Here is a 113439-nt window from a genome sequence, read left to right on the forward strand (position 1 = left end):
TGGGGGCGGGTGAGTACGTCTCGGTCCGGTCCCAGCGTGAACTCCTGGAGGCCTCCCGGCCCACCCAGATCACGCTGTCGGCCGCGAAGTCGCTGGACATCGACGCCAACGAGCTGGTGCTGGTGTACCGGGCACGCGGTATGACCAAGGAGGCAGCCGAACACCGTGCAGCGGAACGGATGGGACTCTACAGCTGCGACTGCGATCCGAGTTTCTCCCTCAACCCCGAGGCCGACGCCGAAGAAAAACGCGACGAGCACGAGTCCGTCGGGACGGGGCTGGGTGCTGCTGCTTCCAGCTTCTGCTTCTTCGCATCCGGTGCAGTTGTTCCGGTACTCCCCTACCTGTTCGGACTCACCGGGATGGCCGCCGTCGTCCTCTCCTGCGTCCTGGTGAGCCTGGCGCTGCTGATGACCGGCGCCGTTGTCGGCCTGCTCTCGGGCGCCTCGCCCCTGAAACGGGCACTGCGGCAGCTGGCAATTGGCCTGGGTGCAGCCGCCGCCACGTATCTGCTGGGCATGGTCTTCGGGACAACCGCGTTGTAGGGCGGGGAGCATGGGTAGTTCTCCCCATGTACGGATTCCTCTCGGCGGGTTATGTTCTTCCTGACATTCAGGGGGAACTGTCATAGAGCGGCTCTCCCGCCGCCTCGGGACTGCAGGGGGCAATCTGCCGTTCGGGGCCCGTACAAGGGGGAGAACATGAGCGCCTATGACATAGACGCTGCAGCAGCAGGCGGGATCATCAGTGAGACCGAAGCACTACTGCAGCCAAACGAAAATGTCCCCGCCGAGATGCAGAACTACATCGGCGCTGTTGAAGCGGCGCTCGGAGACAGCCGGGCGCTGGCCTCGTTCTCGCACTACGCCAGGGAAATGCTCCTGCCGGATATTAACGCTTTGGCGACCAGATCGGCGAACGCCATCCTGGCCACGCGGCGGGCCCTGAGCGAATATGCCGCCGGTGATTATGAGATGGTTGCCACCGCCCAGCAGGCCGCTGCGAGCCTCGGCATTCTGACACCCCCGCCGGAGGCCGGGCCGGCGGCACCTGTCAGCCCTGCCGAGCCGTTGCCTGATTCGGCTCCTGCGGCCCATATACCGGCCCCGGCTCCGGCAGTTGCTGCTCCCGTTCCCCTCCCGCAGGTCTCGCCCGCACCGGGTGTGATCGTCCCTGGAAATACCGATAGCCAGCCGGGAGTCGAAGCGGGTGACAAGCCGAAGGACCGGCCGCCGGTGCTCAGGAACCTGATGCTGAAGATCCCGGAAGGCCACCTCCGGGACATCTTTGAGCGGCGCCTCCAAGACCCGCCGCCCGTGCTCAGGGACCTGATGCTCAGGATCCCCAAAGCCGAGCTGCTTCCGCTGCCCGGCCGCCGGTTTATCCCGGACCCGCCCGTGTTCGATCGGTGGTGGATGCCTGTCCCCGAAGACAATCTCCGGGACCACTGGGACCGGCATGTCCCGGACCGGCCCGTGGCCACGCCGCTGCCGGGGATTGCCACTATCGAGCCGCCGCGGCTAATGACCCCGGTTCCGGACATCGGATTCACCAACACGCACATTGAACCACCGCAGGTAGGGATCCCGATCCCTGAGACCGGCAATCCGGAACGTGGAATCACGCCGCAGCCTGAGATTGTCCCGGGACCCGGGGTCGGCACCCTTATTCCAGGGGAACCGGCTCCGGGCCAGGGGCCTGATGCCCGAGGCGTGCCTGCGCTCCCCAACCCGGACTTGCCGGTCACCTTGCCTCCAAGCGGAGGGGCCACTCCCGGACCTGCACCGGTCGTAAATGAAGAAATTCCGTTAGTCGAACTATTTTCCCGCGCCGACGAGGTATCCACCGAATCAGCTCCCAGCCCGGCTCCCCGGGGAAGGTGGGGTTTGACATGAGCATTGCAGTCGATCTGAGCGGCACCGATAATCTCCCCGACACCACCGAAATCCCCAGCGTCGCCCGTGATCTGGGGGCACTAATTGCCCAGATGACCAACGCCTATGGCGCCGCCCAGATGAAATGGTGGTCCCTTACGGATTACTATCGTGCGCCGGAACAGACGCTCGTTTACACCGCCATGGATGAGCCTCGGAATGCCAGCGCGGAGATCGCCGATGGGGTTGGGTCGTCGGTCAGTGCCCTCGAAGCCTTCGCGGAAGCAGTTGAGACAATCAAGCTAAAGAGGGCTGCACTCCAGGCAGACATTCTCCAGGCCCAACAGGCGGATGCCTCGGAAGACGCCAAGCGGAGCGAGGACCTCACACCCCATCCCCTGGGCGAACTCTTTGACTTGGGTGAGGACCTGGTGATTCAACTGCGTCTTCAGCAGCGGGCGGATGCACTCGCGGAGGAACTGCGTGTAGCTGAAGACGCATGCATTCGGACCCACTCAGCAATGTTCACCAGGAACACGCGGGATGTGGTTTCTGTCTACAGCGAGGATCAATGAAGATTGCCCTAGCGGGTTTGCTGTTGCTCAGCGTAGCCCTCCCGGGCTGCGCCGCACCGCTTGGTCCCCAACGGGAGGGCGATATGGACACCCAAACGGAAAACCAATCCCAGCCCGCCTCCGTAATGTTCCAAAGAATGATGAGCCTCAGCGACGAGACCGCGAGGCTCCACGGTGGACCGTGGACGCACGGCAATGAAGAAGCCACGCCTTGGAACGTCAACGAAACCGCAGGATATATCAGCGAACGCTGCCCCGGATCAAAGGATTTTTTCCGGTACGCCAACACGCTGTACGGTCCGGCCGTTGAGGACCCGGAGGCCGCGGTGGAGAAGTACGTAGCCCACTTCGGGCAGCAGGGATTCACCGAAGACAACAGGTTTGATGCAGAGGTGGCGGAGAAATTCGGCTCCGGCTGGTACATCATCGTTTCCGTCCAGGACGCCGAGGGAACCAAGCTGATTTATCAGGCCGGCACCCACCTCAGCAGCGTGACGGTGGAAGGAGCCTGCTCCGACGATCCGACGATGGACATCCGCACCACCTAAGTAGTGAATATGGCAGGGGGGCCATGAAACGTACAAACGCCCATATGGGTTTGTTTGCAGAGAAGCACGCAGTCAAAATAACGGTTCGACGAGCCGCCGCCCTTCTTGCAGCGACCCTCTGCCTCACCCTGACCGGCTGCATGATGCCTTTGGGCGGAGAGGACACCATGAAGAGTGAACACAGCGAAACCGTGGACCAATCCAGGCCCGCCTCGGAGCTGCTAGCCAGAATGCTGGAGCTGAGCGACGAAACCACCAAGGTCCACGGTGGACAGTGGACCTATTCCAATGATGCACGTTCCGCTTGGGACGGTACGAAAACGAGCGGGTATATCGCAGATACCTGCACGAGGCTGAAGCCCGGCAGCGGCGAGAATCGCGCGTACCGCTACAGTTCGATGATCATGGGCCCCGCGGTGGAAGACCCGGAAGCCGCCATGGAGAAGTATGTCTCCCATTTCGAACAGCAGGGGTTCACCGAAACCAACCGCTACGATTCCCCAGTGCCCAAGTCCCTGGGACCTGGGTACTACATCATGGTTACCCTCCAGGACGACGAGGGAAGCACATTGGTTTACCAGGCCGGCACCCATCTCAGCAGCCTGAGCTATGAAGGACCATGTTCTTACGATCCCGAGATGGAATTCCGGACTACCTAGGACGACCACCACCTGAGGATGCCGCGGATAACGGGTTGATTTACCAGACAGGCAACCACCTCAGCAGCCTGTCCTACGAGGGTCCGTGTTCCGAGGATCCCAACATGCGGGTGCCAACAACCTAACGGTCTCGGGGATCCCCAGCGCCCCATGCTCAGCGATGCCGTGAGGCCCGGGGCCGGCGGACAAGGGCCGGCCCCGGGCTCCTGTCCAATTTGACTTGACCTGCCGCGGGACGCGAGTCTGGAACTAACACACTTGCGAATTATGTAAAGGGACGCAGAAGCTAGGCAGCGTTACTTTATAGATTCCGGCGGGCCGTAAACCAGTCCGTTGCACGCTCAAATAAAGAGTGACTGCCATTCTGCCTGCCCGGGTCCTCGAAGGAGGGCTCGGGCCCTTTTGCGCTTACATGCTGACATAAGGAAGGCCTATGGCTACCACAGAAGGTCCACCGCGCGACGCCGGGAGGCATGCGGCTGATCCCGTCGCCCCGGTTCCCGCCACTACCCACACTTCCGTTACAGCGGAAGATCCCGCCACGTCATCAGTGCCCATCGTGGAGCAGGAGCACGAACTCGTCCAGCAGATGCTCGAGGGGCAGCGCGAGCAGGAAGCGGCGCTCAACCGCGGTGTACCTGCGAAGCTCGACAAAGTGATCTTCGCCGTCACCGGCGTCCTTGCACTCGCCTTCATTGCCTGGGGCTTCTTCGGGACCGAAAGTCTCTCCTCCGCCTCCACCACGGCACTGGACTGGGTCATCACTAACACTGGCTGGTTCTTTGTGCTCCTTGCCTCGTTCCTCGTGGTCTACGTGATCTGGCTGGCTGTGGGACGCTACGGCAGGATTCCCCTGGGCCAGGACGGCGAGGAACCGCAGTTCAAGACGATCTCCTGGATCTCCATGATGTTCGCCGCCGGCATGGGCATCGGCCTGATGTTCTACGGCGCGGCCGAGCCCCTGTTCTACTACATCTCGCCTCCCCCCGGCACCGTTGACGGCCAGACGCCGGAAGCGCTGCAGACCGCCATGGGTACGTCACTGTTCCACTGGGGGCTGCATCCGTGGGCCATGTACGCCGTTGTCGGCATCGCCATGGCCTACGGCACCTACCGCCTCGGCCGCCGTCAGCTGATTTCCTCGGCCTTCACCTCACTCTTCGGCGTGAAGCGGGTAGAGGGACCGCTGGGCAAGGTGCTGAACATCTTCGCCATCTTCGCGACCCTCTTCGGTACCGCCGCTTCGCTGGGCCTCGGCGCCCTGCAGATCGGCAGCGGCCTGCAGTCGGTCGGGTTCCTGGGAACCGCAGGAACCACCGTCCTGGTTGCGATCATGGCGATCCTCACCGGCTGCTTCGTGGCGTCCGCCGTTTCCGGCATTTCCCGCGGTATCCAGTGGCTGTCCAACATCAACATGGTCCTCGCGCTGGTGCTGGCCGCCATCGTGTTTGTTGTGGGGCCGACCCTCTTTATCCTCAACGTCATTCCGGCGGCCATCGGTGACTACGCCGCTAACCTGGCTCAGATGGCGTCCCGCACTGAGGTATCAGGCGACGAATCCATGCGCGCCTGGCTCTCCAGCTGGACCATCTTCTACTGGGCCTGGTGGCTGTCCTGGACGCCGTTTGTCGGTATGTTCATTGCCCGCATCAGCCGCGGCCGCACCATCCGCCAGTTCGTCACCGGCGTGCTGGTGGTTCCTTTCGTTGTCAGCGTGGTCTGGTTCTCCATCTTCGGCGGCGCAGCGATCGGTACGCAGCGGGAAGCGGCAGCCAACGGCACACCGGGACTCACCACGATGGTCGACGGCGAGCCCACCATTGATTTCGACGGCTCGCTGTTCGATCTGATTGCAGCCCTCCCCATGCCGAACCTCCTAGCCGCAGCGGTGGGCATCCTCGCCATGGTCCTGGTGGCGATCTTCTTCGTCACCGGAGCGGATTCGGCCTCCATCATCATGGCGTCCCTGAGCTCCAACGGGGCCGAGCACCCGTCCCGCGGCGTCGTGATCTTCTGGGGTGTCCTCACCGGCGCCGTGGCGGCTGTGATGCTGCTGGCCGGCGGCGATGACCCTGCCGAGGCGCTCGACGGCCTGCAACGGATCACCATTGTGGCCGCGCTGCCCTTCGCCGTGGTTATGCTGCTGATGACCATCGCCCTCGCCAAGGACCTGGCCAAGGACCCGCTCTCGCTGCGGCGCCGGCTCGCCGTTTCCGTGGTGGACCGGGCCATACAGTCCGGCGTGGAGGAACACGGTTCCTCCTTCGATCTGCACACCACGGAGCACGACGACGGCCCGGAAACCCCGGCACGGGTAAACGCCGTGCCGGAACGCAAATAACCCGTCGGCACGAATACAGGCAGTCCTTTAAAAGGTCCCGAACCTAATACAGGAAGTCCCCCACACGAAATCCGTGTCGGGGACTTCCTGCATTTTTCTGTGTTTCATTTTTCGTGGCTTCGGCATGGGCAGAACTACCCATGTTCTTCCATGCATCGGTACTTGTATGCTCCTCAATATCATTTCGAGTTCGGGGGGGGAAATCATGAGGGTGGATATTCAGGTGTCGGAGGTACGCCGCCTACTCAGCGATATCGGAGCGGATCTGGAAGACCTCGAGGAGAGCCGGACGGACTTAGCGGACGCTGCCGTGAGACTACAGGAAGCTGTCACCGGCTGCGCAGGGCTGGATACCGAGGTATCGCGGGTTCATGAGGATATATTCCGGGCGGATACAACCGACATCATGATTCGCTGCAACAATGCGGTCCAGGGCACCGCGCAAGCAGTTTCCGAATACCTGGCGGGCGATGAAGAAATGTTCCAGAACGCCCAGCACGCGGCGGCATCCGGCGAATACTGGACACCGCCCCAGCACGGAATCCGCCAGTCCAAGGCAGTGGCATGAAAATCGATTTTGGCGTTGACACGTCCAAGCTGCGAGACCTTCCTGCAGCGGAACCAATCCAGGCAGCTGCCGCAGACATGCTCGCTTCCGCGATCGGCTTCCGGGAATCCATCTCATCTATTCGTAATAAATGGTCTGCTATGGACACTCTCTACGCAGCTCCGGAGCGAGACCAAGTGCTGAAGGCGTTGGACAAACCCTCCGAGAACGCAGAAAGCCATTTGGAGAATGTGTCCTCCGCAGTCAACGCCCTCAATGATTTCGCTGCCGAACTGGCGGAGGTCAAGGCCGCCAGGGAAGACCTCGAGGCGCGGATCAGGGACGAAGAGTTTCGCATCCAGCCCATCGCCGAAGAGATGGGAAACGATGACGGCGACTGGGACGGCGCGCATGCCCTGGTTGACCGGGCCGCAATCCCCTACCTGAACGAGGCCGCAGAGCTCGAAGACCGCTACGAGCGTGCGCGTGCAGCTTGCGAGTCCGTCCTTCGGGAAACCTCCCGGGCGTCCTCACATGTGGTCTCTGCCTATGACGCACCACAGATGGATCTGGAAACGGATGCGGCCGAGGATCTGGCCTCATCCTTCGCTGCCGCCACTAAGGCGGATGCATCTGCGGAGGATATTGCCGCGTTCTACCGTCTACTCGGTGAAATGGGGCCTGCCCAGATGGAGGCCTTTGTGGCTGCGGTGCCCGCGGCCGCATTGTTCGTTAAAGGTATGGGTGCCTATGCGGAAGCCTCATTCTGGAAGTCACTCACACCAGCTCAACGCGCCGGACTGGAAACGTCCATGCCCGGCCTGTTGGGCAACTTGGAGGGTGCGCCGTACGGGACCAGAAGTAGGGCCAACCGCGAGGTTTTGGACCAGGTGATTTCCTCTCCCGGAGGTTATACGGACGAACAGTTTGATGCTTTTCTGGCGATTCGGGATTCCCTGTACCGGGTCGGCCCCGAGCCGAGGGGCCTTATCGCGTTTGACCCGACACTCGAACACCCCACTGCGGCCGTCTCCATTGGTTTTCTCGACGAGGCGGCGAATGCCACCTACCTTGTCCCCGGCATGGACAGTTACTCCACCAATATGGGGGATCTGGTCGACAACGCACTGCTTCTGGCGCGCGAGCAGAAAGCGTCCACGGGCAGCAATCAGGCCGTCGTAGCCTATATGGGTTACGAAACGCCGGGCGTGACCGAAGTGTTGAGCGATGCCCATGCCGATGCAGGCTCGAAGGGGCTCGCAGATGCCTTGGACGGTGTCTACCTGACCCGTACGGCAGGAGGCCTTCCAGCTCCTGATGTGAACGTCGTGGCGCACTCCTACGGGACCACCCTGACCACCAAGGCCCTCGGCCAAACCCTCTATCCGGTAACGTCTGCGGTATATCTCGGATCAGCGGGCGTAGACGAGTTCGTTACCGCTGAACATCTCAATGTTGACCGTGGTGCGGATGGGCGGCGGGATGTCTATGTGACCACAGCCGATGGGGACGGACTCGCCGGCACGGGCATTTGGGGGACCGAAGTTGTATCCAACTTCACTTCCCGTGAGAACCTCCGCATCGACCCTACGGATGAGACCTGGGGCGGGAAAGGCTTCAGCTCGGAGGGCCTCACCACCGCCGATGGCAAGGAGTTGGAGAAGAAAACTGACAAACACGATCTCGTCGAGTACCTCAAAGTGGATTCCAGCAGCCTCCGCGGTATCGTCATGGCAACCACAGGCGAAGGAAAGCAACTCATGGAAGGGAGCGTCGGAAAGTGAACCATGGTGAATTCCGGCGCCCAGACCACCGCTCCCGATCCGTGAATTCCGCAAGGCTTCTCGGAATAGGATTTCTGCTAGTCCTATCCCCAGCCGTAACCACAGCCTGCACCGAAAGGACTGATCAGATGGAACCCCAATCCGACAGCGTCTCGGCGGGAATGCCGGACACCCACCGGACGTCCCGGGAGATCTACGACGAGTTCCTGGCGTCTTCGGACGCAGCAATCCGGGCCACCGGGGCCGAAGGCTGGAAGCTAGGTGACGACACACCTTGGTCCCTCGAAGATGATCAGGTGCTCTATCCCGGCCCCTGCGAGGGTGCTGATGCCAGTACGGGTCCGTGGCACATGGAGCAGCACGTCTTTGGCCCCCCTCCCCAGGACCCTGAAGGAGCCCGTGAGCAGATGCGGGCGTATTTCGAGAGCAGGGGCATGACCATCACTGCTGAGTTCCAGCCGGAACCGGGTGACCCGCCGCAGGCAACTTGGACGGTCACCGCTGAGACCGACAATGGCAGCCGGACCAAGTACTGGTCCAATTCCCTTCAGCAGTCGCTCCTGTTCACCAGTGAGTGCTCCAGCGATCCGTCCATGTACAACGAGGTCTCCCAGACCGCTCCCTGAGGCGGCCCGGCCGGTATCGCGGCCGCCAGACCGGTAGCCGTGAAACCGTTCTGGTGCAAGAGGTAACCGCGAAACTCGTCCTCCGGTGTCCGGATTTACCAGGTTCCTTGCGCCCCCGCGCTCCTCCTCATAGTCTGCGATAAGTTACCGAACGGTAACCACCCGTACCTTCTCGCAGACAATGAGGTCACTATGAGGAAACATCTGGGCATTCTGGCGGTGTCCGCCGCACTTCTGGGCTCGTCACTGTCCGCCGCTCCCGCCGTCGCTGCACCGGCGGCACCGGCCGCACCCGCACCCGCCATCCGCACCGACGTCGTCATCACCAGCTTCGACGGCACCCCCATCCACACGAACTTCTTCCCGGCGACCGGCCTTGCCGCCGGACAAAAGGCACCCACCGTGATGGTGGGGCCCGGGTTCGGGCTGCCCGGCGGGCGTATCCCGCTGTCTTCCACCAGTACGCTGATCGGCTCCATCGGCATCGCGCCCCTGCGGGACGCGGGTTACAACGTGGTGACCTGGGATCCGCGCGGCTTCGGACTCAGCGGCGGCGAAGCCTATGTCAACAACCCTGCCTACGAAGGCCGGGACGGCTCCGCGATCATCGACTACATCGCGGCCCAGCCCGAAGCCAGCCTGGATTCCCCCGGCGACCCCGTCCTCGGCATGGCAGGTGCGTCCTACGGCGGCGGCATCCAGTTTGTCCTCGCCTCACAGGACCAGCGCGTGGACGCCATCACCCCCACCATCGCCTGGAATGACCTGACCACCAGCCTGTACAAGGCCGGCTCGTTCAAGACCGGCTGGGGTGCCCTGCTCTGCGCTGAAGGGACGGCGCTGGGACAGCTGGGCTCCCTCGTGGGCAACCAAGGTGCCCTCGCGGCTCCGGTCCGCAAGGCATGCCAGGAAGGCCTGACCTACCCGAACCAGCTCAGCGCCGAGTCCATCGCCTACTTTGAATCGCTGACCCCGGACACCCTGTTCACCTCGATCACGGCTCCCACCCTGATCATCCAGGGCACGGCCGATACGCTCTTCACCCTGGATGAGGCCCGACGCAACTATGACCTCATCCGCAGCACGGGCACGCCTACCAAGATGCTGCAGTTCTGCGGCGGACACGGGTTGTGCAACTCCACTGCCGGACCGGACCGGATCACCCCCGCCGTGCTGAACTGGTTTGCCCGCTATCTGCGGAACGAGCCGGTGGATACCGGAGCGGCGTTCCAGTTCATCGACCAGGCCGGCGTGACCCGGGGAGCGCCGGGCTACCCGCAGGCCACGGGGGCACTGTCCGGCGCAGGAAAGGGTTCAATCATCCTCTCCCCCGCCGCCGTCAGCGGGGCCGTTGTTGCGGCCGCCGTCGCGCCGGTGGCCGTCAACGTCCCCATCAGCGCACCCACGGTGACGACGTCGGTTTTCGGGGCTCCACAGCTGACGCTGACCTACCGCGGCTCTGCCCGGCAGGTCAACACCCACGTCTTTGCCCAGATCATTGACCGGTCCCGGTCCTCCCTGGTGCTGGGCAACCAGGTCACACCGATTCCGCTGATCCTGGACGGGAAGGAACACACCCTGACCGTCCCCCTGGAAGAGGTTTCCTACACCGCCGGTCCCAATACCCGGCTCGTCCTGCAGATCACGCCCGCCACCTCCGTCTATGCACTGCCGAAGGCGACGGCGCTGACCAGCTTCACCGCGTCCGTCACGGTTCCAACCGTGGCCGCCTACCCTGCGATCCCCTAGCGCCGAATAACGACGAAGGGAACCAGCCGCCGGCTGGTTCCCTTCGTCGTGTGTGCCCCCGGCGCTTACTTCGTACCGACTGCCCGGAGCTGTTCTTCCACCTGTTCCAGGCTCTGCCCGCGGGTCTCCGGGACGAAGCGGCGGACAAATACCAGCGCCAGCACCCCAAGTACCACGAAGATGAAGAACGTCTTCGAAATGCCGATGGCATCCATCAGGATCGGGAAGGAGAAGCCAACGGCGAAGTTGGTCATCCACTGCACGAAGACGGACAGACCGATACCGAGGCCTCGGACCTTCAGCGGGAAGATTTCCGAGAGCATCAGCCAGGTCACCGGCGAAACGGCGCCCTGCTGGAAGGCCAGGAACGTCACCGTCAGGGCCAGGATGAGGTATCCGCGGGCACTGCCTTCGGTGACGAAGATGGAGACCAGTCCGATCAGCAGCAGCGAAGACCCGGTACCGATCAGCCCGGTCATCAGCATCTGCCGGCGGCGCACGCGGCCCAGCAGCCAGATGCCGAAGATTGCCGCTGCCACGGACACCACGCCGTTGGCAATGTTGGCGGTGAGCGCCGCCTCGGTACCAAAACCGGCGTCGGCCAGGATCTGCGTGCCGTAGTACATGATGGCGTTGACGCCGGTGATCTGCTGGACGATCGACAGGCCCATACCGATCAGCAGCACCCGCAGCAGCCAGGGTTCGGCAAAGTCGCGCAGCGTGCCTGCCTGCGCCGATTCCTTTTCCGCCAGGCCGCGCACTTCGCTGTGTTCGGCCAGCGCGTCTTCCTCGCTGCGGATCCGGCGGAGAGCCGCGAGGGTTTCGGCAAAGCGCCCCTTGGAGGCGAGCCAGCGCGGGCTTTCGGGAACAAACGCGATCCCGATCCACAGGGCAATGGCAGGCAGGGTGGCGACCACCAGCATCCAGCGCCAGATCCCCTGGTCTTCGCCCCAGATGTTGCCGATCACCGCGTTGGCAACAAAGGCGACCAGCTGGCCCGTGACAATCATGAGCTGGTCGCGGGTAACCATCTGGCCGCGGCGTTCCGCCGGCGCCAGCTCGGCCAGGAAAAGGGGGACCAGCGCCGAGGCGCCGCCCACGGCCAGACCGAGCACAATCCGGGACAGCACCATCACGGCGATCGTCGGTGCCAGGGAGGTGCCGAGGGTACCAATCAGGAAGACGACGGCGAGACCCATCAGGATCCGGCGCCGGCCGAACCGATCGGTCAGCTTCCCCGAAATAGCCCCGCCGAACGCCGCACCAAAGAGCAGGCTGGAGGTGATCAGGCCTTCGGTGAAGGGGGTCAGGCCGAGATCGTCATCCATGTAGGGCAGGGCGCCGTTGATGACGCCCGTGTCATAGCCAAACAGGAAGCCGCCAAGGGTGACGATCCAGGAAGCACGGCGCAGTGCCCGTTTGTGCGGGGAGGCTTTCGGGGCCCGGACAGTGCCGGCTGAAACTGAGGTGGACATTTGCGACTTTCTTGGCTGGGACGCACAAAACCCCCGTCCACCGGAGAAATCCGTTGGACGGGGGCGTGCAGTACGAACTAGAGGGCTGCGTAGACTTCGCGCAGCAGCGTGGCGGTCTCGGACGGCGTCTTGCCGACCTTGACGCCCGCAGCCTCGAGGGCTTCCTTCTTGGCCTGTGCCGTTCCGGCGGAACCGGAAACAATGGCACCGGCATGGCCCATGGTCTTGCCTTCGGGAGCGGTGAAGCCGGCCACATAGCCGACAACCGGCTTGGTGACGTTGGCCTTGATGAACTCTGCGGCGCGCTCTTCGGCGTCGCCGCCGATTTCGCCGATCATCACGATGGCCTTGGTTTCGGGATCCGCTTCAAAGGCAGCAAGGGCATCGATGTGGGTGGTGCCGATGACCGGGTCGCCGCCGATGCCGATGGCGGTGGAGAAGCCAAGGTCACGCAGCTCGTACATCATCTGGTAGGTCAGGGTGCCGGACTTGGAGACCAGGCCGATCGGACCCTTGCCGGTGATGTTGGCGGGCGTGATGCCTACCAGCGCCTCACCGGGGGTGATGATGCCGGGGCAGTTCGGGCCGATGATACGGGTGACCTGGTTGCCGTCGGCGTCCACCTTGGACTGAGCGTGGGCCCAGAACTCGGCGGAATCCTGTACCGGAACACCTTCGGTGATGACAACGACAAGGCCGATGCCGGCGTCGATCGCTTCCATTACGGCGTCCTTGGTGAAGGCCGGCGGCACGAAGACGATGGAGACATCGGCGTCGGTCTTGTCGATGGCCTCGGCAACGGTGCCGAAGACGGGCAGTTCAACGTCGCCGTGCGTGACGGTGGTGCCTGCCTTGCGGGCGTTCACACCGCCGACAACCTGGGTGCCGGCCTTGAGCATCAGGGCGGTGTGCTTGGTGCCTTCGCCGCCGGTGATGCCCTGAACGATGACCTTGGAGTCCTTGTTCAAGTAGATAGACATAGGTGAGTTCTCTCTTCTAGGTTTCGACAGGCTCGGTTAGCGAGCGGCGTGAGCGAGCTCGGCGGCCTTGTCGGCGCCTTCGTCCATGGTGGTGGCCAGGGTGACCAGCGGGTGGTTGGCCTCGGCGAGGATGCGGCGGCCTTCCTCGACGTTGTTGCCGTCGAGACGGACAACCAGCGGCTTGTTGGCTTCGTCGCCCAGGATTTCCAGGGCCTTGACGATGCCGTTGGCCACGGCGTCACAGGCGGTGATGCCGCCGAAGACGTTCACGAACACGGACTTGACCTGGGAGTCATTCAGGATGACGTCCAGGCCGGCGGCCATGACGGAGGCGGAGGCGCCGCCGCCGATGTCCAGGAAGTTCGCGGGGCGAACGTTGCCGTGCTTTTCGCCGGCGTAGGCGACGACGTCGAGGGTGGACATAACCAGGCCTGCACCGTTGCCGATGATGCCTACTTCGCCGTCCAGCTTGACGTAGTTAAGGTCGTTTTCCTTGGCCTTGGCCTCGAGCGGATCCGCGGCGTCCTTGTCTTCCAGCGCGGCGTGGCCGGGCTGGCGGAAGTCGGCGTTTTCGTCCAGGGAGACCTTGCCGTCGAGGGCCAGGATCTCGCCGTTGCCGGTCTTCACGAGCGGGTTGACCTCAACGAGGGTGGCGTCTTCCTTGGTGAAGACATCCCACAGCTTGATGATGGCGTTCATAACGCCTTCGCGCAGCTCGGGAGCGAACCCGGCGGCGTCGACGATCTCTGCGGCCTTGGCGGAGTCGATGCCGACGGCGGGATCAACGGCAATGCGGGCCAGGGCGTCGGGACGCTCCACGGCCAGCTGCTCGATCTCCATGCCGCCCTCAACCGAGCACATGGCCAGGTAGTTGCGGTTTGCACGGTCCAGCAGGACCGAGAAGTAGTATTCCTCGGCGATGTCGGCACCCTGGGCGATCATCACCGTGTGAACGGTGTGGCCCTTGATGTCCATGCCGAGGATGTTGGATGCGTGCTCGAAAGCTTCATCGGCGGTCTTGGCAACCTTCACGCCGCCGGCCTTGCCTCGGCCACCAACCTTGACCTGCGCCTTGACGACTACAACGCCGCCGATCTTCTCAGCAGCAGCTTTGGCTTCTTCAGGGGTGTGCGCCACGATTCCGGCGAGCACGGGTACTCCGTGCGCCTCAAACATATCGCGCGCCTGATATTCAAACAGGTCCACGGGCTAGTGTCCTTCTACGTCGAAGTAGGTTTACATGCGATCTGGCGATCGCAGAGCAGATGCATCCGGCCGGTCTGCCCCACGAGGAACTTTAGTCCCTTGGGGCTGAACGCCGATCCCAGACTACCCCTTTAGTGGTAAAGGACACAGTTCTATCGTTTGTAGAAGTTACCCGGTTTGAGTTATGAAAAATGAACCTCTCAGCTCTCTTTGGTCAGCGGCGCGTAACGCAGCAGCAGGCGTTTTTCGCCGACGTCGAACTTCACCTTCGCAACCGTCTTGTCCCCCGCGCCTTCCACCGCCAGCACGGTGCCGGAGCCGAACGACGTGTGGTTGACCCTGTCCCCGGCGGCCACGGACACAACTTCCTTCTGCGGCTGCACGCGGCCGATGGCCTTGGCCACCGGCGAGTTGGCCGTGCTGCCGCCCGTGCCCATGGGGCTTCCGGCCCCCCAGGAGGATCCGCCGTAACGGCTGGAGGTGATGCTGCTGCCGCCGCCCCAGGTGGGACGGTCCATTCCCTCGCGCTTCCACTCGATCAGTTCCGGGGGCACTTCCCCCACAAACTGGCTGGCCGGGTTGTACTGGCTCTGGCCCCACATGCTGCGGACCTCGGACCGGGTGAGGTAGAGGCGCTGGCGCGCCCTGGTCAGGCCCACGTAGGCCAGACGCCGTTCCTCGGCCAGTTCCGCCGGGTCCGTAGCCGAACGCTGGTGCGGGAACAGGCCCTGTTCCATGCCGGTGAGGAAGACCACCGGGAATTCCAGGCCCTTGGCGGTGTGCAGGGTCATCAGGGTGACCACCCCCTGCCGGCGGGATTCCTCGACGGCGGCCGCGACTTCCTCCGCGGAGCCGCCGGGGGCATCGGGGATGGAATCGGCGTCGGCCACCAAGGAGACCTGTTCCAGGAACTCGCCCAGGGAACCCTCGGGATTGTCGCGCTCGTATTCGCGGACCACCGCTACCAGTTCGGCCAGGTTCTCCACCCGGGACTCGTCCTGCGGATCGTTGCTGGAGCGCAGCTGGGCCAGGTACCCGGTCTGTTCCAGCACCGCTTCCAGGGCGGCGGAGGCACCGGAGCCGCTGGCCACCTCGGCCAGGTCGTCAATCAGCTTCACGAATCCGTTAATGGAATTCAGTGACCGGGTGGCCAGGCCCGGGGCCTCTTCGGCGCGGCGCAGTGCCGCCATGAAGGAGATCCGTTCCCGTTCGGCCAGGGCAGCTACGGAGTATTCGGCGCGGTCACCGATGCCCCGCTTGGGTTCGTTGAGGATCCGGCGCAGGTTCACGACGTCGTCGGAATTCACCAGCACGCGCAGGTACGCCAGAGCGTCTTTGATCTCCTTGCGTTCATAGAACCGGGTGCCGCCGACCACCTTGTAGGGCAGGCCCACCCGCACCAGCACGTCTTCCAGCGAGCGGGACTGGGCGTTGGTCCGGTAGAACACGGCGACGTCGCCCGGGCGCAGGTTTTCCTCGTCCTGCAGCCGGTCGATCTCCTCGGCGATGAAGCGGGCTTCCTCGTGTTCGTTCTCGCCCACGTAGCCGATGATCTTTTCGCCGTCGCCCTCCGCTGTCCACAGCCGCTTCTCGGGGCGGTTGGGATTGCGGGAGATCACCGCGTTGGCGGCGTTGAGGATGGTCTGCGTGGAGCGGTAGTTCTGTTCCAGCAGGATGGTCCGCGCGTTCGGGTAGTCCTTCTCGAAGTCATTGATATTACGGACATCGGCACCGCGGAAGGCATAGATGGACTGGTCGGAGTCCCCCACCACGGTGAGTTCGGCCGGCGGCAGATCCAGGGCGTCGTCGTCGCTGCCCACCAATTCGCGGACCAGGGCATACTGCGCGTGGTTGGTGTCCTGGTACTCGTCCACCAGGATGTGCCGGAAGCGCCGGCGGTAGTACTCGGCCACACCGGGGAAGGCGCGGAACATAAACACCGTCTGCGCAATCAGGTCATCGAAGTCCATCGCGTTGGCCTGGCGCATCCGCTGCGCGTAGCCCTTGTAAACGTCCGCAACGGCCTGCTCGAAGGGATCGGAGTAGTTGGCCGATTCCGCGTAGGACTCTTCGTCGATGAGTTCATTCTTCAGTGCGGAGATCTTGTGCATGATGGACTTCGGCGTGAAGCGCTTCGGGTCCAGGTCGAGCCCCTTGGCCACCAGCGTGATCAGGCGCAGCGAATCCGCCGAGTCGTAGATGGAGAAATTCGAGTTCATCCCCACCGTCTTGGCTTCCCGGCGCAGGATCCGCACGCAGGACGAGTGGAAGGTGGAAATCCACATGGTCTTGGCGACGCCGCCCACCAGGTTTTCGATTCGCTCGCGCATTTCGGCGGCGGCCTTGTTGGTGAACGTGATGGCCAGGATCTGCCCCGGATTGGAACGGCCCGTGGCGAGCAGATAAGCGATCCGGTGGCTGAGCACCCGGGTTTTGCCGGAGCCGGCGCCCGCCACGATCAGCAGCGGCGACCCGGCGTGCTTGACCGCTTCCTCCTGCTGGGGGTTCAGCCCCTGCAGCAGATCCGCGGCCCGGCTTTCATCCGCGTAGGAGGAGCCCCGGCGCGGAGCGTCGGAATGCGGCGCTGTTGCGGCAGGCGCCGGTTCGGCTTTGCGGGGTGCGGGAAAGAGTGGATCAAAGAGATAGTCCATGATGGTTTTAAGTCTAGGCGCTGCAGCCGACATTTCGGTGAGCACCGAAACCGGCCGGGTCCGGGGCCGGTCCGGGCCCCTCCCGGTTCAGCCTCACAGCTCAGCCTCACGGGTCAGCCGCCGGTCAGTGCGCCGTGGATCTCCCGCACGGCCGCGGCGGTCCCGGCAATGTGCCAGCGGAAGCCGTTTACTTCGACGACGGCGGTGCTGCCGCCTGCGGCCAGGACAATGGCCTTGCCCGGCAGCCAGTCCCACTCCGGGCAGCTGTGCTGGAACCAGGCACCGGACTGGCCGGTGGCCACGCGGGCCAGGTCGCAGGACCCGGAGCCCATCATCCGGATGGTGGCGGCCCGGGATGCCGCCGCCGTCCAGGGGCCGGACACCTCCGGGCGCAGCAGCCAGGTCGGGTGGATATAGGTTCCGGCGGAGAGGCGGGCCAGCGGTTCGTCCTCCGGCGGAACAATAACCGTGCCGTTCAGCGTGGCCGGGGAGCCTTTACCCCCGATCCACAGCAGATCTTCCTGCGGCTGGTAAACGGCGCCGAGCAGGACATCCGGATCTCCGGGCAGGTCGTGCGGACCGGGCTCGGACCGCAGCGCGATTGCCGAACACCAGTAAGTGGAGCCGGCAAAGAAGTTGTACGTTCCATCCACCGGGTCAATGACCCAGGATCTGCCGGAGGTTCCCCGATGGCTGGCACCCTCCTCCCCCACGATCCCGTCGTCAGGGCGCAGCCGGCGCAGCCGGTTCACCACCAGTGCCTCCGCCTCGCGGTCCGCGGCGGTGACTACGTCGGACACCGAGGTTTTCTCGCTGGCCGTCAGGCCCTCCGAACGCATACGCAGCGCAAGCTGTCCGGCCTCCCGCACCAGATCGGCGGCCAGTAACAGGTCCTCAGGGGACGCAACAGCACTCATAGCCCCAGCGTAGCCGCCTGCCACCGGCCGGGACAGGCACGCGCGGCGCCGCTGGCCAGGGCACGGGAGGCGTGCGGCCATACTGTACCTATGGGAAAAACCGCAGCACAGCGCGCCGCCAAACACGGACTCAACGCAGGCCAGCCCCGCGGGGGCAGCCCGGCAGCAGGGACCGCCCCCGGCCCGGCACCTAAAAGCAGCCCGGGACTGGTTGTCATTGCAGGCGTGGTGACCACATTGTTCCTGTTCTGGTACCTGCACCTGCTGGTGCTCGGGCAGCTGACCCAGCTCGCGGACGGCCTGGCCATGCCTGATTCCATGGTCTTCGGTTACGGCGAAGACCACCTGGCAGCCCTGCGCGGCGCAATGGACTCGGACGCCCTGGGCCAGCTCAGTTACGTGCACAAGACAGCCGGCACGCTCTTCCCGCTGGTGTTCGGCCTCACCTGGCTGTTGATCATCGGCCTGAACACCCAGCGCCGGACGCTGCGCTGGGTGCTCTTCAGTGCGCCCATCCTGTTTGTGGTGGCGGACCTGTGGGAGAACATTGCGATTGACACCGCTCTCGGCGCCGCCGAGCTAACCGCCGGTGACGCGGCCCTGGCCGGCGCGCTGACGGTCGCCCGCTGGATCCTGCTGGGGCTCAGCCTCGTGGCGTCCGTGGTGTCCGTCTTTACCCGCCGGGCTGGACGGCCACCAGAACTTGTCGCCCAGGACAAAGGCTAGGGCCGGAACCACTACGGTCCGCACCAGCAGCGTGTCGAACAGGACACCGATGGCGACGATGATGCCCACCTGGGTCAGGGTCACCAGCGGCAGCACACCGAGGACCGCGAACACGGCCGCGAGCAGGATACCCGCGCTGGTGATCACGCCGCCGGTGGAGCGCAGGGCTGCCAGCATGCCCTGCTTCGTGCCCATTGACGCCGCGTTTTCCCGGGCACGGGTGGTCAGGAAGATGTTGTAGTCCACACCCAGGGCCACCAGGAACAGGAACGAGTAAAGCAGCGTCTGCACGTCCATGGCCGGGAAGTCCAGCACGTTCTCGAACAACAGCCAGCTCAGCCCGGTCGCCGCCAGGAAGGTCAGCAGCACCGAGGCCACCAGCAGCACGGGCGCCACCAGGGAGCGCAGCAGGATCATCAGGACCAGGAACACCAGGGCAATCACGGAGGTGCCCACCAGCACGGTGTCGTGCTGGTTGGCGGCCAGCTGGTCCACGCGTTCGGCAGCTTCCCCGCCCACAAGGGCCTCATAGTCCTGCCCGGCCAGGTCGGCACGCAGGTCCGTGATGAAGGCGTTGGCTTCGTCGGTGCCGGCCTCGTAGCCGGTAATGAGTTCCACCCGGGTGCGGCCCTCGTGCTCGGTGCCGGGGGTGGCGGCAGTGACGCCTTCAATGCCGGACAGCTGGGCGACGGCGTCGTCCGCCGCGTCGGTGTCCACCAGCACGGTGACGGGCGAGGAGGAGCCGGCGGGGAAGCCTTCGGACAGGGTTTCCGCGGCGGTGACCGCCTGCGGCTTCTCGCGGAACTGTTCGTTTTCGCTGAGGCCGATCTGCAGGGTGAACAGGGCGCTGCCCAGGGCCAGCAGGACGACGACGGCGGTGCCGGCGATCGTTTTAGGCCGGCGGGCGGTGGCTTCGCCCAGGCGGCCCCAGAACTTGCCTTCCTTGGCCGGGTCCCCGACCTTGGGCACAAACGGCCAGAACAGCTTCCGGCCCAGCAGTACGAGCGCAACCGGCAGCAGGAACAGGGCGCTGAAGATGGCCAGGACAATGCCGATGGCAGCGGAGAAGCCGAGGCCGCGGTAGCTCTGGGTATCAGCGAACAGCAGGGTAAGCAGGGCCAGGATGACGGTGCCGCCGCTGGCAATGATGGCTTCGCGGGTGCGGGTCAGGGCCTTCTGCATGGCCTCGTACACCGAGTCGTGGACGCGCAGTTCCTCCCGGTAGCGGGCAATGAGCAGCAGCGCGTAGTTTGTGGCGGCGCCGAAGACCAGCACGCTGGTAATGCCGACGGCGGACGGATCCACCGTGATTCCCGTTGCCGGAGCCAGCAGGTCAACCACCTTGGCTGCCAGCTGTTCAATGGCGCCGACGATCGCCAGCGGCACAATCCAGAGCCACGGCGAACGGTAGGTGATGAGCAGCAGCAGGGCGACGACGCCGGCGGTGACGGTCAGGAGCACGAAGTTGGCACCGGAAAACACCCCGGCCAGGTCAGCACTGAAGGCAGCCCCTCCGGTCAGCTCCGCCCGGACACCCTCCGGTGCAGCATCGGAGACAGCATCCCGAAGTTTTTCGACCTCCGCGGACACGGCGTCGCCGTCGTCCGCGGAGGCCTGCAGCGTCAGCGGCACGATTGCCACGAGCTTATTCTCCGAAACCACCGGCGGAACCTGCGGCGGCGGGCCCGAGGCTCCCGCCTCCGCAGCTGCCGCATTGATCCCGGCGATGCCGGCGGTATCCGCATCAGTCAGCGGGCCGCCGTCCTCGCGGGAGACCACCACGATGGCGGAGGATTCCTGCGCGTCGGGGAAGTCCTGGAGCAGGTCGGCAACTTCTGCGGACTGGTACTTGTCATTCAGCCCGCCCACGTCCGTGGTGCCGTTTTCCTGTGCCGGCAGGGCGAACAGGCCAACAATGACGGCCACCCCGATCAGCAGCGTGATCCACGCCGTCCTGGCGTTCTTCACTATCCCTGCATACATGTGCTTCTCCCAGTGACCTAAGTATCTCTGTTCGAAAGTATCTCAGATATGGAGATACTTCAATTCCCAGTTACTATTAGGCTGTGGAAGATTCGGAGCTACGGCGGGATATCGTCAACGCACTCCGCGGCATGACCCTCGACGGGCAGCGTGTGGCGGACGCTTTCGCGCATTCGAACGGCTTGAACACCACGGACATGCGTGCCCTGGTGCTCATCATGGAGGCGGAGATCCGGCACGAGGCCTTGACCGCAGGCCAGCTCAGCGCCCGGCTGGGGACCTCGTCCGGCGCCACCACGGCGGTCATCGACCGGCTGGAACGCATCGGCCACATCCACCGCAACCGGAACCATTCGGACCGGCGCAAGGTCACGCTGCACTTCGAGCCCCTGGCGATGCAGCTTGCCGGCGCCTACTTCGGCCCCCTGGGCGCCCTCACCGACGAGGTCATGTCGAGGTACACGGAAACGGAGCTGCGGACCATCCTGGGCTTTATGCAGGCGATCCGCGGGAGCTATGACCGCCACATCAAGAGCCACCAGCCCGACGACGGCGGGGCTCCCGTCGGCGGCGGCGCACCGGACGGGCTGCACCCACGCATCGCCGGAAACGGGTAAGCTGGTACCGCCCGCCGCTAACCCGGCGGTCCGCCCTCGTAGCTCAGTAGGATAGAGCGGCCCTCTCCTAAAGGGCAGGTCGTCGGTTCGATTCCGGCCGGGGGCACTTTTTTCTTCAACCGGGCCGCAGGCACCGGTTCACCCCGGGAGCGTTACTCCGCTGCTTCCGCCGCCGGCTCGGCCGCGAACTGGGTGTTGTACAGCTCCGCATAGCGTCCGCCGCGCTCAAGCAGCTGCGAGTGGGTGCCCTGTTCGGCAATCCGGCCCCCTTCGATGACCAGGATCCGGTCGGCATTGCGGATGGTGGAAAGCCGGTGGGCAATCACGACGGCGGTCCGCCCCTGCAGCGCCTCGCCCAGGGCCGCCTGCACAGCGGCCTCGGACGTGGAGTCCAAGGCGGCGGTGGCCTCATCCAGGATCACGATCCGCGGCTGGGCCAGCAGCAGCCGGGCAATGGTCATCCGCTGGCGCTCCCCGCCCGAAAGCCGGTAGCCGCGCTCCCCCACCATCGTCTCCAAGCCGTCCGGCAGGGACCGCACCATGTCCTCCAGCCGCGCACGGCGCAGCGCGTCCCAGACTTCCTCGTCGCCGGCTTCGGGGTTGGCCAGCAGCAGGTTGGCCCGGATGGTCTCGTGGAACAGGTGCCCGTCCTGGGTCACCATGCCCAGTGCCTGCCGGATGCCGGCAAAACTGATGTCCCGCACATCGGTGCCGGAGAAGCGCACGGCGCCCGAATCGACGTCGTACAGCCGTGCCAGCAGCTGCGCAATGGTCGACTTCCCCGCTCCCGAGGTTCCAACCAGGGCAACGGTCTGCCCGGGCTCAACCCGGAAGGACACCCCGTGCAGGACTTCCTCCCCGCCGCGGGTGTCCAGGACGGCCACCTCTTCCAGCGAGGCGAGGGAGACTTTGTCCGCGGTGGGATACGCAAACCGGACGTTGTCGAACTCCACGCTCAGCGGGCCGGCCGGCACAGGCGCCGGCGATTCCTTCTCACGGATCAGGGGACGCAGGTCCAGGATTTCGAAGACCCGCTCGAAGCTCACCACGGCACTCATGATCTCCACCCGGGCGTTGGCCAGCGAGGTGAGCGGGGCGTACAGCCGGGTCAGCAGCAGCGCCAGGGTCACGACGTCGCCCGTGTTCAGGCTGCCGCCCAGCGCCAGGTAACCGCCGAGTCCGTAGACGAGGGCCAGGGCGAGGGCGGAGACCAGGGTCAGGGCGGTCACGAAGACGGCCTGCATCATGGCCATCTTCACGCCGATGTCCCGCACCCGGGAGGCCCGGAGCGCGAATTCGTGGGATTCGGCGTCGGGCCGGCCGAACAGCTTGACCAGGGTGGCACCGGGAGCCGAGAACCGCTCGGTCATCTGCGTGCCCATGGATGCGTTGTGGTTGGCGGCCTCCCGGCGCAGCGCGGCGAGCCGGCCGCCCATCCGCCGGGCCGGCAGCAGGAACACCGGCAGCAGCAGCATGGCCAGTACGGTCACCTGCCAAGAGGTCCCGAGCATCACAATCAGGGTCAGCACCAGTGCGACGACGTTGCTCACCACACCGGAAAGGGTTCCGCTGAAGGCCTGCTGGGCACCGATCACGTCATTGTTGAGCCGGCTGACCAGCGCACCGGTACGCGTGCGCGTAAAGAAGGCGATCGGCATCTTCTGGACGTGGTCGAACACGGCGGTGCGCAGGTCCAGGATGACGCTTTCGCCGATGCGCGAGGAAAACCAGCGCGTGGCCAGGGAAACGGCCGCGTCCGCCACCGCAACGGCGGCAATCAGCAGGGCCAGCCGGATCACCACGTCCGGCGTTGTGCCGGCCACTATGGAGTTGACTACCTGTCCGGCCAGGACCGGCGTCGCCACGGCCAGGAACGCACCCACCACGGACAGTAGGACGAAGCCCAGGAGCCGGGTCCGGTAGGGAGCGGCGAAACGGACAATCCGCTTCAGGGTTTCCCGCGAAATCTTGCCGTCTCCTGCTTTGGCGCGGGAGATCTGCATCAGCGAACCCCACGCTGCGCCTTCCATACTCATGTCTGTTCCTCCGGTATCTGCACGTTCCAGCTTAAAGCCTGCCGGGGGCCGTTCCCGGCCGATCGCCAGGGGCTGAAACGGGCGCGGAACCCGTTCCGAAGCCGAACGTGAAGCAAGTCACGGTTTTGGCCCCGGGCGCTGGTACACTTCCAATCGCTGCCCCTGGAGCTGAACCGGGCACCGACGAAAGGCCGTAATGCCCCCGGCATTCAAACCCCTCGCCGCCCCTGCGGGCGACGCCTCTTCGGAGGGCAACACCCCCGGCGCACAACCGCGCCCCAAGGCACTGGTTGCCGTTGAACAGCCCGAGGTCTTTTCCGTCGTGGCCGGGATCCTCGCCGAAGCGGGGCTGGAACCGGTCCCCGTGCTGGACCTGGACGAAGCCATGAAAGCTGCACGGGCGGCCACGCCGGTGCTGGCAGTGGTCGATTCCACCATCCGCCAGGTTGCCGGAATGGACATGCTCAAGCGCCTGCGGCACGAACCGGCCATGACCAAGCTGCCGGTTATCCTCGTGGCGGGTGAAGCCGGGCTCGACATGGACTTCATGGTGGAACTGGGCATCGCCGACTTCGTGGCGAGCCCGGTGGACCCCGAGGACCTGGCCCGCCGGGTCAACCTCATCCTGGCCACTGCGCGGGCACACCGGGACCGGCGGACGGCCACAGCGCGGCTGCGGGAGGATACGCGCCGCATTTCCACCGCCATCCGGGCCACGAATGATCCGCAGCAGATGGCCGAGGTGGTGGTCCATGGACTCGGGGCAACCTTCGAAGCGGACCATGTCCTGCTGGTGACCTTCCCGGACGAGCGCGTTCCGGAACTGACGCTGGCTTGGAGCCGTGAGGAAACCACCGGGAGCATTCCCGCGCTGGACGCACATAGCGCCGGCGAGCTGGCCGGGACGCTCTGGGAGCGCAGCCGGGGAATGGCGGTGGAGGACCACGGCCAGCCCGCCGATGAACCGGTGCCGCTAAGTGCTGCCTCACGCGCTGCCGGGCTGCGCACCTCCGTCATTGTGCCGCTCGGCCATGGAGACAAGGCCTTCGGGCTGCTCTGGCTTGCCGGCGAGGATGCCCCGCGGGACTGGACGAGCACGGAGATTTCCCTGATTCGGCATGTCAGTGGAAACCTGGCCCACGGCCTCGTGCAGGGCAACCTCATCACCGCCCAGCGGATGGTGCTCAAACGCCAGCGTGACCTGGACCAGGCCAAGACCGATTTTGTGGCCACGGTCAATCATGAGCTGCGGACACCGCTGACCTCGATCACCGGCTATCTGGACCTCATCCTTGACGGCTCAGGAGGGGACATACCGGAGGACGTCGCGCAGATGCTGAAGATCGTGGGACGCAACGCCGTCCGGCTCAACCAGCTGATCAGCGATCTGCTGACCATCTCCCGGCAGGATGCGGACGAGATCAACCTCGAGGTGGAGGAAGTCGACCTGGAGGAACTCCTGCGCGCCGTCGCCGCATCCCTGGCACCCGCCGCCGGTGCGAGCAACCTGGACCTCCGGCTGGAGCTCGGCTCCGATGCCCTGCTCGTGGACGGAGACCGCGCCCAGCTGGAGCAGGTGTTCACCAATCTCTGCTCAAACGCCGTGAAATTCACGCCGGCAGGCGGATCCGTGCAGGTCAGTGCTGCACTGGTTTCGCCGGACGGCGCCGGTCCCAGCGTGCGGGTGCAGGTCCGCGACACCGGCATCGGCATTCCGGAGGCGGACCTTCCCAATTTGTTCCGGCGTTTCTTCCGGGCCTCGAACGCAACGTCGGCGGCCATCCCCGGAACCGGCCTGGGTCTGGCCATCGTCCAGGACATTGTGCTTCAGCACGGCGGTGAACTCGGCATCGCCTCGACGGTAGGCCAAGGCACCACGGCCACGGTCCAGCTTCCGGCCGCCCGCTAGGGATTGCGCCCTAGCTGGCAGGCTTCCGGAACCGGCTGCCTTGATGGACGGACTAGACAGGCGCGGGGGCCTCGGCCAGGATCCGCTCCGGCGCGGAGTAGCAGTTCAGGGAGGTGCCGCGGCTGAAACCGATCAGCGTCAGTCCGGCGTCCTTGGCGAGGTCGACGGAGAGTGCTGACGGTGCGCTGACGGCGGCGAGCACCGGGATTCCCGCCAGCTGGGCCTTCTGGACCAGTTCGAAGGATGCACGTCCGGAGACCTGCAGCACCATGCCGCGCAGCGGAAGCATCCCGGCGCGCAGCGCCCAGCCCACCACCTTGTCCACCGCGTTGTGCCGGCCCACGTCTTCGCGCAGGCACAACAGTTCGCCGTCGGAGTTAAACAGCCCGGCCGCGTGGACGCCTCCGGTCTTGTCGAAGACTTTCTGCCCTTCGCGCAGCCGGTCCGGCAGCGCGGCGAGCATCTCCAAAGGCAGCCGGACACCGTCGGAGGACGGGTCGAAGTGCGAGGACTTCCGGACCGCCTCGATGGACGCCGTGCCGCAGATGCCGCAGGAACTGGAGGTGTAGACGTGCCGTTCCATTCCGGTATCCGGGAGCGGGGTGCCCGGCCGGAGCTGGACGTCCACAACATTGAAGGTCTGCTTGCCGTCGTCGTCCACTCCGGCGCAGTACCGAAGGCTGATGAGCTGGGCCGGGTCCCAGATCACCCCTTCCGAGACCAGGAACCCCGCCACGAGGTCAAAGTCGTCGCCGGGGGTACGCATGGTCACGGTAAAGGACTTACCCATCACCCGGATTTCCAGCGGTTCCTCCCCCGCCAATACGTCGTCCCGCCGGCTGACGTTGCCGTCCAGCCGGAAGCGCGTAACCCGTCCACGCTGGGTAACCCGTCCCATGGTCTCTCCCTGTCTTTGGTGCTTTAGATCTTGTCTCCGGGCGGCAGGTGCTGCCCGGGTCCGGCTGCCGGGGTTGTCCCGGTCGCCGGGGTTTATCCGGACGTGGTTTATCCGGACGGGGCGCGGTTGACCTGCCAAGGCAGGGGCAGCGCCATTACCGCCTGGTCCCTGATGCAGCCCTCCGGAGGCACCACCATGACGGCGTCAGCCTCGGCCAGTCCGCGAAGCATTCCGGAACGGAAATAGGGGGAAGGCATGGCCCGGTCCTCCTGGATGCTGCAGGGAACCAGCCGGGTCCTTCCGGGCAGCGGCTCCAGGTCCACGCCGGCCAGGACATGCCGCTCGCGTGAAATCGGAGCACCCCGGAGTCCGTCCAGCAGCGGCTGGACGATCGTGAAGACCGCCATCATGGCCGCCAGGGGGTTGCCGGGCAGAGCCACCAGCAAGCGCCCGTCCTGCAGCCGGGCCAGCATGGTGGGATGGCCGGGGCGCATGGCGATCCCGTCGATAAGGAGTTCGGCCTCGACTTCTTCCAGGGCACGGCGCAGATGGTCCGCGTCGGAACGCCCGGTGCCGCCCGTAGTGATGAGGACGTCTCCGGAAGACATTGCAATGGAGAGCTCGTCAGTGGCTTCGCTGCTCAGCGCCGCCACCACTTCCTCCAGCCGGTCCGGCAGGCGCCGAACGACGTCGACCCTGCCGCCCAGCATCGTGATCAACTGGGGCAGCTGGGGGCCGAAGGTGTCGCGGACCTGTCCCGGCTCCGGCAGGCCGGCTTCGATGACTTCGTCTCCGGTCAGCAGCAGGGACACGCGAGGGGACCGCAGCACCGGCAGGGTGTCATGCCCGCACACGGCTGCCAGGGCAATGTGGGCGGGGTTGAGCAGCTTGCCGGCCGGGATGGTGGTCTCCCCGGCTGCAGCCTCTTCTCCGGCGGGGCGGATATGTTCTCCCGCACGTGGTTCCGATTCCTTCGCCCGGTCGTTCAGCGTTAGCTGCGGCGGCGTCGTGGCCGCTACCGTGCCGCTCTCCGAGCGCAGGACGGCTTCAGCACCTTCGGGGATGAGCCCGCCGGTGAGGATCTCCACTGCCTCGCCCGGCTGCAGGGCACGGCGTCCGGATTCACGGTGAATCTGCCAGCGTTCCACTTCGGGTTCTTCGTGGGTGATGACTGTCCACGGCGGCTCCCCCGCGACGGCCCATCCGTCCATGGCTGCCGAAGCGTAATGCGGTACGGGCTGCAGGGCCGAGGTTTCGAGGGCCAGGATCCGGCCCAGGGCTTCGTCCAGGGGAACCGTTTCATACGGCAACGGACGGGCAGCTGCATAGGCGGCGTGGCGGGCCTGTGCCCAGGACGCATTGGGCTGGGCAGGCAGGATTACCGGTGCGGTACGTTCGCTCACTGGGCGTCTCCTTCCGCTGCCGCGTTCCGGCATTGCTCTGTCGCCACTGCCATGGCCGAACGCATCGCGACGGCGTCGTTGGCCTGGCCGCTGCCGGCTGCAAGTCCTGCTGCGTACCCGACAATGAAGGTGGTCAGCGGGGCGGCGGGCCGCACCACGCTATGCGCTGCATCTGCAGCCAGGTCGAGGACAGCGGAGACATCCACCGGTGTGCCCTCGAGTTCCAGTGCCTGCAGCAGCCTGCCGCTCCATGCCTCGAGTTGTTCCTGCTGGCTTGCCATTCGTGCTCCTTCGTTTAGCTTGGGGACTGCCCGTGCTAGGGCAGGTCCCCGGCGCTCACACCCAGGGATTGTGCGTCATTCCAGGTGTCAACATCGGCGGTACTCATCGGGGGAACATCAACACCCCTCCATTGCACCCTAGCAAGCAACGCCTTCATGGACTGGTTCTCCAATCCACCCGGGCCGGCGGACTGAACCGCGGAACGCAGCTCCGCCGTACGGTAGAGCGCCGCCAGCGGCTGGCGCTTCCCGGTGGAATCCACGGCCAGCAGGCTCTCCGGCGGAGCCGCCGCGGCAGCAGCCAGCAGTGCCCGGACCGCCGAACCGATCTGCGGCATATCGCAGGCAAGAACCAGCGTCCAGGGGCTGCCGGGCCGGTCAGTGTCCGGGCCACCGTCGGCTTTGTCCAGGGCGGCCAAGGCGGCGACGGCTGCCCCTACCGCTGCTGCCGGCCCGGCGTAGGCAGGCTCCTCGCGGACCAGCACGGGTTTGCGGGGAACCGCTTCCAGTGCGCGGGAGCCCAGCAGAGCCGAGAGTTCCGGCGGCCCCGCGACGGCAATATTCCGGGCATCCGGCACGGCGTCGAGGGTGGTTTCGAGCAGGGTTCGGCTGCCGGACAGGAGCAGCGCCTTGGGCGTACCGCCGAGCCGCGTCGAGCGGCCGCCGGCCAGGATGACGGCGTCATAAAGCAGGTCAGCGGACATCAGGCAGCCGTGTCATTCTGCAGGAACGGATCCCACTGCGGCGAAGGACGTTCGAGCTCGCGGATCTGCCAGCGGGCGCCCCGGGGTGCCTTGGGGGAAATCCGCAGCTCCCAGCCAAGCTGGGCCAAGGTCCTGTCCCCTTTGGTGTTGTTGCAGCGCAGGCAGCAGGCAACCAGGTTCTCCCAGCTGTCATCTCCCCCGCGGGAGCGCGGGACCACGTGGTCCACAGTTGCTGCCGCCTTTCCGCAGTAGGCGCATTCATGGTTGTCCCGGCGCAGGACGCCCCGCCGGGTGGCTACGGTGCCCTCCCGGTAGGGGATTTTGACGTACCGGTGAAGGAGGATCACCGAGGGCCGGGGAAGGATTTCGTTGGGCCCCACTACGGGCTCTCCGCTTTCCGCCACCACGCTTGCCTTTCCGTTCAGTACCAGTACCAGAGCGCGGCGGAAGGTGATGACGGCCAGTGGTTCATATCCAGCGTTCAGAACGAGAGTGCGCATGCACATACCTCTTCGTCTGCCGCCCGCGAGCCGGTGAATACCAGACACCGTTCCGCAAACGGCACTTCGGATTGTCTATGCAAGAGTAGAACGCCATCGCGATCTTGGCCATTTATACCGGTGATGCAGGAACCGGACCCGGGACCCTCCTACACCGCCTTCCGCCGCGGCGCGCCGGGCTTAACGAGGCAAGGCCCCTCCCGGAGGAGGGGCCTTGCTCTGTAAGGGTTACTCGTGGCTGCTTAGCCGCCCACGCGGATGTACACGCCGCCGGAGCCAAGCTCTGCCGGAGCCACAACGGTGGAACCACCGTTGAAGCCGCCGTGCACTGCCTGGCCGCCGCCCACATACACAGCGATGTGGGCCATGCCCATCCCGCCGTCTGCGTAGTAGATAAGGTCGCCGGGCATGGCCTCAGCTGCACTCACCGTCCGTCCAAGGGTGAGGTAGCTGGCAGGCCAACCGTGATGGTTGATTCCGGCGGCGGCCAGCGCGTTGGTCACCAGCCGGGTGCAGTCCTGGCCGACGCCAAGCTGCGCGTACGCAGCCGCAGCGATCGTGGACGCAACACCTGTCGGTGCGGTCTTCGTCGCGGACGGCTGCACGGAGGACGCCGTGCTCAGGCTGGCGGCCTGGGCAGCGCCCGCGTTGCCGTCCACCTGCTGGGTGGCAGCAACGGCCGCAGCGGCAGGCGCCGGTGCTTCGGCAACCGGGGCTGCCGGCGCCTCCACCACTGGTGCCGCCGTCGAACCGGAAATTCCGGCGCGCTCGAACGAAACCGACACGTCAGCGGGGACGTGGATGGTCTTGATCGAGGAAAGGTCCAGTGTGCTTGTCTGGACGTCGCGCGCTGCGTCTGCCCCGGAGGCATTGGCAGCAACGCCGGTGGTCAGTACCAGCCCGGAGGCTGCCGCGATCACGGCGGCCTGGCGGCCCACCGTTCCGGCGTTGGCGCTGACGGCACCGGCAAGGGCGCTCAGCGTGGTGGTGCGTTCCACCGGCGCCCGGTGGCGGGCGCGCTCAATTGTCGAGGTCATAATCGTCTCGGTAATCGGGCTTAGCTGACGCGGACGAAGCTGGCGCCCGGCAGATCGGAGAGGCTATGCAGGCCGGTGTTCATACCGTTGAGGCCGCCGCTGACTACCTGGCCGTTGCCAACGTAGATCGCGACGTGGCCGCCGGTGATTACGAGGTCGCCGGGAGCCGGGGTGGAAACTACGGAACCGAACTGGAAGAACTGGCCGGGAGCCAGATCGCCGACGGACTTGCCGACGGAGCGCAGGGCGTTTTCGACCATGGCGGTGCAGTCCTGTGCGACGCCGATCTGGCCGTAGGCGGAAGCAACCAGGCCGGCTGCAACGTTGCCGGAAACCGGAGCGGAGGTTGTTTCAACGGACTGATCGTGGCCGGCGGACTGGACGGCAACACCGGACGCTGCCGGGGCGGTGCGGGCGGCTGCTGCAGTCTGGGTAGCAGCGGCCTGGGCCGCTGCGGCCTGCGTGGCGGCCAGTTCTTCGGCTGCCTTGACTGCGGCCTCTTCGGCAGCAACCTGTGCACGGTATTCGGCGCCGGAAGTGGAGCTGGGGGCGACCAGGGGAAGCTGGAACGGTGCGTTGGCGGGAGCGGTAACGCTGCCGGCGACGATGTTCAGCGGTGTTGCTTCAAGTGCCTGGCGGTCCGTGCTTACGGAAGCCTGTGCAGGAAGTCCTGCAGCCAGCACGAGGCCGGATGCTGCAACTACGACGGCGGCCTGACGGCCTACGGTTCCGGCGTTGCTGCTGACTGCCTTTGAAAGTGCAGTGATCGGGTTGGTCTGTACGGTGGCAGCACGACGGCGGCCATGAACGTTTGATGACACAGGTTTGCCTCTCCCAATTGCCTACGAGGTGAGCTGTCGGATTCGGATGGGAGTCACCCGGTTGCCCGGCCAATGGCCTTTCGCAACTTAACCCCAAGGGTTTCTTTCGAAACCCGAAATTGGTTCCCCCGCCCCTGCCATGCGATTCTGCGAACGGACTTCAAACAGTGGCAGAGCTAGGCGATCTGTTCGAAGGTGCCCCATCTTTGCGAATCGGGCACGAGGATGAGCGTACAGCAACATTTGATGTATGTCACGTTCCGGTCACGAAACGATATTCAACTGGTTACGACCAATTGATTTACGTGGTTACAACCAATTCAACGGGTCAACAACTTCGCCGTTAACCATGACCTCGAAATGCAGGTGGCAGCCGGTTGAAGAACCGGTGGTGCCGCTGGCACCAACAAGGAATCCGCGATTGATTTCGGTGCCGACACTGACGGCAATGTTGGAAAGATGGTTGTACGTGGTTTCTACCCCGTTGCCGTGGTCAATCACTACGCGGTTTCCGCCGCCGTAGGGATGCCAGCCGGCAAACACCACCGTGCCCGAGGCGGCCGCATTCACGGCGGTGCCGCAGGTCGCAGCAAAGTCCTGGCCGTTGTGCATCTCTCCGGCCTGCCCGGTAATGGGGCTGACCCGGTGGCCGAACCCGGAGGTCTGTACCAGTGAAGAGTCCAGGGGCGTGGACAGCGTCCCCCTGGCAGCGGCAGGAACCGCATGCGAGCCGGCGGCGACCGCAATGGAGGCCAGCTTGGCGTCCGGGTCATATTCACTGCTCAGCCCGGTCCGGGCAAATCCGATATCAGCGTTCGGGTCGGCCAGGACGGGGGCGTCGACCGCAACCGGCTCAAGCTGGACGGGATCATCCGCAGCGGCATGCGTGGGCATGGCGGCGGTGAGGATCAGGCCTGACGTCGCAGCGGTAATGGCCACCTTCTGGGCGGCACAGCCAACGGACACGGTCTTTGTTTCGGCACGTCGGCGGCCTGAAGTTGAGGCGTTTCGCGTGCGCACTGGCGCAGTATGGGCCGGCGCGCGGCGCCGGCCCGAAGCAGCATGCTTCGACAAGTGTTTCCCTCTCATGGATCGCCTGCGAAGTTAGCTGTCGGATTCGAGTAGAGAAACTCGGCCTCCGGAAATACGGGGCGTCACCTGCAACTATGCAGGAAATGCCGCCGACCCCCGGAAGGCTTCACCCCAAGGCAGTGGAACTGCCGGAAATTGGGTCCTCCGCCCCTGCCTGGACGAATTTGGTGCTCCGGTCCGCTGGCAGGGCTCGGCGGACGGACCGGATAACGATGGTGTTTCAGCGTCGGAACTCACTATAGGGTAAATGTCACAAAAGTGACCATTCCGTTACCCAATGGGGGAAACAAAGACATGCGCGGCCACTTCGGCAGGCAGTTCCAAGGCGCCCTCGATGCCCGGAACGCGTACGGAAATATAGCCGCCCACAACTTCTGCAGTGATCTGCGCTCCGGGCCGCAGCCCGGCCTCGTCCAGCTGTGACAGGAGTTCAGGTTCCACCTGGATAGGTTCCGCCAGGCGCACCAGCTTCAGCTTTGTGCCCGGCTCGGCGGCCGCAACGGTGGACACCAGATCCACGACGCCGGTGTGGAACATTTCCGCGGCCACACCGCCGATTCCTTCCAACCCGGGAATCGGATTGCCGTACGGAGATTCCGTGGGGTGCCCCAGCAGTTCATACAGGCGCCGTTCCACGCGTTCACTCATCACGTGCTCCCACCGGCAGGCCTCGTCATGCACGTAGGCCCAGTCAAGGCCGATGACGTCGGCGAGGAGCCGTTCGGCAAGGCGGTGCTTGCGCATTACCTCGGTTGCCCGGCGTCGTCCCAGTTCCGTCAGCTCCAGCCGGCGCGTCCCGGCCACCACAACGAGTCCGTCGCGTTCCATTCGTCCGATGGTCTGGGAAACGGTGGGGCCGGAGTGGCGCAGCCGTTCGGCAATGCGCGCACGCAGGGCAACAATGTTCTCTTCTTCCAGTTCCAGGATGGTCCTGAGATACATCTCAGTGGTATCAATGAGATCCGTCATGACGGGCCGCTCCTAGTAAGGGAGAAAGAAGGGCAGCGCACCGCTGCCCGGGGATACGCCAACACGTTAGCCTATTGGCCGGACCGCCCGATAATTGCGCGGTGCGCGGCACAGGGTCTGGTGGCGGGAGTCATATATCGCCGGACTCCAAGGGCATACGGCAGAATGGAAGTGCATATCCGCCACCTTCCAAACACGCTTGGAGCGTCACCTCATGGGCGATACCGCCGCACTTCAAATTCCCGCTGGAATCCTCCCGAAGGACGGCCGTTTTGGTGCCGGTCCCTCCAAGGTACGCCCGGAACAGATTGAGGCACTCACGCGTGCAGGCGCCAACCTGCTCGGAACCTCCCACCGCCAGGCCCCGGTGCGGAACCTGGTGGGCAGCGTGCGTGAAGGACTCGCCGGCCTTTTCTCCGCACCGGAGGGCTATGAGGTAGTCCTGGGTGTCGGCGGGTCCACCGCCTTCTGGGACATTGCGGCCTTCGGTTTGGTGCAGGAGAAGGCCCAGCACCTGTCGTTCGGCGAATTCGGCTCGAAGTTTGCGGCGGCCACCAACAAGGCACCCTTCCTTTCGGCATCAAGCATCATCACCTCCAACCCCGGAACACGTCCCGAACCTGCCGCGGAACCCGGCGTCGATGTCTATGCCTGGCCCCAGAATGAGACCTCCACGGGCGTGGCTGCTCCGGTGCGGCGCGTTGAAGGTGCCGACGCCGGTTCCCTCGTGCTGATCGATGCCACCTCGGCCGCCGGCGGCCTGGACGTGGATCTGGCCCAGTCCGATGTGTACTACTTTGCCCCGCAGAAGAACTTCGCTTCCGACGGCGGACTGTGGCTGGGCATGTTCTCCCCGGAAGCCCTGGAACGGGCTGCCCGGATCAATGCCGGGGACCGCTGGATCCCGGACTTCCTGAATCTGCAGACCGCGATCGACAACTCCCGCCTGAACCAGACCTACAACACGCCGTCGTTGTCCACGCTGGTCACCCTTAATGCGCAGATTGAGTGGCTCAACGCCAACGGCGGGCTGAAGTTCGCCGCGGACCGCACCGCAGAATCCGCCGGACGGATCTACTCCTGGGCGGAGCAGTCCCCCGTCGCTACACCGTTCGTGGCACGCGCCGAGGACCGGTCGAATGTTATTGCCACCATCGACTTCGACGAAAGCATCGACGCCTCGGCCATCGCCAGGACGCTTCGTGCCAACGGCGTGGTGGACGTGGAGCCCTACCGCAAGCTCGGCCGCAACCAGCTGCGGATTGCCACCTTCGTTGCCATCGAACCCGATGACGTCAGCGCGCTGCTGGAGTGCATCGACTATGTGATTGCCAATTCCTAAGTAGCCGCCGCACGGACCGTGCCGGGGCCCGGACGCTAGGCGCTGTCCGGGTCCTGCTGCTTTCCCGGAGTATCCGTGGTCATGCTGAGCCGGCGTGGCAGGCTGCGGTCGTAGTGGAAACGCATGCCGTACGTCCGCCAGGCCCAGACGAAACCGATGGCGGCGGCCAGCAGCCCCGAGGCCGCGGCAACGCCCAGGCTCCAGCGGGGGCCGAAGGAGTTCGAGACCCAGCCCACTACCGGGGCGCCCAGCGGTGTTCCGCCCATGAAGATGGCAAAGTACAGCGCCATCACCCGCCCGCGCATGATCTGCGCGGTGGTGGTCTGGACGTACGCGTTGGCGCTGGTCATCAAGGTCAGGGCAAACAGGCCCACGGGGATCAGTGAGAGGGCGAACAGAACCAGGGTCGGCGCCACGGCGGACAGGATGCAGGACAGGCCGAAGGCGCCGGCAGCACCGAAGACGAAGCGCAGGCGGGGCCGGTCGCGCCGGGCGGAGAGCAGGGCACCGGCAACGGAACCGATGGCCATCACCGAATTGAGGACACCGAAGATGCCGGCGTCCCGGCCGAACTCGGTGCGTGCCATGGCTGCTATATAAATTGCGAAGTTCATGCCGAAGGTCCCGACGATGAAAATCGCGAGCATCACCATGATCAGGTCCGGACGGTGGCGCACGTAGGCCAGCCCGGCCCGGATGCGGCCCTTCCCCGGCGGAGCCTTGGGAAGAACGCGCAGCTCCCCGGCGCGCATTTTCAGCAGCGCGACCACCATGGCACCGAACGTCACTGCGTTGAGCACGAACACCAGGCCCGGCCCCACGGCCACGGTCAGCAGACCGGCGACGGCGGGGCCCACCATCCGCGCCCCGTTAAAGGAGGCACTGTTAAGGGCGACGGCGTTGGGCAGGTCCCGCTCGGAAACCACTTCGGAGACAAACGCCTGGCGTGCCGGGCCGTCCACGGCCGAGACAACACCGAGCGCCAGCGCGAACGCGTAGACATGCCACAATTCGGCATGCCCGGACAGCACCAGCAACCCCAGTGCCAGGCCCAGGGCGCCCATGCTGACCTGCGTGAGCAGCAGGACCTTGCGGCGGTTGTACGTATCGGCGATCAGGCCGGACCACGGGGCCAGGAGCAGCTGCGGACCCAATTGCAGCGCCATGACGACTCCCATGGCTGCTGCGTCCTGGTCGGTCAGGATGTCGTAGACCAGCCAGTCCTGCGCGGTGCGCTGCATCCAGGTGCCGATGTTCGAAACCAGGGCACCGAAAAACCAGATGCGGTAGTTGAAGATGCGAAGGGAGCGGAACACCAGCTCAGCGCCCCCTTGAGGATAGTGAACCTGTTGCCGCAGCCGTCACGGGATTATTCGTCCTCCTGGGCACCCGTCGCATCGGCGCGCTGCTCATCGGTCCGGCCTGCCGAATTCGGATCAGCCTGGTCCTGGTCGGCCAGCTCCGCATCGGCCTGTTCCTGCTCGGCCTGCTCCTGCTCGGCCTGCTCCCGGGCCTGCTGTTCCTGCTCGGCGGCAATGTCTTCCGGACGCAGCCGGTCGGACCAGGGCAGCCACTCCGGAGCCAGCAGCGCTTCATCCGAGGGGAGCAGGCCCACCTCGCTGACCGTTACCTTCTTGCTTCGGGGCATCCGCGCCACCGTGGCGTACCAGTACCATCCGCGGTAGCCGGGCCGGAGGGAAGCAAACCGGTGCGTCACCAGCCGTTCGGCGTCGGCCACTGCGCCTACATAGTTGCCTACTTCGACCTCGGACACCACTTCCAGCAGTCCGGCGCGGGCTTCGGCCACGGCGGCTGCGAGCACGGCGTCGGGCTTCCCGGGACGCCGCGGGGCACGCTTGCGTGCCGCCGGGGCAGGAGCATCAGCCGCCTCATCGGTGCCGGGTTCAGAGGACATGTCAGGAGAAGGGGTTACCGGTGTCATAGTCACTTCAGTGCACTTGCCTTAGATATCCAGATCATCTGCAACGGCCCGCAGGACGGCGGCCACCTTGGACGCATGCTTCTTGTCCGGGTAGCGGCCCCGGCGCAGCCCGTTGGAAATACCGTCCAGCAGCTTAATGAGGTCTTCGGTGATCACGGCCATGTCTTCGGCATCCTTGCGGGTTGCCTTGGCTACCGACGGCGGGGCCTCGAGAATGCGGGCGGAAAGCGCCTGCGGTCCGCGACGGCCGTCCGCAACACCGAACTCCATGCGGGTACCGGGCTTAACCTCGCTGACTCCCGCGGGCAGGGCCGAGGCATGCAGGAAGACTTCCTGTCCATCGTCCGTGGCCAGAAACCCAAAACCCTTACCAGTGTCGAACCATTTGACCTTGCCGATGGGCACTTCGGTTACCTCGTTCTTAGTTTAAGTGCAGCAGGACACCTGCTGCAGGAATGGTCGTGACCCGCGTTGGCCCGCCAGACCCGAAGCGGCGCCGGAGAACCTTTTGAGATACTACGGGGAAGTCTGTTCCCTTTAGAATATCCCGACAAGGGAATGGGGCACCAAGGCCTCCCCTTTGTCCAGTGGTTTTCCGCTGTTAGCGTTAATTAACATGAGCAACACGCCACCGGAGAAGGTCCGGGTCCCCGCGGCACCTGCAGAGAAGCAGCTGCCGGTCCCGCACACCTCGCCGGACCACGGAATTCCTCCCCGCAAATCACCTCTCCGCCGCTTCGCCGCCGTCCTCGCGGCCGTGCTGGCGCTGTTCGGCCTGGGCACGCTCGGGGCGGTGCTGCTCCTTTCCCTCCAGGGCCAGACTGTTGCGCCGTGGCTCGTAGCTGCATCCCTCTATGCACTCCCCCTCGCGTTCCTGCTGATGGCGGGCCTGGTGATCGATGGGATCAGGCGCCGGCGCCGGGGCTGATCGGTCCGTTTTCCTCCCCACTCAGGTAACGTGGTGCTGATGTCCGCGATTCGAGCTCTGGCCGAAGATTTAGCAGCACGCAGTGACGACCAACTGCGTGAATTGCTCACGGCCCGGCCGGACCTGGCGCTCCCCGCCGTCCCTGATTTCCAGGCCCTGGCCGCCCGTGCTTCCACGCGCGTCAGCGTCCAGCGGATCCTCGAAAAGCTGACGGCGCCGCAGCTGCAGGTCCTCGAAGCGGTGGACCTGACCACCAACGAAGATTCCCAGCTCAGCACCACCGCCTCGTGGCTGAAAACAGCCATTGCGGGTTCCACCATCAAATCCCTCGACTCGATTCTGGGTCACCTGCATTCGCTGGCCCTGCTGCGGCGCGCCAAGCCGCATCCCGGAGCGCCGAAAGCCGATGCCTCCCGCCGGTTCTACCTCCCCGTCTCCGTACTCGGCGAGGCGCTGGGCGCCTACCCCGCCGGGCTCGGCCGGCCATATTCCACCCTGGCTGCCCAGCATCCCGAGTTCGGGCAGCGCCTGGTCGGCATCGTCGAAGGGCTGCGCGGCAGCGGCCTGCCCATAGAGAAGGCCGACACCCCCGGCACCGCAGCGCATTCCCTGCATCACCTGGTCTCCGATCCGGCGGGCTGGGCTGCGCTCCTGGACGGCGCTCCGCCGCAGACCGTGGAGCTGCTGCGCCGGTTCAAGTATTCGCCCGTGGGCACCATCCCGAAGAAGGCCGCGTTGGGACGGGCTGTCCTGGACAATCCCTCCCCCACCCCGGTGGAGTGGCTGGTTGCCCGCGGCCTCCTGGTCCCCCTGGACGCGCTCCACGTGGAACTTCCGCGGCCGGTGGGCCAGGCCTCCCGCGGCCACGTGATTGTTGCGGACTTCCAACTGGAAGCACCGCGGCCCGTGCCCCGCGCCGTCGCCCGCAGCCTCCGGGACAACGCCGCGTTCGGTGCGGTGGCCGAAACCCTGCGGCTGGTGACGGAACTGCTGGCGCTGGCGGCCGAAAACCCGATCGGGACGCTCCGTTCCGGCGGCGTGGGCGTGCGCGAGGTGCGCCGTCTCTCGGAATCGCTCCGGCTGGACGGTGCCGCTACCTCCTGGCTGCTGGAACTGGCTGCCCTGGCCGGGTTGATCACCCTGGATGCCGCGACCTCGCGCTGGGGAACCACCGACGGAAACTGGCTTACCCTGAACCGCGAAGAGCAGTGGCGCCGGCTGGTGGAAGCCTGGCTGGATGCGGACCGCGCACCGTCCCTGGTGGGAGCGCCGCTTCCTGCCGGCGGAGCAGTGAACGCGCTGGCCGCTGAAGTCTCCCGCCCGGACGCCCCGGTGGTCCGCCGTCGTGCCCTGGAAATGCTCGCCCTGCTGTCCGACGTCGAGGGGGCCGGCGAAAACGAGACGGTGGGCGCCTTCGAAACCGAGGACCTTATCAGTGCCTTAACCTGGCACCAGCCCCGGCTGCAGCGGCGTTTCGCCCGTCTGGTTCCGGGCATCCTGAAGGAGGCGGCCCAGCTGGGGCTGCTTGGTTCCGGGGCGTTGACCGTGCTCGGCTCAGCCGTTGCCGCCGGCGACTATTCCCGCGCCACCTCGGTGCTGCGTGACGCCCTGCCCGCACCGTTGAATTCCTTCCTGCTCCAGGCCGACCTCACGGCGGTGGCGCCCGGATACCTGGAGCCCGACGTCGCCCGGGAGCTGGCCCTGATTTCCGCGCCCGAAGGCCAGGGCCCGGCAACGATCTACCGGTTCTCGGCCGAGTCCATTCGGCGGGCACTGGACGAAGGGCACGACGCCGACGGCATCCTGGCCTTCCTGCACCAGCATTCGGCAACCGAGGTTCCCCAGCCGCTGCGCTATCTGGTGGAAGACACGGCAGCCCGCTACGGCCGGCTGCGGGTCGGCGCCGCCGGATCCTATCTGCGCAGCGATGACGAAGCCGGATTGAACGCCCTGCTGGCGGATCCGCGGACCGCTTTCCTGGGCCTGGTGCGGCTGGCGCCGACGGTGGTTGCCGCCAATGTCCCTGCCAAGGAACTCACCTTTTCCCTCCGGGAGCTGGGCTATCCCCCGGCTTTGGAAGGCCCGGCCCGCAAGCCGGTGGGGTCCCACCGGATGGTCCCGGTACCGGCACCGTCCTCCTCGAAGGCCCGCTTGAACCCGTGGGAGCTTACGGACGAGGATCTGGACCGGCAGCTGGCGGCCTTGCGCGGCGCCGGACCTGTCCCGCACGCAGGCGAAAGCCAGTCCCTGGTCAGCCTGGAAACCCTGCGCAAGGCCATCCGGACCAGGAGTTCGGTGCGGATGGGCGTGGTGGACGCCCAGGGGAATCAGCGGCAGGAAATTTTCGTTCCCCTGTCAGTGAGCGACGGCAGGGTCCGGGTCTACGACCCGCGCCACGACGTCGAACGCACAGTGTCAATACATCGGATTATGGACGTGGAAATAGTGGAGGGTAGCCCGGCACATGGTTGACGGACCGTTGATTGTCCAGAGCGATAAGACGATTCTTCTGGAGGTCGATCATGAACAGGCAACCGAGGCCCGGCACGCCATCGCGGCCTTCGCCGAGCTGGAGCGCGCCCCGGAGCACATCCACAGTTACCGGCTGACGCCGCTGGGACTGTGGAATGCGCGGGCTGCGGGGCTCGACGCCGAGCAGGTCCTGAACACGCTGCTGATGTACTCCCGCTTCCCGGTGCCGCACTCGCTGCTGATCGACATTGAAGAAACCATGTCCCGATACGGCCGGCTGCGGCTGGAGAAGGATCCCCAGCACGGGCTGGTGCTGCGCACCAACGACTATCCGGTGCTCGAAGAAGTAATGCACGCCAAGAAGATCCAGCCGCTGCTCGGCCCGCGGATCGACGGCGAAACCGTGGTGGTGCAGTCCGCCATGCGCGGCCAGCTCAAACAGCTGCTGCTGAAGCTGGGCTGGCCTGCCGAAGACCTGGCCGGTTACGTCGACGGTACGCCGCATCCCATCCTGCTCAACGAGGACGGCTGGGCCCTGCGTCCCTACCAGAAGCTCGCCACCGAGAACTTCTGGGCCGGCGGTTCCGGTGTGGTGGTGCTGCCCTGCGGCGCCGGCAAAACCCTGGTGGGGGCGGCGGCCATGGCCACCAGCTCCACCACCACCCTGATCCTGGTGACCAACACCGTTTCCGCCCGGCAGTGGAAGGACGAGCTGCTCAAGCGCACCTCGCTGACCGAGGATGAAATCGGCGAATACTCCGGCGCGGTGAAGGAAGTCCGCCCGGTCACCATCGCCACCTACCAGGTCCTGACCCTTAAGCGGGGCGGACTGTATCCGCACCTGGAACTACTGGACGCCAATGACTGGGGCCTGATCATCTACGACGAGGTGCACCTGCTGCCGGCACCGATTTTCCGCATGACCGCGGATCTGCAGGCCCGGCGCCGGCTCGGCCTGACCGCCACCCTGGTCCGTGAGGACGGCCGCGAGGGCGAGGTCTTCTCGTTGATCGGTCCCAAGCGTTACGACGCCCCGTGGAAGGACATCGAGGCGCAGGGCTACATTGCCCCGGCCGAGTGCATCGAGGTCCGGGTGGACCTGCCGCGGGATGAGCGGGTGGCCTATGCCATGGCCGAGGACGGGGACAAGTACAGACTGTGTTCGACGTCGGAAACCAAGACCGGCGTCGTCGAACAGCTGGTCCGCCGCCACGCCGGTGAGCAGACCCTGGTGATCGGGCAGTACCTGGACCAGCTGGACGAACTCTCCGAGCGCCTGGACGCGCCGGTGATCAAGGGTGACACCCCGGTCAAGGAACGCCAGCGGCTCTTCAATGAATTCCGCGAAGGTGCCCTGAGCACCCTCGTGGTGTCCAAGGTTGCGAACTTCTCCATCGACCTGCCCGAGGCGTCCGTGGCCATCCAGGTCTCCGGTTCCTTCGGCTCCCGGCAGGAAGAGGCCCAGCGGCTGGGCCGGCTCCTGCGCCCCAAGGCGGACGGCAAGGCGGCGCACTTCTACACCGTGGTGGCCCGTGACACCCTGGACCAGGACTTCGCAGCCAAGCGGCAGCGGTTCCTCGCCGAGCAGGGCTATGCCTACTCCATCCTGGACGCCACGGATATCGAAAAACCGGTGTAACCCCGCAGGGCGGACGCGCTTAGAGACCGTCTGCGGCATCCCCAACTTGGTCCATGGGTAGTTCTCCCCATGGACGGCGTTTTGAAACCTTCCTAGAGTATGACCCGCAGGTAGGCTCTCACTCATCAGGAAGGGGAACACGGGGGATGTCTCTTAACGGCTGGAACATAGATACTGCCGCCATGCAGGGAATACTGAGCGAGGTAGGGACGGGGACAGAAACCCTGACACTCGAGCAGGGTTCGCTTCGCGGGGCAATGGAAGCTGCGGCAGGAAGCGTCAACAGTGCACTCATCGCCGGCGCCCTGGCGGAGATCCATGATCAGTACCTCGCACCGCTGGTGGCCAGCGCGGCGCAGCGTGCAGGGCGGGTTAAGGATCAGACAGGTCTTGCCGTCCAGGCCTACATCGACGGCGACCAGAGCATGGCGGATACCGCCAACCGCCACGCATCCACGCCGGCCCCGAGCGTTGAGCCGAAGCCACAGATGGAGCCGGTGGAATGAGTGTCGATCTCGGCGGACTGCCGAAGCTCCCGGACCCGGATACGATCATCACCGACGCCGGGCTCATTGCAGCTTCCGGAGCCCGGGCCGCTGAAAACGGAACCTCCCTGGTAACCACGTGGAACAGGGTTCAGGCGGTTTATTCGGCTCCCGAAGAATCGCTGGTGTACGAGGCCATGCGCCCGGTCACGGAATTCACCAATGAGGCCTCAATTGTCGCTTCCCTGATCCAGGCCGCTTTGGACACCTTTGCCGAGGCCGTCAGGGCCATGGAGTCCCGGCACAAGGACCTTGTCACCGCCGCCGGCACCTCCTACCCGGAGTCCACCGATGAAGACCCGGATTACGGCAAAAACAAGGAAGCCGAAGTAACAGCGGGCATTTCCGCCCTGGCTCAGGAATACGCCGATGCCGAGGAAGCCTGTGCAAGCGCCATCCGGTTGGCGGACCCGTCAATGGCTGAGGAGCCCGGGTTCACTGAAAGTCCTGGCTATCAAATCGTGACCGAAGCAGCTGACCAGATCCTGACGGACGCGCGCCGGACCCGGATAGTCGTTTCGACTACGGTCCCTGTCCCCAGGCTTCAGGTCAGCACCGTGTTCGTTTCATTCGCCGATGGAAGGATCGTGCCCCAAACGCGCCGGACGCTAGGTATGACAACAGTCCAGGTCCACCGATCGATACCGACAATAACCATGAACCCGAATGCCTCGGCTCTGCCTGAACTGCCCACGGCGGCCAAGGGATTGGGTAAAGCGCTCGGCGTGGCGGGCATCGGCCTATCGATCTATGGCAACATCAGCGAACAGTGGAATCAGGACCTGATTGACCATCCGGAGTACGATAACGCGGCGCGGGTCAAGAGCGCAGCGGTGAATGTTGCGTGGGAGAGCGGTCTTTCCGCTCTGGGCGGCTTGGGCGGAGCCCTGGGCGGTGCGGCCATCGGAACGGCCATCTGCCCCGGAATCGGAACGGTGATCGGCGGTGTCGCCGGCAGTATCCTCGGCGGCGCCGGCGGCGAGTGGGTAGGCAGCCTCGGCAAGGGCCTGGTGGCCGACGGTAAGTCCCTCGGGGACGCCGCCTACGATGCCTCCAAAGAGTTTTTGGACAGTCTATGGATGGGGCACCTGCTGAAATGATGGAATTCCTTATATTTGCCGGGATCTATCTATGGGGGGCGTTGATGCTGATCCCGGGGATTGGAGCCTACCGGGGGACGTGGCGGCGGTGGGCTGCACGGCGCCAGCATTACGAACTCGGGAAACACTCTTATCTGGGGTTCACCCTGTTCTATGCCGGCCTGGCCATCATGCTGACGGCTACGGTGTCATTGACCGTGGTGCTTGGGGCGCCCCAAGTGGTCAGCGATGCCATTGTCGTGGGAATCGCCGCCTCGGGTATCCTCTGCGCCGCCTCCGCAGCTTATCTTCCGCGCATCCTCCTGCCATCGTGGTTCCGTCGGTGGATCGACGACGGCGCCCACCCCCAGGACGTGCTCCAGGCGGGCCGCGGACCCTATAGCCTTCGCCCCCCAACCCCCGTCAGGAAGTAAGGCGATGCTGGAATCACTTCACCGGGAAGACTCCCGTTTCGTCACCATCGGGCGGCCGCCGGGCTGGGAAACACTGTCTGTACCGCCGTCTGCGGATCTACTGCTGGCGGCTCCGGCTGGTGCGGGCGGCCTCTTCCGTCCCAACGTGGTCATCAACAGCTTCCCCTATACCGGAAGCCTCGCGAAGCTCAGCACCGTGGTGCTTTCGTACACCCACACCATGGTCAAGAATCCCTACTTCATCTCCGTTGACCAGTTCCCACCGGACCGTGGTGAAGGGCGCATCATCGAGTACACCCATACCGCAGGAGATTTGGCCGTGCACTGCAGGGTATTCGTGCTGCAGGCAAAGGACCATGCTGTCCTGGTTACGGCATCATGCGCAGCAGGCGAGCTGAGCGCCTACGACGATGTGCTGGATCTGGTGTGCTTATCCGTCAACCTGAAGCAGGCACAATGACCTCGTTGTATATTCCCGATTACGAGCCGGCACCGGAAGAGCCTGCCAGCCGACTGCGCTGCACCCGCTTGGAACTCCTCAGCGGTCTTGCCGCGACGCAGCCGTTTACCTCCGGTGGTCCTTGGCTGGATCCGGCAGCCGTGGCGCTTCTCTATAAGGTGGCGCAGAGCGGCCGGATCGGCAGGTTTGAGCGGGCCGGACACGAAGCGGCCATTGGTGTCCTGACAGAAGCACAGTTGCTCAACGGCGCCGGCCGCCTCACCGAAGCCGGAAAGCATGTTGCCCGCATTCTGGATCAGCCTGCGGCTGCCCTGAGCTTCTCCGGCTCCCACCTGGGCCAAGCCACGGAACTGCGTGTATGGATGGACCAGGAAAACGCGCTTTTGCTTGCCGGCCCGTCCGCCGGAACGCTCGTGAGGGAACCCGAGGCGGCCGGCAGGCACCTCGGAATGCTGCAGTTGAAGCTCATCAGGCTCGATGAGCTCTTCCCGAATCTTGCGTCATGGCTGGGGATCGCTCCGTCATGGAACCTTCCGGTTTCGCCGTCCACGTTGTCGGTAGAGGTATTGAACAGCCGACAGCTCACTCCCGGTCCCGCCCCTGAAGGCGCCGACGAAGCCCTTGCTTATGCCTGGTCCGAGCCATGGTTCCTCTGGCACCTACTGATGAACCCTGTCAGCGGTGAAGGAGTGGGCTACGTCAATGCCGGCGGCGCCGGCCACTACCGCGTAGTGGTCGAGGAAGATCAGGCAACCCTGACCTCGATCCCGTCAGCCAATGTCTACCGGCATCTGGTTGACCTCGTCGAGTCGGTGCGCTTCCAGCGTGCTCCTCGGTTTGCCTAAGGGCTTCACCTGGAAGTTCCGCTCGGGATTCATCGCCGGCAAGGGCGTGGGCAAGTCGCTCAAGGACGGGGCAAAGGAGTTTTTGGATTTATTATTTAATTCTCGGAGTGCCACTATTGTCATTGCTGCTTCTCGTGGGAATCCTCTGGTGCGCTTTGACCGGCATCGCTGCCTATAACGGAACATGGCGGATCTGGGCCGCAGGAAATGCACTGCCCGTGCAGCTCGGAAAACACAACTATTCAGGGTTTTTCGGGCTGTATATGCTCCCGGTTTTCGCCGCACTGGCGGTGCTCGCGGTACTGGGACCCGCCGGGATGGGGATGGTTTCATCAACCTACGCGCCACTGATACTGCTTCCTGCTGCCTTGCCGGCTGCACTCTGCTTCATCCGCCTGCCGCGCTTCATGCTGCCCCGGTGGTACAAGGACTGGCTGGACCGCGGAGCCAACAAGGACGAAGTCGGGAAGCCCGAGTATTCCTCCCCGTTCACGTGGCTGCGAAGGAGCAAGAATGTTCACCGATGAACGCAGCGCTAAGGCGGTGTCCGGAGCGGTGAAGGAAACATCGGGGAACCTGTTGTCATGGTGACGCTGGGCATGATTGCAATTGGTGCTCTTTTAGTCGGCGGACTCGTCTACATGCTTATCACGGGCATCGCGGCCTTCAAGGGAACCTGGCGGACCTGGGCCGCCGGCAGGAGTATGTATATGTTTGGGAAGAACAACTACCTTGGGTTCTTTGGGCTTTACCTGCAGCTCCTGGTCGTTGTGGCGATCCTGCTGACCATCTGGGGGGAGCTGGGTGCCGACTGGATCACCGGCGAGGTGATGGCGTTGATCCTCACCCCCTTCATGCTCCTGGCCTTCGCATGTTGCTTCCGGCTGCCCCGGTTCCTGCTTCCCCAGTGGTACAAGGACTGGCTGGACCGCGGAGCCAACAAGGACGAAGTCCGGAAGCCCGAGTATTCCTCCCCGTTCACCTGGCTGCGAAGGGGCAGCAATGCTCACCGATGAGCGCAGCGCCAACATGCTCCCGCGCCCCTCCGACGCTCACCGGACATTTCCAGAATTCGTCCTGCCCGCCTACAGACAACGCCCAGCTAAATGTAAGAAACTGGGCAGGTGAACAAATCGTCTGCACCCGAAGCACGCCTCCTTGTTGTCGATGATGAGCCCAACATCCGCGAGCTGCTGTCCACCTCGCTGCGCTTTGCCGGGTTCGACGTCGTCGCCGCCGCCAACGGCCGTGAGGCCCTCGCCGCCGTCGACTCCCATAACCCGGACCTCGCGGTCCTGGACGTGATGCTCCCCGACATGGACGGCTTCACGCTCACGCGCCGCCTGCGCGCTGCCGGACAGCACTTCCCCGTGGTCTTCCTGACCGCCCGCGACGACACCGAGGACAAGGTCACCGGCCTCACAGTGGGCGGCGACGACTACGTCACCAAGCCCTTCAGCCTCGACGAGGTGGTGGCGCGCATCCGCGCCGTACTGCGCCGCACGCAGCCGCTGGAGGACGACGACGCGGTCATCCGCGTGGATGACCTGGAGCTCGACGACGACGCCCACGAAGTGCGCCGCGGCGGCGTCACCATCGACCTCTCCCCCACCGAGTTCAAGCTGCTGCGCTACCTGATGCTGAACCCGAACCGCGTCCTGTCCAAGGCGCAGATCCTGGACCACGTCTGGGAATACGACTTCAACGGAGACGCCTCCATCGTGGAGTCCTACATCTCCTACCTGCGCCGCAAGATTGACCGCAGCCCGGACGCGCCGGCGCTGATCCAGACCAAGCGCGGTGTCGGCTACCTGCTCCGCTCCTCGGAGAAGCGCTAGGACCTTGGTACGACGCTGGAAATCCGCTTCGCTTCGGTCGCAGCTGCTCGCCATCATGGCGGTGCTGATGGTGGTTACGGTAACCATCACGGGCTTCGCCACCATTACCCTGCTGCGCCAGATACTGGTGGACCGGCTGGACGCAGACATTGACGAGAATGCTTCCAATGTCTCGCGCTACCTGCTGGTCAACGAGCCCAGCACGGACGCTTCCCTGTTCCGGTATTACGGCCTCTACCTGAACGAAGACGGCAGCCATGGTCCGGCAACCCATTCGGAATCCGCAATGGACATTCCGAAGCTCGAGAACTACACCTCCGAAGAGGTCGAGGCCATGGACACCGAGGGGTTCGATGTCCGGGGTACGGCTCCGACATCCAAGGGCTGGCGGGTCCGCATCTACGACTTCGAGAACCTGCCCGGTTCCGTGGCCGTTGCAATTCCCCTGGACTCCGTTGCAGCGACCGTGGATGAGGCGGCGTCGCTGGTGTTTTCCGTCGGGCTGCTCGGCACCCTGGGCGCCACGGGAATCGCGTACTGGGCGGTCACCCGGCAGTTCCGTCCGTTGAGCCAGGTAGAGAAAACCGCTGCCGCCATTGCCGCCGGTGACCTGTCCCGACGCGTGGAGGTGGGTAACCCTGCAACGGAAATCGGCCGCCTGTCCCGCTCCCTCAACGCCATGCTGGCGCATATTGAAACCGCGTTTGCTGCCCGCACCCAGTCTGAGCGCAAGATGCGCCGCTTCGTGCAGGACGCCTCCCACGAGCTGCGCACCCCGCTGGTGACCATCCGCGGCTTCTCCGAGCTGTACCGGCACGGCGCGCTCCAGGAACCCGAAGAGATCTCCGCTGCCATGGGGAGGATCGAGAGCGAAGCCAAACGCATGGGCCAGCTGGTCGAGGACCTCCTGACCCTGGCCCGCGTGGATGAGCAGCGGCCGCTGGAATACGAACCGGTGGATTTGCTGATCCTGGGCAACGATGCGGCGTTGGATGCCCGGGCCAGTGCCCCGGACCGGAACATTCGGGTGGTGGGGCTGGACGGCCATGTCCCGCAGAGCGCACCGACAATGGGAGACGAGGCCCGGCTGCGGCAGGTCGTGGCGAACCTGATGACCAACGCGCTGCGCTACACGCCCGCGGGGTCCCCCATCGAAGTGGCGGTCGGAGTTGCCCCCGTCATCCATGATCGGATGGATGCGGTGCTGGAGGTACGCGATCACGGCCCCGGGATTTCGGAGGACGACGCCGCGCGGGTGTTCGAACGCTTCTACCGCGCCGATTCCTCCCGCTACCGGGAGACCGGCGGGACGGGCCTTGGGCTGGCCATTGTGGCGGCCCTGGTGGCCCAGCACGACGGTTCGGTGCGGCTGGCCGAGACTGAGGGCGGAGGCGCCACCTTGTCCATCAGGCTGCCCTACCGCACACCCGAGCAGTTCCCCGAGCGTCCGGACGAGCCGGACGAGGGCTAAGCCTTTCCGGGCACCGGGTGTCCGGCGTCCGCACGGGCGCCCGCCAAGCACCGGGGACCCGTCCTGTCCTCCACAGGCGTCTCACTGCTGCAGGTCCGGCCTTGGCCGTCCACCATCAGTGCCAGGCCCCGCTTCGGCGGACTATCGGGCAACCTAGCCTTCCGGTATCAGGCCCAAGCCGTTACCAGGAGGAAATCATGCCTTTATTTGCCGTGGACAGCGAAGCGCTGGCCGCCAAGAGTGCCGAAGTGCAGGGAACCATTGAGCGCCTGCGTGCAGACGTGAACGGAATGCAGGCGGGGCTGGCGTCGCTGAGCGAGATCTGGCGCGGATCGGCCTCGGCCAATTTCCAGCTGCTCGTTACCGACTGGCGTGCCACGCAGGCCCGGGTGGAGGAATCGCTGGACAGCATCAACCAGGCGCTGGCCTTCGCATCGGCACAGTACGCCGAGACGGAGGCAGCGAACACCTCGCTCTTTATGCACTGACCGCGCCGCCTTTGTCCCGGAGCTGTACTGGCGCTTTGCCCGGCAGTGCGCTCTTAAATGCAAGAGGCGCGGCACCCGGGCTGGGTGCCGCGCCTGCTTACTTACGCTTTAGGCAAGAGCTGCAGGGGGCTTAGAAGCCGCCCATGCCGCCCATGCCGGCCATCTCGTCAGCGCCGCCCATGGCGGGGGCCGACTTCTCCGGCTTGTCTGCAACCACTGCTTCGGTGGTCAGGAACAGGCCGGCGATGGAAGCCGCGTTCTGCAGGGCAGAGCGCGTTACCTTTACCGGGTCGTTGATGCCGGCAGCCAGCAGGTCTTCGTACTCGCCGGTTGCTGCGTTCAGGCCGAAGCCTTCGGGCAGGCCGCGGACCTTGTCCACCACAACGCCCGGCTCCATGCCTGCGTTGAAGGCAATCTGCTTCAGCGGAGCGTCGATGGCAACGCGGACGATGTTGGCGCCCGTTGCTTCGTCACCCTCGAGGGACAGGTTGGCGAAGGCCTTGAGGCCGGCCTGGATGAGGGCCACGCCGCCACCGGCGACGATGCCTTCTTCAACGGCAGCCTTAGCGTTGCGGACAGCGTCCTCAATGCGGTGCTTGCGTTCCTTCAGCTCAACCTCGGTTGCCGCACCGGCCTTGATGACTGCAACGCCGCCGGCCAGCTTGGCCAGGCGTTCCTGCAGCTTCTCGCGGTCGTAATCCGAATCGGAGTTCTCGATTTCGGCGCGGATCTGGTTGACGCGGCCGGCGATCTCTTCAGCGTCGCCTGCGCCTTCCACGATGGTGGTTTCGTCCTTGGTGACAACAACCTTGCGGGCCTTGCCCAGCAGGTCCAGCGTGGCGTTTTCCAGCTTCAGGCCAACCTCTTCGGCGATGACCTGGCCACCGGTGAGGATGGCGATGTCGGCCAGCTGTGCCTTGCGGCGGTCACCGAAGCCCGGTGCCTTGACGGCTACGGACTTGAAGGTGCCGCGGATCTTGTTGACCACCAGGGTTGCCAGGGCTTCGCCCTCAACATCTTCGGCGATGATCAGCAGCGGCTTGCCGGACTGCATGACCTTCTCGAGGACAGCAACGAGATCCTTGACGTTGGAGATCTTCGAGTTGACGATCAGGATGTACGGATCCTCAAGGACCGTTTCCTGGCGCTCGGCGTCGGTGACGAAGTAACCGGAGATGTAACCCTTGTCGAAGCGCATGCCTTCGGTGAGTTCCAGCTCCAGGCCGAAGGTGTTGGACTCCTCGACCGTGATGACGCCTTCCTTGCCCACCTTGTCCAGTGCTTCGGCGATCAGGTCGCCGATCTGCTGGTCACCGGCGGAGATGGAAGCCGTAGCGGCGATCTGCTCCTTGGTCTCGATCTCCTTGGCAGATGCAATCAGTTCGGCGGTAACGGCGGCAACAGCCTTCTCGATGCCGCGCTTCAGGCTCAGCGGATCGGCGCCGGCGGCAACGTTGCGCAGGCCTTCACGGACCAGTGCCTGGGCGAGGACAGTTGCCGTGGTGGTGCCGTCGCCGGCAACATCGTCAGTCTTCTTGGCAACTTCCTTGACCAGCTCTGCGCCGATCTTCTCGTAGGGATCGTCCAGCTCGATCTCCTTGGCGATGGAAACGCCGTCATTGGTGATCGTGGGGGCGCCCCACTTCTTTTCGAGGACCACGTTGCGGCCACGCGGGCCGAGGGTCACCTTGACGGCGTCGGCGAGGATGTTCAACCCGCGCTCGAGGCCGCGGCGTGCCTCTTCTTCAAATGCAATGATCTTGGCCATAACGGCTATCGTCCTTCCGGAACAGTCATGCTTGGAGCATAATGTTGCATTCCTGGCTGGAGTGCCCGCGACGGACGGCCCGGTTCGCGCGATCTCTTTACGCGCTCCCCGTTCCTCACCCCAGTGGGTTGCTTGTTCACTCAACACCGTCCGACATTTAGCAGTCATCCGGCAAGAGTGCTAAGTCAATAATTAGCACTCCCACACACTGAGTGCAAGCGATCACGCCGACATGCCATCCGGTTCACAGGTGATCCCGGCGGCTGCCGGCGGGAATGCAAAAGCAGCGGCGGAGCCGAGGCCCCGCCGCTGCCGATCCCGCCCCCAAGCCGGGAGGATGTGCTTCAAAGCGGTCTACAGTGCGCGGACTTCCTCGGCCTGCGGACCCTTCTGGCCCTGGCCGATTTCGAACTCAACCCGTTGACCTTCTTCCAGCGTCCGGTAACCCGACGCCTGGATGGCCGACCAATGGACGAACACATCCGTTTCCGCTTCGTCGAGGGTAATAAAGCCGTACCCTTTTTCACCGTTAAACCACTTGACGATCCCCTGCGCCATGATCTTTCTCCAACCTAGATTCCGATGCCACCCTCCGGCGGCACCCTTGGACGCCGGAGGCGCCGGATCCGGCGCCTTTGTCGGTTCCCCAAGGAGGCCGAGGTCAGCGGCGCAAACCGGCTGGCATCACTCTAACCACGGTGATCCCGGTCAGATACAGGGCGGCTCATAACGTTATGGTCTTTTTACCGGCGCGGCCCGTTACCGGAATCCGGGACCCAGGACCACGGAGACGTTGGCAAACCCGGGGGCCTCCATGGCCGGGATACCCAGCTGCACGCCGATCTCCCGGGCATTCGCTGCCTGATCCGGTGAGCTGTAGTAGACGCCCGATCCCTGCTGGGGTGCACCGGTCCAGTTAGCCACCGTTCCCACTGCCCATCCTGCAGCAGAGATCCGTCCGGAAACACCGGCGCCGAGGCCGGTGACGCCGCTGGCATTGAACACCGCCACCGGCTGCGTGCGGTCGATCGCAGGCACCGTCGGGGTGGGAGTCGGGGTCGGCGTCGGCGTTGATGCCGCGGTGGGGCTGGGCGATGGAGCGCCCTTATCCGCGTCGTCGTCCGGGGCCTGCGTGGCGGCAGCTGAAGCGGACGGGGAAACAGACGCGGGGGCCTGTGCCGCGGATGACGGGTCAGCTGAACCTGTGCCTATGCCCAGCCGCGGCAGGACAAAATAGGCTGCCAGGCCGATAAGCAGCGCGAGCACACCCACGGTGATCAGCAGTCCCAGTCCGTTCGAACGTGTGGGAATGAGGCGTTCGCGGTGCACTCCCTGCCGCGCCGAGGTTTCGGGGACCTTGTCGAACTCGTCGCGAGGGTATTGGCTCATAGTGGAGTTTCAATCCTTGTTCTGGTGGCGCCGCGACCCAGGCAGCCAACGTTGGTGGAAACCGGCGCTAAATACCGGTGCCCTGGCGGCGGGCGGTACGGGCACGCTGACGGGTCGTTCGTAGTCTACGCAATCGCTTGACCAGCATCGGATCATGGGCGAGGGCTTCCTCGGTATCGATCAGGGCGTTCAGAACCTGGTAATACCTCGTGGCCGACATCCCGAAGAGGTCCTTGATGGCTTGTTCCTTGGCACCGGCGTATTTCCACCACGCCCGCTCCAACGCGAGCATCTGCTGTTCCTGGGCACCCAAGGGGCTCTCCGGGTCCACTGCGTCATCGAGGGAAAACCGCTCGGCCTCGGTCGATTCCGCCACATGCACTCCCAAAAAAGATCCCTGTATATATCCATCGCCCATGCTAATTGGGAATAACAGCATTGTCATTTACACAGGAGCACCGGAAGACACCGCAGACGCGGCGGTGACAAAATGGATCCGTGACCACTGACCAACCCCAGCTCTTTTCCTACTCAGGCTCCACTGCGCCGGATACCCCTTTTCCTTTCGCCGCCCCCGCCCGCCTCGCGGACCTTATGGCCCCCGACTGGGCCGAGGTGCTGGCACCGGTCAGGACGCAGCTTGAGGAAATCGCCTCCGAACTGGAGGCGGAGCGCCGGGCCGGGCAGCACATCCTCCCGTCGCCCGAGAACATCCTGCGCGTCTTCCAACGTCCGCTGGCAAGCGCACGGGTGCTGATCGTCGGTCAGGATCCCTATCCCACCCCCGGGCACGCCGTCGGCCTGTCCTTCTCCGTAGGCAAGGAGGTTCGCCCGCTTCCCCGCAGCCTCAACAACATCTTCGCCGAGCTGCACACCGATACGGGGATTACGCCTTCTCCCTCGGGGGATCTGAGCGCATGGGCGGACCAGGGGGTGGTCCTGATGAACCGTGTGCTCACCGTGCGTGCCGGGGAAGCGGGATCACATCGGAAGCGCGGATGGGAGGAGGTCACTGAACTCGCCGTCCGTGCATTGGCTGCCCGCCGTCGCCCCGACGGTACGCGCGTCCCCCTGGTGGCCGTCCTCTGGGGCCGCGACGCCCAGGGCATCGTCCCGTTCCTCGGCGGCGCGCCCACTGTCGAATCTGCGCACCCCAGCCCCCTGTCAGCCTCACGCGGATTCTTCGGCTCCCGGCCGTTCAGCCGCGTTAACGAGCTGCTGGTGCAGCAGGGCGCCCAGCCCGTGGACTGGCGGCTGGGCGCGGTACGGTAGTTTTTAGGCCCTTCCCAAGGAGACACCCCATGCCCGAATCAATGACTCCCCCGCGCCCGCCGGAGCCGGAGTCTCCTGCTCCCCGGCGGCAGCGTCCGCTGTTGACCCTCGAGGTTCTCCGGAGGGAGCAGATCAGCGAGCATATGGTCCGGGTGGTTGCCGGCGGCCCCGGCTTCGACCGGTTCCAGCCGAACAGCTGCGCCGATGCCTACTGCAAAATCTGGTTCGGCCCGGATGGCCGGCCGATCGACGGTTCCGAGGACCTGGAGACCATCCGGGCGCGTAGCGAACGGGTGCACTGGCCGGTATCGCGCACCTATACCGTCCGGGACGTTGACCTGTCCGCACGGGAACTCAGCATCGACTTCGTCGTGCACGGAAATGAAGGCCTGGCCGGCCCATGGGCAGCTTCGGCGCAGCCGGGCGACCCGCTGACCTTCTCCGGCCCCGGCGGGGCCTTCAACCCGGACCTCGACGCCGACTGGTACCTGATGGCCGCCGACGAATCGGCGCTGCCCGCGGTTGCGACCGTGCTCCGCGCCCTGCCGCAGGACGCCGTCGGGCAGGCATTCATCGAGGTTGCCGGCCCCGGGGACCGCCAGCCTGTGCCGAAGCCCGACGGCGTGGAGCTGACCTGGCTGTACCGCGGCGGCACTCCCGCCGGCAGGAGCCGGCTGCTGACCGACGCCGTTTCCGCGGTTCCGTGGCGCGACGGGACGGTGCAGGTCTTCGCCCACGGCGAGCGGGAGGCCATGAAGTCGCTGCGCGACGTCCTCTTCAGCCACCGCGGACTGGACCGCCGGCAGGTGTCCCTCTCCGGCTACTGGGCCGCCGGCCGCACCGAAGATGTCTTCCAGGCCGAGAAGCGCACCCCCGTGGGCAAAATCCTCTAGTCCGCACAGCGAAAAGCCCGGTCCGCTGCGACAGCGGGCCGGGCTTTCCTTTCCAGGCGCAACTACCGCCGGCGGTTGCGGCGGTCGTTGCCGTTGAGGTTGCGGGTGAAGGGACGGCCCAGGTTATCGCCAAGCACCACGCCGCCGGCGATGGCCAGAATGACGGTGAGCGCATCAAACAGGCCCACCACACCCTGGAACGCGTCGTCGGTGCCGATGCTCAGTCCGTACATGGACCGGAAGATCGCCAGCCCGGGGAACAGGAACAGAACTGCCGGCACGGCCACGATCAGCTGCGGGGCGCCCATCCGCAGGGCAACGATCCGGGCCACCATGCCAATGAAGATGGCAGACACCGCCGGTGTCAGGCGCGGTCCCATGCCGCCTGCCTCCGCCAGCTGGTAGACCAGGAAACCCACAACGCCGATCAGGACAGTGGGCAGCACCAGCCGCCGCGGAGACTGCTCGACTATGCAGATGGCACCCAGGGCAATGGCCAGCAGCACCAGCGTCACTGCGAAGGAGTACTGCGATGACGCAACGTCGGTAACGTTCAGCCGGCCCATCCCCATCAGCGCACCCATAACGAGCGCGACGGCGATGCCTGCCACCAGGGCGCCGAAGGTCAGGAATGCGGACAGGAAACGGCCCGACGCCGTGACCGGGAACCCGTTGATCGCATCCTGCACCGCCGAAACCAGGCGGCCGGTGGGCAGCATGACCAGGATTCCGCCGGCGACGACGATACCCGGGGAGATCGGCACCTCCATGGACCAGAACAGCATTGCCATGGCCGTCACCACGAAGCCGCTGGCCGCCGTCGTAAAGAAGTCCGGGACGCGCCACTTGCCCAGCACGCGCTGGAGCAGGCTGACCATCACCGTGCCGGCGAAGCCCACCAGTGACGCCAGCGGACCGCCGCCGATAAAGCCGACGATGGCCGCCGCGAAGACCCCCGCAGAGACCGTTACCGCCCAGCGCGGAAACGGCTTGGGCTGATGGGTGATCTCGTTCAGCCGGTTCGCCGCCTCGGCACGGGACAGCCCGCCGTCAATGATTTCGGTGACCAGCTGATGGACCAGGCCGAGTCCGGCATAGTTGTTCGTCCAGGAACGCACCACGCGCATCACGGTGATGGGCGTCTGGTCCTTCGGGGAATAGTTGAGCAGCACCGACTGGTTGGTGATGTCCACTTCGATGCTTTCCAGCCCGAAAGCCGCGGTCACCGCAATAATGGCGGTTTCGACCTCCAGGGCTCCGGCACCGTAGCGGAACATGGACTCGGCCATGCCCAGGGCCAGGTCCAGGGTCTTGCGGGCGCTGGCATCGGGCCCTCCCGTGCGCACCAGCGGGTTGGCGTAGGGGCTGCCGGCCAGCCGTTCCACGATGGACATGGCCTGGGTGGGCGGGTTCTCCCCCTGAACCAGTTTGCGCAGCATCCGCCGCGCTGCTGCGGATGAGCGGTCGGCACGGACAGGGGTGGAGGCCAGCGGCATCGTTCCCGGCGGTACGCTCTTGCGCGTCCGTGCGGGCCGTTTCTCGCGCGGGTCCGCCGTCGTTCGCATGCGGCCCGTCTGGGGGCGGGGCACTTTGGACCCGGTTGGACGGGTCACCGACGTGGTGGGAGGCGGCGGCTTCGGCCTGGTGCTGCGCAGGGCAGCGGTGGGCATATCCATCCCCGTGGGCGGCTGCCCCGGGGCCTTGGACGGCCGGACGGGCGCCTTGACGGCCGGCCGCAGGGAACGCGGGGCCGCGTCCTGCCCCTGCCGGGTCCCCTTGCCGGTCTTCGCCCTTTGGGTCTGGGGCTTCTCAGCCGGCGCTTTCTCCGCCTGGGCGTTCCCGGGCGCAGTCCCGGCCGGGGCGTCCGCGGGCCGGGCCTTCCCGGCCTGGGCCTTCCCGGCCTGGGCCCGCCGGCCGGCCGGCATGCTGATCAACGGGATGGGCCCCGCGACCGGGTCCGGATTCGGAGCCGAATCCGGACTCGATCCGGGCTTGCGCCCACCCGGATCGGATGTGTTCTCCAAGGACTCGCCCTTTCGCCTGATCCGGGCCCTGCCCGGGTTATCGCCTGGTGGAACTGCTGCTTAGTAGAACGGCTGCTGGTGGCGGCGCCAGTAAATCTGCCGCGCCACGCGTTCGCCGATGGTGTTCCAGATCCGATACCGGACCGGATCCACGACGAAGTCGTAGCAGCCAACGAAATCCGTGACCGTCTTGGAGAAACTGGTCTTGAAAAGGCCCAGCCCGTGGTGCGGGTGGCCCTTGTCCTTGAGCTGGTTGCTGGGCGGGGTGCCGCAGAAGTCGTACTCCACAATCCCGCACTCCTTCTTGAGTTCGGTGATCGCGGTCCACTGGACCAGGTGCGAATCCCCGTACTGGGAACGCCGGGGCTTGGAGCCGCCGTCCTTGTAGGTGCCCTTGTTGCCGTAGGCAATCACGAAGGCACCCACGGTGGCTTCGCCGTCCTCGAACGCGAAGTAGAAACGCCCCTGGCCTGCAGCCACGAAGTTGGACCAGAACCGGTGGTAGTACTCGTACGAACGCAGCCGCGCCGCGGAACGGTCCTCAATGTGGGCCATCAGCCGGTACATGGTCTGCATGTTTTCTTCGGTCGGCTCGACCCGTCGGACATCGGCACCCTCGCGGATGGCCCGGCGGACCGCGTTGCGGCCGCGGGAAGAGAGGTTTTTGAGCAGCTGCTCCTCGTCCGGCGTGGTGTCCAGCAGCGCCGTGGAGTCATTGGGCTGCAGGTTGAACGTCTTAATGAAGCCTGCACCGGTGAACAGCGCCTGGCCCTCTTCGCTGTCCACGATGTCCGGCTCAACCTTGATCGCAAAGACCTTGCGCCGGGTCTGCTTAATGAACCGGGTGAGCGCGTCGACCACGAGCGGCACGTCTTCGGGTGCGGCGACGTCGGGCCCCTTGATCAGGTACCAGAGGCTGCCGAGAACCGGAACCTTCTTCTCGATCGCCAGGGTGTAGGTCACGTAGTCGGGACCGGTGAAGGCCAAATAGACGGGATTCCAGCCGTGGTGGGACTTCACTTCCGCGAAGGATGCAGACTGAAGGACATTGCCGCCCCCGGGATTGGCCAGCACGTGCTTGTCCCAGTTGGCGATCTCCTCGGCAGTGGCCAGGCGTGCACTAAAATCTCGCAAAATACCTCAACTAATGGTTTGTTCACTGCATCGTTTTCAGCGCATCGCTACCAACGCGCCGGCCCGCCGTAAAAACGGCCGTCGAACCGGGTCTCAGTCTATCCGTTGCACCGCCGCGGGGCCGAACGCTCAGGCCGAGGCCGGGAGGAACCAGCGGACCCTCGGTTCCGCCTCGGCCAGATCCCACGCGCGCTGGATGATCCGGCGGTCCTCCCCCGTGATCCGGGTCTGTTCCTGCCGCAGGTACTCCCGCCAGGTGGGCACATCGTAGATTTCCCGGAACTGATCCTGGTCAGTGACCGAGTGCACCAGCTCCCAGTCGGTGGCGCCCGTGCGCATGCGGGACAGCCGGACCCTGTGCATGGCCTCTACAAACTCCGCATTCCGGTCGGCAGGTACCTCATAGGAGATGAGGATCGTCACCGGTCCGGCGCCGGGCTTCGGTTCCTCGCCGGCCGGAAGCTGCAGTTGCGTGCCCGCTACGCTGCGGTCCAGATGGCCGGTGCCCGGCAGCAGCGGAAGCACCGCCACACTGGCACCGGCCAGCAGCAGGACACCGGCAGCGAACGCCAGGGTTGGAGCGTAGCCGGCACCGGTGGCACCCGATCCCCAGAACACCGCGCCCACGGCCTGCGCCCCGGCGGCAACCATCAGGTAGACGGACAGCCCGCGGGCGCGTACCCATTCCGGCAGGGTCAGCTGCATTGCCGCATTCAAGGTGGAGAAAGTGGAGATCCAGGCGAATCCCGCAAACACCAGGAGCACGGCCACGGCCCACACCGGCAGGTAGCCGGACGCGAAGGTCGCGGCCGCGAAAACCACCGCGCTGAGCCCCAGCAGCGCGTTGTCCCGCAGGACGGTCCGGAGCCGCGGCAGGAGTACAACCCCCAGGATGGCGCCGGCGCCCAATGCCCCGAGCAGCAGCCCGTAGCCCGCAGACCCGAGGCCCAGGTGGCCGTTCACGGCAACCGGCAGAAGTGCGTAAAGGGCGCTGGCCGGGAAAATGAACAACCCGGACCGCAGCAGGATCCGCCGGATCACCGGGGCGGCCCGGATATAGCGGAGGCCGGCGGCGAGCGCCTCCCCCACATGTTCACGCTCATCCGGATCGGGCGGCGGTGACCGCCAGCTGTAGATTGCGATGGAAGTACCCACGAAGGACAGTGCGTTCAGCCCGAAGACAAAGGCGGGACCGGCCACGGCCACCAGGACGCCGGCAACGGCGGGGCCCACGGCGCGGGCGGTGTTCATCGCCACGCTTCCCAGCGCAGCGGCAGCCTGGATTTCGTCCCGCGGCACCAGTGCGGGGGTGATGGCCTGCCAGGCGGGTGCGCTCAGTGCCATGCCGCAGCCGATGAGGAACGTATAGAGCAGCAGCGAATCCGGATCCAGCAGGTCCAGGGTAGCCACGACCGTCAGCACCGAGGCGGCACCCGCGGCGAAGATGTTGGCGCCGAGGATCAGCCGGCGCCGGTTGAAGGCATCGGCCAGCACCCCGGCTATAAGCCCGAGCAGCAGGGAAGGTGCGAGGTTCGCCGTCTGGACCAGGGACACCAGCGCAGGATTTTCACTGGTCTCCACCAGGAACCATTGGGCACCCACGGTCTGCATCCAGGTGCCGATATTGGACCCCAGCTGGGCCAGCCACAGGATGAGGAACATCCGCCGGCGCAGCGGCGCCCAGGGCGAGTCCATTCGTATCCCTCCCTCAGGGGCTGGACGGGAAGCCTTTCCAGGCGTGGACAAAGCGCTCCCGGGCCGACTTGGCATGGGCCTGCTCCAAGGCATGCAGCCGCCCATAGGTAAAGCCGTTCTCACCGGCGGCCGACGCCGTTGCCCCCATGCGGCGCAGGTACGCCTGCGTCACCACGCTGTCCTGGTGCTCACCCAGGATTTTCTGCACGTGCTCGGCGGCGTCCACCATTTCCTTCGCTTCCTTTGGCTGCACGGGAGCCCACACCTCGGCGGCATAGCGAAGCTGTTTGGCGTCCTTGCGCGCGTCATGGAGTGCTTCCGCGTAATCTTCGCCGTCCAACGTCCGCGCGGCCCGCACCCGGCGGTGCAGCCGTTTCCGGTCCCGCCGGATGATCCGGGCAGCGGCGGGGCCCGCCGGTTCCTTGGCCGTTTCCGCCCAGAACGGGCTGGCCAGCAGCCCTTCGAGCCCATCCAACGCCTGGAAGTACCGTGGGGACTGCAGCACTTCGCGGATGTTCCCGAAGGCCTGCCGGTAGTCATGGAGCAGTTCTTCGTCCACGCGGGCGGCCACCGGTCCCATCACCAGGTCATCTGGTTCGGCGGCAATCAGCTCCTGGAGCCGGTGCCGCATCACCTGCGCATCCCGGGCTTCCCCGAGCACCCTCGCGAGCCACCGCAGTTCCCCGCGCAGCGAGCGCGCCGGCTCGGGGTCCATCGTGCTGCGGTAACTGGCAAGGGCCGAGCGCAGCCGCCGGGTGGCCACCCTCATCTTGTGGATACCGTCAGCATCTCCCCGGCGCACCCGCGGGTCGTGGCGAAGCAGCTCTTCGAACTGTTCGCGCAGATACCGCAGCAGCAACAGCGCCACCGGGCTTCCCGTCTCCAGGGGGCCGACGGCGGCTCCGTCCCGGTCCCCGATATCGGAATCCGCGGCAGCGGCGTCCCCAGCGGGTCCCGCCGGCGTCGCGTTCCGTTCCCCGCCTGGCGCCGGACCCGCCGGCACGGCACCGGCGGCGAGGAACATCGCTCCGGCATCCCGGGCCAGCGCGTCGCCGGCCGAATCGATGCCCCAGGCGCGCCGGTCGCGGCCGGAGGGGTCCCCTCCGGCATCGCTCGTCCTCGTGCTTTCATCGGTGACGCGGGCAAGCACCGTACCCGCACTGTCCAGCAGCTCGTACTCCAGAAAGCGCGTGCTGAGGGTCTGCACCGGGAGAAGCTCCCGTCCCCGGACCACGGCCTGGACCTCTTCCAGCAGCTCCGGCGGAACTCCCGCACCCGGGTCGGCAGGGGTGCCGGCACGGGCGGCCGGTTCCAGGGACGGTGCCCTGCGCTCCCAGCGTGTGCCGCCGTCGTTGTCCGTAAACCGGGAGAGAGTGAAAGCGCGCCTGCGGAGGGCACGGTCCGCAGTGTCGTAGCGGACTTCCGTGCGCCGTCCTTCCCGGGGCTGCGACACTTTCGCGACCCCCGCCAGCTCATGCAGCGGCGGCAGCACCACTGCGTCATCAACAAGGAAGTGGCTTGGGGTACCTGTTCCGGCGACCATGAGCGCCAGTATAGGACCGCAACGGCCGCCGCCGGGAGTCCTTGGGCCTCCTGCCTACCGAAGCCGGGGCACGTCCCGGTAGCATCGCCGGTAACGGAACAGGCGCTGCAGCAGCGGAGGCCAGCGGATGAACTCGATGACATACGCCAAGCTCGGCAGGTCAGGGGCAACTGTCTCGGTCATGGGACTGGGTTGTCTGGGGTTCGGCGACCCCGACCGCGGGACGCACGGATGGACAATCCGGGAGGACGAAGCCAAATCCCTGCTGCGGCACGCGGTGGAGCTGGGTATCAATTTCTTCGACACTGCCAACGTGTATTCCGCCGGCCACAGCGAGGAGATCCTGGGAGCCGCCGTCGCCGCTTACTGCCGGCGGGATGAAGTGGTGATCGCCAGCAAGGTCCACGGCGAAATGGGTCCGGGCCCCAATGGCTGGGGATTGTCCCGCAAACACATTCTGTGGCAGGTGGAGCAGAGCCTGCGGCGGCTCGGCACGGACTACATCGACCTCTACCAGATGCACCGCTGGGACGGCAGCACGCCGCTGGAAGAAACGCTGGAAACCCTGGACCAGCTGGTCCGGGACGGCAAGGTCAGGTATCTGGGTGCCTCAAGCATGCACGCCTGGCAGTTCTCGAAGGCCCTGTTCCTGCAGGAACAGCACGGCTGGGCGCAGTTCGTCACCATGCAGGACCACTACAACCTTCTCTACCGCGAGGAGGAACGGGAAATGTATCCGCTGTGCGCGGACCGGGGCATCGGAGCACTGCCCTACTCCCCGCTCGCCCGCGGCCGCCTGGCCCGTCCGTGGGGAAGCAGGACGGTCCGGCAGGACTACGACGAGCAGGGCCACCTGCTCTACCGGGGCAACGAGGACGTGGACCGCAGCATCACCGACGCGGTGGGGAACGTGGCCGAAGGGCTCGGCGCCACCCGCGCGCAGGTCGCCCTCGCCTGGGTGCTGGCCCACCCGGTGGTCACGGCTCCGCTGATCGGCGCCACGGCCGCTTCCCACCTGGATGACAACATCAAGGCACTGGAGATCCAGCTCACCGAAGAGGAGTTCGAGGCGCTCGAGGAGTTCTACCGTCCCCGTCCCGTGGCCGGCTTCTGAGGCCTTAGCCCTTGACCGACCCGGCAATAAGCCCCGACGTTATGTAGCGCTGCAGGAACAGGAACAGAGCCATGACAGGCAACGCAGCGAGGACGGCGCCGGCGGAGAACACGCCCCAGGTCCGGGACTGGTTGTCACCGACAAACGAATACAGGCCGACGGCGAGTGTCTGGGTGTCCGGGTCGTTGAGGACAATCGAGGCGATCAGGAATTCACCGGTGGCCGTGATGAAGGACAACAGCCCCACAATGGCCAGGATCGGGGTGACCAGGCGCAGGATGATGGTGAAGAAGATCTGGATGTGGCTTGCGCCGTCGATGCGTGCAGCCTCGTCCAGTGAGGTCGGGATGGTGTTGAAGAAGCCGTACATCAGGTACGTGTTCACCCCCAGTGCGCCGCCCAGGTACACCATGATCAGCCCGATTTGGCTGCCCAGGCCGAGCCAGGGAACGACGTCGGATATCCCGCTCAGCAGCAGGAAGATGGCCACGACGCCCAGCATCTGGGGGAACATCTGCAGCAGCATCAGTGTCAGCAGGCCCATCCGCCGGCCGCGGAAACGCATGCGGGAGAACGAATAGGCAGCCAGTGCCCCCAGGAAGACTGTCCCTGCGCTGGTGACCAGCCCGATGACGAGGGTGTTCACGAACCATTTCGCAAAGGGTTTCTGCGGGTCCGCGAAGAGGTCCTGGAAATTGCCGAACGAAAGCGTGCTGAACAACCCGTTGGTGGAGACCAACGTGCCGGAGGGGTTCAGCGCGGCCGAAAGCACGTAGGCCAGCGGCAGCAGGGCAAACGCCCCAATGGCCACGCCGACAAGATGGCGCCAGCCCTTGTCCTTGAACCAGGCACCGAAGTTCCGGCGGGGCTTCGGTGCTGTGCGGTCCTGGCTGAGGGGCGCTGCGGGCTGAAGGGTCTGCGTCATGAGTTCACGTCTTCCAATGCCTTGGTCTGCCGGAAACTGACCGTGGAAATAATGGCCACGATGATGAAGATCAGGACGGCCAGTGCGCTGGCCAGCCCGTAATCGCGGCCGGTGCCCTGCCCGAAGGCCACCTTGTACACCAGGGTGATCAGCAGATCGGTGGCGCCGATGTCCATGCTGGTGTCCTCAAACCGCGGCCCGCCCCCGGTGAGCATGAAGATTACGTTGAAGTTGTTGAAGTTGAACGCAAACGTCGAGATCAGCAGCGGTGCCGTGGATACCAGCAGCAGCGGAAGCTTGATGGACCGGAAGATCCGCCAGTTGGAAGCACCGTCCATCCGGGCCGCCTCATTTACTTCTTCCGGGAGTGACTGCAGCGCTCCGGTGCAGACCAGGAACATGTAAGGGAAGCCAAGCCAGGTATTGACCAGCAGAACGCTTGCCCTGGCCAGCCAGGGATCGGTTAGCCACGGAATCTGTGCGCCGCCGAAGAACGTGTTGTTGATGAAGCCGAAGTCCTGATTCATCATTCCGGACCAGACGAGTCCTGCCAGGAACGCCGGGAAGGCATAGGGCAGGATCATGATCGTCCGGTAGATCCGTTTGCCGCGCAGGCCGGAGTGGTTGAAAGTCACAGCCAGGAACAGTCCCAGGCCGAAGCACAGCAGGACGGAGAGCAGGGCGAAGGTAAAGGTCCAGGCAACGACGCCCAGCAGCGGGCCGCGCAGGCCCGGATCCGTGAAGGCGTGGGCGAAGTTTTCAAACCCGACGTTGATCTTCCACCCGGTGGCAAGCCTCTCCCCGTTGGAACTGACGAAGGCACCTTCGCCGCCGTCGGTGTAGACCTCCCCCGTTTCGGTATCCGTGAAGGTGTCCGCAGCCTCGTCGTAGACGAGCGACGGCTTGAAAACGTAGGCGGTGGAGCCGTCCGAAGTCTGCAGGATCCCGTCATCCAAGTCGTCGGAGAAGGGGACGCGAAGCTCGAGGATTTCGTCCTGGCGCTGCAGCAGGTCATTGAACTTCAGGGTTTCATAACCATCCACGGCTACGGCTTTGCCGCCTGCGTCCAGCTCGGCATCGACCTCGGCCAACGGTTCGTCGACGCTGCCCAATTCCACGGTGCCGTCCGGGTCGGTGACCAGCAGCGCCAGCTCACCGTTTTTCTCGACCACGCTCACCTGGTAGGAGGGGGAATCGGGGACGCGCTTCTGAGCGGTCAACTGGATGGCGGAAATGGCATCCGCCTTGGTGCTGTTGTGGCCGTCCCCGTAGTTGGTAAAGGCCACATAGCCGCTGTAGACCACCACGAACACCTGGAAAACGACCAGGAAAAGCACGCCCGGCGCCAGATACTTGGCAGGCAGCCCTCCGCGCCGCAGGTAGATCCAGTTGATTAGGAGGGTGACCAGGGCAGCAACCGCCAGGACCGCCCACTTTTCGTTCAGGAACAGGGCTATGAGCACGTAGACGGCAAAGGCGTCCGTGAGTCCCAGCAGAACGACTTTCGCAAGTGTTCCACCCAGGGACTCCGATGTGCGGCGCCGTTCCGGCGGCCGTTGGCCCACGGGTTTCGCTCCGCGTATCGGGGTGTCCAGCTGATCGACCATTGGCGTTCTCCTTGAACGGGTACCGGGCCGGAGCGCTGGGGCATGTGCCGCAGCGCCCCGGCCGGGTCCTGCCCGCCGTCGTGCGGGCTGTGTTGCGTTGCTCCGGTGGCCCGGAGCTACTTGGCGATCTTGGACTGGATGTTGGTGACCATGGTGGCCCAGGACTCCGCGGGGTCGCCCTGGCCCTGGATCAGGGCCAGCTCGGTGCTGCCCCAATCGGCCCACACCTGCTCCATTTCGGGGATGGCGGGCATGGGTACGCCGTTGGCGCCGATTTCACCGAATGCGGCGACTACCGGGTCGGAGGCTGCCTTATCGAAGGACGCCGTCAGTGCAGGCGGCCGCCCGCCGGCTTCAAACATGGAATCCTGTACGGCCTCGGTGGTGAGGTAGTTCAGCGCGAATTCATTTGCCGCCAGGGTGTTCTGGCTCTTGGCACTGATGAAGAAGCCGTTGACACCGACGAAGGGCTGGGCGGGCTTATCGCCGGCGGTGGGCAGCGGATCCACCACCAGGTTGATGCCGGCCTTTTCCGCATCGGGGACGTTCCACGGCCCGGTCAGGAAGTAAGGGGAAGCTCCGGCACTGAATTTCTCCTTGGCGATATCCGGCGTGATGCTGGAATTCAGGATGCCTTCGCCTCCTTCACCCCATTCCTTGAGCTTGGCGGCAAACTCCGCGCCGCCGGGGTTGCCCAGCTCAAGTTTCGTTGCGTCATAGCTGCCCGTCTCATCTGTTCCGAAGACGGGGGCACCCATGGAGGTCTGGAACGGGTACAGGTGGTAGGGGTCGCCCTGCTTGGGATCCAGGCCGACCAGGAACGGGAACTCTGCCGCGCCGTCGGCCACGGCCTTCTTGCCGTTGGCGATCACTTCGTCCATGGTGGCGGCAGGTTCCGCTACCAGGTCCGCATTCCTCAGGAGGCCGATGTTTTCAATTGAGTACGGGACACCGTAGGTGCTGCCTTCATAGGTCATTGCCTTGACCGCGGCGTCCTGGAACTGGCCTGCCTTGTCACCGAGTTCGATCGGTGCGATGACGCCGTTCTGGACGAATTTCCCGACCCAGTCGTGCGGGCCCACGATGAGGTCCGGGCCCTTGCCGGTGGGAACCTGCGTGATGAAGTCATCCGACACCTGCTGGAAGTCCTTCGTTACGAGCTTCACCTCGATGCCGGTGTCTTCCTTGAACTTCGCGGTGATGTCGGTCAGCGCTGGGGAACGCTCGGCGTCCACCCACATGGTCAACGTGGTGGCGCCGGCGGTCGTGAGGTCCGTCGATTCGGACTCGGAGTCGGCGCCGTCGCCGCCTCCGCAGGCCGAGAGGACAAGAGCAGCGGTGACCGAAACGGCACCGAGAGTAAAGGTACGCCGGCGCAATGCCGACGTACCCGTTGTGCGCACCTTCATTGGTGTACCTCTTCTGTTTTGCCCCGAAAAGGGGAAATGAGCCTGCCGCGAAAAGCCCGGGAAAGTCCGGCATTACGCGGGTGCGAGCTAAGACAAACGAAAGTGTAAGCGCGTGCACACTATCCGTCCAGTGCCCTTAAGTCAGGGGGATTGCGCGTATCGGACCATGTTTAAAAACCCAACGCACTTTGCGTGGGTGGTGACGGATATCGGGAAATCCAACCATTAGCGACACGCAAATGGAAGCGTTTCCATCTTTTCGTTCCACGGCCCTAGGATGGCCCAATGATCAGCACCGTTCTTGATGATTTTTCGGCCGGCTTGGTTGCCGTACACCCTGCTTCCGCTGACCGTGAGTGGTGGCGGTCTTCGGTGATCTACCAGATCTACCCTCGCTCGTTCCGTGACCTGAACGGTGACGGGGTCGGAGACCTGCCCGGCATCACCGCCGAACTGCCCGCCCTGGCCGAACTCGACATCGACGCCATCTGGCTCTCCCCGTTCTACCGCTCCCCGCAGAAGGACGCCGGCTACGACGTCGCCGACTACTGCTCCGTGGACCCTCTCTTCGGAACCATGGAAGACTTCGACGCCCTCGTCGCCGAAGCCTCCCGACACAACATCCGCGTCATCGTGGACCTGGTCCCCAACCACTGCTCCGACCAGCATCCCCTCTTCCAGGCCGCACTGGCCTCCCCCGCCGGCTCCCCCGCCCGGGACATGTTCATCTTCCGCGACGGCACCGGCGAGAACGGCGGAAACCCGCCGAACAACTGGCAGTCCCACTTCGGCGGCCCGGCCTGGACCCGCATCACCGAACCCGACGGCACCCCCGGACAGTGGTACCTGCACCTCTTCGATACCTCCCAGCCGGACTTCAACTGGGACAGCCCGGCCGTGCACGCCGAGTTCGAAAAGATCCTGCGGTTCTGGCTCGACCGCGGCGTCGGCGGGTTCCGCGTGGACGTCGCCCACGCGCTGATCAAGCAATCCGGGCTCCCGGACTGGGGCGGCCGGGCCGACGGGTCCTCCTCCGAAGGCTTCCCCGGCGAGGCAGCCCCGATGTTCGGCCAGCCCGGCATCCACGACATCTTCCGTTCCTGGCGGAAAATCCTGGACTCCTACGAAGGTGACCGGGTGCTCTGCGCCGAAGCGACGATCGACCCGGTGGACCGGCTCAGCGACTGGGTGCGTCCGGACGAAATGCACCAGACCTTCAACTTCGCCTACCTGCACCACCCCTGGCACGCCCCGGCGCTGCGGGAAGTCATCGAGTCCTCCCTGCACGCCTTCGACCGGGTCGGGGCACCAACCACGTGGGTGTTGTCCAACCACGACGTCGTCCGGCACACCAGCCGCTTCGGGCTGACCGGCTGGCAGGCGCGCCCGGGCGACGGAATAGGTGCGGCCGATCCGCAGCCGGACTACCACCTCGGAATTGCCCGTGCCCGCGCCGCGACCCTGCTGATGCTGGCCCTGCCCGGAGGCGTCTACCTCTACCAGGGCGAGGAGCTGGGACTGCCGGACCACACGGAGATGGACCACGCCTACCGCCAGGACCCAACCTTCCACCGCACCTTCGGGGAACGGCTGGGCAGGGACGGATGCCGTGTGCCGTTGCCCTGGACGCCGGACGGGCCGGCCTTGGGCTTCAACGAAACCGGCAACTCCTGGCTGCCGCAGCCCGAGGGCTGGAACCAGCTGGCTCGCAGCGCCCAACGCGAAGACCCCGACTCCACCCTGAACCTGTACCGCATAGCGCTTGACCTGCGCCGTGAACTGGAGCTGGGCAACGGCTCCCTGGCCTGGTGGCCCGGCTACGATTCGGAGCACGTACTTGCCTTCGCCAACGGCAACGTTGGCGGCGTAATGAACATGGGCGGGACGGATATTCCACTGCCGCCCGGCGAGCTGATCGCCTGCAGCCGGAACGGTGCCGTGTGGGACGGGAACCTGCTGCCCGATTCCAGCGCCTGGGTTCGGCTACGCTAGCCACCCGGACCGCACATCCACCCAACCGGAGGCAACGGTGGCAGGAATTAAAGAAGTCGCCGCGCACGCGGGCGTCTCCGCTGCGACGGTTTCGCGTGCACTGAGCGGAAACGGGAAAGTTTCGGCAGCTACCCGACGTCGGGTCCTGGCATCCGCCGACGAACTTGGGTTCGTGATTTCCTACAACGCGTCCTCCCTCGCTTCCGGGCGCACCCGGAATGTCGGCGTCGTTATGCCGAGCGTCGGCCGCTGGTACTTTTCCCAGGTACTGCAGGGCGCTGCCACCGCTTTGCTCGAGTCCGGATATGACCTGACCTTGTACAACACCAGCGACGGCCCCGGACACCGCGAGAGCGTCCTCACCGAGATGCTGCGCCGCAAAAGGCTGGACGCGGTGATTGCCGTCGCCCTGCGCCTCACGGACGAAGAACTGGCCCAGCTCCGGGCAGTGGACAAACCCATCGTCACCATCGGCGGGCCGCTGCCTGGAACCCCCGCCATCCGAGTCGACGAGTTCAGCATCTCCGCGCTGGCTACCCGGCACCTGGTCTCGCTGGGCCACACGCGCATTGCCCATATCGGCGGGGGCAAGGAGCTGGAACGGGATTTCCAGCTCGGCGGAACCCGCCGCAGCGGCTACGAGCATGCCTTGAAAGAAGCCGGCATTGCGTTGGAGGAAACGTGGGTGTCGAGTTCCGAGTTTTCTGTTGCCGGCGGCGTCGAGGCGGGCAAGGAACTCCTGGCACAGCCGGACATCCGCCCCACTGCTGTCTTCTGTGCCTCCGACGAAATAGCGGTGGGTGTCATCCTGGCCGCCCGGGGACTGGGACTGCGGGTTCCCGAAGACGTGTCGGTCATCGGAATTGACGGCCACGATCTGGGCGGCGTGTTCGGCCTGACCACCATCAGCCAGGATCCAGCGGGGCAGGGGGCGGCAGCGGTGGCGGCGGTCCTGGCCCTGATGCGGGACGAAGCGGTGCTTCCCGCGACGAAGGCCGGGTTCTACCCCACCGAGTTCATCGTCCGTTCCAGCACCGCCGTGCCGAGCACATCCAGGCCGCCGGACAGGCGGCCGGACCGCACCTGACCTGCACGAATACGCCACGCCCGTTGTTGCGCAGTTCCCGGGCAGCAGACCATGCTTGGGTTGTGATGGTTCCATTGGTTCCACCGGTTCCACCGTTTTTATGCGCCGACTCCTGCCCGCATACAGAAAGTCGCTTATACCCATGCTGTCTTTGGTCTTGTGGTTAGTCCAACTGCTACTGGCGCTGCTTTTTGCCGGAGTCGGATTCGTAAAAATCACCCAAGGCCATGCCCGGCTCAAAGAGAACCTCCGCTGGCCCGAGGACTTCTCCGCAGGCACCGTGAAATTGATCGGTGTCCTCGAAGTCCTGGGAGCGGCCGGGCTGATCATCCCCGAGGCTACCGGGACCCTTCCCGTGCTGACGCCGATAGCCGCCTCGGCGCTGGCCGTGCTGATGGCACTGGCCATCCTGGTCCATGTCCGGCGCGGCGAACGCAACCGGATTGGCCTCGCGGCCATCCTGATGGTGCTTTCCCTGGTGGTGGCGCTGGGCCGGTTCGGTGTCTTCGGGTGAGTGCCGCAGACCGGCAATCCCCGCCCCCGCTCGGCGCCGCCGTCGCCGGCCTCTACGCGCTTCTGCCCTCTGAGTTCACTGCCGCCCGCAATTCCCGGGCCGCCGACGCCGCCCGGGCCGGGGACAAGGAGCTGGCCAAGCGGATCAAGGCCCTCCCGAAGCCCTCGACGGCGGCCTGGCTCGTCAATCTGCTGGCGGACCGGCGGCGCGAGGACCTCGAGCAGGTCCTGGAGCTGGGAGCGGCCCTGCGCGAAGCCCAGGAAGACCTGGACCAGAAGCAGCTCCGGCGCCTGAGCACCGAACGCCAGCGGCTGCTGCGCGCAATCGTCCGCGAAGCCCGCAGCCTTGCCGCCGAGCTGGACCACCCCGTCAGCGAATCATTGGCAGCCGAGGCCGAGCAGACCCTCTGGGCCGCGATGACCGATCCCTCGGCGGCCGACGCGGTTGCCAGCGGACAGCTGGTCCGTTCCCTGGCGGCCAGCGGCTGGGAAGAGGTGGACCTGGACGGCGCGGTTGCCGACCCGGACTCGGTGCCCCACGGTGCCGGAGGCAGATCGGGTACCCGCCCGCTGTCCGGCCGCGGCGCTGCCGGCCAGGACAAGGACGCCGGCCAGGACACTGCGGCGGTACGACGGCGGCAGGCTGAGGCCCAGCGGGCTGTCCGGAAGGCGCAGGCCGAACTTGAGGAAGCGGCAAACGGCGAGCGCCAGGCGCAGGAGGCGCTCGACGCCGCCCAACAGCAAGTGGACGAATCCGCCGGCCGCCGGGACGAGCTCACGGATGAAATCGACGAACTGCGGGAACGGATCCGGCAGCTCGAGCGGGAGGTCGCAGCCGTGGACCGTCGCTCCGGGAAACTGGAACGCGAACGGGACAATGCCCGGCGCGCCGCCCGTTCCGCCCGTCGGACGGCGGAGAAGGCCCGGCAGAAACTCGTGGACGCCCAGGATCTGGCCGACGGCGGGAGCTAGCGGCCGCGGCCGCTAGCCATCGGGCAGCCCAGCCATCGGGTCCGCCTAGCCGCCGGCTGCGGGCAGCTGCTGCAGCATTGAGAACCGGCTGCGGATCCGCGCCAGGTCCGTGGGGTGCGCCGTCCCGGGGAACAGGCCGTCGTAATCCGGCATCCCGATGACATCCAGGCGGCACCCGGCGTCGTACAGCACGTCCACCACATTGCCGAAGCGCTGCCATCCGTAGGGGTTCGACCCGTCAGTGGGCGGCACTGAGCTGATCACCCAGTGCCGGTGCGTCTGCGCCAGGTGCAGGTAGTCGGAGGTGGCCGACTGGGCGTGGCAGAGATCCTCGAAATCGAACCACACCTGCGCCCCGTCCGCTCGAAGAGCCTGCAGCGTGCGGGTGCCCGGCGTCAGCTGCATCCGCTCCCCCGTGCCCGGCCGGACCAGGCCGATGTCGGCGAGCAGCCCGTCCTCGTCGCTGCGCAGATGGTGCCCGGCGGCGAAACCGGCCGTGTTTCCGGGGCGGGCGCGGTAATCCGTGTCCCCGTCCAGCTCCAGGACCTGCAGGTGCTCGGTGATCAGTGCAATTCCGGGTTCAAACAGATGATGGAACATCTCATCCGGAAGCAGCTCCGGCGGAGCGTAGTTGGACGTGGCCACCAGGACTATCCCGCGGTCCAGCACGGTGCGGAGCAGGCGGGTGATGAAGGCTGCATCGGCCGGGTCCTTGACATGGAACTCGTCGAAACACAGCAGCCGGACCGACCCCAGCATCCGGTCCAGGGCCACGGCGAAGGCCGAATCCTGCCGGTAGCCGGGGTTCCCGTAGCCGGCGAAGACCAGGCTGTGCAGCTCCCGGAAAAAGTCGTGGAAATGCAGCCGGCGCTTCTCCGGGATGTCCACGCTCGTGAACAGCGTATCCAGCAGCCAGGTCTTGCCCCGGCCGGGCGGTCCCCACAGGTACACCGAGGAATTCCCCGGCGCGGGTTCCGAAGACCGTGCCGCCGCTGCCGCCCGGTTCAGGGCCGGAAGAACGGCCAGCTGGGCCGCGTCCAGGTCCAGGCCGGAGGCGGCGGCGGCGAGCTGGAAAGAGTCGGCGGCGTCCGGGGCCTGCGTTGCGGTCATCCTTCCGTTCTACCCAACGGGACGGCACAGGCCAAACCGGTCAAATAGGGTAGGGAAATTCGCGCTAATTATTCCCGCACGACGGTGGTACGTTCGAAACCAGGCACGGAGAGAATGACCACCTTTTTGGAGGAACCATGACCGATCATGTTGCCCAGGTGCAGGACTGCACGGTGTCCAGCTGCGGCTTCAACCATGAGGGCTGCACCGCCTACGCCATCACTGTCGGCGGCACTCCCGACCACGCCAGCTGCGCCACGTTCATCGATACGTCCGCCACCGGCGGCCTGCCAAAGGTCCTCGCCCAGGTGGGCGCCTGCCAGCGCAATGAGTGCCGGTTCAACAACCACCTGATGTGCGACGCCCATGATGTGCGGGTGGGACCGGGCGCGGAACTGGCGGACTGCCTCACGTACCAGCCGCGCTAACCGGTGGCCTCAATCCTTTTGGCCTGGAATACGGACCTGCCTGATCCCTGGCCGGGCGGTTACGGTCCGGCGGTTGCTGCCCTGGCCGACGGCGGCACCCTGCGCCGAAGCATGCCGCTGGCCGGCTCCCGGCCGGACGCCGGAACCGAAGTCTGGCTCGTGCTCTCCGGCAGCAGCGGGCGGGGACCGCGGGGGCTGGCGGGCCACGGCGTCGTCGTTCCGCCGGGCATCGGGACGTCCGCCGACGCCGTCACGGTGGACTTTGATCGGCTGCTGCCCCTGGGCGAACAGGTGCCCGCATCCCTCCTCGAGGAAGATCTTCCGGCCCTGCCCCGCCTCGACGGCACCATGCCCGTTCCCCCTGCCTCGGTTCCCGCGCTGCGGCGGCTTTGGTCAGGCTTCCTCGGATCCGGACCGGATCCGCTGAGCCCGGTCCCGGGCACCCTGGCTGCCGGCGCACTGGGTCTGCAGCGCGTCAACGCCTACGAACACGACGGTGAGGCCCGGCGGCTCTGCCTGGCCTTCCACGGCAACTGCTGTACGGCCTGCGGGCTGGTCCCCGCGCAGCGGTACGGTCCGGGAACCGACGCGCTGATGCAGGTACACCATCTGTCCCCGGCCGCCGATCTCGCCGCGGAATACGTGCTGGATCCGGTCTCGGACCTGGTGCCGATGTGTCCCACCTGCCACGCGGTGGCGCATACCCGGGTTCCGGTCCCCTACACCCCCGCCGAGGTCCGCGGCCTGCTTGCCGCCGCACCGGATGCCGCAGGACGGGCAGGTGGCGGGGACGCCGTCGTCGTCGGGTCCCTGGTCAGCGCGGAGCAGCAGCAGGCGCTGGAAGACGCTGCCCGGCTGCGCGGACTTCGCTAGACTCGGAACTCCCATGAGCATTCCAGCGAGCACTTCCAAATCCGTCCGGGTGGACGCCTGGCTGTGGGCTGTCCGCGCCTACAAAACCCGGTCCGCGGCCACCGCCGCGTGCCGGGCCGGCCACGTCCGGTTGAACGGCAATCCGGCCAAGGCCGCACAGCCGGTCCAGCCCGGGGACACCGTCCGGATCCGGCAGCCCGGCTTCGAACGGATCCTGGAGGTACGGCAGCTGATCGCCAAACGCGTCGGTGCCGAGGCGGCGTCGCACTGCTTCATGGACCACACACCCGCCCGCCCCGCGACTCCGGCACTGGGTATTCCGGTCAGGGACCGGGGTGCCGGCCGTCCCACCAAGAAGGACCGCCGCGAACTGGACCGGCTGCGCGGGAGCTAGCCCCGCCGCCGACCGTTTTTAGCGGACGACCGGCTCGGGCAGGCTCGTTCCCGTTTCCACGAACCGCTGGTGGAAGGACAGGGACTCGTCCAGCAGATGCGGAGTGTGCTTGCCCAGGCTGTCCCGGCTGGCACGCTCGAAGTAGTCCTGCAGCAGCGGCTGGAAGTCCGGGTGCGCACAGTTCTCGATGATGGTCCGGGCCCGCTGCTTCGGGGAAAGGCCACGCAGATCGGCCAGGCCCCGCTCGGTGATGATGAGCATCGTGTCGTGCTCGGTGTGGTCCACATGGGCGGCCATGGGAACGATTCCGGAAATCTTCCCGCCCTTGGCCGTGCTCGGGGACATGAAGGCGGAGAGGAAGCCGTTGCGGGCAAAGTCCCCGGAGCCGCCGATGCCGTTCATCATGGCCGTGCCGGCCACGTGGGTGGAGTTTACGTTGCCGTAAATGTCGGCTTCGATCATGCCGTTCATGGCAATGCAGCCCAGCCGGCGGATCAGTTCGGGGTGGTTGGAGATTTCCTGGGTCCGCAGGATGATGCGCTTGCGGTAGAAGTCGATGTTGGAGTTGAATTCCTCGATGCCCGCCGGGCTGAGCGAGAAGGACGTTGCGGAGGCCACCTTGATCACGCCGTCGCGGATCAGGTGAAGCATGCCGTCCTGGATCACCTCGGTGTAGGCGGTGAGACCGGTGTACCCGGCGGTGGAGAGTCCGGCGAGTACGGCGTTGGCGATGTTGCCCACCCCGGACTGGAGCGGGAGGAGCTTGTCGGTCAGCCGTCCGGCCTTGATTTCGGATTCAAAGAAGTCCAGCAGGTGCCCGGCGATCTGCTGCGAGGTCTCATCCGGCGCCGCAAAGGGGGTCATGCGGTCCGGGGCGTCGGTTTCGACCACGGCAATGACCTTCTCCGGGTCCAGGCGCAGGTAGGGCTCACCGATGCGGTCATCCGGGTTCACCAGCATGATGGGTTTGCGGTGCGGGGGCAGCGCGGTGCCGTAGTAGACGTCGTGCATACCGTCCATGGCTGCGGGCTGCTGGCGGTTCACCTCGATGATGACCTTATCCGCCTGCTCAAGCCAGGTCTTGTTGTTGCCGACCGACGACGACGGTATGAGGCTGCCGTCCTCGTTGATACCGACCACCTCGATCACGGCCAGGTCAACGTGCCCGTAGAACCCGAACCAGGTGTACTGGGCCACGTGCCCCAGGTGGATATCGATGTACTCGAGTTCGCCGTCGTTGATCCGCTTCCGCAGTGTGGGATCCGACTGGTACGGCAGGCGCAGTTCCATGCCGCCGGCCTTGGCGAGCACCCCGTCGAGCTCCGGGGCGGTGGAGGCACCGGTCAGTACCTTGATCTGGAAGTCTTCGCCCTTTGCATGTGCCGCTTCCATCTGGGCGGCGAGCGCCTGCGGGACGGCTTTGGGGTAGCCGGCGCCCGTAAAACCGCTCATCGCCACCGTCATTCCCGGTCTGATCATGGCCGCGGCCTGCTCGGCTGTCATAACGAGTTTCTGGAGTCCGGGATGGGAGATGCGACGGTGCATAGTGGAGCCTTTCGAAGAGCGAGATCGAATTCACCCTATCGTCCTGTGAGCCGTGCCTCATAGTCGGGTGTCGGGGCACACTCCCCCGCGGGTTGCCGCACGCGCCTAAGATTGTGCCAAACGGCGCCGTCGGGCGTCGCCGGCCGGAAGACCCAGACTAGGAAGCCTGCCATGCCGAAACGCCTCGTTCCCGTCCCGGCACCGCTGGCAAACCTGCGCGACCTGGGCGGAATTCCGGTGGACGGAGGGAAGATCCGCGTGGGCCTGGTGTTCAGGGCCGACGACGTCGCCACCACCACGCCCGAGCAGGTAGCCGAACTGGTGGCGGCCGGGCTGCACACGATCATTGACCTGCGCTCCGAGGACGAGGCACGGCACACGGGACGCGGCCCGTCCGCGGACCACCCGATCCACTATCTCTCCCTCCCCATGACCGAGGCGGCGGGCGCTCCGGCGGAACTGGCCGGACAGCTGCTGGCCTCTGTCCGCACACCGGAGCACGTGGGCCAGTGGTATGCGAAAATCTTCGCCGCACAGAAGGAGGCCCTGGTGCGGGGGCTTCAGGCCGTGGCCGATTCCCCCGGGACGGTGTTGTTCCACTGTGCCGCCGGCAAGGACCGTACGGGCTTGTTCGCCGCTGCCCTGCTGGCGGTGCTGGGGGCAGGACCCGATGCCATCGCCGAGGATTACGCCCGCACCCAGGACCGGTTGCCTGAGGTCTACCGCCGGATGGGGCTGGCGGAACTCAGCGGAGGCTACGGCATCCCGGCGGACCACCCGGTGCTGGCCGCCCACCCGGCGGCAATGCGGTCGATGCTGGCAGCCCTGGACACTGCTGCGGACGGTGCCGTTGCCGTGCTGCGTGCCGGCGGGCTCACTTCCGATCTGGCCGGCCGTCTGCACCGCAGGCTGGTGCAACCGGTCCCGGCGCAGGTGTAGGGCGTCCAATGCCCGGCCGCCCGTATCGTCTTACCACCCTCGCCGGCGCGTCCGGCGGAGGTGCGGAAAAGCGCCCCGCCGCCCTGTTGCTGCTGGCCACAATCGTGGCGGTGCTCTGGGCAAATGCACCGTTTGCCGGGTCCTACGAACACTTCTGGGAATCCACCGTCGAGGTCCGTGCAGGCAGCATGGATCTGGAGCTGACCGCCCGGGAGCTGGTCAACGACGCGCTCATGGCCGTGTTCTTCTTCGTTGTGGGGCTTGAGGTGCGGCGGGAGTTTGCCCTCGGGGAGTTAACCAACCGGTCCCGGGCGGTGATTCCGGTGGTTGCTGCAGCAGCCGGGATTGCCGTGCCCGCCGTAGTTTTCCTGCTGTTCACCGCGGGCACGGAGGACGCCGCGGCGTGGGGCGTGGTCATCTCCACCGACACCGCATTTCTGCTGGGTGCGCTGGCCGTCGCCGGGCCGCGGGTTCCCGGCAGGCTGCGGATCTTCCTGTTGACCCTCGCGGTGGTGGACGATATTGCCGCGCTCAGCATTATTGCCCTGGTCTATACGGAACATCTGGAGCCCGTGCCGTTGCTGCTGGCCTTCGCCGGGCTGGCTGCCGTCGCACTGACCCGCCGGTTGCCGTACGGGCGGGGCGCCGTCTACTCCGTCCTGGCGGTCCTTATCTGGCTGGCCTTCTACGCTTCGGGGGTGCACCCGACGCTGGCCGGCGTCGGTATTGCCCTGCTGGTCCCGGTGTTTCCGCCCGCCCGGCAGGACGTGGAACAAGCGCTGGAGCTGACCCGCGTTTTCCGCCAGTCCCCCAATTCCCGGTATGCCCGGGCGGCGGTGCACAGCGTACGTGAGTCCATCTCCATTAACGACCGACTGCACAGCGCCTATACCCCGTACGTGGATTACGTGATCCTGCCGGTCTTCGCCCTCGCCAATGCGGGCGTGAGACTGGACTGGCAAACACTGGAACAGGCCCTGCGGTCACCACTCGCCTGGGGTATTGTCTGCGGCCTGGTGCTGGGGAAGTTCACCGGTATTTTCGGTGCGGCAGCAGTACTGCACCGACTGCGGATAGGCGAGTTCGGTCCCGGGCTGACGCTCGGCCGCATTGCCGGCGGCGCCGCCCTCTCCGGCATCGGATTCACTATCGCCCTGTTCATCATCGGCCTGGCCATCGAAGAGCCCGCGGTGCGGAACGAAGCACGGGTAGCGGTCCTGGCCGGGTCACTGTTGGCGTTCACCGCGGGAGCCCTCATCTTCAGGATCGTGGAGAGGAAGCGTCCTTCCGTTCCCGTAGGCGAGGTGCTGGCCCGGCCGGTGGATCCGTCCCGTGACCACGTTGTGGGCCCGGCGGAGGCACCGTTGACCCTCGTCGAATACGGGGACTACGAGTGCCCGTTCTGCAGCCGGGCCACGGGGACCATCATGGAAGTACGGGAGTATTTTGGTTCCGACCTGCGCTACGTCTGGCGCCATTTTCCGTTGCCCAGGGTCCACCCCAACGCGGTGTCAGCCGCCGAGGCCGCCGAGGCCGCGGCCCGGCAGGGCCGCTTCCGGGATTACAGTGCCCATCTTTTCGAGCATCAGGACAACCTGCTCCCCGAAGACCTGCTGGATGCGGCGGGGGGCCTGGGCCTGGACATGGACCGCTTCGAGGCAGACCTGCGGTCCGCGGAGGTACGCAACCGGGTCCTGGATGATGCATTGGACGCCGAGTCCATGGACCTGCGCGGAACGCCCACGTTCTTCATCGGGCACCGCCGGCACCACGGCCCCTATGACGCCGCCACGCTGATCCGTGCCCTGGAAGCGTCACGGTCGGCGGTGCCATAGGCGCTGCGGGTACGCTCGGGCGCATGGGTAACAACACGTTGGTCACCGGCGCCGGCCGGGGCATCGGAGCAGCAATCGCAGCCGCCCTCGCGGAGGCCGGCCACACCGTGGCGGTCCATGCCGGGCACGACGCCGAGGCTGCCCGGCGGGTGGCCGACGCGCTGCCCGGGTCCGGGCATGCCGTCGTCGTCGGAGATCTGGCCATCCCGGCCGAGTGTGAACGGATCTTCACCGAGGCCGTTCACCAGCTTGGCGGCCTGGACGTGCTGGTGAACAATGCCGGAGTGTTCCGGGCCCAGCCGGTGACGTCCGGGTCCTTTGCCGACTGGCAGGACGCGTGGCGGCAGACCCTCGACGTGAACCTGATGGCGCCGGCGAATCTCTGCCGCCTGATGGCCGAGCACCTGATCCAGCGGCCTGTGGGCCCCTCGGGCGGGCGGCTGGTGAATGTGGGCTCGCGCGGCGCCTACCGGGGAGAGCCGGAGAACCCGGCCTACGGTGCCAGCAAGGCCGGGCTGCACTCACTGACCCAGTCCCTCGCCGTGGCGCTGGCACCGTACGGGATCTTTTCCGCCGCCGTCGCACCGGGATTCGTGGACACCCGGATGGGCCGCCCCGCGCTGGAGGGAGCCAGCGGCGCCGCCATCCGGGCGCAGAGTCCGTTCAACCGGGTCGCGGAGCCGGAGGAAGTGGCTGCAACTGTGGCCTGGCTCGCCGCGGATGCCCCGGAATGGGTCAGCGGCACGGTGATCGACGTGAACGGTGCCTCGCACCTGCGCTGACCTCACCGGGCGGCACGGGCAAGGCTGAACCCTTAGGCCTGCTGCGGCTGGCCGTTGCTGGCCGTGGTGCCGCCGTCAACCGGCAGGATCGCGCCCGTGATGAACCGTGCGGCGTCGGAGGCCAGGAACAGGATCGCGTCCGCGACCTCGTCCGGCTGGCCTGGACGGCCCAGCGCGATCCGTTCGGCGAACTTCGCCTTCTGCTCTTCGTCGTCCTTCTTGTCGGCGGTGAGCTCGGTCCAGATCAGGCCCGGTGCCACGGCGTTCACGCGCACCCCGTCCTTGCCGTGGTCCAGGGCGACGGCACGGGTGAAGTTGTTGACCCCGCCCTTCGCCGCGTTGTAGGCGCTCATGTTCCAGTCAGCGGCCATGCCGGAGACGGAGGAGGTGTTGACGATGCAGCCCTTGGATTCGATCAGGTGCGGGATCGCGGCCTTGGTGCCGTAGAAGACGCCCGACAGGTCCGTCTCGATGACCCGGTGCCATTCCTCGACGTCGGTCTCCTCGACCGGCCCGTTGGCCAGGGTACCGGCGTTGTTCACCAGGATGTCCAGGTGCCCGTGCTGCTGCACGGTATCCTCGACGAGCTTGCGGATGTCGTCCCAGTTGGCGGAATCGGCGACGACGGCGGTGGCGGTGCCTTCGGGCAGGTCGGCTGCCGTGGCGGTGATTTTCTCTGCCACGGTGTCGGTCAGGACTACGGTGGCTCCTTCGGCAACGAACCCTCGGGCCGCTGCCTCGCCGATGCCGGATCCGGCGCCGGTGACAATAACGACTTTGCCCTCAAAACGGTTATTCATCTGCAAGCCTTCCTCGTGTCTAAGCAGGGTACAAGCGGTTGCGCCAGTCCTTACGAACCTATCACCGGGGGTTTCGACACCGCTTCCAGTTCGTCATCCACAAACCGCGGTGCGGCTGCACGGATGCCGGCACCGACCATCACGACGGCTGAGGCAATCAGGAGCGCCAGCGGCAGGGTCCAGCTGCCGGAGGCATCGTGCAGGGCACCGATGGCGAACGGTCCCATGGCCGCCAGCAAATAGCCGACGGGCTGGATGAAGCCCGAGAGCTGCGCGGTAACCCGCGGTTCCCGGGAGCGGGCGGTGATCAGCGCCAGCGCGGTGGGGAAAGCGAATCCGCCCACGCCCAGGAACAGCGCCCAGAGCCAGGGCAGCGTGTCCGCAGCCAGCAGCAGCCCGCTGTAGCCTGCCGCCATGCAAACACCGAGGCCGGCAATGTAGGTCCGCAGGCGCGGTGAGCGTGCCACCAGCACGGGCATGATCAACCCGCCCGGGATGCCGAGCCCGGCAATGATCGCCGCCATCAGTCCGGCGTGTGCCTGCTCCAGTCCGGCATCGCGGTAGATCTGTGCGGCCCAGCCGAACTGGACGTAGGCGTGCATGGACTGCACACCGAAGAAGATGCTCAGGGCGACGGCGGTGCGGGAGGAACGCATGCGGGTCCCGGCGCGTTTTCCGCCGGCAGTAGCAGCTACCGGGTCCCGCCCGGTGCGCAGAAGCAGGACCGTCCAGAAGATAAAAGCCACCAGCGCCGCGGCACCCCACAATCCCAGGCTAAGCCGCCAGCCCTCCGGATCCGTTCCGGCCAGGATGCCGCCGAACAGCAGCGGCAAGGTGGCCCCCAGGGCGAGGGTGGTGCCGTAGACCGAATTCAGCACGGGCAGATGCCTGCCGGCGTGGCGCTTGATGAAGGCCGGAACAAGGATGTTGCCCACCGCCATGCCGGCGAAGGCCAGCACAGTCAGCACCAGGAACAGTGCCGCGGAATCCACGAACGAACGGACCAGAAGTCCGGCGGCCACCGTCGCGAGGGCCAGCACAATAGAGCCGTTGATTCCCGTTTTGCGGGAGAGGGCGACGGCGAGCGCTCCGACGGCAGCGAAGGTCAGGCCCGGCAGCGCCGTGAGCACCCCAGCAGCGGTGGCATCCAGGCCCAGCCCGGCCTGCAGCTCTGCCAGGACCGGCCCCACTGATGAAGCGCCGGGGCGCAGGTTCACCGCTACCAGGACCACTGCCATGCCAACCAGCCAGAAGGGCAGGGGGCGGCTCCGCCCGGTGGTTTTTGCCGGTGTCCCTTGGGTCTCGCTCACCCGAGTCTTTTTATCACGGCTCCGGTTTTCCGGACCCATGTGTCAGACCGGCAAACCGGGGGCCGGGCTGAAGCTGGCCGAATCCACAAACGCCGTCGCGGTGTCCGGCGCAATCTCGGTCATGCCGGCGTCGACAATCAACGGACCGGCGCCGGGACGGGCGGCCAGCTCTGCAAACTGGTTCCCCGCCGTGAAGCGCACGCCCGCCGGTTCTCCGGAGTCCTGCCAGGCCTGCCGTGCGGCCGGCTCCAGCTGCAGGTACCAGGACAGCAATGCGTGCGCTGCCTGCGCGGAGGCCTTGCCGGTGGACATGTCCAGATCTGCGTTCAGGACGATCACCGGGGCGATTCCCGGCCAGGGCGCCGGGTCCTCGTCCGGCAGCTGGGTCCCCGAGACCTGCAGCTTGGCGAGGTTCTTGGGCATCTGCTCGTAAGTCACCGGTTCGAAGGCGATCGCCTGCGCACGGCCTACCGTGACCGGGCCCGACGGCGCTTCGGCGGCCAGCCGCTCAAAGGTACTGGGATTCGCCCGGCGGACGGTCTTCGTGAACCGGCCATACAGCCAGTTCTCCCACGCTTCACTCTCCGGGATGGCCGTGTAGGCCCGGACGCTGGCGACGGCGGCAGCGGCAACGGCGTCGCGGTGGGCGGCGGGATCTGTCTTGTCCACGAGCAGGACTATGGGCTGGACTTTGTCGAACGGCTGCATGCTTCCAGTTTTCCATGTCCGCGGTGGCGGGCTGATCTCAGGCCAACCAGAGTGCTTCGGCTCCGGGTGCCTCGAAACCTATAGCTTGATGGCTGCAGCCATCTCGTTGACGAAATCCTCGGTTTCGGCGGCGTTGCGGAATCCGTAGGAGACTTCCCGCACTGCCTCCTGCCGGGAGCGGGGCACCGCGTGGTACTTGACGGCGGCAAAATTGCCCGGTTCGGCCACGGGGCCCACCAGCGGACGGCCTTTCATTCGGGCGAACTGCCGCAGGGTCGGGTCGATCCGCCACTGATCCGTCTCCACCCAGAAATGGTCCCCCATGCCCGAGCTTCCGCTGGCCACCCGCACATCCTCCAGCCCGGCGGCTGCCATTAGCCAGGCGAGCGTGAACGACGTCGGAGCGCCCAGCCCTGACCCGTAGGGAATATGGGCCTCCGCCACGGCTGCTGCCTGTTCTGCGAGGTCGGTGGCTTCCTTGAGGCTGAGTGTCTGCATAGTTCTATGTTCTCAGCCGTTGGGCACAAACCTTGCCGCCGTTCCTGCGGCCGGGCTGCGGGGTGCTCCACCGCCACCTGGTTCAGGCGGCTGCCCCGGTGTCCGGACGGCGCATCCGGTCAGTCGCACGCCGGACGGGCGGGTCACCCTCGGCGTTCTGCAGCAGCCGGTCGAAGTCCATCAGCCCCACGTCACCGCATTTGAAGGACATCCTGGCCTCGGGCCTGCTGCCGGCCGCGCTGGGCTTCAGCCGTCCGGTGAGGGCGATGCGCAGCTGCCCGCCGCCGTCGTCGTTGACCTGCAGCTGCCGTTTCGCGGCCAGTTCGCGTACGCCCTTCGTATCCACCGCGGGAGCGTTATAAAAGTACTCACGGACCACCAGGGTCAGGGCCTCTGCGTCCACCCGGTCCTGCCGGGGCCAGCGGACCAGCTTGTCCGTGACTGCCTGAACGGGGTGGACAAGGAACCCGAACCCAATAAGCAGCGTGGCCAGGTCACCGCCGCCCATCACGAGGAACAGCAGTGCTGCCACGCTCAGGCCCACGATGGTTCTCACCGAATGGGGATGCCGGGGACTAAGCGGAACGGTGGCCAGTACCGGTTGGATCTGCGGGGACATCAGGACCAGCCTCCCTTCAGCCCTGCCAGTGCCTCTGCTTCACGGGCCAGCCTGGCTGCCTCGTGCAGTTCGCGGTCGGAGCGGCTTCGGCTGTGGATCAGCGGGTCCTGCTCAACGGCCGCTTCGAGGGAGCGAAGCCGGTTTCGGTGGTTCTGCGCCGTCTGCGCCAGCTTCAACTGCGCCTTGGAACTTGTCAGTTTTTGCATCAATTCCTCCACACGGGATTCCTTCGCACGGACAACCTCAAAATGGTGGCGCGCCGTGGCTTCAATGCGTACCGCCAGGTCATACATGCGGCGCGCGGTTTCGGCGAGCGTGACGGCTTGGCCTGCGGCCAGCCGGTCCTCAGCAACCACGGCTTCCAACGCTCGCAACCGGATTTCGTAGGCACGCGTCACCGCACTGTAGTGCCGCATCACTTCCCAGGCTGCGCGCATCTGGTTCCTCGCCACGTCCTGGCGTGCCGCAGTGGCGGCAATCGCCGCATCGAGCCGGGCACAAGTCTGGGCGTAGATGTCCACGGGCTCCGGAGCCCCGAACTGCACCTGCGCTATTCTGCGGACCCGCCTGAGGTTTTCGCCCACAGCTGCCTCTCTACAGTCTGTCGCTGGACCGGGAAAGAGTGCCGCGCCGGATTCGAAGCGTATGGCTCCCGACGGCGGCAACGGTGAGCCGGTCCATTAACCCTGCCCGCGCCCGGGCCGCCGGGTCAATGGACGGAGCCCGATTGCGGCCCTGTGGGAGACTGCACGCATGGAAATCCGTCCCGCCGCCCTGCTCAATGGTTCCTTTTCCGTGCGCAGGGCGGCACGCGACGACGTCGGGCCGATCGTGCGTCTGCTGCAGGCCGACGCGCCGGGGTTCCCAGCCGGTTCATCCGACGCCTACACGCTCGAGCGGAGCGACCCGGCTGCAGGTTGAAGCCGTCCATGTCCGTGCCGATCTCCGGTCCAACGGGCTCGGTACGGCCATGATGGACTGGGCGGCGGAGGGCCGGCGGAACGGTGCGGAGCTGGTCCAGCTCACCTCCAACGCGAAGCGGGACTCTGCCCACCGCTTCTACCAGCGGCTGGGCTTTGAGGCATCCCACATCGGATTCAAGCGAGCCCTTCCTCCGCTCGCGGAGCGGTAGGGCGCCGCCCCGCACGTGCGCTAATCGATGTAGCGCAGCCCCGCTGCTTCCAGCGGACCCCGCATCTTGTACATGTCCAGTCCAAGTTCCCCGGCCGCCAGGCGTTCACGCTTGTCCGCTTCGTTGTCCTCGCGCTTCCTGGAGGCTTCGGCCACCTCCGCGGCACGGTCCGCGGGAACAACGACGACGCCGTCCACGTCCGCGACCACCACGTCGCCGGGGTTCACCAGGGCGTTGGCGCACACTATCGGCACGTTCACCGATCCCAGGGTCGCCTTGACCGTGCCTTTGGAACTGATGGCACGCGAGAACACGGGAAAGTCCATCTCCTGCAGTGCTGCTGCGTCGCGGCAACCGCCGTCGATCACCAGGCCAACACCGCCGCGTGCACGCACCGAAGTGGCCAGCAGCTCGCCGAAGAAGCCGTCTTCGCTCTCCGTGGTGCAGGCTGCCACCAGCACGTCGCCGGGCTGCAGTTGCTCAACGGCCACGTGCAGCATCCAGTTGTCCCCCGGCTGCAGCAGCACCGTCACCGCCGGGCCGCAAAGTCTGGCCCCCGGGTAGACGGGGCGCATGTAGGGGCGCATCAGGCCCAACCGGCCCAGGGCCTCGTGCACGGTGCTGGTGCCGTACGGGGCCAAAGCCTCGATATCGGCCTGCGGGGCACGGGTGATGCTGCGGTGGACCACTCCGAGTTCATGCATGGGTGCTGCTCCTTTGGGGTTCCCGGCCCTGCCGCGTCAACAGCGCATCCAGGCGCGGATAGACGGCACGGGCATTGTGCTCACGGATATCGGCGAGTTCCTCGCCGGCCAGGCCCGCCGCAGCCAGGTACCGCCCGGTGTCATCGAAATTGAATCCGGTGCCCGGATCGATGTCGCGCACCGCTCCGATCATCTCGGAGGCGAAGAGGATGTTCCGGGTGGGCATCACTTCCAGCAGCAGGTCGATGCCGGGCTGGTGGTAGACGCAGGTGTCGAAGAAAACGTTGTTCAGCAGGTGTTCCTCCAGCGGCGGCTTCTTCAGCGCCATGGCCAGCCCGCGGAAGCGCCCCCAGTGGTAGGGCGCGGCCCCGCCGCCGTGCGGAATCACGAACTTCAACTCCGGGAAGTCCTTAAAAAGGTCCCCCTGGATCAGCTGCATCACCGCGGTGGTGTCCGCGTTGAGGTAGTGCGACCCGGTGGTGTGGAAGGCGGGATTCACGCTCGTACTGACGTGGATCATCGCCGGCAGCCCGTATTCGACCATCTTTTCGTAGATCGGGTACCAGGAGCGGTCCGTCAGCGGAGGGGAGGTCCAGTAGCCGCCCGAGGGATCCGGGTTGAGGTTCAACGCGACGGCACCGTATTCGTTGACGCAGCGTTCCAGCTCCGGAATGCACGACGCCGGATCCACCCCGGGTGACTGCGGCAGCATGGCCGCCGGAACAAAGCGCTCCGGGAAAAGCTCACTGACGCGGAAGCACAGCTCATTGCAGATGGCCGCCCAGGCGGCGGAGGTGGAGAAGTCCCCCACGTGGTGCGCCATGAACGAGGCACGGGGCGAGAAAACGGTCAGGTCGATGCCGCGCTCATCCATCAGGCGCAGCTGGTTCGCCGAGATACTTTCGCGCAGCTCGTCATCGCTGATCACCAGGTCCGCCGGGTCCGGGGCGGCCACGCCGGGATCGGCGAGCGCCGCAATCTGCCGGTCGCGCCAAGTGCCCAGGGCCGGCGGGGCGGTGGTGTAGTGGCCGTGGCAATCGATGATCATCGGGCATTCTCCTCTGCTGCTGCCGCCCCGGCGGTCCGGAGGCGGCGCGGAACCAGAACTTCGCCGGCCATAATCAGCCGGGCCGTGCGCAGCAGTGCGGACTTGGTGACGTGCTGCGGGTCCTTCGGGTCCAGCCCGAGTTCCACGGTGAATTCCCCGGAGGGGTGCTCCACCGAAACCGTCACGTCCCCTCCGGTGCCGGACTCGTTGAGGGTGCTGACCTCCCGGGCCACGGTGCCGTCAATGACGCAGGCGGTGGCAGCGGTGACGGCTGCCAGCACACCGATGGATTCGTGGCAGACATGCGGGATGAAGCTGCGGGTGGTGAGTGTTCCCCCGTGTGCGGGCGCAGCGATCAGCGTCATCTTGGGGTAGTTCCTAGCGGAGACGTCCCCCAGCCCCATCAGGTGCCCGCTTTGGAGCCGCAGTGCCTCCAGCGTCCGCTTGAGTTCGGTGTCTCGGTTCAAGTCGGCGGCGGACTCGTATCCGGTCCGGCCCAGGTCCTCGGCCCGGACCATCACCAGTGGTTGGCCGTTGTCGATGCACGTGACGCGGACCGGGCCTACGCCGTCGAGCTCCAGGGTGTCGCTGGAGTGTCCGGTGGGAAGCAGCGAGGCGCACACGGAACCGGCCGTGTCCAGGAAGTTGATGGTGACCGCTGCCGCCGTGCCGGGAACGCCGTCGATACCTGTCTCACCGGCGTACTCGACAAACCTGCCCTGGTCCCCGGACGGCGTCGGAATGCTGATTTCAGCCACCATGCCCGTGTTCAGCGTCAGGACCCGGGCCGTGGTGGTGTCACTGTCGGGAACGAGCAACCCGGCCTCCACCGCGAACGGAACGACGGCGGCAAGCATGTTTCCGCAGTTGGCAGTGGTGTCCACGGTGTTCCCCGTGGGCTGGAGCTGCGCGAACTGGAACTCCAGGTCCACTCCGTCCCGGCTGCTGGCATCCACGATCCCCACCTTGCTCGTGAGCGGATTGCCGCCGCCGAGCCCATCGATCTGCAGCGGGTGTCCCGATCCGAGGGCGGCCAGCAGCAGCTCGTCCCGGCGCTGCGGGTCAGTCGGAAGGTCGGCACGGCGGAAGAACGGACCCCGGGAGGTGCCTCCGCGCATAAACCAGCAGGGGATGCCCATCTGGCTGCCGCGGGCGCGTACGGACGCCGGGAGAGACGAGAAAAGCTCTGGTGTGGTCTGCACCACAAGAATGTACCTCGTCAACGATATTGTTGACAATAACGGCAACAAAGGCCTCTGCGGCCGATCCAGTGCTCCCCGACCGACTGCGGGAGGTCGGCCTCGTCCCGGCGGTCGCTCGACCTATGCGTTAGATTCGATGGTATGACTACGGGGATATATGTTTTGGGCAGTCCGCTGCCGGCCGGTTTCGGCCTGCTTCATCTGGGAGCAGCAGTCCATGTCTGAGGAACTCGGCGGCCTGATTCCCCTCTTGCTTGTCCTCATCTTCCTGCCGGGCGTCTGCGTTGCAGTTACACGCCAGGCAGCTGAAGGCCTTATCGGGGCGAATGCTTCCATGGGGATCCGCACCCGCCACACAAAGGCGTCCGATGAGGCATGGATTGCCGGACACAGCGCAGCCTTGCCTGTGGTGAAGAAAATGTGGCCCGTTGGTGGTTTCGGGCTGGTGGCGGCTGTGGCTGCACAGGTGCTGGCCGGAGGTCCGACGGGTATCGGTATCACTTTTCTGGCCCTGGTCTTCCAGATGGTGATCCTCTTCCGGGCAGCCGCAGCCGCCAACCGCGCCGCGCGCTCGGTAGACGGCGACTAGGTCCACCGGGACAGGACGTCACCTGCACGCGGATACCGCAGGGATTCCCGGTCTGCGGAAGGTGAGCACCCCCCGTGGCCCCACGAGCAACACCGGCACCACCGGGTGGGCAAGTGTGCTGCCGGGGCGCACCTTCCGTACAGCTAATGTCGGGACCGCTTCACCTTCCGTACAGCTAAGGACCCCTAGGCCCCCCGCAGGTCGCCTTAGCTGTACACAAGGCAACGCGCAGGCCGCCTTACCTGTACACAAGCGGCGGCCGTAGGCGCACCCCCGCCAAACGGGGGCCACCACCGGGCGGGAAGCTGCGTCGAGGGGCCAGGGGAAGCAGGAACTTAGTGCGTTGAAACAGGCCCTGCCCGGCGAATGGCATCCGCAATGCTGACCATATGGGCTTCCATCATCCTGGCGGCCTGGTCTCCCTGCCCGTTGCAGATAGCCTCGATGATCTCCACGTGCTCGGGCAGGGAGACGCCGGCCCGCCCGGGCTGGACAGCCAGCCGAAACTGATGGCGCACATTCTGCGCCCGCAGCCTTTCAATGGTGGCCCCCGCCGTGCCCTGGCCGCTGATTTCCACTATTCGGCGGTGCAGCCTGGAGTTGATCTCCGAGTAGCGCATCAATTCTCCGGCCTTTACGGCGGAGGTCATTTCATCGGCCATCTGCCGGAGTTCGGACGCCTGGCCGGCGTCGATCCGCTCTGCGGCTTTTCGGGCACACAGGGCTTCCAGGACGCCGCGGACCTCGATGATTTCCACCGCTTCGTCCACCGGCACGGACCGCACCCGCGCGCCGCGGTTCTGCACCCGTTCCACCACGCCTTCAACGGCAAGCTCGGCCAGGGCGGAGCGGACGGCGCTGCGGCTCGCGGAGAACCGGGTGCACAGGTCCGCTTCCACGAGCCGCTGGGACGGCACAAGCTCGCCTTCAAGGATGGCCGCACGGATTGAGTCGGCCACCTGCGCAGCGTTACTGGTGGTAGCTGCTGCATTTGTTGTCATCGGTAACTCCTTGGCGAAACGGATCCGTCTCCCCGTCATTTTGGCTGTCACGCCAAGTTATCACTGCCCCGCGGGCTATCGGCCCCCGTATCGGGGGCGGCGCTTGGAATTGTTGACAATCATGGCAATAATCAGCGGACACGTACGAGAGGACACAAAAATGACTGCGGTGACGGTACTGGGACTGGGCGAAGCCGGACGTCTGTATGCCCTCGGGCTGGCGGAGGCGGGGGCCGAGGTCAGAGGCTACGATCCCTTCACCGACGCGAGGGCGGCCGGCATCCGCCAGTTCGATTCACTGGCCGAAGCCGTGGAGGGAACCGATCTGGCCATCAGCCTGGTCGGAGCCGCTGCGGCCCGCAGCGTCGCTGAGCAGGCGCTTCCGCTGCTGCCGCCCGGTGCGCTGTTCGCGGATTTCAACACATCCGGCCCGGAGGACAAGGCCGAACTTGCGAAGCTCGCCGCAGGCTACGGCGTGCCGCTGGTGGACGTGGCCGTAATGGCCCCCGTTCCCCGCGCCGGCAGCCGCACCCCGCTGGCGGTCAGCGGATCCGCGGCGGACCGGTTTGCCGCCCTGATGGAAGGACTCGGTTCGCCGGTGGAGACGGTTCCCGGCGCTCCGGGTGCGGCGGCCGGACGCAAGCTCCTGCGCAGTGTCTTCATGAAGGGACTCGCCGGGCTGGTACTGGAATGCCAGGCGGCTGGAAAGGCGGCGGGCTCCGAGGAGTGGCTGCTGGCGGAAATTGCGGGGGAACTGGGCCCCGACGGCACCGATCTGGTCGCGCGCCTGATTCAGGGCTCGCACACGCACGCCGTGCGCCGCACCCATGAGGTGGAAGATTCCCTGGCGTACCTGCGCGGACTAGGCACTCCCGGCTGGATGACGGAAGGCACGCTCCGCTGGCTATCCTCCCTTGCCAAGGCTGGAAACCCCTGATCCACATTGTCTGCGAAATTGTTGACAATACGGAGGGTCGCTGGTTGACTCTCAGCACCGCTTCGCGGCGGGCGTCCGAGCGGCGGCCCGGTACCGAAGCGCATGCCAATCGAGCAGACTGCAAAGGACACCGCTATGGCTAATGCTTTTCGCGACGTGGCCCATCTGGGCTTCGTGGAACTCTACACTCCGGATTTCGAAAAGAGCCTCTGGTTCTTCACCGAGCTGCTGGCCATGCGCGAAGTCGCGCGTGAGGGCGATTCCGCCTACCTGCACGCATGGGACGACTACGAACACCACACCATCAAGCTGACCGCCCACGAGACCTCCGGCATCGGGCGCCTTGGCCTGCGCGCCGCCAGCGAAGAGGCCCTGCAGCGGCGCGTCGCGGCGATCGAGGCGGCAGGACGCGGAGTCGGCTGGCACGACGGCGGCCCGGGCATGGGCAAGACCTACGCCTTCACCGATCCGGACGGGCATCCGATGGACATTTACTTCGAAAGCGAATGGCATGTCCCCTCCGAGGAGTTCCGTCCGGCACTGAAGAACCAGGCGGACCGCTTCCCGGGCCGCGGGGTGAACGCCCGCCGCCTGGACCACGTGAACTTCCTGGGCGCCGACGTTGCCGAGAACGGCCGCTTTGTCGAAGAGGTGCTGGGCGGCAAGCCCACCGAGCAGATCCGGCTGGACAACGGCAGGCTCTCCGGCCAATGGTTTACCTTCTCCAACAAGTCCTACGACCTGGTCTACAGCGGCGACTGGACCGGCAGCAGCGGGCGCCTGCACCACGTCGCCTTCGCCACCGACACCCGCGAAGACATCCTCAAGGCCGCGGATATCTTCCTGGAAAACGGCATCCACATCGAAACCGGGCCGCACAAGCACGCCATCCAGCAGACCTTTTTCCTGTACGTGTATGAGCCCGGCGGCAACCGGATCGAATTCTGCAACGCCGGTGCCCGCCTGATCCTGGCACCCGATTGGAAGACCATCGAATGGACCGAGGCCGAGCGCGCCAAGGGCCAGGCCTGGGGCATGAAGACCATCGACACCTTCCACACCCACGGCACTCCCCCCGTGGAGCTTCCCGCCAACTGAGCCACGCATAACGACGGCGGCCCCTCCTTCGCGGGAGGGGCCGCCGTCGTTGGCTGGACAGGAACTAGGCGAGCGCCGCGTCCGGGCGGTGCCCCTTCTTGGCCAGCTGGATCTGCTCGTACACATGGTGGCGCAGTTCGGTGAAGCGCGGCAGTCCGCGGGTCTCCAGCTGGTCGCGGTCCTCCGGCAGGTCGATCCGGATGTCCTCCTGCACCACGGTGGGCGAGGAGGACAGGATGATCACGCGTTCGCCCAAATACACGGATTCGTCGATGTCATGCGTGACGAACAGGATGGTCATGCCCAGGTCCTTCCACAGCCGCCGGGTGAGGTCCTCCAGATCGGCGCGGGTCTGGGCATCGACGGCGGCAAACGGCTCATCCATCAGCAGCACCTCCGGCTGGTACGCCACGGCGCGGGCAATGGCCACCCGCTGCTGCATGCCTCCGGACAGCTGCCAGGGGTAGGACTTGGGCACGTGCTCCAGCCCCACCGCTTCCAGCGCGTCGGCAACCCGCTGCCGGCGTTCCGCCTTGGGCACGCCGGCGTTCTTCAGGGGCAGTTCCACGTTGTCCGCGACCCGCAGCCAGGGAAACAGGGAACGGCCGTATTCCTGGAACACCACGGCCATTTTCTTGGGCGGTGCCGTGACCTTCTTGCCGTCGAGCAATACCTCGCCCTCGGTGGCGCCAAGCAGTCCCGCAATGCACTTGAGCAGCGTCGTCTTGCCGGAGCCGGAGGGACCGACCAGGCAGGCCAGCTCGCCGTGGCCCAGGTCGAAGGTGAGGTTGCGGACGGCTTCGATGGGGCCGCCGTCGGTGGAGTAGACCTTTTTCAGCCCGCGGACCGAGAGCAGCGCTTCCCCCTCGGGCAGGGTACGCCCGGAAGGTGTTGCCCCTGCCGGTACCGGAGTTGTCTTGGCGGAGATGGCGTCAGGCTGCATTTTCTACCTCTTTAAGGCCGTGGTACCAGCGCAGCACGCGCCGTTCGCACCATTGGAAGATCAGGGACAAGGCCAGGCCGATCAGGCCGAGCACCAGGATGCCGGACCACATCTCCGGAATGGCGAAGGACCGCTGGAACTGCAGGATAGTGAAGCCCAGCCCCGAGGAGGAACCGAACATTTCCGAAATGACCATCAGGATCAGGCCGATGGACAGCGACTGCCGGATGCCGGCCATGATGGTGGGAGCGGCAGAAGGCAGCACCTGGTAGCGGATCCGGTTCAGCCCGGAAATACCGTAGGACCGGGTCGTTTCGTTCTGCACCGGGTCGATGGAGCGCACCCCTTCGATGGTGTTCAACAGCACCGGCCAGATGCAGCCGACCACAATTACGGCAACCTTCATGCCGTCGTTGAGGCCCACCAGCAGGATCAGCACCGGAACCAGCACCGGGGGCGGCAGGGCACGGAAAAACTCGAACACGGGTTCGGTCAGCGCCCGCAGCGTCCGGTTCAGGCCCACCAGCAGCCCGACGACGATGCCCAGGATGATCGCGATGGCGAGCCCGGCGAGCAGCCGGCCCACCGACGGCAGGACGTCCCCGGTGATCCGTCCCTCAAACCAGGTGGGACCGAAGACATCCACCAGGGCTGCGGGGGTGGGCACGAAGAAGTTCGGTTCGCCGCGGGTGGAAGCCCACCACAGGAGCACCAGCAGCAGGGGCAGCGCAACCACATAGGCAACGCTCTTGAGGATCCTCACAGCACAACCTCCCCGCGGACGGACGGATGCCAGGACAGCAGGCGCTGCTCGACCTGGCGCATCACCACATTGATCGCCACGCCCAGCAGGCCGGTGGCCAGCACCAGTGCGTACATGCCGGAGATGGCACCGCCGGACTGGGCGTCGGCAATCTCGCGCCCGAGCCCGGGCGAGCCGATGATCAGCTCGGCGGTGATGGCCAGGATCAGGGCCACGGAGGCCGCGAGGCGGATGCCCGTCATCAGGTACGGCAGCACGGTGGGAAACACCACGTGCCGGATCCGCTGCAGCTTGGAGAACCCGTAGGACTGCGCCGTCTGCGTTGCCACATTGTCGACGTCGGCCACCCCGTACAGCACCTGGATCAGCACCTGCCAGAAGCAGGCATAGATGATCAGCATCAGCGACGATTCGATTTTGACGCCGAACAGCAGCACGGCCAGCGGGATCAGCGCCACGGAAGGAACCGGGCGCAGGAACTCGATGGTGGAGTTGGTAAAGCGGCGCAGGAACGGGCTCATGCCGATCACCAGGCCCAGGAGGCCGGCGGCGACGACGGCGGCTGCCAGGCCGATGGCCCAGGCCATTAGGGTGTGCCCCACGGCCACCCAGAAGGCAGTCAAGCCGAAGTCCCGAGCGAGGGCGATGATGACTTCCGAAGCAGGGGGCAGGAAGCGGGGCTGGACCAGGCCGACTCGAGGAACCAGTTCCCAGATCAGCAGGAAGCCAAGAACCCCGGCCAGGCCCAGCACCGGTTTCGGCAGGGGGCGGCGCGCACCCGGCCGGGCTGCGCGTGGCTGCGCGGCCCGGCCGGGTTTCAGCACGTCAGTACTCATTACGGCAGCAACTCATCCAGCTTCGGCTCTTCGCTGATCAAACCGTCACTGAGCGAAAGCTCCGCGAGCGTTTCGACGCCGGCGCGGTTGATCTCCGTGGTGAAGCTGGGCAGGGTGAGTGCCTTCGCGGTCTCGGCGTCGATCTTGGTGTAGGTGAGCAGGACCTCGCGGACGGCGTCGGGGTTCTCCTGCGCATATTCCAAGGACTTGTTCATGGCCGCCGTGAATTTCTCCACCGTTTCGGCATCCTGCCCGGCCTTCGCCGACGTCGTGAAGTAGGCGGCGACGGTCAGATCCTCCGCGGTATCCACGTAGTTGGAAGCAATCGCAGTGGACCCGGCGTTCTGCCCACCCGTCAGGAAGGGCTCCACCACCTGGATGGCGTCCACCTGGCCGCGTTCCAGGGCGGCCTGCATGTCGGGGAAGGCCAGCTCTACGAACTCGATGCCCGACGGGTCGCCGCCTGCCTTGCGCACGGAGGCCCGGACGGTGGTGTCGTTGATGTTGTTGAGCGTGTTTACGGCGACTTTCTTGCCTGCGAGGTCCGCCGCCGACTCGATCCCGGAATCCGGGTTGACCAGGATGCCGCCGAAATCGGCGCCGTCCTCGCCTGTCGACGCGGCTCCGGCGGCAACCATCTGCACATCCAGGCCCTTGGAGTTGGCCAGCAGCATCGAGGAGATGTTGCTGAAGCCGAAGTCCATGCTGCCGCTCATGACGGCAGGAACAATGGCCGCTCCGCCCTGGGCCGGCTGCAGTTCCAATTCCAGGCCTTCCTCTTCGAAGAAGCCCTCCTGGACGCCGAGGTAGATCGGTGCCACATCCACGATGGGAATAACTCCGACGGTCACCTTGGTCAGCTCCCCGCCGCCGGCCTCGCCGGTGTCTTCGGTTTCCCCGCTGGGCGAACCCGAGCCGCAGGCGGCAAGAGCCAGGACCGCAGTGGAGGCGGCCAGCAGCCTAAGAATTGGCTTCATTGTCATTCCCCGGTTTCCGTGTAAAAAGTTAGCTAAGTCACACACACGGTATTTTTGGTGAACACGATTGTCAACAATTTTGGGTAACGATCAATGGCCTCCTCATGACGACGGCGCGAGGACGCCTGGTGCCCGCAGGACTGATCAGCCGGCGGGCCACCGCCCGGTCCTAAACAGTTCCTCCAGCACAGCCGTGGCCTGCGCGGGGTCCAGCCCGCGGGACTGCAGCCAGGCGTCGTCGCCGTAGGACGCGGCATACCGGTCCCCCGAATCGCACACCAGCGAAACGATGCTTCCGGCACGGCCCTCGGCTTCCATGGCTGCGGCCAGTTGCCACACACCCCAGAGGTTGGTGCCGGTGGACGGTCCGGCGTGCAGCCCGGTCAGCCGGCGCAGGTGCCGCGAGGCGGCAACCGATGCAGCGTCGGGGACCTGGATCATGTGGTCGATCACGGCTGGAACGAAGCTGGGTTCCGGCCGGGGCCGGCCGATGCCTTCGATCCGGGAGGGCCGTCCGGCGGCTGGCTCGCCCGGATTCTGCCAGGCGGGGAAGAACGCGGAGTTTTCCGGGTCCACCACCGCCAGCCGCGTGGGGTACCGGTGGTAGCGGATGTACCGGCCGATGGTGGCACTGGTGCCGCCGGTGCCCGCACCCACGACTATCCAGTCCGGCAGCGGATGGTCTTCCCGGGCCATCTGGGAAAAGATCGATTCGGCAATGTTGTTGTTGCCCCGCCAGTCCGTGGCGCGTTCGGCATACGTGAACTGGTCCATGTAGTGCCCGCCGGTGCTTGCCGCGACGGCCTCCGCGGCGGCGTAAACCTGGGAAGGCTCCTGGACGAAGTGGCAGCGCCCGCCGTAGTGCTCGATCAGCCGGATCTTCTCCGCACTGGTGGTCTCCGGCATCACGGCCACGAACGGCAGCCCCAGCAGCTGGGCGAAATAGGCCTCGGAGACAGCAGTGGACCCACTGGAAGCTTCCACAATGGTGGTGCCTTCAGTGATCCAGCCGTTCACCAGGCCGAAGAGGAACAGGGAGCGGGCGAGGCGGTGCTTGAGGCTGCCGGTGCGGTGGGTGGACTCGTCCTTCAGGTAAACCTGCACGGACCAGCCGGCGGGGACCGGAACCTGGAACAGGTGCGTATCGGCCGAGCGCGCCCCTTCGGCCTCAATGCGGCGGATGGCGGTCTCGGCCCAGCTGCGGTCCGGAAGCGTAAAAGTGTTCACGTTTCCAGCCTACGTTCGGTTGAGCACCGGCAGGATTGCCTGTCGAATCGCGCCAGGTACCCTTCAGGATTTTCATAAGCACCCTGATGATCGATATCGTCGACGTACTGGCCGTTGACCAGGTTTTACGGAATCAACAGGAGAACCAATGGAAACCACCCCGGAAGCAGCCGCTGAATCACACGCCGGAGCCAATCCCCGGCCGGGCATCATTGAGCAGGACCAGGCACGTACGGCAGCGCGGCCGCACGGGCAGGGTACCGGCGTGGTGCTGGTAGCCGGCGCCGGCGGAGTTATCGGCCGGCATGCCGCAGACGAGTACGCCCGCCGCGGCTGGAAAGTCCGCGGAGCCAGCCGCCGCCCGGTGCCCGGCGCGGGCTGGGAGCACCTCTCCGTGGACCTGCTGGACGCCGAAAAGGCCCGCGAAGGCCTGGCGCCGGCGTCGGACACCACGCATCTGGTCTTCGGCGCCTACATTGAGCGCCCGACGTCGGCGGAACTGTCCGAGGTCAACACCGCCCTGCTGCGGAACACCCTGGACGGCCTGCACGCCGCCGGAGCCCCGCTGCGCCACGTCACGCTCTACCAGGGCGGAAAAGCGTACGGCGCGCATCTGGGTTATTTCAACGCCCCGGCCAAGGAACGGGATCCGCGGCTGATCCAGCCCAACTTCTACTACGACCAGGAAGACCTGCTGCGCCAGGTGGCCGCCGAACGCGGTTTCACCCTGACCGTGCTGCGTCCCGAGGGCGTCATCGGGTATGCCACCGGCAACCCGATGAACCTGCTGATGGCCATCGCGGTCTATGCCAGCATCAGCAAGGAACTGGGCCAGCCGCTGCGCTTCCCCGGCACCGTGGCGGCATACGACGCCCTGTACCAGGTCACCGATGCCGAGCTGCTTGCCCGTGCAGCGGTCTGGGCCGGCTCGGAACCCTCCGCGGCAGGGGAAATCTACAACATCACCAACGGCGACCAGTTCCGCTGGCGGCAGCTGTGGCCGGCGTTCGCCAAGTACTTCGGCATGGAGTACGCGGAACCGCAGCCTGTGCCCCTGACGGACGCCATGCCGCAGTACCGCGACCTCTGGGCGCAGATGGCCGAACGGCACGGCCTGGAACGGATTCCCTACGAGGACCTGGTCCGCTGGGAATTCGCCGATTTCATTTTCCGCTCGGAGTTCGACAACGTCTCCTCCACCATCAAGGCCCGCCAGGCCGGCTTTGCCGATTGCCTGGACTCGGAGGACCGGTTCCTGGAACTCTTTGGCCGCCTGGCCGAACAGCGCATCATTCCCGGCCCGGCCGCTTAACCGCACCTGCGCCGTAAGAGGAGTTTTCTGATGAAGATTGTTGGTATCCGCGCCTTCGGCGGTCCCGAGGTCCTGGAGGTCCTCGAGGTACCCGAACCCCACGCCGGTCCCGGCGAGGTCCGCATCCGGGTACGGGCCGCAGCCGTCAGCCCCACGGACACCGTGCTGCGCTCCGGTGCCCAGGACATGGGCGGACAGGAACCTCCCTACATTCCGGGCATGGACGCCGCGGGAGTGGTGGACGAGGTGGGCGACGGCGCGCACTGGCGGATCGGCGACGAAGTCATGGCCCTGGCCCTGCCCCGGGCCGCTCGGCGGGGTGCCTATACCGAGTATCTGGTGGCGCCGTCGGACTCCATCGCCCGCGTGCCCGCCGGGCTCGGGCTGGAGGCCGCCGCCACGCTGCCGATGAACGGCCTCACCGCTGTGCAGACACTGGAAAAGCTGGATCTTCCCGAAGGCTCGGTCCTGGCTATTACCGGTGCCGCCGGAACCCTGGGCAACTACCTGGTGCAGCTGGCCAAGGAAGCCGGGCTGACCGTCGTCGCGGACGCTTCCGAACAGGATGCGGACGTGGTGGCTGCCCTCGGCGCGGACCATGTGGTGGAACGCGGCGACGACGTCGCCGAGCGGATCCGGAAACTCTTCCCCGACGGCGTCGATGCCGTGGCGGACGCGGCCGTGATGAACGGGCTCGCAGCGGGTGCAGTGCGCGACGGCGGCGGGTTTGCCACCGTCCGTGGGTGGAACGGGGATCCCGGCCGCGGAATCACCGTGCATCAGATCCGCGTCAGCGAGGAGTACTCCTCCGGAGTGAAGCTGGACCGGCTGCGGGCACTGGCTGAAGCGGACCTGCTCAGCCTGCGGATCGCCGATGTCCTGCCCGCCGAACGCGCCGCCGAAGCACACCGCCGGCTCGAGGCCGGCGGGCTGCGCGGCCGGATAGTGCTGACGTTCTAGCCGGTATCGCCTTGACCACCCCGCGACGACGGCGGCACCAACCCGAGGTGCCGCCGTCGTCGTCGTCGGAGCGGCAGATCGTCGGTGCGGCAGATTGCCGGATGGGGCTATCCGGCGGGCCGGCGCGCTGTTATGGTCTCGGCATGGGACTCCTAATATTCGAGTAGTGCTGGATTTCAGTCACGCTGCTGCCGAGCATTACGGCAGCACATCGAACCACCGCAGACACCACCCAGTTCAGAGCTTGTTGAGGCCCTGCCTCCGAGCCCGCCCGTCTTCCCGCGGATCCTAGCCGGTTGAGCCTGCACGCCGTCGGCGTGCCCGGGACGGTGCCCGAATCTTCCGCCTCAGCGGCCGTTAGCCATTGGAGACGCCATGCGTGCACCTAAGAAGAAAAAGCCCGAATCCGTGCAACCTGTACTTCCGCCGGTAGAAATCCATCTCGCTCCGGCTGCCCAGGCACGGCTTAGCGAGGCGGGCGCCCAGCTGCTCGGGTCCGTTCCCGAGACCGCCCTGCCCGGCTGGCAAAGCCTGGGAAAGGACCATAAGCCCACGCACCCGAATACGAAGCAGGGTCCGCGGGAGCGAAAGGTCCGCTGGTAACGAAAAAGGCATCTGTGGCCGTCCCGCCCCTCCGTGGAGCGGGGCGGCCGCTCTCCGTCGGGAGCCGAAGGAAGCTTCATCGAATAACCCCCGGGCAACCCCAATCGTGTTGCCTGTCTGGTGGGAGCCCGGCACTCGGAGCATGCTGGAGGGGAGGCAGCGGCCCGGATCCGCGCCCGCCCGCGAATGAGCGGCAGACAGCATAATTTCCGGGCGGGCAGATGGCAAATCGGGGCGGAGTCCCGGCCGGTGCGCGGCAGGAGCCCCGGCGGAGTGGTCCGCAATACGTCTATATCGTTAATTCTGGTGCCAGGCAGGCACTCCCCCATGTCCGCACCGCTGCGGACCGCTGCAGGAGTACCGGAGCCGGACGCCGCAATGCCGGAACTGCGGTCCCGGAGCTAGAACCTCAACGAAGCGGAGACGTAATGCCCCACAAAATCATCCTGGATTGCGATCCCGGGCATGATGATGCGGTCGCCCTGCTGCTGGCACACGGCAGCCCGGAGATCGACCTCCTGGCGGTGACAACCGTCGTCGGAAACCAGACCCTGGAGAAGGTGACACGTAACGCACTGGCAATTGCCCGTGTTGCAAATATCACAGGCATTCCCTTCGCCGCCGGCTGTGACCGGCCTCTGGTCCGCACCATCGAGAACGCCCCGGACATCCACGGCGACTCCGGCATGGACGGCCCCGAACTGCCCGAGCCCACCCTTGAACTGGACTCCCGCCACGCGGTGGACCTCATTATCGACACGGTTATGGGACACGAGCCGAACACCGTCACCCTCGTCCCCACCGCAGGCCTGACCAACATCGCCATGGCCGTGCGCAAGGAACCGCGCATCGCCGAACGGGTCAAGGAAGTTGTCCTCATGGGCGGCGGCTACCACGTGGGCAACTGGTCCGCGGTGGCCGAGTTCAACATCAAGATCGATCCCGAAGCAGCACACATCGTGTTCAACGAGAAGTGGCCGCTGACCATGGTCGGCCTGGACCTCACGCACCAGGCCCTGGCCACGGACGAAGTCGCGGCGCGCATCACCGCCGTCGGCACCCGGCCCGCGAAATTCGTCGGCGAACTGCTGGAGTTCTTCGGCGAGGCGTATAAAGACGCCCAGGGCTTCGACTTCCCGCCCGTGCATGACCCGTGCGCCGTCGCCTACGTCATCGACCGCTCGGTCATGACCACGCAGCGCGTCCCGTTGGACGTGGAACTGACCGGCACCCTGACCCTTGGCATGACGGTGGCGGACTTCCGCGCACCGGCCCCCGCGGACTGCAACACTTCCGTGGCCGTGGACCTGGATCACCAGAAGTTCTGGGACCTGGTTGTGGACGCCCTCCAGCGCATTGGCGAGGTTGAACTGTGAGTGAAACGACCCGCCGCCGGGTAAGCGTCGGCGCCCTGATGTCCGCGCTGCTGGCCGCCTGCGTGGCGTTCCAGCTCAACGCCTCCATGCTCTCCCCCGCCCTGTTCACCATCGAACAGGAACTTAACACCACCTCCGCTGCCGTCGCCCTGACGCAGACGGCGTTCTTCACCGCTGCTGCACTGTTCTCCCTGTTCCTGCCGCGGCTCGGCGACATCATCGGCCGCAAGAAGGTCCTCGGCGGCATGCTGGTGGTCCTGACCATCGGTTCAGTGATCGCTGCCCTGGCCCCCAGCATCGAGGTATTGTTCCTTGCCCGCCTGATCCAGGGTGTTTCCGGCCCCACGGTGGCGCTCTCGATGATCATGCTGCGGGTGGAAATCCGTGACCCCAAGCTGTACGGCACCCTGATGGGTGTTATTGCCGCAGTCAACGGCGGCATCGCCGGCGTCGACGCGATTGCCGGCGGCTATCTGGCCCAGAACCACGGCTTCGCGTCGATCTTCTGGTCGATGGCCGTCGTCGGCGTGCTGGCTGCCGCCCTCGTCATCGCCGTCGTACCGGAGTCCCGGGCGGAGAAGAAGGAAAAGATGGACTGGGTGGGCGTCGTTCCCCTGGTCATCTCGGTCGGCACCCTGCTGACCGCCTTCAACGAGGCCGGCAAGCTGGGGGATGCCAACTGGCCGCTGGTCATTGGCCTGATCGTCATCGCCGTCATCGCGTTCACGGTGTTCTGGAAGGTTGAGAACCGGACCGAGCAGCCGCTGATCGCCACCTATCTGCTGAAGCAGCGCTCCACCTGGGCCCTGCTGCTGACCACCGTGCTGACCATGACCGGCGTTTTCGCCGTTATGAACGGCATCATCCCCGCCCTGGCACAGGACGGCGCCGTGGGCTTCGGCATGGGTGCCGAAGAGTCGGCTTGGTGGACCATTACCCCCTACGCCCTCGCCGGCCTCATCGTGGGTCCGTTCGCCGGCCGGCTGGCCGGCAGCTGGGGCTACGCCAAGGTGCTGCGGATCGGCACCATCGGCTCCGTCATTGCGCTGATGCTGATGCTTCCCGTGGTCGGCAACGATTCGCGGATGGGCCTGCTGGCGATCTCCATCCTGGTCGGCATCACCTACGCCGGCATCGGCAACGTGATGCTCAGCGGGCTGGGTGTCATGCTTTCCCCGAAGGAGAACCCCGGCTTCCTGCCCGGCCTCAACGCCGGTGCATTCAACCTGGGCGCCGGCCTGAGCTTCGCCGTGATCTACGCGGCCAAGACCGCCACCACCGTTACCGGCGGCTCCGGAACCGAAGGCTATTACGGCGGCGTCATTGCCGGCGTCATCATTCTGGGCCTGGCCCTGGCCACGTCCTTCCTCATCCCCAAGCCTGCCGAACTCAACAGCCAGGCAGCTGCTGACCAGGCTCCCCCGGCCGGCGCCAAAGCCAAAGTCGAGGTAAACCGGTGACTGAAACCGCCCGCCGGCGGGTAAACGTCGGCGCACTGATGGCCGCACTGCTGGCCGCCTGTGTGGCGTTCCAGCTCAACGCCTCCATGCTTTCCCCGGCACTGGTACGGATCGAGGAGGAGCTGGACACCACCTCGGCGGCAGTGGGCCTGACGCAGACCGCATTCTTCACCGCCGCCGCGTTGTTCTCCCTGTTCCTGCCGCGCCTCGGCGACATCATTGGCCGCAAGAAGGTCCTCACCGGCATGCTGGTGGTCCTGACCATCGGCTCCGTGGTGGCCGCCCTGGCCCCGAGCATTGAAGTCCTGTTCATCGCCCGCCTCATCCAGGGCGTTTCGGGACCGGTGGTGCCGCTGACGCTGATCATGCTGCGCGTGGAGATCCGCGACCCCAAGCTGTACGGCACCCTGATGGGCGTCATCACGGCCGTCAACGGCGGCATCGCCGGGGTCGACGCCGTTGCCGGCGGCTACCTCGCGGAAAACCACGGGTTCGCCTCGGTCTTCTGGTCCATGGCCGTTGTCGGTGCCGTCGCCACCGCCCTGCTCTTCTTCCTGGCACCGGAATCCCGGGCCGAGAAGAAGGAAAAGATGGACTGGGTAGGCGTTGTCCCCCTGGTTATCTCGGTGGGCACCCTGCTCACCGCGTTCAATGAGGCCGGCAAGCTGTCGGACGCCAACTGGACCCTGGTGGCAGCCCTGATCGCCATCGGCGTGATCGCGTTCGTGGCGTTCTGGAAGGTGGAGAACCGTACCGAGCAGCCGCTCGTCGCCACCTACCTGCTAAAGCAGCGCTCCACCTGGGCCCTGCTGCTGACCACGCTGCTGACCATGACCGGTGTGTTTGCCGTGATCAACGGGATCATCCCGGCCCTGGCGCAGGACGGCACCGTCGGGTTCGGCATGGGCGCCGAGGAATCCGCGTGGTGGACCCTTACGCCCTACGCCCTCGCGGGCCTGCTCCTGGGTCCCATCGCCGGCCGGCTGGCCGCCAGCTGGGGATACGGGAAGGTGCTGCGGATCGGCCTGATCGGCTCCGTCATCACCCTGGCGCTGATGCTCCTGATGGTCGGCAGCGACTCCCGGCTGGGGCTGCTGGGCGTGTCCGTACTCATCGGCATCACCTATGCCGGCATCAGCAACATCATGCTCAACGGACTGGGCATTGTGCTCTCCCCGCGGGAAAATCCCGGCTTCCTGCCCGGCCTTAACGCGGGTGCCTTCAACCTCGGTGCCGGGCTGAGCTTCGCCGTGATTTACGCGGTGAAGACGGCCGCCACCCCGGCCGACGGTGCCGGGTCCACCGGATATTACGCCGGTATCATTGCGGGTCTGGTCATTCTGGCCCTGGCCCTGGCCTCGTCCTTCCTCATTCCGAGGCCGGCCGATGCCGAGGTTGACGCCGCCTCCGCCGAGACCGACCACCGCTGACCCGTCCGCCACCCAAGGAGAATCACTGCATGTCCGCCGGAAAAGTTGTAGTTGTCGGTTCGCTTAATGCCGACCTGACCGTCCGCACCGACCGTTTCCCCTCCCCCGGGGAAACCCTGAACGGATCGGAACTGGTCATTGTCCCGGGCGGCAAGAGTGCCAACCAGGCGGCTGCTGCCGCCCTGCTGGGCGCCGATGTGCGGCTCTTCGGAGCCGTGGGCGCCGACGGGCACGGCGATCTGCTGCTGGAGGCGGCAGCCGGCGCCGGCGTGGATGCCTCGCGCGTCCTGCGCCGTACCGGCACCGCGACGGGTACGGCCATGATCGTGGTGGACGCCGCCGGGGAAAACACCATCATCGTCTCCCCCGGTGCCAACGGCACGGTTACCGGCGCCGAGCTTCCGGCGGACCTGTTCGAGGACGCTGCAGTGCTCTGCCTGAGCCTGGAGGTACCGCTCGAAGCGGTGGCCGCCGCGGCCCAGGCAGGGCACGACGCCGGCGCCCAGGTGCTGCTGAACCTCTCGCCTTACCGCGAGGTCCCCGCCGATCTGCTCGCCCTGACCGATGTCCTGCTGCTCAACGCCCACGAAGCTGCGCTGGTCACGGGGCTGGCGGATCCGGCGTCGGACTGGGAAGCGGTTATCGCTGCCCTGGCCCGGCTGGGTGTGCGGCGCACCATCGTCACCCTCGGCGGCGAGGGCGCCGTCGTGCTGGACGGCACCGCTACCGGTGCGGACCGGGTGACCGTCATTGCGCCCACCCGGGTCACGGCAGTGGACACGACCGGCTGCGGCGACGCCTTCACGGCCGCCACGGCTGCACGGCTTGCGGCCGGTGATTCGCTGGCCGACGCCGCCGGGTTCGCTGCCCGTGCCGGTGCACTGGCTGCTACCCGCGAGGGTGCGCAGTCCTCCTACTCTGCACTGCTGGAGCTGGTGGGCTAACCACCGATCCCCGGGTATGACAAGGGCCCTGCATCGGAGCCAACGGCAGATGCAGGGCCCTTGTCCGTGCCGCCGCGTGTGAGGGCGTTGACGTCGGACTATGCTGATAGGTGCTGCGGCAAATCCGCCGTGGAATCAGTCCGCTTTATGGGGGAAGCATGTCCGAACCAGTGCCGCAGGGCGCCAATAACACCAACAGCCACAACTCAAATGCCTATCCCGGCGACCAGACTCCGCCCGGGCCGGCAGTGCCTCCCGTTCCGCAGGCAGGACCGCCCTTCGGACAGGCGGGCGCTCCCTACGCACAGGCGGCACCGCCCTACGCACAGGCAGGCGCTCCCTACGCACAGGCGGCACCGCCCTACGCACAGGCAGGCGCTCCCTACGCTCAGGCAGGCGCTCCGGCCGGTCCTCTGGTACCGCCGCAGCGGCCGAAGCAGGTGGATTCGGCTTTCACTCTGCTGATGGTCATTCTGGGCCTGACCGTTCTGAGCGTTCCTGCCGGAATCCTGCTGGCGAACGCAGCCGGCCCCGATGTCCCCATGGCAGCTGTCATGATCCTGGTGGTTATGGGCATCATCTGCTTCGCCATCACTCTGGTAGCGGCTATTTTCATCCGCAAGGGCCATAACTGGGCCCGGATCCTGCTTGCCGTTTACACAGGGATCTCCGTGCTGACCCTGATCACCAATATTGGCCTGCTGGGTTGGTGGGCAGTCCTGGCCCTGGTTATCGCAACGGTAATGCTGTTCCGGAAGCCGTCGCCGCAGTACTTCCAAGCGATGAGCCAGTACCGGCAGCACAAAATGCTCAGCCAGGCCTAGTAGTCGGCTCTGCTCGGGTAATAGGCGGCGTCTCCCCCTGGGGAGGCGCCGCCTTTTGTGTCCCACTGCGTCCGTGTAGCTCAGGACATTACCCGCTACGAGTTCGGTTTCTCTTCATAGCGCTACGGCCGGCGGAGCTTCTCCCGTGCCGGTTGTGGTCCCGTGAGCTGGTCCCGCAGTTCCTGCAGGGCCGCTACCCGTTCCGCCAGGTCGTCCGGCCCCGCTTCCGTCCACTCCTCGAGGCCGCTGCCCTGATCGATCGCATCAAGGGCGGCGGCTTTCACGTCGTCGTCGAGCCTGCCCACCTGGAACTGCGCCGCTGCGAGCGCCACCCACAACTCCGCGGCGTTGTCCTGGCGCAGCAGGTAGGCGAAGGATTCGATGACGCGGCGGGTCGCTTCCTCATCCGGCACCTGGTCCTCGAGATGTTCTCGGTACTCCCCGCGAATGTCCGCAGCCGTATCGTTGGCGAAAATGCCGCTCCCCCATGCACCCATGCCGCGAATATAACATGAGGAGGGAACGCCTCAGCTTCCGAACGCACCCTGCAGGAAATGCCGGTTCGCTTCAGCCCGTTCCAGGAGGTCGTCACGGGTGAAGTACTTCCGGTCGAATTCTTCCCATTCGCCGACGAACATGGTCCACTCGCCGTCCACCTGGACGGGCCAGCAGCGCCGGACCCAGTTGAGCTTTTCGCGGACGTTGTTCCGGTTGTCCGGGTCGGTGCTGGTGTACTGCAGGACGGTGCAGTTGTGGATCATCTGGTCCTTGTCCGCGTCCCGCTCCAGGAACTCCTCATCGCTCCAGCGCTCCAGCACCAGACGGGTTGCCCACATGAATTCGCCGTGCGTCACCAGGAGAACATTGTCGCGGGCGTTTTCACGGTGCAGGGTGCTCAGGATGTTCCGCACCCGGTTTTCAGCGACATTGGCAATGGATTCCCCCGCAGGCGGGGCCCAGTACAGCGGATCACTGTCACGGTACGCCGCGTTCTGCGAGTACTTGCGGGCGAAGTCCTGCTTCGACATGGAGCCGATTTCTCCCCACGAACGCTCACGGATCACCCGGTTCTCCTCCCAACGCACATCCAGCCCGAGGTGCGCGGCAGTCTCACGGGTCCGGGTGTAAACGGAGACCATGGCCCGGTCGAACTCGATGTTCTGCCGCGCGATCCAGGCGCCGGCGACCTTGGCCTGCTGGACCCCCAGTTCCGTAAGCCGCCACGAGCGGTCCGGAACGGTCATCGTCTCTTCGGTGTAGAGGCTGGAGTCACCGGCTTTGGACGCCTTCTGCATCACGTTCGCTTCGCTCTGTCCGTGACGGACGAGGAACAGGTTCCGGGGCATAACCATTGGAGACTCCTTCTACACGCGCACGCTGATTCTGCTTTTACATCTTAGGTGCGTCTGTGGTCCCGGTTTTTCCCGCCCCCCCTCCCCCCCCCACGCCTCCGCACACGGGGAAAGAGTTCTATCAAGCAATTGCACCAAGGAGGTGCAGATAACGGGCAGTACCCTTGCGCATCAGTCCACGGGCGCAAATCCACTTGGATGGGCGGCCTCTGCCGCAGTTCATAGGGTAACCCCGAGTAGTTCAGCAGTGAGGTGTGAATATCTGCGGCAAATAACGGAGTGCTGGCTGTTCACTTTAAGTAGCCACCCCTAGAGTCGTTACCAGGGACAACGACGTGTCCAAACCGACCCCTCAGGGGTCCGAGGCGCTACTTCTGCACCTCAGCGGCCGTAACGTTTCCTCGGCCGTTCCGTCTCGTCCGAGGAATCCTATGTTCTCATTTGGATTGACTGCATCCTCTACATCAACCACAGTTGTTGACCTCGTTATGGGGACGCTAGACACCCAGTGGTCCGACTGGACCTCGAACCTGAACTGGAGGGACGTCAGCGCGTTCTGGGCGGAGCTCTCGCCCTACTTCCCGGTTGCGGTGGCTGGGGCGATCGTTTGGGGGCTGTGGCTCTACCGGTTCATCCTCTCGCGCCGAGCCAAGCCGATCGTGACCGATTACAGGGCGACAACATCGGTGGTGGTGCCGTCTTTCCACGAGGATCCGGACATCCTCATGAGCGCGCTCGAGTCGTGGCTTAGCCAGCGTCCGGACGAGATCATCATTGTCCTCGACGTCGAGGATCTTGACGCTTATGCGCGGATTGAGGCGCTCCACGACCCGACCATCAAGCCGATCCTTTTCCACCATGTGGGCAAACGGTCCGCTCTTGGTGCGGGGATCCGGTTGGCAAAGTACGACATCCTGGTACTGACGGACTCGGATACGTGGTGGCAGCCGGATCTGCTGCAGAACGTGCAGATGCCGTTCATCGATCCGCTCGTCGGGGCCGTCGGAACGCACCAGACTGTCTACAAGCGGGAGACAAGTGTGTGGCGCCGGATAGCTGACTGGCTCGTGAACATCCGGTATCTCGACTACGTACCGGCCATGGGCGCCGCTGGAGCTGTCCCGTGCGTCTCGGGCCGGACCGCGGTATACCGCCGGTCGGCCGTCCTGCCCGTCCTCGAGCACCTGGAGAATGAGTATTTCCTGGGGAAGCGCTGCATCTCGGGCGATGACGGCCGCCTTACCTGGCTCGTCCTCGCCTCCGGGTATAAGACCGTGCACCAGTCCACTGCTCGTGCCCTATCAATGTTTCCCTCCAGCTTCCGGGCCTTTGTTAGGCAACGCGTCCGGTGGAGCCGCAATTCCTACCGCTGCTACCTCACGGCCATTGGTACTGGTTGGTTGTGGCGTGTCCCGTTCATCACCAAAATCACGGTCCTGCAGATCCTGCTGACACCGCTGACTATGGGACTGACCATGTTCTATCTGATTTTCTACCGGGTGGACGTCACCGTGCTGGGTGTGAGCGCTGCACTTTGCTGGCTTCTGCTCGGCCGCGGCATCCGTGGCATTTCCCACCTCCGCCGCCACCCTCGGGACATCCTGATCCTGCCGGTTCTCGCCTTCACCGTGATCCTCGTGGCGCTGCCGATCAAGCTGTATGCGTTCTTCACGATGAACAAGCAGGGGTGGTTGACCAGGCACGCCGACCAGACCGGCGGTGACGGCCAGAATGCCGTGAGCCTTAAGACCAAGGCAGACACGGCAGCCCATTCGGCAGATGGAGCCCGCGGGGCGATCGTATGACGAGCCGCAAACCACTCCTGTTCGGCGTGCTCGCCATTGTCTTCGTCGCGCTTGTCGCAACAGCTTTCATCGTGGCCGGCAACTTCTGGAAGACGTCCGAAGCTGATGCCTTCGGACGCAACGAGATCGCCACGAACGGCAATATTCAGGGCGAGCTGTACCCGGGCGACCCCATTAGTGAGGCGCGGATCGTTCGGGGTGAGGAGGAGCGCCTGGTGTACGTGCGCACGATCGCCTCCGCAGCTCGCTGGCGTGTCGACGGGTTGGAAGGTCCTTATCGGCTTCACACCGGGGTGACGGACACCCTCGTCCTCCCGGCTAGGACTGAACCGTATACCGCCGCGGATCTGCTCCAGCTCGCCCCGGATACGTTCAGGGAGCTTGCGTCGTCGACGTACATGCTCACCGAGAACATCGTGGTCCTGCCCGGCGCAACGCTCGCACTCGGAGAAGGCATCACTGTGCGCATGCAGAGCAACAAGGACGCCTTTGTGTCCATCGTCGCCCTGGGCGGCTCACTTACCGTCGCGGGCACCGAGGAATCCGACGTCGAAATCACCAGCTGGAACGGTGCCGGCGCAGATACCGACACCTCAGACGGACGCGCGTACGTCAGGGTAATCGGCGGTCATGCATCCCTTTCCCACACCACGGTGTCCTCCCTCGGCTTTTGGAGCGGCAACACAGGTGGACTGGCCTTGACCGGCACAGATACCGCCGGCACCTTCGTGGACTCCAATGCCAATGCCGGGGCTGAGGAGCCAGTGGCTCCGGCTGGGGCCCGCCTGCTACCGGAGGAGGACCTGAAGTCACTCGCTGATCAGACAGACCTCGACTACAGCGTTGTCACTGCAGGCATCGACAACCTGACGGTCCAAGACAACGCGTTCGGGCTGTTCGTGACCAATGCCAGGGACATCGCGATCCGCGACTCGTCTATCAGCGGGAGCCTGGTTGACGGGCTGGTACTTCACCGTTCCGTCACCGACGCCACCGTCACTGGTACTACCTCGTCAGGCAACGCCGTCGATGGAATAACGGTGGGCCGGTCCAGCACGCGCGTCGAGTTGGAGGATGTCACAGCAAACGGCAATGGCCGTAACGGCATGTCGTTCGACGGACAACCGCTTGCTGATGGTCCCAATGCGGTAGGCACCGCGGTCGTGACCTACGGCGGGAACCGCGTAGTGAGAAGTACGGTCATAGACAACGGGCGTTACGGTGTCGAACTCAGCGGCGGCGAAAACCTTCGGGTGACGAGCAGCACCATTCGCGGCAACGAGGTGGGCGTTGTGGTCAATTACGGCGCCACAGGGGTAAGCATCATCGACAACGAGATCCGGGACCAGCGACTTCAGGGCGTCGCGGTCCGCGAGCCCGGGGCCCAGGCAGACATTCGCCGGAACACGATCTCCGGTGGCGACACCGGCGTGTATGTCCGGGATGCTTCGGCTACCGTCACCAGCAACACCATGAACTCGCTCTCGGGCCACGGCGTGTCCCTCCTTGGCAGCGTTCCCGACACCAAAGTCACCGGTAATAATGTCGGCGGGTACGGCACCGTCGCCATCTGGGATGAAACCTCAACAGGAGCCGTGGTCGAGGACAACGATTTGCTCGACTGGCATCCCGCTCTCACCGTGCGGAGCGTGGTGAACTCGGTGTTCCAACCGCTGACCTTCATCTGGCTGATGCTTGGCGCACTGCTCGTGGCGACTGCCTTCACCCGCAGACACCACCTGCGTGTCCACACCATCCGTAACCCCTACGAGGAGCGGGTGCCGCTCACCGCCCTCAGTCGTGGCATCGTGCGCATCGACGATGTTCGGGGAGCACGATGAGCCGCCGCAGCAAGCTCACCGCACTCATTCTCGCCGTCGTCGCGTTGGCAGTGGTTGCCATCGTCGTCGTTGCGGGATTGAACAGACCCGGCAGCCAGGACGTTGCCCGGGATCAGCAGGAACCTCAGACGCAGCCCACTCAGGACGCCGGTGAAGCGCCTGCACCGGTGACGACACCTGTGCAATGTCCCGAGCCGACCGTTCGGGTAACGACGTCGACGGAGCTTGAGAACGCGCTCGATGCCGCCCGCCCGGGGGATGTCGTCGGCCTCGCCGCAGGCACCTACACGGGTAATTTCACGGCGTCCGCAGAGGGGACGGCGGAGCAGCCCATCACGCTGTGCGGTAACGCCGAGAGCATCCTCGACGGTGGTACAACCGATGACGGCTACGTGTTCCACCTCGACAACTCGTCCTACTGGGCGCTGCAGGGCTTCACTGTCCGCAACGGCCAGAAAGGCGTGATGGTGGACCAGAGCACCAACAACCTGATCCAGGGCCTTACCGTCACCACCACCGGTGACGAGGCCATCCACCTGCGCAAATTCAGCACCGACAACCGCGTCATCGGGAACACCATCAGCAACACCGGCCTGCGCAAACCCAAGTTCGGTGAAGGCATTTACATTGGCACCGCCGAGAGCAACTGGTGCGACATCAGCAACTGCGAGCCCGACCGCAGCGATCGCAACTCGATCGAAGGCAACACCATCACCGAGACCACGTCCGAGAGTGTCGACATCAAGGAGGGCACCTCGGACGGCGTGCTGCGAGCCAATACCTTCGACGGCTCAGGCATCATCGAGGCCGACTCCTGGGTGGATGTGAAGGGACGCGACTGGGTGATCGACGGCAACACAGGAATCAACTCACCGCTCGACGGATTCCAGACCCACGAAATCATCGACGGCTGGGGCACGGACAACGTATTCCGCGACAACGACGCCCAGGTCAACGGCCCAGGACTTGGCTACTCGCTCAAACCCGTCCGCGACAACATCGTCGAATGCAGCAACACGGCCTCCGCCGCCGGAGAAGGCCTGTCCAACGAACCCTGCACCTCCGGCTGACATCTCCCGACCTTCCCCTCAAGCACGGCAGTAGGCACCACTCCGCGATACTCGCTACCCAAAAGAGGACCGACGATGAGCATCTCCCACGACTCCAGCACTCAGCAACCGCCGAAAGTGACCGTCATCGGCACCGGCTACCTCGGCGCCACCCACGCGGTCTGCATGGCCATCATGGGCTTCGACGTCCTCGGCGTCGACGTCGACCAACGCAAAATCGACCTACTCTCCTCCGCCGAAGTGCCGTTCTTCGAGCCAGGCCTGCCGGAAAAACTCCAAGAGGCCCTCGACTCGGGCCGTCTGCGCTTCACGACCGACTTCGACGAAGCCGCAGCCTTCGGCGACGTGCACTTCGTGTGCGTCGGCACCCCCCAGTCCCCGAACTCCTCAGCCGCGGACATGACCTATGTAGATGCTGCCTTCACTGCCCTGGCCGCCAGGATCGACCGAAAGGTCCTGCTTGTAGGCAAGTCAACGGTCCCCATCGGCACGGCCGCCCGCATCACCTCCATGGTCCAGTCGATCTCGCCGCTGGGCACGGAACTCGAACTTGCCTGGAACCCCGAGTTCCTGCGTGAAGGGTTCGCCGTCCAGGACACACTCTTCCCCGACCGCCTCGTTTTCGGGGTCAGCTCCCAGTGGGCTGAACAGCAGCTGCGCCGGGTCTTCAAACCCATCCTTGACCTGGACACCCCGGTAATCGTCGCCGATCTTGCCACCTCTGAACTGGTGAAGGTTGCGGCCAATTCCTTCCTGGCCACGAAAATCTCCTTCATCAACGCCATGGCTGAAATCTGTGAAGCCACCGGAGCGGACGTGAATCACCTCGCCAAGGCGCTAAGCCTCGATGACCGCATCGGCGGCCGGTTCCTGAAGCCCGGCCTGGGCTTCGGCGGAGGATGCCTCCCTAAGGACATCCGGGCCTTCAAGCACCGGGCAGAAGAACTCGGGGTCGGCCAGGCCGTGAGTTTCCTCGGCGAGGTCGACTCCATCAACAACCGGCGACGCGTGCGCACGGTGGACCTGATCCGCGAACTCGCCGGCGGAAGCCTCGCCGGTGTCCGGGTCGCCGCCCTGGGGGCTGCTTTCAAGCCCAATTCGGACGACGTCCGTGATGCCCCGGCACTTGATGTTGCCCGTCTTCTCTACCTCGAGGGTGCCCTCGTCACGGTGTACGACCCCGAAGCCAACTCCAACGCCCACCACCTGTACCCCGACCTCAACTACGTCGATTCCATGGCCGAAGCTGTCGATAAGGCCGACGTCGTCGCCCTCCTCACCGAGTGGTCCGAATTCCGTGAGGCCGATCCCGACACCCTCGGCGCACTCGTCAGCCACCGCCGCATCCTCGACGGCCGCCACGCACTCAATGCCAATGACTACACCTCCAAGGGGTGGCAGTACCGTGCACTCGGCCGGCCTGCTCAGGCCTCCACCGTGGAACTGTCCTCCGACATCCGCGACGAGGCACCGAACCCCGTGGGATAACTGATCGCCCTGCATACCAGTGGATACCCGGGCGAGCCATCGGAGCTGTGTCCGGCACCTCGTGAGTGAACGTGTCAGCGGCAGCTGACGTTGCTCAATCCAAGGGCCGCCCCGCTTGCCTTGCAGATGATTGTGGTGTTCAAGGATTCCGACTGAACCCACACCTCATGACCTGGCACACCACCCTGAACCGAGTTACCGACAAAGACGTTGCCGGTGCCCCAGCCCGCCAGCACCGAGTGAACCTGGAATGCATCGCGTTTGGTCCCAAGGCCGGAGTTGCCTTCGATCCGGTAGTTGTTTCCTTTCACGTCCACCCAGGAATCCGAGTAGTTCGCGCCGGAGAAACCCGAGTTCGTGAAGACGTTGTCGATAATGATCCCGCCTGTGGTTCCTTCCTTGACGTCCACGCCTTCCGCCGGCGTATTCGTGATGCGGTTTCCCCGCACCGTGATTCGATCCGAAAGATCGGGAACTCCGCCGGTCCAGTTGCTGTGGGCAGTGCCGAGGTAGATGCCCTCACCAAATTCGGGCTGCCTGAGGCCCGTGTCATGGATCAGGGAATTGATGATGGCGCCGTCGCTACTGCCTGAGCGGAAGTGAACGGCCTCAGCTCCTATCGTGCCAACGTCAACGCCCTCGATGATGGTGTTCCGTGAACCGTCGAGCACGATGCCCTTGCTCGATGAAGCAACAGAGATACCGTTAATGCGCCAGTTCGATCCGGTGATGTGAAGGCCGTAGCCGGAGGAGATGGACCCCGATGAAAGAACGACGGCGCGGGCACCGCGGAGCGTGATCGGCGCGGCCGTCGTACCGGAAACGGATGCCGTGAACGATCCGATGTAACGGCCCTCGCGTAGTTCGATGATCTCGCCCGGTCGGGCGTTCGCCAAGGCGCGCTTGAGTTCAGCCGCGGTGGAGACCACCTGCACCATTCCGGTGGGCACCGGGTTGGCGCTGTAGGTTCTGGTAAGCCCGTCCATGTCTCTCTACATATATCCGCACCATGCTCCGAATGTGTAGTGAGCCACCGGCAGCACAGGGAAAACCCCTCCTGATCGGGTGCGATCAGAAGGGGTTTTAGGTGGAGCCCCCTGCCGGATTCGAACCGGCGACCCCCTGTTTACAAGACAGGTGCTCTGGCCAACTGAGCTAAGGGGGCGCTGCTGGCGGGCCATAAACCAAGCCAGCGACGCCGCCGTCGTCCGCCTGCACAATCAGGTTGGAACAACAGCGCTAGACAAGATTAGCCCAGAGCGCCCGCCCCCGTGAAACCGAAACGTTTCACGGGGAACGGACGCTGGCCGACCTCGGACTTACTTGTTGGCGTCGATCGCGCCCTGGACCGTTTCCACGAAGGTGTTCAGGTCCGCTTCAGCGCCGTTGACGTACGCCGTCGGGGTGCCGCTGATGCCGTCCACGCGGGCCAGCTGGTCCGCGTACTTCACGAACGGACGGTAGGTGTCGTCTTCGATGCAGTCATCCATGCCCTCGGTATCGGCGCCCACGGACTCGGCCATGTCCACCAGCTCCGCGTTCTTCACTTCGCCGGAGGCGTGCTGGGCGAAGATGGCCTGCATGAAGTCCCAATAGGACTCGGGGCTCTGGTCCGCCACGCACGCCGCTGCATTGGCGCCGCGGGAGGAGTAGTTGGAGGTGGAGTTCCGGTCCAGGAATGCCACTGTGCGGTATTCGTAGGTGATCTCACCGGCATCCAGCCACTGGGAAATCTGGTCATCGAAGGTCGCGGCGAAGTCCGCGCAGTGCACGCAGTTGATGTCCACGTATTCCACCACCTGGACGGGCTCGCCCGGCTCCGCAGCCGCAACCCCCGGCGGAACCGGCGTCTCTTCAGCGGCTTCCTCCGGTGCTTCAGGCAGGGTCTCGACGTCAAGATCGAACTTCTCCGTCGGTTCCAGCGCCGTGGTGGACGTCAGGGTGAAGCCGCCGTACTCGTTCGCGTTGGCGGGCGACGTTCCCGTGCTGGGTATTTTCTGGTTCATGTTGTTGACCACAATCACGGCCACGATCGCGATCACCGCGATAACGGCAACCACCACGCCCCAGATCGCCAGGAGACGGTTGCGCCGCTCCTTCTTCTGCTGGGCCTCGCGCAGGGCGCGTGCCTGCTCGCGGGCAGCGGCAGTACGCTCTGCCTTGGTCGGCTTGGGATTCCGGTCAGTCATAATTCCTCATGTCTCTCAACGCCGGCACCGTTTCCGGGGCCTCTCAGCTCATCACCAGTGTAGGCGGAACGGCGTCCGCCACCTTTCGACCAACGCCGGCGGGCGGTACAAAGTTTCCCCGCTTCGCTAGAGTGGCAATATACGACCAAACAACAAAGGGGTGCCATTCGTGAACGCTGACGCGGATCCGAGTTCCAGGGAAGACGCTCCGGACAGCTACGGCGACTTCGATTTCATCGTCGTTTCCAACCGGCTTCCCGTTGACCGGGTCAGCGGAGCGGACGGTGAAACCTGGCGCCGCTCACCGGGCGGGCTGGTCACGGCTCTGGCTCCCGTGATGGCGAAGGCCGACGGCGCATGGGTGGGCTGGCCCGGCTCCCCGGATGAAGAGGTTGAACCCTTCGACCACGACAACATGCACCTGAAACCGGTGCCGCTGAGCGCCGACGAAGTGGAACTGTATTACGAAGGGTTCTCCAACGCGACGCTGTGGCCGCTCTACCACGATGTGATTGCCGCCCCGGAGTTCCACCGCACCTGGTGGGATGCCTACCGGACCGTGAACCGCCGCTTTGCCGACGCCGCTGCGTCGGTCGCGTCCAAGGGCGCCACCGTCTGGGTGCAGGATTACCAGCTGCAGCTGGTCCCCCAGCTGCTGCGGAAGGCCCGCCCGGACCTGAAGATCGGTTTCTTCAACCACATCCCCTTCCCTCCGCTGGAGATCTTCGCCCAGCTGCCGTGGCGCCGGAACATCATCGA

General features: G+C 65.6%; 107 protein-coding genes, 2 tRNA genes, 1 pseudogene and 2 riboswitches (2 of these 112 cut by a window edge). Of the genes and pseudogenes, 58 read left to right on the forward strand and 52 right to left on the reverse strand.

The window, feature by feature from the left end; translation table 11 throughout:
- From LOC60_RS14735 to LOC60_RS14780, 10 genes are all read left to right on the forward strand, one after another.
- On the forward strand, positions 1-545 hold the end of the coding sequence (locus LOC60_RS14735) for a VIT1/CCC1 transporter family protein (protein ID WP_230026383.1). 586 nt of this gene lie to the left of the window's left edge; only the last 545 of its 1131 coding nucleotides appear in the window; its start codon lies off the left edge, out of view; it ends in the stop codon at positions 543-545.
- A gap of 156 nt (positions 546-701) precedes the next feature.
- The gene (locus tag LOC60_RS14740; RefSeq protein WP_230026385.1) at positions 702-1895 is read left to right on the forward strand and encodes a DUF6507 family protein; all 1194 of its coding nucleotides are present in this window, start codon (positions 702-704) and stop codon (positions 1893-1895) included.
- Entirely contained in the window at positions 1892-2449 is a 558-nt protein-coding gene (locus tag LOC60_RS14745) for a hypothetical protein (RefSeq protein ID WP_230026386.1), read from the forward strand. Before LOC60_RS14740 ends, LOC60_RS14745 begins: the two co-directional genes overlap by 4 nt.
- Before the next feature lie 83 nt (positions 2450-2532).
- The gene (locus tag LOC60_RS14750) at positions 2533-2997 is read left to right on the forward strand and encodes a hypothetical protein (RefSeq protein WP_230026387.1); all 465 of its coding nucleotides are present in this window, start codon (positions 2533-2535) and stop codon (positions 2995-2997) included.
- Between the two features lie 23 nt (positions 2998-3020).
- Positions 3021-3656 carry a hypothetical protein gene (locus LOC60_RS14755; RefSeq protein WP_230026388.1) on the forward strand — a complete coding sequence of 212 codons (636 nt, stop codon included), beginning with the start codon at positions 3021-3023 and terminating at the stop codon, positions 3654-3656.
- Between the two features lie 589 nt (positions 3657-4245).
- Positions 4246-5997, forward strand: coding sequence for a BCCT family transporter (locus LOC60_RS14760; protein WP_230026511.1), 1752 nt, complete (start codon positions 4246-4248; stop codon positions 5995-5997).
- A gap of 166 nt (positions 5998-6163) precedes the next feature.
- Positions 6164-6565, forward strand: coding sequence for a DUF6507 family protein (locus LOC60_RS14765; protein WP_230026389.1), 402 nt, complete (start codon positions 6164-6166; stop codon positions 6563-6565).
- Positions 6562-8328 (forward strand): alpha/beta hydrolase, encoded by a 1767-nt coding sequence (locus LOC60_RS14770; protein ID WP_230026391.1) that lies wholly within the window; start codon positions 6562-6564, stop codon positions 8326-8328. The genes LOC60_RS14765 and LOC60_RS14770 overlap by 4 nt, the downstream gene beginning before the upstream one ends.
- 128 nt (positions 8329-8456) lie before the next feature.
- Entirely contained in the window at positions 8457-8954 is a 498-nt protein-coding gene (locus LOC60_RS14775; RefSeq protein ID WP_230026392.1) for a hypothetical protein, read from the forward strand.
- 192 nt (positions 8955-9146) lie between these two features.
- Positions 9147-10703, forward strand: coding sequence for an alpha/beta hydrolase family protein (locus LOC60_RS14780; protein ID WP_230026393.1), 1557 nt, complete (start codon positions 9147-9149; stop codon positions 10701-10703).
- A 65-nt stretch (positions 10704-10768) separates the two neighbouring features.
- Here LOC60_RS14780 and LOC60_RS14785 read toward each other — a convergent pair whose 3' ends face one another.
- The 5 genes from LOC60_RS14785 to LOC60_RS14805 form a co-directional block, all read right to left on the reverse strand.
- A complete protein-coding gene (locus LOC60_RS14785) occupies positions 10769-12178 on the reverse strand; it encodes a sugar porter family MFS transporter (RefSeq protein ID WP_230026394.1) in 1410 nt (469 codons plus the stop codon).
- Positions 12179-12255: 77 nt separating this feature from the next.
- Positions 12256-13158, reverse strand: a complete 903-nt coding sequence (gene sucD, locus LOC60_RS14790; protein ID WP_227905829.1) for a succinate--CoA ligase subunit alpha — start codon at positions 13156-13158, stop codon at positions 12256-12258.
- A 36-nt stretch (positions 13159-13194) separates the two neighbouring features.
- A complete protein-coding gene (gene sucC / locus LOC60_RS14795) occupies positions 13195-14364 on the reverse strand; it encodes an ADP-forming succinate--CoA ligase subunit beta (protein ID WP_230026395.1) in 1170 nt (389 codons plus the stop codon).
- 200 nt (positions 14365-14564) lie between these two features.
- Positions 14565-17015 (reverse strand): DNA helicase PcrA, encoded by a 2451-nt coding sequence (gene pcrA / locus LOC60_RS14800; RefSeq protein WP_230026397.1) that lies wholly within the window; start codon positions 17013-17015, stop codon positions 14565-14567.
- Between the two features lie 113 nt (positions 17016-17128).
- Complete coding sequence (locus LOC60_RS14805) at positions 17129-17932, reverse strand: inositol monophosphatase family protein (RefSeq protein WP_230026398.1); 804 nt, start codon at positions 17930-17932, stop codon at positions 17129-17131.
- A 90-nt stretch (positions 17933-18022) separates the two neighbouring features.
- Here LOC60_RS14805 and LOC60_RS14810 point away from each other — a divergent pair, with 90 nt between their 5' ends.
- A complete protein-coding gene (locus tag LOC60_RS14810) occupies positions 18023-18658 on the forward strand; it encodes a hypothetical protein (RefSeq protein ID WP_230026399.1) in 636 nt (211 codons plus the stop codon).
- Between the two features lie 21 nt (positions 18659-18679).
- Here LOC60_RS14810 and LOC60_RS14815 read toward each other — a convergent pair.
- Positions 18680-20641: pseudogene (locus LOC60_RS14815) on the reverse strand (MMPL family transporter); the annotation flags it as partial.
- Between the two features lie 83 nt (positions 20642-20724).
- Here LOC60_RS14815 and LOC60_RS14820 point away from each other — a divergent pair.
- Together LOC60_RS14820 and LOC60_RS14825 are read left to right on the forward strand one after the other, a co-directional pair.
- The gene (locus LOC60_RS14820; RefSeq protein WP_230026400.1) at positions 20725-21258 is read left to right on the forward strand and encodes a MarR family winged helix-turn-helix transcriptional regulator; all 534 of its coding nucleotides are present in this window, start codon (positions 20725-20727) and stop codon (positions 21256-21258) included.
- Positions 21259-21290: 32 nt separating this feature from the next.
- Positions 21291-21364: transfer RNA gene (locus LOC60_RS14825), tRNA-Arg, on the forward strand.
- 46 nt (positions 21365-21410) lie between these two features.
- Here the strand turns inward: LOC60_RS14825 and LOC60_RS14830 are convergent.
- A complete protein-coding gene (locus LOC60_RS14830; RefSeq protein WP_230026401.1) occupies positions 21411-23294 on the reverse strand; it encodes an ABC transporter ATP-binding protein in 1884 nt (627 codons plus the stop codon).
- Between the two features lie 196 nt (positions 23295-23490).
- On the opposite strand from LOC60_RS14830, the gene LOC60_RS14835 reads away from it, so the two are divergent.
- Positions 23491-25203, forward strand: coding sequence for an ATP-binding response regulator (locus tag LOC60_RS14835; RefSeq protein WP_230026402.1), 1713 nt, complete (start codon positions 23491-23493; stop codon positions 25201-25203).
- A 52-nt stretch (positions 25204-25255) separates the two neighbouring features.
- Here LOC60_RS14835 and fdhD read toward each other — a convergent pair whose 3' ends face one another.
- The 9 genes from fdhD to LOC60_RS14880 form a co-directional block, all read right to left on the reverse strand.
- Complete coding sequence (gene fdhD, locus LOC60_RS14840) at positions 25256-26101, reverse strand: formate dehydrogenase accessory sulfurtransferase FdhD (RefSeq protein WP_230026404.1); 846 nt, start codon at positions 26099-26101, stop codon at positions 25256-25258.
- Positions 26102-26208: 107 nt separating this feature from the next.
- Entirely contained in the window at positions 26209-27504 is a 1296-nt protein-coding gene (locus LOC60_RS14845; protein ID WP_230026405.1) for a molybdopterin molybdotransferase MoeA, read from the reverse strand.
- Positions 27501-27785: a DUF6457 domain-containing protein gene (locus tag LOC60_RS14850; RefSeq protein WP_230026406.1), complete on the reverse strand. Its 285-nt coding sequence runs from the start codon at positions 27783-27785 to the stop codon at positions 27501-27503. Before LOC60_RS14850 ends, LOC60_RS14845 begins: the two co-directional genes overlap by 4 nt.
- Before the next feature lie 35 nt (positions 27786-27820).
- A complete protein-coding gene (gene mobA / locus LOC60_RS14855) occupies positions 27821-28489 on the reverse strand; it encodes a molybdenum cofactor guanylyltransferase (RefSeq protein ID WP_230026407.1) in 669 nt (222 codons plus the stop codon).
- A complete protein-coding gene (locus LOC60_RS14860) occupies positions 28489-28989 on the reverse strand; it encodes an HNH endonuclease (RefSeq protein WP_230026408.1) in 501 nt (166 codons plus the stop codon). Before LOC60_RS14860 ends, mobA begins: the two co-directional genes overlap by 1 nt.
- Positions 28990-29231: 242 nt before the next feature.
- Positions 29232-30026, reverse strand: coding sequence for an NlpC/P60 family protein (locus LOC60_RS14865; RefSeq protein ID WP_230026409.1), 795 nt, complete (start codon positions 30024-30026; stop codon positions 29232-29234).
- Between the two features lie 20 nt (positions 30027-30046).
- On the reverse strand, positions 30047-30847 hold the full coding sequence (locus LOC60_RS16355) for an NlpC/P60 family protein (protein ID WP_230026411.1): 801 nt from the start codon (positions 30845-30847) through the stop codon (positions 30047-30049).
- A 3-nt stretch (positions 30848-30850) separates the two neighbouring features.
- A riboswitch (cyclic di-AMP (ydaO/yuaA leader) is annotated at positions 30851-31009 on the reverse strand.
- Positions 31010-31156: 147 nt separating this feature from the next.
- Positions 31157-31813 (reverse strand): M23 family metallopeptidase, encoded by a 657-nt coding sequence (locus LOC60_RS14875; protein ID WP_230026412.1) that lies wholly within the window; start codon positions 31811-31813, stop codon positions 31157-31159.
- Between the two features lie 111 nt (positions 31814-31924).
- Positions 31925-32119: riboswitch (cyclic di-AMP (ydaO/yuaA leader) on the reverse strand.
- Between the two features lie 90 nt (positions 32120-32209).
- Positions 32210-32908 carry a metal-dependent transcriptional regulator gene (locus LOC60_RS14880; RefSeq protein WP_230026413.1) on the reverse strand — a complete coding sequence of 233 codons (699 nt, stop codon included), beginning with the start codon at positions 32906-32908 and terminating at the stop codon, positions 32210-32212.
- Between the two features lie 214 nt (positions 32909-33122).
- Between LOC60_RS14880 and serC the strand changes: the two genes are divergently transcribed.
- Complete coding sequence (gene serC / locus LOC60_RS14885; protein ID WP_230026414.1) at positions 33123-34250, forward strand: phosphoserine transaminase; 1128 nt, start codon at positions 33123-33125, stop codon at positions 34248-34250.
- A gap of 35 nt (positions 34251-34285) precedes the next feature.
- On the opposite strand, the gene LOC60_RS14890 is transcribed toward serC, so the two are convergent.
- From LOC60_RS14890 to LOC60_RS14900, 3 genes are read right to left on the reverse strand one after another with little or no spacing between them, the layout of a single operon-like run.
- A complete protein-coding gene (locus LOC60_RS14890; protein WP_230026415.1) occupies positions 34286-35566 on the reverse strand; it encodes an MFS transporter in 1281 nt (426 codons plus the stop codon).
- A 53-nt stretch (positions 35567-35619) separates the two neighbouring features.
- The gene (locus LOC60_RS14895; protein WP_230026416.1) at positions 35620-36165 is read right to left on the reverse strand and encodes a DUF3027 domain-containing protein; all 546 of its coding nucleotides are present in this window, start codon (positions 36163-36165) and stop codon (positions 35620-35622) included.
- A 48-nt stretch (positions 36166-36213) separates the two neighbouring features.
- Positions 36214-36597: a cold-shock protein gene (locus tag LOC60_RS14900; RefSeq protein WP_230026418.1), complete on the reverse strand. Its 384-nt coding sequence runs from the start codon at positions 36595-36597 to the stop codon at positions 36214-36216.
- 211 nt (positions 36598-36808) lie between these two features.
- Here LOC60_RS14900 and LOC60_RS14905 point away from each other — a divergent pair, with 211 nt between their 5' ends.
- The 13 genes from LOC60_RS14905 (at position 36809) to LOC60_RS14965 (ending at position 48391) form a co-directional block, all read left to right on the forward strand.
- Positions 36809-37120 carry a hypothetical protein gene (locus LOC60_RS14905; protein WP_230026419.1) on the forward strand — a complete coding sequence of 104 codons (312 nt, stop codon included), beginning with the start codon at positions 36809-36811 and terminating at the stop codon, positions 37118-37120.
- Positions 37121-37159: 39 nt separating this feature from the next.
- Positions 37160-39592, forward strand: a complete 2433-nt coding sequence (locus LOC60_RS14910) for a helicase-associated domain-containing protein (protein ID WP_230026421.1) — start codon at positions 37160-37162, stop codon at positions 39590-39592.
- Complete coding sequence (locus LOC60_RS14915; RefSeq protein ID WP_230026423.1) at positions 39585-41231, forward strand: DNA repair helicase XPB; 1647 nt, start codon at positions 39585-39587, stop codon at positions 41229-41231. The genes LOC60_RS14910 and LOC60_RS14915 overlap by 8 nt, the downstream gene beginning before the upstream one ends.
- A gap of 146 nt (positions 41232-41377) precedes the next feature.
- Positions 41378-41737 carry a DUF6507 family protein gene (locus LOC60_RS14920; RefSeq protein ID WP_269440222.1) on the forward strand — a complete coding sequence of 120 codons (360 nt, stop codon included), beginning with the start codon at positions 41378-41380 and terminating at the stop codon, positions 41735-41737.
- Positions 41734-42876, forward strand: a complete 1143-nt coding sequence (locus LOC60_RS14925) for a hypothetical protein (RefSeq protein ID WP_230026427.1) — start codon at positions 41734-41736, stop codon at positions 42874-42876. Before LOC60_RS14920 ends, LOC60_RS14925 begins: the two co-directional genes overlap by 4 nt.
- Positions 42852-43289 carry a hypothetical protein gene (locus LOC60_RS14930; protein ID WP_230026429.1) on the forward strand — a complete coding sequence of 146 codons (438 nt, stop codon included), beginning with the start codon at positions 42852-42854 and terminating at the stop codon, positions 43287-43289. Before LOC60_RS14925 ends, LOC60_RS14930 begins: the two co-directional genes overlap by 25 nt.
- 4 nt (positions 43290-43293) lie before the next feature.
- Positions 43294-43749, forward strand: coding sequence for a hypothetical protein (locus LOC60_RS14935; RefSeq protein WP_230026430.1), 456 nt, complete (start codon positions 43294-43296; stop codon positions 43747-43749).
- Positions 43746-44594: a hypothetical protein gene (locus tag LOC60_RS14940; RefSeq protein ID WP_230026432.1), complete on the forward strand. Its 849-nt coding sequence runs from the start codon at positions 43746-43748 to the stop codon at positions 44592-44594. The genes LOC60_RS14935 and LOC60_RS14940 overlap by 4 nt, the downstream gene beginning before the upstream one ends.
- Positions 44595-44710: 116 nt before the next feature.
- On the forward strand, positions 44711-45121 hold the full coding sequence (locus LOC60_RS14945; RefSeq protein ID WP_230026434.1) for a hypothetical protein: 411 nt from the start codon (positions 44711-44713) through the stop codon (positions 45119-45121).
- A gap of 72 nt (positions 45122-45193) precedes the next feature.
- Positions 45194-45610, forward strand: coding sequence for a hypothetical protein (locus tag LOC60_RS14950; protein WP_230026435.1), 417 nt, complete (start codon positions 45194-45196; stop codon positions 45608-45610).
- A 108-nt stretch (positions 45611-45718) separates the two neighbouring features.
- On the forward strand, positions 45719-46432 hold the full coding sequence (locus LOC60_RS14955; protein WP_227913521.1) for a response regulator transcription factor: 714 nt from the start codon (positions 45719-45721) through the stop codon (positions 46430-46432).
- 4 nt (positions 46433-46436) lie between these two features.
- Positions 46437-47903 (forward strand): sensor histidine kinase, encoded by a 1467-nt coding sequence (locus LOC60_RS14960; protein ID WP_230026436.1) that lies wholly within the window; start codon positions 46437-46439, stop codon positions 47901-47903.
- Positions 47904-48100: 197 nt separating this feature from the next.
- Entirely contained in the window at positions 48101-48391 is a 291-nt protein-coding gene (locus LOC60_RS14965) for a WXG100 family type VII secretion target (protein WP_229952771.1), read from the forward strand.
- Positions 48392-48521: 130 nt separating this feature from the next.
- On the opposite strand, the gene groL is transcribed toward LOC60_RS14965, so the two are convergent.
- From groL to LOC60_RS14985, 4 genes are all read right to left on the reverse strand, one after another.
- A complete protein-coding gene (groL, locus tag LOC60_RS14970; RefSeq protein ID WP_227922944.1) occupies positions 48522-50159 on the reverse strand; it encodes a chaperonin GroEL in 1638 nt (545 codons plus the stop codon).
- 354 nt (positions 50160-50513) lie between these two features.
- Positions 50514-50717 (reverse strand): cold-shock protein, encoded by a 204-nt coding sequence (locus tag LOC60_RS14975; RefSeq protein ID WP_227922942.1) that lies wholly within the window; start codon positions 50715-50717, stop codon positions 50514-50516.
- 201 nt (positions 50718-50918) lie between these two features.
- A complete protein-coding gene (locus tag LOC60_RS14980) occupies positions 50919-51548 on the reverse strand; it encodes a LytR C-terminal domain-containing protein (RefSeq protein WP_230026438.1) in 630 nt (209 codons plus the stop codon).
- Between the two features lie 67 nt (positions 51549-51615).
- Positions 51616-51924, reverse strand: a complete 309-nt coding sequence (locus LOC60_RS14985) for a DUF3263 domain-containing protein (RefSeq protein WP_230026439.1) — start codon at positions 51922-51924, stop codon at positions 51616-51618.
- A 122-nt stretch (positions 51925-52046) separates the two neighbouring features.
- Here LOC60_RS14985 and LOC60_RS14990 point away from each other — a divergent pair, with 122 nt between their 5' ends.
- Positions 52047-52820, forward strand: a complete 774-nt coding sequence (locus tag LOC60_RS14990) for a uracil-DNA glycosylase (RefSeq protein WP_331460836.1) — start codon at positions 52047-52049, stop codon at positions 52818-52820.
- Positions 52821-52849: 29 nt separating this feature from the next.
- On the forward strand, positions 52850-53713 hold the full coding sequence (locus tag LOC60_RS14995; RefSeq protein ID WP_230026440.1) for a siderophore-interacting protein: 864 nt from the start codon (positions 52850-52852) through the stop codon (positions 53711-53713).
- A 62-nt stretch (positions 53714-53775) separates the two neighbouring features.
- Here the strand turns inward: LOC60_RS14995 and LOC60_RS15000 are convergent, their stop codons facing one another.
- The 4 genes from LOC60_RS15000 to LOC60_RS15015 all read right to left on the reverse strand — a co-directional run bounded on the left by LOC60_RS15000 (position 53776) and on the right by LOC60_RS15015 (position 60109).
- Positions 53776-55737, reverse strand: a complete 1962-nt coding sequence (locus LOC60_RS15000) for a threonine/serine exporter family protein (RefSeq protein WP_331460837.1) — start codon at positions 55735-55737, stop codon at positions 53776-53778.
- Positions 55738-55797: 60 nt separating this feature from the next.
- Positions 55798-56871, reverse strand: coding sequence for a lipid II:glycine glycyltransferase FemX (locus LOC60_RS15005; RefSeq protein ID WP_230026441.1), 1074 nt, complete (start codon positions 56869-56871; stop codon positions 55798-55800).
- Positions 56872-57000: 129 nt separating this feature from the next.
- Positions 57001-58566 (reverse strand): MFS transporter, encoded by a 1566-nt coding sequence (locus tag LOC60_RS15010; RefSeq protein ID WP_230026442.1) that lies wholly within the window; start codon positions 58564-58566, stop codon positions 57001-57003.
- A 13-nt stretch (positions 58567-58579) separates the two neighbouring features.
- Positions 58580-60109 (reverse strand): CYTH and CHAD domain-containing protein, encoded by a 1530-nt coding sequence (locus LOC60_RS15015; RefSeq protein WP_230026443.1) that lies wholly within the window; start codon positions 60107-60109, stop codon positions 58580-58582.
- A gap of 136 nt (positions 60110-60245) precedes the next feature.
- On the opposite strand from LOC60_RS15015, the gene LOC60_RS15020 reads away from it, so the two are divergent.
- On the forward strand, positions 60246-61223 hold the full coding sequence (locus LOC60_RS15020) for an aldo/keto reductase (RefSeq protein ID WP_230026514.1): 978 nt from the start codon (positions 60246-60248) through the stop codon (positions 61221-61223).
- A gap of 4 nt (positions 61224-61227) precedes the next feature.
- On the opposite strand, the gene LOC60_RS15025 is transcribed toward LOC60_RS15020, so the two are convergent.
- The 3 genes from LOC60_RS15025 to LOC60_RS15035 all read right to left on the reverse strand — a co-directional run bounded on the left by LOC60_RS15025 (position 61228) and on the right by LOC60_RS15035 (position 65164).
- Positions 61228-62148 (reverse strand): sugar ABC transporter permease, encoded by a 921-nt coding sequence (locus LOC60_RS15025; protein ID WP_230026445.1) that lies wholly within the window; start codon positions 62146-62148, stop codon positions 61228-61230.
- A complete protein-coding gene (locus tag LOC60_RS15030) occupies positions 62145-63755 on the reverse strand; it encodes an ABC transporter permease subunit (RefSeq protein ID WP_230026446.1) in 1611 nt (536 codons plus the stop codon). Before LOC60_RS15030 ends, LOC60_RS15025 begins: the two co-directional genes overlap by 4 nt.
- 116 nt (positions 63756-63871) lie before the next feature.
- Positions 63872-65164, reverse strand: coding sequence for a sugar ABC transporter substrate-binding protein (locus LOC60_RS15035; protein WP_230026447.1), 1293 nt, complete (start codon positions 65162-65164; stop codon positions 63872-63874).
- 285 nt (positions 65165-65449) lie between these two features.
- Here LOC60_RS15035 and LOC60_RS15040 point away from each other — a divergent pair, with 285 nt between their 5' ends.
- The 4 genes from LOC60_RS15040 to LOC60_RS15055 all read left to right on the forward strand — a co-directional run bounded on the left by LOC60_RS15040 (position 65450) and on the right by LOC60_RS15055 (position 69728).
- Entirely contained in the window at positions 65450-67156 is a 1707-nt protein-coding gene (locus LOC60_RS15040; RefSeq protein WP_230026448.1) for a glycoside hydrolase family 13 protein, read from the forward strand.
- Positions 67157-67193: 37 nt separating this feature from the next.
- Positions 67194-68243 carry a LacI family DNA-binding transcriptional regulator gene (locus LOC60_RS15045; RefSeq protein WP_230026450.1) on the forward strand — a complete coding sequence of 350 codons (1050 nt, stop codon included), beginning with the start codon at positions 67194-67196 and terminating at the stop codon, positions 68241-68243.
- 142 nt (positions 68244-68385) lie between these two features.
- Positions 68386-68757 carry a DoxX family protein gene (locus LOC60_RS15050; protein ID WP_230026451.1) on the forward strand — a complete coding sequence of 124 codons (372 nt, stop codon included), beginning with the start codon at positions 68386-68388 and terminating at the stop codon, positions 68755-68757.
- On the forward strand, positions 68754-69728 hold the full coding sequence (locus LOC60_RS15055; RefSeq protein ID WP_230026452.1) for a hypothetical protein: 975 nt from the start codon (positions 68754-68756) through the stop codon (positions 69726-69728). The genes LOC60_RS15050 and LOC60_RS15055 overlap by 4 nt, the downstream gene beginning before the upstream one ends.
- Before the next feature lie 45 nt (positions 69729-69773).
- Here LOC60_RS15055 and zapE read toward each other — a convergent pair whose 3' ends face one another.
- Positions 69774-70838, reverse strand: a complete 1065-nt coding sequence (gene zapE / locus LOC60_RS15060) for a cell division protein ZapE (RefSeq protein WP_230026453.1) — start codon at positions 70836-70838, stop codon at positions 69774-69776.
- A 137-nt stretch (positions 70839-70975) separates the two neighbouring features.
- On the opposite strand from zapE, the gene LOC60_RS15065 reads away from it, so the two are divergent.
- From LOC60_RS15065 to LOC60_RS15075, 3 genes are read left to right on the forward strand one after another with little or no spacing between them, the layout of a single operon-like run.
- Positions 70976-71266 (forward strand): DUF1540 domain-containing protein, encoded by a 291-nt coding sequence (locus LOC60_RS15065; RefSeq protein WP_230026454.1) that lies wholly within the window; start codon positions 70976-70978, stop codon positions 71264-71266.
- Positions 71267-71284: 18 nt separating this feature from the next.
- Entirely contained in the window at positions 71285-72139 is an 855-nt protein-coding gene (locus LOC60_RS15070; protein ID WP_230026455.1) for a restriction endonuclease, read from the forward strand.
- A gap of 13 nt (positions 72140-72152) precedes the next feature.
- Positions 72153-72533, forward strand: a complete 381-nt coding sequence (locus tag LOC60_RS15075; RefSeq protein ID WP_230026457.1) for an RNA-binding S4 domain-containing protein — start codon at positions 72153-72155, stop codon at positions 72531-72533.
- A gap of 18 nt (positions 72534-72551) precedes the next feature.
- Here LOC60_RS15075 and LOC60_RS15080 read toward each other — a convergent pair whose 3' ends face one another.
- Positions 72552-74078, reverse strand: coding sequence for an acetyl-CoA hydrolase/transferase family protein (locus LOC60_RS15080; RefSeq protein ID WP_230026458.1), 1527 nt, complete (start codon positions 74076-74078; stop codon positions 72552-72554).
- 171 nt (positions 74079-74249) lie between these two features.
- Between LOC60_RS15080 and LOC60_RS15085 the strand changes: the two genes are divergently transcribed.
- The 3 genes from LOC60_RS15085 to LOC60_RS15095 are packed head-to-tail and all read left to right on the forward strand — an operon-like array spanning position 74250 to position 77634.
- Positions 74250-75017, forward strand: coding sequence for a tyrosine-protein phosphatase (locus tag LOC60_RS15085; protein ID WP_230026459.1), 768 nt, complete (start codon positions 74250-74252; stop codon positions 75015-75017).
- Between the two features lie 8 nt (positions 75018-75025).
- Positions 75026-76852, forward strand: a complete 1827-nt coding sequence (nhaA, locus tag LOC60_RS15090; RefSeq protein WP_230026460.1) for a Na+/H+ antiporter NhaA — start codon at positions 75026-75028, stop codon at positions 76850-76852.
- A gap of 23 nt (positions 76853-76875) precedes the next feature.
- Complete coding sequence (locus LOC60_RS15095) at positions 76876-77634, forward strand: SDR family NAD(P)-dependent oxidoreductase (protein ID WP_230026461.1); 759 nt, start codon at positions 76876-76878, stop codon at positions 77632-77634.
- A 32-nt stretch (positions 77635-77666) separates the two neighbouring features.
- Here the strand turns inward: LOC60_RS15095 and LOC60_RS15100 are convergent, their stop codons facing one another.
- From LOC60_RS15100 to LOC60_RS15125, 6 genes are all read right to left on the reverse strand, one after another.
- A complete protein-coding gene (locus LOC60_RS15100; protein ID WP_230026463.1) occupies positions 77667-78434 on the reverse strand; it encodes an SDR family NAD(P)-dependent oxidoreductase in 768 nt (255 codons plus the stop codon).
- A 50-nt stretch (positions 78435-78484) separates the two neighbouring features.
- Positions 78485-79744 (reverse strand): MFS transporter, encoded by a 1260-nt coding sequence (locus tag LOC60_RS15105; protein ID WP_230026464.1) that lies wholly within the window; start codon positions 79742-79744, stop codon positions 78485-78487.
- Positions 79745-79786: 42 nt separating this feature from the next.
- Positions 79787-80452, reverse strand: coding sequence for a peptidyl-tRNA hydrolase (locus LOC60_RS15110; RefSeq protein ID WP_230026465.1), 666 nt, complete (start codon positions 80450-80452; stop codon positions 79787-79789).
- Positions 80453-80530: 78 nt separating this feature from the next.
- On the reverse strand, positions 80531-80950 hold the full coding sequence (locus tag LOC60_RS15115; RefSeq protein ID WP_230026467.1) for a hypothetical protein: 420 nt from the start codon (positions 80948-80950) through the stop codon (positions 80531-80533).
- A gap of 82 nt (positions 80951-81032) precedes the next feature.
- Complete coding sequence (locus tag LOC60_RS15120) at positions 81033-81569, reverse strand: hypothetical protein (RefSeq protein ID WP_230026468.1); 537 nt, start codon at positions 81567-81569, stop codon at positions 81033-81035.
- Complete coding sequence (locus tag LOC60_RS15125) at positions 81569-82153, reverse strand: hypothetical protein (RefSeq protein ID WP_230026469.1); 585 nt, start codon at positions 82151-82153, stop codon at positions 81569-81571. Before LOC60_RS15125 ends, LOC60_RS15120 begins: the two co-directional genes overlap by 1 nt.
- Positions 82154-82322: 169 nt before the next feature.
- On the opposite strand from LOC60_RS15125, the gene LOC60_RS15130 reads away from it, so the two are divergent.
- Together LOC60_RS15130 and LOC60_RS15135 are read left to right on the forward strand one after the other, a co-directional pair.
- Positions 82323-82490, forward strand: coding sequence for a hypothetical protein (locus tag LOC60_RS15130; RefSeq protein WP_230026518.1), 168 nt, complete (start codon positions 82323-82325; stop codon positions 82488-82490).
- Positions 82480-82701: a GNAT family N-acetyltransferase gene (locus LOC60_RS15135; RefSeq protein ID WP_230026515.1), complete on the forward strand. Its 222-nt coding sequence runs from the start codon at positions 82480-82482 to the stop codon at positions 82699-82701. Before LOC60_RS15130 ends, LOC60_RS15135 begins: the two co-directional genes overlap by 11 nt.
- Positions 82702-82721: 20 nt before the next feature.
- On the opposite strand, the gene ligK is transcribed toward LOC60_RS15135, so the two are convergent.
- From ligK to LOC60_RS15150, 3 genes are read right to left on the reverse strand one after another with little or no spacing between them, the layout of a single operon-like run.
- Entirely contained in the window at positions 82722-83405 is a 684-nt protein-coding gene (gene ligK / locus LOC60_RS15140; RefSeq protein ID WP_230026470.1) for a 4-carboxy-4-hydroxy-2-oxoadipate aldolase/oxaloacetate decarboxylase, read from the reverse strand.
- Positions 83398-84453 carry an amidohydrolase family protein gene (locus LOC60_RS15145; RefSeq protein ID WP_230026471.1) on the reverse strand — a complete coding sequence of 352 codons (1056 nt, stop codon included), beginning with the start codon at positions 84451-84453 and terminating at the stop codon, positions 83398-83400. The genes ligK and LOC60_RS15145 overlap by 8 nt, the downstream gene beginning before the upstream one ends.
- Positions 84450-85655, reverse strand: coding sequence for a 4-oxalomesaconate tautomerase (locus LOC60_RS15150; RefSeq protein WP_230026472.1), 1206 nt, complete (start codon positions 85653-85655; stop codon positions 84450-84452). The genes LOC60_RS15145 and LOC60_RS15150 overlap by 4 nt, the downstream gene beginning before the upstream one ends.
- Positions 85656-85872: 217 nt before the next feature.
- Between LOC60_RS15150 and LOC60_RS15155 the strand changes: the two genes are divergently transcribed.
- On the forward strand, positions 85873-86244 hold the full coding sequence (locus tag LOC60_RS15155) for an SdpI family protein (RefSeq protein WP_230026474.1): 372 nt from the start codon (positions 85873-85875) through the stop codon (positions 86242-86244).
- 335 nt (positions 86245-86579) lie between these two features.
- Here the strand turns inward: LOC60_RS15155 and LOC60_RS15160 are convergent, their stop codons facing one another.
- Positions 86580-87245: a GntR family transcriptional regulator gene (locus LOC60_RS15160; RefSeq protein WP_230026475.1), complete on the reverse strand. Its 666-nt coding sequence runs from the start codon at positions 87243-87245 to the stop codon at positions 86580-86582.
- Between the two features lie 160 nt (positions 87246-87405).
- Here LOC60_RS15160 and LOC60_RS15165 point away from each other — a divergent pair, with 160 nt between their 5' ends.
- Positions 87406-88182: an NAD(P)-dependent oxidoreductase gene (locus LOC60_RS15165; protein WP_230026476.1), complete on the forward strand. Its 777-nt coding sequence runs from the start codon at positions 87406-87408 to the stop codon at positions 88180-88182.
- Positions 88183-88317: 135 nt separating this feature from the next.
- Positions 88318-89280 (forward strand): catechol 2,3-dioxygenase, encoded by a 963-nt coding sequence (locus LOC60_RS15170; RefSeq protein ID WP_230026477.1) that lies wholly within the window; start codon positions 88318-88320, stop codon positions 89278-89280.
- A 64-nt stretch (positions 89281-89344) separates the two neighbouring features.
- Here the strand turns inward: LOC60_RS15170 and LOC60_RS15175 are convergent, their stop codons facing one another.
- From LOC60_RS15175 to LOC60_RS15195, 5 genes are all read right to left on the reverse strand, one after another.
- Positions 89345-90223, reverse strand: a complete 879-nt coding sequence (locus LOC60_RS15175; protein ID WP_230026478.1) for an ABC transporter ATP-binding protein — start codon at positions 90221-90223, stop codon at positions 89345-89347.
- Positions 90213-90986, reverse strand: a complete 774-nt coding sequence (locus tag LOC60_RS15180) for an ABC transporter permease (RefSeq protein ID WP_230026479.1) — start codon at positions 90984-90986, stop codon at positions 90213-90215. The genes LOC60_RS15175 and LOC60_RS15180 overlap by 11 nt, the downstream gene beginning before the upstream one ends.
- The gene (locus LOC60_RS15185; RefSeq protein WP_230026481.1) at positions 90983-91822 is read right to left on the reverse strand and encodes an ABC transporter permease; all 840 of its coding nucleotides are present in this window, start codon (positions 91820-91822) and stop codon (positions 90983-90985) included. The genes LOC60_RS15180 and LOC60_RS15185 overlap by 4 nt, the downstream gene beginning before the upstream one ends.
- A complete protein-coding gene (locus LOC60_RS15190) occupies positions 91822-92799 on the reverse strand; it encodes an ABC transporter substrate-binding protein (RefSeq protein WP_230026482.1) in 978 nt (325 codons plus the stop codon). The genes LOC60_RS15185 and LOC60_RS15190 overlap by 1 nt, the downstream gene beginning before the upstream one ends.
- A gap of 144 nt (positions 92800-92943) precedes the next feature.
- Positions 92944-94026, reverse strand: a complete 1083-nt coding sequence (locus LOC60_RS15195; protein ID WP_230026483.1) for a PLP-dependent cysteine synthase family protein — start codon at positions 94024-94026, stop codon at positions 92944-92946.
- A 148-nt stretch (positions 94027-94174) separates the two neighbouring features.
- On the opposite strand from LOC60_RS15195, the gene LOC60_RS15200 reads away from it, so the two are divergent.
- From LOC60_RS15200 to LOC60_RS15230, 7 genes are all read left to right on the forward strand, one after another.
- A complete protein-coding gene (locus LOC60_RS15200; RefSeq protein WP_230026484.1) occupies positions 94175-95338 on the forward strand; it encodes an SDR family oxidoreductase in 1164 nt (387 codons plus the stop codon).
- Between the two features lie 30 nt (positions 95339-95368).
- Positions 95369-96298, forward strand: a complete 930-nt coding sequence (locus tag LOC60_RS15205; RefSeq protein WP_230026485.1) for an NADP-dependent oxidoreductase — start codon at positions 95369-95371, stop codon at positions 96296-96298.
- A 1031-nt stretch (positions 96299-97329) separates the two neighbouring features.
- Positions 97330-98277 carry a uridine-preferring nucleoside hydrolase UriH gene (gene uriH, locus LOC60_RS15210; protein ID WP_230026486.1) on the forward strand — a complete coding sequence of 316 codons (948 nt, stop codon included), beginning with the start codon at positions 97330-97332 and terminating at the stop codon, positions 98275-98277.
- Positions 98274-99737 carry a uridine transporter UriT gene (gene uriT / locus LOC60_RS15215; RefSeq protein WP_331460838.1) on the forward strand — a complete coding sequence of 488 codons (1464 nt, stop codon included), beginning with the start codon at positions 98274-98276 and terminating at the stop codon, positions 99735-99737. Before uriH ends, uriT (LOC60_RS15215) begins: the two co-directional genes overlap by 4 nt.
- The gene (uriT, locus tag LOC60_RS15220) at positions 99734-101167 is read left to right on the forward strand and encodes a uridine transporter UriT (protein ID WP_331460839.1); all 1434 of its coding nucleotides are present in this window, start codon (positions 99734-99736) and stop codon (positions 101165-101167) included. Before uriT (LOC60_RS15215) ends, uriT (LOC60_RS15220) begins: the two co-directional genes overlap by 4 nt.
- A gap of 29 nt (positions 101168-101196) precedes the next feature.
- Positions 101197-102111: a PfkB family carbohydrate kinase gene (locus tag LOC60_RS15225; protein WP_230026488.1), complete on the forward strand. Its 915-nt coding sequence runs from the start codon at positions 101197-101199 to the stop codon at positions 102109-102111.
- 158 nt (positions 102112-102269) lie between these two features.
- The gene (locus LOC60_RS15230) at positions 102270-102935 is read left to right on the forward strand and encodes a hypothetical protein (protein ID WP_230026489.1); all 666 of its coding nucleotides are present in this window, start codon (positions 102270-102272) and stop codon (positions 102933-102935) included.
- A gap of 122 nt (positions 102936-103057) precedes the next feature.
- On the opposite strand, the gene LOC60_RS15235 is transcribed toward LOC60_RS15230, so the two are convergent.
- Positions 103058-103432, reverse strand: coding sequence for a DUF4259 domain-containing protein (locus LOC60_RS15235; protein WP_230026490.1), 375 nt, complete (start codon positions 103430-103432; stop codon positions 103058-103060).
- Positions 103433-103462: 30 nt separating this feature from the next.
- Complete coding sequence (locus LOC60_RS15240; RefSeq protein ID WP_230026491.1) at positions 103463-104287, reverse strand: histidine phosphatase family protein; 825 nt, start codon at positions 104285-104287, stop codon at positions 103463-103465.
- Between the two features lie 488 nt (positions 104288-104775).
- Here LOC60_RS15240 and LOC60_RS15245 point away from each other — a divergent pair, with 488 nt between their 5' ends.
- The 4 genes from LOC60_RS15245 to LOC60_RS15260 all read left to right on the forward strand — a co-directional run bounded on the left by LOC60_RS15245 (position 104776) and on the right by LOC60_RS15260 (position 110491).
- Positions 104776-106092, forward strand: a complete 1317-nt coding sequence (locus LOC60_RS15245) for a glycosyltransferase (RefSeq protein WP_230026492.1) — start codon at positions 104776-104778, stop codon at positions 106090-106092.
- On the forward strand, positions 106089-107933 hold the full coding sequence (locus tag LOC60_RS15250; protein ID WP_230026493.1) for a right-handed parallel beta-helix repeat-containing protein: 1845 nt from the start codon (positions 106089-106091) through the stop codon (positions 107931-107933). Before LOC60_RS15245 ends, LOC60_RS15250 begins: the two co-directional genes overlap by 4 nt.
- Positions 107930-109003 carry a right-handed parallel beta-helix repeat-containing protein gene (locus LOC60_RS15255; RefSeq protein WP_230026495.1) on the forward strand — a complete coding sequence of 358 codons (1074 nt, stop codon included), beginning with the start codon at positions 107930-107932 and terminating at the stop codon, positions 109001-109003. The genes LOC60_RS15250 and LOC60_RS15255 overlap by 4 nt, the downstream gene beginning before the upstream one ends.
- A gap of 75 nt (positions 109004-109078) precedes the next feature.
- A complete protein-coding gene (locus LOC60_RS15260) occupies positions 109079-110491 on the forward strand; it encodes a UDP-glucose dehydrogenase family protein (protein WP_230026496.1) in 1413 nt (470 codons plus the stop codon).
- A gap of 74 nt (positions 110492-110565) precedes the next feature.
- Here LOC60_RS15260 and LOC60_RS15265 read toward each other — a convergent pair whose 3' ends face one another.
- From LOC60_RS15265 to LOC60_RS15275, 3 genes are all read right to left on the reverse strand, one after another.
- Positions 110566-111477: a right-handed parallel beta-helix repeat-containing protein gene (locus tag LOC60_RS15265; RefSeq protein ID WP_230026497.1), complete on the reverse strand. Its 912-nt coding sequence runs from the start codon at positions 111475-111477 to the stop codon at positions 110566-110568.
- Positions 111478-111579: 102 nt separating this feature from the next.
- Positions 111580-111656 (reverse strand) — tRNA-Thr (locus tag LOC60_RS15270).
- 154 nt (positions 111657-111810) lie between these two features.
- Complete coding sequence (locus LOC60_RS15275) at positions 111811-112680, reverse strand: DsbA family protein (protein ID WP_230026498.1); 870 nt, start codon at positions 112678-112680, stop codon at positions 111811-111813.
- 169 nt (positions 112681-112849) lie between these two features.
- Between LOC60_RS15275 and LOC60_RS15280 the strand changes: the two genes are divergently transcribed.
- A protein-coding gene (locus tag LOC60_RS15280) for an alpha,alpha-trehalose-phosphate synthase (UDP-forming) (RefSeq protein ID WP_230026499.1) crosses the window boundary here: on the forward strand, positions 112850-113439 show its start. The gene runs 898 nt beyond the window's last position; the window shows 590 of its 1488 coding nt (coding positions 1-590); it begins with the start codon at positions 112850-112852; its stop codon lies beyond the right edge, outside the window.

Origin of the sequence: Arthrobacter sp. zg-Y769 (assembly GCF_020907405.1) — a bacterium.
GTDB lineage: Bacteria > Actinomycetota > Actinomycetes > Actinomycetales > Micrococcaceae > Arthrobacter_B.

Coding starts and splice junctions, on each gene's coding strand:
- LOC60_RS15255 (WP_230026495.1), top strand. CDS start 107,930: ATGAGCCGCCGCAGCAAGCTCACCGCACTCATTCTCGCCGTCGTCGCG.
- LOC60_RS15020 (WP_230026514.1), top strand. CDS start 60,246: ATGACATACGCCAAGCTCGGCAGGTCAGGGGCAACTGTCTCGGTCATG.
- LOC60_RS14760 (WP_230026511.1), top strand. CDS start 4,246: ATGCTCGAGGGGCAGCGCGAGCAGGAAGCGGCGCTCAACCGCGGTGTA.
- LOC60_RS15235 (WP_230026490.1), bottom strand. CDS start 103,432: ATGGGTGCATGGGGGAGCGGCATTTTCGCCAACGATACGGCTGCGGAC.
- LOC60_RS15190 (WP_230026482.1), bottom strand. CDS start 92,799: ATGAAGCCAATTCTTAGGCTGCTGGCCGCCTCCACTGCGGTCCTGGCT.
- LOC60_RS14895 (WP_230026416.1), bottom strand. CDS start 36,165: ATGTCCTCTGAACCCGGCACCGATGAGGCGGCTGATGCTCCTGCCCCG.
- LOC60_RS15015 (WP_230026443.1), bottom strand. CDS start 60,109: ATGGTCGCCGGAACAGGTACCCCAAGCCACTTCCTTGTTGATGACGCA.
- LOC60_RS15175 (WP_230026478.1), bottom strand. CDS start 90,223: ATGCAGCCTGACGCCATCTCCGCCAAGACAACTCCGGTACCGGCAGGG.
- LOC60_RS15030 (WP_230026446.1), bottom strand. CDS start 63,755: ATGGTCGATCAGCTGGACACCCCGATACGCGGAGCGAAACCCGTGGGC.
- LOC60_RS14850 (WP_230026406.1), bottom strand. CDS start 27,785: ATGGCAAGCCAGCAGGAACAACTCGAGGCATGGAGCGGCAGGCTGCTG.
- LOC60_RS15040 (WP_230026448.1), top strand. CDS start 65,450: ATGATCAGCACCGTTCTTGATGATTTTTCGGCCGGCTTGGTTGCCGTA.
- LOC60_RS14920 (WP_269440222.1), top strand. CDS start 41,378: ATGTCTCTTAACGGCTGGAACATAGATACTGCCGCCATGCAGGGAATA.
- LOC60_RS14810 (WP_230026399.1), top strand. CDS start 18,023: ATGGGAAAAACCGCAGCACAGCGCGCCGCCAAACACGGACTCAACGCA.
- LOC60_RS15120 (WP_230026468.1), bottom strand. CDS start 81,569: ATGTCCCCGCAGATCCAACCGGTACTGGCCACCGTTCCGCTTAGTCCC.
- LOC60_RS14995 (WP_230026440.1), top strand. CDS start 52,850: ATGCCCGAATCAATGACTCCCCCGCGCCCGCCGGAGCCGGAGTCTCCT.
- ligK (WP_230026470.1), bottom strand. CDS start 83,405: ATGCATGAACTCGGAGTGGTCCACCGCAGCATCACCCGTGCCCCGCAG.
- LOC60_RS14775 (WP_230026392.1), top strand. CDS start 8,457: ATGGAACCCCAATCCGACAGCGTCTCGGCGGGAATGCCGGACACCCAC.
- LOC60_RS15065 (WP_230026454.1), top strand. CDS start 70,976: ATGACCGATCATGTTGCCCAGGTGCAGGACTGCACGGTGTCCAGCTGC.
- LOC60_RS14975 (WP_227922942.1), bottom strand. CDS start 50,717: ATGGCGCAGGGGATCGTCAAGTGGTTTAACGGTGAAAAAGGGTACGGC.
- sucD (WP_227905829.1), bottom strand. CDS start 13,158: ATGTCTATCTACTTGAACAAGGACTCCAAGGTCATCGTTCAGGGCATC.
- serC (WP_230026414.1), top strand. CDS start 33,123: ATGGGCGATACCGCCGCACTTCAAATTCCCGCTGGAATCCTCCCGAAG.
- LOC60_RS15130 (WP_230026518.1), top strand. CDS start 82,323: ATGGAAATCCGTCCCGCCGCCCTGCTCAATGGTTCCTTTTCCGTGCGC.
- LOC60_RS15110 (WP_230026465.1), bottom strand. CDS start 80,452: ATGCAGCCGTTCGACAAAGTCCAGCCCATAGTCCTGCTCGTGGACAAG.
- LOC60_RS14880 (WP_230026413.1), bottom strand. CDS start 32,908: ATGACGGATCTCATTGATACCACTGAGATGTATCTCAGGACCATCCTG.
- uriH (WP_230026486.1), top strand. CDS start 97,330: ATGCCCCACAAAATCATCCTGGATTGCGATCCCGGGCATGATGATGCG.
- LOC60_RS14915 (WP_230026423.1), top strand. CDS start 39,585: ATGGTTGACGGACCGTTGATTGTCCAGAGCGATAAGACGATTCTTCTG.
- LOC60_RS14785 (WP_230026394.1), bottom strand. CDS start 12,178: ATGTCCACCTCAGTTTCAGCCGGCACTGTCCGGGCCCCGAAAGCCTCC.
- LOC60_RS15225 (WP_230026488.1), top strand. CDS start 101,197: ATGTCCGCCGGAAAAGTTGTAGTTGTCGGTTCGCTTAATGCCGACCTG.
- LOC60_RS15240 (WP_230026491.1), bottom strand. CDS start 104,287: ATGGTTATGCCCCGGAACCTGTTCCTCGTCCGTCACGGACAGAGCGAA.
- LOC60_RS14745 (WP_230026386.1), top strand. CDS start 1,892: ATGAGCATTGCAGTCGATCTGAGCGGCACCGATAATCTCCCCGACACC.
- LOC60_RS15205 (WP_230026485.1), top strand. CDS start 95,369: ATGAAGATTGTTGGTATCCGCGCCTTCGGCGGTCCCGAGGTCCTGGAG.
- LOC60_RS14910 (WP_230026421.1), top strand. CDS start 37,160: ATGTCCGCGATTCGAGCTCTGGCCGAAGATTTAGCAGCACGCAGTGAC.
- LOC60_RS15050 (WP_230026451.1), top strand. CDS start 68,386: ATGCTGTCTTTGGTCTTGTGGTTAGTCCAACTGCTACTGGCGCTGCTT.
- LOC60_RS15245 (WP_230026492.1), top strand. CDS start 104,776: ATGGGGACGCTAGACACCCAGTGGTCCGACTGGACCTCGAACCTGAAC.
- LOC60_RS14765 (WP_230026389.1), top strand. CDS start 6,164: ATGCTCCTCAATATCATTTCGAGTTCGGGGGGGGAAATCATGAGGGTG.
- LOC60_RS14930 (WP_230026429.1), top strand. CDS start 42,852: ATGGATGGGGCACCTGCTGAAATGATGGAATTCCTTATATTTGCCGGG.
- LOC60_RS15185 (WP_230026481.1), bottom strand. CDS start 91,822: ATGAGTACTGACGTGCTGAAACCCGGCCGGGCCGCGCAGCCACGCGCA.
- LOC60_RS15080 (WP_230026458.1), bottom strand. CDS start 74,078: ATGCACCGTCGCATCTCCCATCCCGGACTCCAGAAACTCGTTATGACA.
- LOC60_RS14925 (WP_230026427.1), top strand. CDS start 41,734: ATGAGTGTCGATCTCGGCGGACTGCCGAAGCTCCCGGACCCGGATACG.
- LOC60_RS15095 (WP_230026461.1), top strand. CDS start 76,876: ATGGGTAACAACACGTTGGTCACCGGCGCCGGCCGGGGCATCGGAGCA.
- LOC60_RS15010 (WP_230026442.1), bottom strand. CDS start 58,566: ATGGACTCGCCCTGGGCGCCGCTGCGCCGGCGGATGTTCCTCATCCTG.
- groL (WP_227922944.1), bottom strand. CDS start 50,159: ATGGCCAAGATCATTGCATTTGAAGAAGAGGCACGCCGCGGCCTCGAG.
- LOC60_RS14940 (WP_230026432.1), top strand. CDS start 43,746: ATGACCTCGTTGTATATTCCCGATTACGAGCCGGCACCGGAAGAGCCT.
- LOC60_RS15230 (WP_230026489.1), top strand. CDS start 102,270: ATGTCCGAACCAGTGCCGCAGGGCGCCAATAACACCAACAGCCACAAC.
- LOC60_RS15115 (WP_230026467.1), bottom strand. CDS start 80,950: ATGCAGACACTCAGCCTCAAGGAAGCCACCGACCTCGCAGAACAGGCA.
- LOC60_RS14750 (WP_230026387.1), top strand. CDS start 2,533: ATGGACACCCAAACGGAAAACCAATCCCAGCCCGCCTCCGTAATGTTC.
- LOC60_RS15025 (WP_230026445.1), bottom strand. CDS start 62,148: ATGACGCAGACCCTTCAGCCCGCAGCGCCCCTCAGCCAGGACCGCACA.
- LOC60_RS15075 (WP_230026457.1), top strand. CDS start 72,153: ATGAGCATTCCAGCGAGCACTTCCAAATCCGTCCGGGTGGACGCCTGG.
- LOC60_RS15085 (WP_230026459.1), top strand. CDS start 74,250: ATGCCGAAACGCCTCGTTCCCGTCCCGGCACCGCTGGCAAACCTGCGC.
- LOC60_RS15260 (WP_230026496.1), top strand. CDS start 109,079: ATGAGCATCTCCCACGACTCCAGCACTCAGCAACCGCCGAAAGTGACC.
- LOC60_RS14830 (WP_230026401.1), bottom strand. CDS start 23,294: ATGAGTATGGAAGGCGCAGCGTGGGGTTCGCTGATGCAGATCTCCCGC.
- LOC60_RS14935 (WP_230026430.1), top strand. CDS start 43,294: ATGCTGGAATCACTTCACCGGGAAGACTCCCGTTTCGTCACCATCGGG.
- pcrA (WP_230026397.1), bottom strand. CDS start 17,015: ATGGACTATCTCTTTGATCCACTCTTTCCCGCACCCCGCAAAGCCGAA.
- LOC60_RS15275 (WP_230026498.1), bottom strand. CDS start 112,680: ATGACTGACCGGAATCCCAAGCCGACCAAGGCAGAGCGTACTGCCGCT.
- LOC60_RS15035 (WP_230026447.1), bottom strand. CDS start 65,164: ATGAAGGTGCGCACAACGGGTACGTCGGCATTGCGCCGGCGTACCTTT.
- nhaA (WP_230026460.1), top strand. CDS start 75,026: ATGCCCGGCCGCCCGTATCGTCTTACCACCCTCGCCGGCGCGTCCGGC.
- zapE (WP_230026453.1), bottom strand. CDS start 70,838: ATGACCGCAACGCAGGCCCCGGACGCCGCCGACTCTTTCCAGCTCGCC.
- LOC60_RS15100 (WP_230026463.1), bottom strand. CDS start 78,434: ATGAATAACCGTTTTGAGGGCAAAGTCGTTATTGTCACCGGCGCCGGA.
- LOC60_RS15165 (WP_230026476.1), top strand. CDS start 87,406: ATGACTGCGGTGACGGTACTGGGACTGGGCGAAGCCGGACGTCTGTAT.
- LOC60_RS15160 (WP_230026475.1), bottom strand. CDS start 87,245: ATGACAACAAATGCAGCAGCTACCACCAGTAACGCTGCGCAGGTGGCC.
- LOC60_RS15170 (WP_230026477.1), top strand. CDS start 88,318: ATGGCTAATGCTTTTCGCGACGTGGCCCATCTGGGCTTCGTGGAACTC.
- LOC60_RS15200 (WP_230026484.1), top strand. CDS start 94,175: ATGGAAACCACCCCGGAAGCAGCCGCTGAATCACACGCCGGAGCCAAT.
- LOC60_RS14780 (WP_230026393.1), top strand. CDS start 9,147: ATGAGGAAACATCTGGGCATTCTGGCGGTGTCCGCCGCACTTCTGGGC.
- LOC60_RS15145 (WP_230026471.1), bottom strand. CDS start 84,453: ATGATCATCGATTGCCACGGCCACTACACCACCGCCCCGCCGGCCCTG.
- LOC60_RS15250 (WP_230026493.1), top strand. CDS start 106,089: ATGACGAGCCGCAAACCACTCCTGTTCGGCGTGCTCGCCATTGTCTTC.
- LOC60_RS14740 (WP_230026385.1), top strand. CDS start 702: ATGAGCGCCTATGACATAGACGCTGCAGCAGCAGGCGGGATCATCAGT.
- mobA (WP_230026407.1), bottom strand. CDS start 28,489: ATGTCCGCTGACCTGCTTTATGACGCCGTCATCCTGGCCGGCGGCCGC.
- LOC60_RS14980 (WP_230026438.1), bottom strand. CDS start 51,548: ATGAGCCAATACCCTCGCGACGAGTTCGACAAGGTCCCCGAAACCTCG.
- LOC60_RS14835 (WP_230026402.1), top strand. CDS start 23,491: ATGCCCCCGGCATTCAAACCCCTCGCCGCCCCTGCGGGCGACGCCTCT.
- LOC60_RS14755 (WP_230026388.1), top strand. CDS start 3,021: ATGAAACGTACAAACGCCCATATGGGTTTGTTTGCAGAGAAGCACGCA.
- LOC60_RS14965 (WP_229952771.1), top strand. CDS start 48,101: ATGCCTTTATTTGCCGTGGACAGCGAAGCGCTGGCCGCCAAGAGTGCC.
- LOC60_RS14860 (WP_230026408.1), bottom strand. CDS start 28,989: ATGCGCACTCTCGTTCTGAACGCTGGATATGAACCACTGGCCGTCATC.
- LOC60_RS14805 (WP_230026398.1), bottom strand. CDS start 17,932: ATGAGTGCTGTTGCGTCCCCTGAGGACCTGTTACTGGCCGCCGATCTG.
- LOC60_RS14865 (WP_230026409.1), bottom strand. CDS start 30,026: ATGACCTCGACAATTGAGCGCGCCCGCCACCGGGCGCCGGTGGAACGC.
- LOC60_RS15265 (WP_230026497.1), bottom strand. CDS start 111,477: ATGGACGGGCTTACCAGAACCTACAGCGCCAACCCGGTGCCCACCGGA.
- fdhD (WP_230026404.1), bottom strand. CDS start 26,101: ATGGGACGGGTTACCCAGCGTGGACGGGTTACGCGCTTCCGGCTGGAC.
- LOC60_RS14950 (WP_230026435.1), top strand. CDS start 45,194: ATGATTGCAATTGGTGCTCTTTTAGTCGGCGGACTCGTCTACATGCTT.
- LOC60_RS15155 (WP_230026474.1), top strand. CDS start 85,873: ATGTCTGAGGAACTCGGCGGCCTGATTCCCCTCTTGCTTGTCCTCATC.
- LOC60_RS14770 (WP_230026391.1), top strand. CDS start 6,562: ATGAAAATCGATTTTGGCGTTGACACGTCCAAGCTGCGAGACCTTCCT.
- LOC60_RS14905 (WP_230026419.1), top strand. CDS start 36,809: ATGAGCAACACGCCACCGGAGAAGGTCCGGGTCCCCGCGGCACCTGCA.